Source organism: Peribacillus sp. NPDC096622 (assembly GCF_044762665.1).
In the GTDB taxonomy this organism is placed as follows: Bacteria; Bacillota; Bacilli; order Bacillales; family DSM-1321; genus Peribacillus; species Peribacillus frigoritolerans_B.
Map to the genome: position 1 here is coordinate 230687 of NZ_JBIWES010000004.1, position 115343 is coordinate 346029.

The 115343-nt window shown below is 38.4% G+C and carries 107 protein-coding genes, 13 pseudogenes and 1 riboswitch (1 of these 121 cut by a window edge); of the genes and pseudogenes, 32 read left to right on the plus strand and 88 right to left on the minus strand.

Annotated elements, in window-relative coordinates; all coding sequences use genetic code 11:
* From ACIQYG_RS09960 to ACIQYG_RS09980, 5 genes are all read right to left on the minus strand, one after another.
* Positions 1-611: the 5' portion of a (S)-benzoin forming benzil reductase gene (locus ACIQYG_RS09960; protein WP_402837556.1), read on the minus strand. 139 nt of this gene lie to the left of the window's left edge; the window shows 611 of its 750 coding nt (coding positions 1-611); the start codon lies at positions 609-611; its stop codon lies off the left edge, out of view.
* A 497-nt stretch (positions 612-1108) separates the two neighbouring features.
* Positions 1109-2566, minus strand: a complete 1458-nt coding sequence (gene cls / locus ACIQYG_RS09965; protein WP_402837558.1) for a cardiolipin synthase — start codon at positions 2564-2566, stop codon at positions 1109-1111.
* 228 nt (positions 2567-2794) lie between these two features.
* The gene (locus tag ACIQYG_RS09970; RefSeq protein WP_034307218.1) at positions 2795-3058 is read right to left on the minus strand and encodes a metal-sensitive transcriptional regulator; all 264 of its coding nucleotides are present in this window, start codon (positions 3056-3058) and stop codon (positions 2795-2797) included.
* Between the two features lie 165 nt (positions 3059-3223).
* Positions 3224-3667, minus strand: a complete 444-nt coding sequence (locus ACIQYG_RS09975) for an SRPBCC family protein (RefSeq protein WP_402837560.1) — start codon at positions 3665-3667, stop codon at positions 3224-3226.
* Positions 3668-4051: 384 nt separating this feature from the next.
* Complete coding sequence (locus tag ACIQYG_RS09980; RefSeq protein ID WP_402837904.1) at positions 4052-4579, minus strand: DUF4309 domain-containing protein; 528 nt, start codon at positions 4577-4579, stop codon at positions 4052-4054.
* Positions 4580-5015: 436 nt separating this feature from the next.
* Between ACIQYG_RS09980 and glpT the strand changes: the two genes are divergently transcribed.
* A complete protein-coding gene (glpT, locus tag ACIQYG_RS09985) occupies positions 5016-6377 on the plus strand; it encodes a glycerol-3-phosphate transporter (protein ID WP_402837562.1) in 1362 nt (453 codons plus the stop codon).
* A 271-nt stretch (positions 6378-6648) separates the two neighbouring features.
* Here glpT and aspA read toward each other — a convergent pair whose 3' ends face one another.
* Together aspA and ACIQYG_RS09995 are read right to left on the minus strand one after the other, a co-directional pair.
* A complete protein-coding gene (gene aspA, locus ACIQYG_RS09990; RefSeq protein WP_402837564.1) occupies positions 6649-8079 on the minus strand; it encodes an aspartate ammonia-lyase in 1431 nt (476 codons plus the stop codon).
* A 23-nt stretch (positions 8080-8102) separates the two neighbouring features.
* A complete protein-coding gene (locus tag ACIQYG_RS09995) occupies positions 8103-9092 on the minus strand; it encodes an asparaginase (RefSeq protein ID WP_402837906.1) in 990 nt (329 codons plus the stop codon).
* A gap of 230 nt (positions 9093-9322) precedes the next feature.
* Here ACIQYG_RS09995 and ACIQYG_RS10000 point away from each other — a divergent pair, with 230 nt between their 5' ends.
* A complete protein-coding gene (locus ACIQYG_RS10000; RefSeq protein WP_402837567.1) occupies positions 9323-9697 on the plus strand; it encodes a helix-turn-helix domain-containing protein in 375 nt (124 codons plus the stop codon).
* A 567-nt stretch (positions 9698-10264) separates the two neighbouring features.
* Here ACIQYG_RS10000 and ACIQYG_RS10005 read toward each other — a convergent pair.
* The 7 genes from ACIQYG_RS10005 to ACIQYG_RS10035 form a co-directional block, all read right to left on the minus strand.
* On the minus strand, positions 10265-10432 hold the full coding sequence (locus tag ACIQYG_RS10005; RefSeq protein ID WP_162878727.1) for a hypothetical protein: 168 nt from the start codon (positions 10430-10432) through the stop codon (positions 10265-10267).
* Between the two features lie 248 nt (positions 10433-10680).
* A complete protein-coding gene (gene mmuM, locus ACIQYG_RS10010) occupies positions 10681-11643 on the minus strand; it encodes a homocysteine S-methyltransferase (protein ID WP_402837570.1) in 963 nt (320 codons plus the stop codon).
* The gene (gene mmuP / locus ACIQYG_RS10015) at positions 11633-13027 is read right to left on the minus strand and encodes an S-methylmethionine permease (RefSeq protein ID WP_402837572.1); all 1395 of its coding nucleotides are present in this window, start codon (positions 13025-13027) and stop codon (positions 11633-11635) included. The genes mmuM and mmuP overlap by 11 nt, the downstream gene beginning before the upstream one ends.
* An 83-nt stretch (positions 13028-13110) precedes the next feature.
* Positions 13111-13213, minus strand: a riboswitch (SAM riboswitch).
* Positions 13214-13448: 235 nt separating this feature from the next.
* Positions 13449-14057, minus strand: coding sequence for a flavin reductase family protein (locus tag ACIQYG_RS10020; RefSeq protein ID WP_402837575.1), 609 nt, complete (start codon positions 14055-14057; stop codon positions 13449-13451).
* Between the two features lie 18 nt (positions 14058-14075).
* Positions 14076-14684: an alpha/beta hydrolase gene (locus tag ACIQYG_RS10025; protein WP_402837907.1), complete on the minus strand. Its 609-nt coding sequence runs from the start codon at positions 14682-14684 to the stop codon at positions 14076-14078.
* Positions 14684-15631 (minus strand): ring-cleaving dioxygenase, encoded by a 948-nt coding sequence (locus ACIQYG_RS10030; protein WP_402837577.1) that lies wholly within the window; start codon positions 15629-15631, stop codon positions 14684-14686. Before ACIQYG_RS10030 ends, ACIQYG_RS10025 begins: the two co-directional genes overlap by 1 nt.
* Positions 15632-15655: 24 nt before the next feature.
* Positions 15656-16633: a ring-cleaving dioxygenase gene (locus tag ACIQYG_RS10035; protein ID WP_402837580.1), complete on the minus strand. Its 978-nt coding sequence runs from the start codon at positions 16631-16633 to the stop codon at positions 15656-15658.
* A 242-nt stretch (positions 16634-16875) separates the two neighbouring features.
* On the opposite strand from ACIQYG_RS10035, the gene ACIQYG_RS10040 reads away from it, so the two are divergent.
* On the plus strand, positions 16876-17475 hold the full coding sequence (locus ACIQYG_RS10040; protein ID WP_402837582.1) for a nitroreductase family protein: 600 nt from the start codon (positions 16876-16878) through the stop codon (positions 17473-17475).
* Between the two features lie 184 nt (positions 17476-17659).
* Here the strand turns inward: ACIQYG_RS10040 and ACIQYG_RS10045 are convergent, their stop codons facing one another.
* The 3 genes from ACIQYG_RS10045 to ACIQYG_RS10055 are packed head-to-tail and all read right to left on the minus strand — an operon-like array spanning position 17660 to position 19997.
* Positions 17660-18712, minus strand: coding sequence for an alpha/beta fold hydrolase (locus tag ACIQYG_RS10045; protein ID WP_402837584.1), 1053 nt, complete (start codon positions 18710-18712; stop codon positions 17660-17662).
* The gene (locus ACIQYG_RS10050; protein WP_402837586.1) at positions 18705-19208 is read right to left on the minus strand and encodes a hypothetical protein; all 504 of its coding nucleotides are present in this window, start codon (positions 19206-19208) and stop codon (positions 18705-18707) included. Before ACIQYG_RS10050 ends, ACIQYG_RS10045 begins: the two co-directional genes overlap by 8 nt.
* Before the next feature lie 27 nt (positions 19209-19235).
* A complete protein-coding gene (locus tag ACIQYG_RS10055) occupies positions 19236-19997 on the minus strand; it encodes an SDR family oxidoreductase (protein ID WP_402837909.1) in 762 nt (253 codons plus the stop codon).
* A gap of 409 nt (positions 19998-20406) precedes the next feature.
* Between ACIQYG_RS10055 and ACIQYG_RS10060 the strand changes: the two genes are divergently transcribed.
* Positions 20407-20856: an OsmC family protein gene (locus tag ACIQYG_RS10060; protein WP_402837588.1), complete on the plus strand. Its 450-nt coding sequence runs from the start codon at positions 20407-20409 to the stop codon at positions 20854-20856.
* A gap of 53 nt (positions 20857-20909) precedes the next feature.
* Here the strand turns inward: ACIQYG_RS10060 and ACIQYG_RS10065 are convergent, their stop codons facing one another.
* Entirely contained in the window at positions 20910-21161 is a 252-nt protein-coding gene (locus ACIQYG_RS10065) for a YkuS family protein (protein WP_402837590.1), read from the minus strand.
* A 98-nt stretch (positions 21162-21259) separates the two neighbouring features.
* On the opposite strand from ACIQYG_RS10065, the gene ACIQYG_RS10070 reads away from it, so the two are divergent.
* A complete protein-coding gene (locus tag ACIQYG_RS10070) occupies positions 21260-21394 on the plus strand; it encodes a YuzL family protein (protein WP_101225105.1) in 135 nt (44 codons plus the stop codon).
* Positions 21395-21522: 128 nt separating this feature from the next.
* On the opposite strand, the gene ACIQYG_RS10075 is transcribed toward ACIQYG_RS10070, so the two are convergent.
* Positions 21523-21687: a hypothetical protein gene (locus tag ACIQYG_RS10075; RefSeq protein ID WP_402837592.1), complete on the minus strand. Its 165-nt coding sequence runs from the start codon at positions 21685-21687 to the stop codon at positions 21523-21525.
* Between the two features lie 95 nt (positions 21688-21782).
* Here ACIQYG_RS10075 and ACIQYG_RS10080 point away from each other — a divergent pair, with 95 nt between their 5' ends.
* Positions 21783-21974, plus strand: a complete 192-nt coding sequence (locus tag ACIQYG_RS10080) for a hypothetical protein (RefSeq protein ID WP_402837594.1) — start codon at positions 21783-21785, stop codon at positions 21972-21974.
* A gap of 30 nt (positions 21975-22004) precedes the next feature.
* On the opposite strand, the gene ACIQYG_RS10085 is transcribed toward ACIQYG_RS10080, so the two are convergent.
* The 3 genes from ACIQYG_RS10085 to ACIQYG_RS10095 all read right to left on the minus strand — a co-directional run bounded on the left by ACIQYG_RS10085 (position 22005) and on the right by ACIQYG_RS10095 (position 24674).
* Positions 22005-22943: a magnesium transporter CorA family protein gene (locus ACIQYG_RS10085; protein WP_402837596.1), complete on the minus strand. Its 939-nt coding sequence runs from the start codon at positions 22941-22943 to the stop codon at positions 22005-22007.
* Between the two features lie 316 nt (positions 22944-23259).
* Positions 23260-23532, minus strand: a complete 273-nt coding sequence (locus ACIQYG_RS10090) for a hypothetical protein (protein ID WP_402837598.1) — start codon at positions 23530-23532, stop codon at positions 23260-23262.
* Positions 23533-23594: 62 nt separating this feature from the next.
* Positions 23595-24674: a nitric oxide synthase oxygenase gene (locus tag ACIQYG_RS10095; protein ID WP_402837600.1), complete on the minus strand. Its 1080-nt coding sequence runs from the start codon at positions 24672-24674 to the stop codon at positions 23595-23597.
* Between the two features lie 264 nt (positions 24675-24938).
* Between ACIQYG_RS10095 and catR the strand changes: the two genes are divergently transcribed.
* Positions 24939-25262, plus strand: coding sequence for a catDE operon transcriptional regulator CatR (gene catR, locus ACIQYG_RS10100; protein ID WP_048678030.1), 324 nt, complete (start codon positions 24939-24941; stop codon positions 25260-25262).
* A gap of 138 nt (positions 25263-25400) precedes the next feature.
* Positions 25401-26318, plus strand: a complete 918-nt coding sequence (locus ACIQYG_RS10105; protein ID WP_402837602.1) for an NAD(P)/FAD-dependent oxidoreductase — start codon at positions 25401-25403, stop codon at positions 26316-26318.
* A 246-nt stretch (positions 26319-26564) separates the two neighbouring features.
* Here ACIQYG_RS10105 and ACIQYG_RS10110 read toward each other — a convergent pair whose 3' ends face one another.
* Positions 26565-26711: a lmo0937 family membrane protein gene (locus tag ACIQYG_RS10110; protein WP_106027466.1), complete on the minus strand. Its 147-nt coding sequence runs from the start codon at positions 26709-26711 to the stop codon at positions 26565-26567.
* Between the two features lie 271 nt (positions 26712-26982).
* Here ACIQYG_RS10110 and ACIQYG_RS10115 point away from each other — a divergent pair, with 271 nt between their 5' ends.
* Positions 26983-27303 carry a YckD family protein gene (locus ACIQYG_RS10115; RefSeq protein ID WP_402837605.1) on the plus strand — a complete coding sequence of 107 codons (321 nt, stop codon included), beginning with the start codon at positions 26983-26985 and terminating at the stop codon, positions 27301-27303.
* 170 nt (positions 27304-27473) lie between these two features.
* On the plus strand, positions 27474-29447 hold the full coding sequence (locus ACIQYG_RS10120) for a S9 family peptidase (protein WP_402837606.1): 1974 nt from the start codon (positions 27474-27476) through the stop codon (positions 29445-29447).
* A gap of 42 nt (positions 29448-29489) precedes the next feature.
* Here ACIQYG_RS10120 and ACIQYG_RS10125 read toward each other — a convergent pair whose 3' ends face one another.
* The 7 genes from ACIQYG_RS10125 to ACIQYG_RS10155 form a co-directional block, all read right to left on the minus strand.
* Positions 29490-29921, minus strand: coding sequence for a CBS domain-containing protein (locus tag ACIQYG_RS10125; RefSeq protein ID WP_402837608.1), 432 nt, complete (start codon positions 29919-29921; stop codon positions 29490-29492).
* Positions 29922-30001: 80 nt separating this feature from the next.
* Complete coding sequence (locus ACIQYG_RS10130; RefSeq protein WP_402837610.1) at positions 30002-30838, minus strand: MBL fold metallo-hydrolase; 837 nt, start codon at positions 30836-30838, stop codon at positions 30002-30004.
* A gap of 305 nt (positions 30839-31143) precedes the next feature.
* Positions 31144-32124 carry an ABC transporter permease gene (locus tag ACIQYG_RS10135; RefSeq protein ID WP_402837612.1) on the minus strand — a complete coding sequence of 327 codons (981 nt, stop codon included), beginning with the start codon at positions 32122-32124 and terminating at the stop codon, positions 31144-31146.
* Positions 32117-33031, minus strand: coding sequence for an ABC transporter ATP-binding protein (locus tag ACIQYG_RS10140; RefSeq protein ID WP_402837614.1), 915 nt, complete (start codon positions 33029-33031; stop codon positions 32117-32119). The genes ACIQYG_RS10135 and ACIQYG_RS10140 overlap by 8 nt, the downstream gene beginning before the upstream one ends.
* The gene (locus ACIQYG_RS10145) at positions 33028-33822 is read right to left on the minus strand and encodes an SGNH/GDSL hydrolase family protein (protein ID WP_402837616.1); all 795 of its coding nucleotides are present in this window, start codon (positions 33820-33822) and stop codon (positions 33028-33030) included. The genes ACIQYG_RS10140 and ACIQYG_RS10145 overlap by 4 nt, the downstream gene beginning before the upstream one ends.
* A gap of 416 nt (positions 33823-34238) precedes the next feature.
* A complete protein-coding gene (locus tag ACIQYG_RS10150) occupies positions 34239-35432 on the minus strand; it encodes an MFS transporter (RefSeq protein WP_402837618.1) in 1194 nt (397 codons plus the stop codon).
* Positions 35433-35496: 64 nt separating this feature from the next.
* Entirely contained in the window at positions 35497-37629 is a 2133-nt protein-coding gene (locus tag ACIQYG_RS10155) for a PAS domain S-box protein (protein ID WP_402837620.1), read from the minus strand.
* A gap of 374 nt (positions 37630-38003) precedes the next feature.
* On the opposite strand from ACIQYG_RS10155, the gene ACIQYG_RS10160 reads away from it, so the two are divergent.
* A complete protein-coding gene (locus ACIQYG_RS10160) occupies positions 38004-38918 on the plus strand; it encodes a YitT family protein (RefSeq protein WP_402837622.1) in 915 nt (304 codons plus the stop codon).
* An 83-nt stretch (positions 38919-39001) separates the two neighbouring features.
* On the opposite strand, the gene ACIQYG_RS10165 is transcribed toward ACIQYG_RS10160, so the two are convergent.
* The 4 genes from ACIQYG_RS10165 to ACIQYG_RS10180 form a co-directional block, all read right to left on the minus strand.
* Positions 39002-39196 (minus strand): cold-shock protein, encoded by a 195-nt coding sequence (locus tag ACIQYG_RS10165; protein ID WP_034307294.1) that lies wholly within the window; start codon positions 39194-39196, stop codon positions 39002-39004.
* Positions 39197-40047: 851 nt separating this feature from the next.
* Entirely contained in the window at positions 40048-40254 is a 207-nt protein-coding gene (locus ACIQYG_RS10170) for a cold-inducible protein YdjO-related protein (protein WP_377434133.1), read from the minus strand.
* A gap of 124 nt (positions 40255-40378) precedes the next feature.
* Positions 40379-42505 (minus strand): DNA helicase RecQ, encoded by a 2127-nt coding sequence (recQ, locus tag ACIQYG_RS10175; RefSeq protein WP_402837910.1) that lies wholly within the window; start codon positions 42503-42505, stop codon positions 40379-40381.
* A 140-nt stretch (positions 42506-42645) separates the two neighbouring features.
* Positions 42646-43479: a 3D domain-containing protein gene (locus ACIQYG_RS10180; RefSeq protein ID WP_402837625.1), complete on the minus strand. Its 834-nt coding sequence runs from the start codon at positions 43477-43479 to the stop codon at positions 42646-42648.
* Between the two features lie 257 nt (positions 43480-43736).
* On the opposite strand from ACIQYG_RS10180, the gene ACIQYG_RS10185 reads away from it, so the two are divergent.
* From ACIQYG_RS10185 to ACIQYG_RS10195, 3 genes are read left to right on the plus strand one after another with little or no spacing between them, the layout of a single operon-like run.
* On the plus strand, positions 43737-43970 hold the full coding sequence (locus tag ACIQYG_RS10185; protein WP_402837627.1) for a spore coat associated protein CotJA: 234 nt from the start codon (positions 43737-43739) through the stop codon (positions 43968-43970).
* Positions 43971-44237, plus strand: a complete 267-nt coding sequence (locus ACIQYG_RS10190; protein WP_063234474.1) for a spore coat protein CotJB — start codon at positions 43971-43973, stop codon at positions 44235-44237.
* Positions 44238-44250: 13 nt separating this feature from the next.
* A complete protein-coding gene (locus ACIQYG_RS10195) occupies positions 44251-44820 on the plus strand; it encodes a manganese catalase family protein (RefSeq protein WP_402837629.1) in 570 nt (189 codons plus the stop codon).
* 39 nt (positions 44821-44859) lie between these two features.
* Here ACIQYG_RS10195 and ACIQYG_RS10200 read toward each other — a convergent pair whose 3' ends face one another.
* The 3 genes from ACIQYG_RS10200 to ACIQYG_RS10210 all read right to left on the minus strand — a co-directional run bounded on the left by ACIQYG_RS10200 (position 44860) and on the right by ACIQYG_RS10210 (position 46260).
* On the minus strand, positions 44860-45732 hold the full coding sequence (locus ACIQYG_RS10200; protein ID WP_402837631.1) for a CvfB family protein: 873 nt from the start codon (positions 45730-45732) through the stop codon (positions 44860-44862).
* Between the two features lie 179 nt (positions 45733-45911).
* On the minus strand, positions 45912-46049 hold the full coding sequence (locus ACIQYG_RS10205) for a hypothetical protein (RefSeq protein ID WP_402837633.1): 138 nt from the start codon (positions 46047-46049) through the stop codon (positions 45912-45914).
* 1 nt (position 46050) lies between these two features.
* Positions 46051-46260 (minus strand): hypothetical protein, encoded by a 210-nt coding sequence (locus ACIQYG_RS10210; protein ID WP_402837635.1) that lies wholly within the window; start codon positions 46258-46260, stop codon positions 46051-46053.
* A gap of 380 nt (positions 46261-46640) precedes the next feature.
* On the opposite strand from ACIQYG_RS10210, the gene ACIQYG_RS10215 reads away from it, so the two are divergent.
* Positions 46641-47831, plus strand: a complete 1191-nt coding sequence (locus ACIQYG_RS10215; protein WP_402837637.1) for an alanyl-tRNA editing protein — start codon at positions 46641-46643, stop codon at positions 47829-47831.
* 91 nt (positions 47832-47922) lie between these two features.
* On the opposite strand, the gene ACIQYG_RS10220 is transcribed toward ACIQYG_RS10215, so the two are convergent.
* Together ACIQYG_RS10220 and ACIQYG_RS10225 are read right to left on the minus strand one after the other, a co-directional pair.
* Complete coding sequence (locus ACIQYG_RS10220) at positions 47923-48336, minus strand: hypothetical protein (protein ID WP_402837639.1); 414 nt, start codon at positions 48334-48336, stop codon at positions 47923-47925.
* Positions 48337-48414: 78 nt separating this feature from the next.
* Positions 48415-48606, minus strand: coding sequence for a hypothetical protein (locus tag ACIQYG_RS10225; RefSeq protein WP_034307314.1), 192 nt, complete (start codon positions 48604-48606; stop codon positions 48415-48417).
* Between the two features lie 141 nt (positions 48607-48747).
* On the opposite strand from ACIQYG_RS10225, the gene ACIQYG_RS10230 reads away from it, so the two are divergent.
* Positions 48748-49269, plus strand: coding sequence for a GNAT family N-acetyltransferase (locus ACIQYG_RS10230; RefSeq protein ID WP_402837641.1), 522 nt, complete (start codon positions 48748-48750; stop codon positions 49267-49269).
* 41 nt (positions 49270-49310) lie between these two features.
* Here the strand turns inward: ACIQYG_RS10230 and ACIQYG_RS10235 are convergent, their stop codons facing one another.
* On the minus strand, positions 49311-51569 hold the full coding sequence (locus ACIQYG_RS10235) for a HelD family protein (RefSeq protein ID WP_483878387.1): 2259 nt from the start codon (positions 51567-51569) through the stop codon (positions 49311-49313).
* A gap of 334 nt (positions 51570-51903) precedes the next feature.
* Here ACIQYG_RS10235 and ACIQYG_RS10240 point away from each other — a divergent pair, with 334 nt between their 5' ends.
* On the plus strand, positions 51904-52143 hold the full coding sequence (locus ACIQYG_RS10240) for a hypothetical protein (protein ID WP_402837645.1): 240 nt from the start codon (positions 51904-51906) through the stop codon (positions 52141-52143).
* A gap of 217 nt (positions 52144-52360) precedes the next feature.
* On the opposite strand, the gene ACIQYG_RS10245 is transcribed toward ACIQYG_RS10240, so the two are convergent.
* Positions 52361-52762: an RDD family protein gene (locus ACIQYG_RS10245; RefSeq protein ID WP_402837647.1), complete on the minus strand. Its 402-nt coding sequence runs from the start codon at positions 52760-52762 to the stop codon at positions 52361-52363.
* 344 nt (positions 52763-53106) lie between these two features.
* Between ACIQYG_RS10245 and ACIQYG_RS10250 the strand changes: the two genes are divergently transcribed.
* Positions 53107-54726 (plus strand): ABC-F family ATP-binding cassette domain-containing protein, encoded by a 1620-nt coding sequence (locus tag ACIQYG_RS10250; protein WP_402837649.1) that lies wholly within the window; start codon positions 53107-53109, stop codon positions 54724-54726.
* A gap of 628 nt (positions 54727-55354) precedes the next feature.
* Here the strand turns inward: ACIQYG_RS10250 and ACIQYG_RS10255 are convergent.
* The 7 genes and pseudogenes from ACIQYG_RS10255 to ACIQYG_RS10285 form a co-directional block, all read right to left on the minus strand.
* Positions 55355-55535 (minus strand): annotated as a pseudogene (locus ACIQYG_RS10255) (flotillin family protein); the annotation flags it as partial.
* Between the two features lie 216 nt (positions 55536-55751).
* Complete coding sequence (locus ACIQYG_RS10260; protein ID WP_402837651.1) at positions 55752-56435, minus strand: C40 family peptidase; 684 nt, start codon at positions 56433-56435, stop codon at positions 55752-55754.
* Positions 56436-57050: 615 nt separating this feature from the next.
* Entirely contained in the window at positions 57051-58094 is a 1044-nt protein-coding gene (locus ACIQYG_RS10265; protein WP_402837653.1) for an aldose epimerase family protein, read from the minus strand.
* Between the two features lie 275 nt (positions 58095-58369).
* On the minus strand, positions 58370-59764 hold the full coding sequence (locus ACIQYG_RS10270) for a sugar porter family MFS transporter (RefSeq protein ID WP_402837655.1): 1395 nt from the start codon (positions 59762-59764) through the stop codon (positions 58370-58372).
* A gap of 239 nt (positions 59765-60003) precedes the next feature.
* Positions 60004-61428 carry an L-arabinose isomerase gene (araA, locus tag ACIQYG_RS10275; RefSeq protein WP_402837657.1) on the minus strand — a complete coding sequence of 475 codons (1425 nt, stop codon included), beginning with the start codon at positions 61426-61428 and terminating at the stop codon, positions 60004-60006.
* 51 nt (positions 61429-61479) lie between these two features.
* Positions 61480-62175: an L-ribulose-5-phosphate 4-epimerase gene (locus ACIQYG_RS10280; RefSeq protein WP_402837659.1), complete on the minus strand. Its 696-nt coding sequence runs from the start codon at positions 62173-62175 to the stop codon at positions 61480-61482.
* 22 nt (positions 62176-62197) lie between these two features.
* Positions 62198-63808, minus strand: a complete 1611-nt coding sequence (locus tag ACIQYG_RS10285) for a xylulokinase (protein ID WP_402837661.1) — start codon at positions 63806-63808, stop codon at positions 62198-62200.
* Between the two features lie 337 nt (positions 63809-64145).
* Between ACIQYG_RS10285 and ACIQYG_RS10290 the strand changes: the two genes are divergently transcribed.
* Positions 64146-65237 carry a GntR family transcriptional regulator gene (locus ACIQYG_RS10290; protein ID WP_402837663.1) on the plus strand — a complete coding sequence of 364 codons (1092 nt, stop codon included), beginning with the start codon at positions 64146-64148 and terminating at the stop codon, positions 65235-65237.
* Positions 65238-65251: 14 nt separating this feature from the next.
* Here ACIQYG_RS10290 and ACIQYG_RS26950 read toward each other — a convergent pair.
* Positions 65252-65502, minus strand: a pseudogene (locus tag ACIQYG_RS26950) (IS110 family RNA-guided transposase); the annotation flags it as partial.
* Between the two features lie 294 nt (positions 65503-65796).
* On the opposite strand from ACIQYG_RS26950, the gene ACIQYG_RS10300 reads away from it, so the two are divergent.
* Entirely contained in the window at positions 65797-65886 is a 90-nt protein-coding gene (locus ACIQYG_RS10300; protein ID WP_402837667.1) for a small, acid-soluble spore protein, H family, read from the plus strand.
* 237 nt (positions 65887-66123) lie between these two features.
* Here the strand turns inward: ACIQYG_RS10300 and ACIQYG_RS10305 are convergent, their stop codons facing one another.
* From ACIQYG_RS10305 to ACIQYG_RS10335, 7 genes and pseudogenes are all read right to left on the minus strand, one after another.
* Positions 66124-67089, minus strand: coding sequence for a carbohydrate kinase family protein (locus ACIQYG_RS10305; RefSeq protein WP_402837669.1), 966 nt, complete (start codon positions 67087-67089; stop codon positions 66124-66126).
* Positions 67090-67206: 117 nt separating this feature from the next.
* On the minus strand, positions 67207-69141 hold the full coding sequence (locus tag ACIQYG_RS10310; protein ID WP_402837912.1) for a glycoside hydrolase family 32 protein: 1935 nt from the start codon (positions 69139-69141) through the stop codon (positions 67207-67209).
* A 78-nt stretch (positions 69142-69219) separates the two neighbouring features.
* A pseudogene (locus ACIQYG_RS10315) lies at positions 69220-70245 on the minus strand (glycoside hydrolase family 32 protein); the annotation flags it as partial.
* 64 nt (positions 70246-70309) lie between these two features.
* A complete protein-coding gene (locus ACIQYG_RS10320) occupies positions 70310-71212 on the minus strand; it encodes an ABC transporter permease (RefSeq protein WP_225988884.1) in 903 nt (300 codons plus the stop codon).
* Positions 71213-71292: 80 nt separating this feature from the next.
* Positions 71293-72858, minus strand: a complete 1566-nt coding sequence (locus tag ACIQYG_RS10325; RefSeq protein ID WP_402837671.1) for a sugar ABC transporter ATP-binding protein — start codon at positions 72856-72858, stop codon at positions 71293-71295.
* 81 nt (positions 72859-72939) lie between these two features.
* A complete protein-coding gene (locus ACIQYG_RS10330) occupies positions 72940-73920 on the minus strand; it encodes an ABC transporter substrate-binding protein (RefSeq protein WP_402837673.1) in 981 nt (326 codons plus the stop codon).
* Between the two features lie 559 nt (positions 73921-74479).
* Positions 74480-75232, minus strand: a complete 753-nt coding sequence (locus tag ACIQYG_RS10335; RefSeq protein ID WP_402837675.1) for a DeoR/GlpR family DNA-binding transcription regulator — start codon at positions 75230-75232, stop codon at positions 74480-74482.
* 732 nt (positions 75233-75964) lie between these two features.
* Between ACIQYG_RS10335 and ACIQYG_RS10340 the strand changes: the two are divergent.
* Positions 75965-76156: pseudogene (locus ACIQYG_RS10340) on the plus strand (TetR-like C-terminal domain-containing protein); the annotation flags it as partial.
* 204 nt (positions 76157-76360) lie between these two features.
* On the opposite strand, the pseudogene ACIQYG_RS10345 reads toward ACIQYG_RS10340, so the two are convergent.
* Positions 76361-76501: pseudogene (locus tag ACIQYG_RS10345) on the minus strand (LysE family translocator); the annotation flags it as partial.
* 190 nt (positions 76502-76691) lie between these two features.
* Positions 76692-77324, minus strand: a complete 633-nt coding sequence (locus ACIQYG_RS10350) for an FMN-binding negative transcriptional regulator (protein WP_402837915.1) — start codon at positions 77322-77324, stop codon at positions 76692-76694.
* Positions 77325-77455: 131 nt separating this feature from the next.
* Between ACIQYG_RS10350 and pdxR the strand changes: the two genes are divergently transcribed.
* Entirely contained in the window at positions 77456-78841 is a 1386-nt protein-coding gene (pdxR, locus tag ACIQYG_RS10355; RefSeq protein WP_402837677.1) for a MocR-like pyridoxine biosynthesis transcription factor PdxR, read from the plus strand.
* 24 nt (positions 78842-78865) lie between these two features.
* Positions 78866-79140 (plus strand): annotated as a pseudogene (locus ACIQYG_RS10360) (DMT family transporter).
* 105 nt (positions 79141-79245) lie between these two features.
* Here the strand turns inward: ACIQYG_RS10360 and ACIQYG_RS10365 are convergent.
* Complete coding sequence (locus ACIQYG_RS10365) at positions 79246-79854, minus strand: FMN-binding negative transcriptional regulator (protein ID WP_402837679.1); 609 nt, start codon at positions 79852-79854, stop codon at positions 79246-79248.
* A gap of 531 nt (positions 79855-80385) precedes the next feature.
* Between ACIQYG_RS10365 and ACIQYG_RS10370 the strand changes: the two genes are divergently transcribed.
* On the plus strand, positions 80386-81309 hold the full coding sequence (locus ACIQYG_RS10370) for a LysR family transcriptional regulator (RefSeq protein ID WP_402837917.1): 924 nt from the start codon (positions 80386-80388) through the stop codon (positions 81307-81309).
* Between the two features lie 116 nt (positions 81310-81425).
* Positions 81426-82064: an HD domain-containing protein gene (locus ACIQYG_RS10375; RefSeq protein ID WP_402837681.1), complete on the plus strand. Its 639-nt coding sequence runs from the start codon at positions 81426-81428 to the stop codon at positions 82062-82064.
* Between the two features lie 665 nt (positions 82065-82729).
* On the opposite strand, the pseudogene ACIQYG_RS10380 reads toward ACIQYG_RS10375, so the two are convergent.
* The 8 genes and pseudogenes from ACIQYG_RS10380 to ACIQYG_RS10410 form a co-directional block, all read right to left on the minus strand.
* Positions 82730-82867, minus strand: a pseudogene (locus tag ACIQYG_RS10380) (aminotransferase); the annotation flags it as partial.
* A 328-nt stretch (positions 82868-83195) separates the two neighbouring features.
* A complete protein-coding gene (locus ACIQYG_RS10385) occupies positions 83196-84812 on the minus strand; it encodes an FMN-binding glutamate synthase family protein (RefSeq protein WP_402837683.1) in 1617 nt (538 codons plus the stop codon).
* Between the two features lie 47 nt (positions 84813-84859).
* Positions 84860-85489: an NAD(P)H-binding protein gene (locus ACIQYG_RS10390; protein ID WP_402837685.1), complete on the minus strand. Its 630-nt coding sequence runs from the start codon at positions 85487-85489 to the stop codon at positions 84860-84862.
* 649 nt (positions 85490-86138) lie between these two features.
* On the minus strand, positions 86139-86321 hold the full coding sequence (locus ACIQYG_RS10395) for a YolD-like family protein (protein WP_034307388.1): 183 nt from the start codon (positions 86319-86321) through the stop codon (positions 86139-86141).
* 819 nt (positions 86322-87140) lie between these two features.
* Positions 87141-87320, minus strand: a complete 180-nt coding sequence (locus ACIQYG_RS26955) for a helix-turn-helix domain-containing protein (RefSeq protein WP_483878388.1) — start codon at positions 87318-87320, stop codon at positions 87141-87143.
* A 57-nt stretch (positions 87321-87377) separates the two neighbouring features.
* Positions 87378-87536 (minus strand): annotated as a pseudogene (locus ACIQYG_RS26960) (AAA-type ATPase lid domain-containing protein); the annotation flags it as partial.
* 18 nt (positions 87537-87554) lie between these two features.
* A pseudogene (locus ACIQYG_RS10405) lies at positions 87555-88174 on the minus strand (sigma 54-interacting transcriptional regulator).
* An 11-nt stretch (positions 88175-88185) separates the two neighbouring features.
* On the minus strand, positions 88186-88386 hold the full coding sequence (locus ACIQYG_RS10410; RefSeq protein ID WP_402837690.1) for a hypothetical protein: 201 nt from the start codon (positions 88384-88386) through the stop codon (positions 88186-88188).
* Positions 88387-88836: 450 nt separating this feature from the next.
* On the opposite strand from ACIQYG_RS10410, the pseudogene ACIQYG_RS10415 reads away from it, so the two are divergent.
* Positions 88837-89028, plus strand: a pseudogene (locus ACIQYG_RS10415) (transposase domain-containing protein); the annotation flags it as partial.
* A 62-nt stretch (positions 89029-89090) separates the two neighbouring features.
* Here the strand turns inward: ACIQYG_RS10415 and ACIQYG_RS10420 are convergent.
* Positions 89091-89630, minus strand: a complete 540-nt coding sequence (locus tag ACIQYG_RS10420) for an ECF transporter S component (protein WP_133346028.1) — start codon at positions 89628-89630, stop codon at positions 89091-89093.
* Between the two features lie 208 nt (positions 89631-89838).
* Between ACIQYG_RS10420 and ACIQYG_RS10425 the strand changes: the two genes are divergently transcribed.
* A complete protein-coding gene (locus ACIQYG_RS10425; RefSeq protein WP_053346497.1) occupies positions 89839-90687 on the plus strand; it encodes a pyridoxamine kinase in 849 nt (282 codons plus the stop codon).
* Positions 90688-90838: 151 nt separating this feature from the next.
* Here the strand turns inward: ACIQYG_RS10425 and ACIQYG_RS10430 are convergent, their stop codons facing one another.
* The 3 genes and pseudogenes from ACIQYG_RS10430 to ACIQYG_RS26965 all read right to left on the minus strand — a co-directional run.
* On the minus strand, positions 90839-91453 hold the full coding sequence (locus ACIQYG_RS10430) for a DUF3267 domain-containing protein (RefSeq protein ID WP_402837699.1): 615 nt from the start codon (positions 91451-91453) through the stop codon (positions 90839-90841).
* Between the two features lie 616 nt (positions 91454-92069).
* Positions 92070-92183 carry an excalibur calcium-binding domain-containing protein gene (locus tag ACIQYG_RS10435; RefSeq protein WP_402837919.1) on the minus strand — a complete coding sequence of 38 codons (114 nt, stop codon included), beginning with the start codon at positions 92181-92183 and terminating at the stop codon, positions 92070-92072.
* Positions 92184-92225: 42 nt separating this feature from the next.
* Positions 92226-92320, minus strand: a pseudogene (locus tag ACIQYG_RS26965) (IS6 family transposase); the annotation flags it as partial.
* Positions 92321-92633: 313 nt separating this feature from the next.
* Here ACIQYG_RS26965 and ACIQYG_RS10440 point away from each other — a divergent pair.
* Complete coding sequence (locus ACIQYG_RS10440; protein ID WP_402837701.1) at positions 92634-93041, plus strand: hypothetical protein; 408 nt, start codon at positions 92634-92636, stop codon at positions 93039-93041.
* On the opposite strand, the pseudogene ACIQYG_RS10445 reads toward ACIQYG_RS10440, so the two are convergent.
* From ACIQYG_RS10445 to ACIQYG_RS10470, 6 genes and pseudogenes are all read right to left on the minus strand, one after another.
* Positions 93042-93586, minus strand: a pseudogene (locus ACIQYG_RS10445) (transposase); the annotation flags it as partial. It abuts the gene before it with no gap.
* Positions 93528-93707, minus strand: a complete 180-nt coding sequence (locus tag ACIQYG_RS10450) for a hypothetical protein (RefSeq protein ID WP_402837936.1) — start codon at positions 93705-93707, stop codon at positions 93528-93530. The gene ACIQYG_RS10450 and the pseudogene ACIQYG_RS10445, both read right to left, overlap by 59 nt.
* 1143 nt (positions 93708-94850) lie before the next feature.
* Complete coding sequence (locus ACIQYG_RS10455; RefSeq protein ID WP_402837703.1) at positions 94851-96131, minus strand: M20 family metallopeptidase; 1281 nt, start codon at positions 96129-96131, stop codon at positions 94851-94853.
* A gap of 285 nt (positions 96132-96416) precedes the next feature.
* On the minus strand, positions 96417-96626 hold the full coding sequence (locus ACIQYG_RS10460; protein ID WP_402837705.1) for a hypothetical protein: 210 nt from the start codon (positions 96624-96626) through the stop codon (positions 96417-96419).
* A gap of 612 nt (positions 96627-97238) precedes the next feature.
* A complete protein-coding gene (locus ACIQYG_RS10465) occupies positions 97239-98537 on the minus strand; it encodes a PepSY-associated TM helix domain-containing protein (RefSeq protein WP_402837707.1) in 1299 nt (432 codons plus the stop codon).
* A 99-nt stretch (positions 98538-98636) separates the two neighbouring features.
* Complete coding sequence (locus ACIQYG_RS10470; protein WP_402837709.1) at positions 98637-99212, minus strand: PepSY domain-containing protein; 576 nt, start codon at positions 99210-99212, stop codon at positions 98637-98639.
* 286 nt (positions 99213-99498) lie between these two features.
* Between ACIQYG_RS10470 and ACIQYG_RS10475 the strand changes: the two are divergent.
* Positions 99499-99784, plus strand: a pseudogene (locus ACIQYG_RS10475) (hypothetical protein); the annotation flags it as partial.
* Between the two features lie 22 nt (positions 99785-99806).
* Here the strand turns inward: ACIQYG_RS10475 and ACIQYG_RS10480 are convergent.
* Complete coding sequence (locus ACIQYG_RS10480; protein WP_402837711.1) at positions 99807-101282, minus strand: alanine/glycine:cation symporter family protein; 1476 nt, start codon at positions 101280-101282, stop codon at positions 99807-99809.
* A gap of 845 nt (positions 101283-102127) precedes the next feature.
* Between ACIQYG_RS10480 and ACIQYG_RS10485 the strand changes: the two genes are divergently transcribed.
* Positions 102128-102700 carry a biotin transporter BioY gene (locus ACIQYG_RS10485; protein WP_402837713.1) on the plus strand — a complete coding sequence of 191 codons (573 nt, stop codon included), beginning with the start codon at positions 102128-102130 and terminating at the stop codon, positions 102698-102700.
* A 249-nt stretch (positions 102701-102949) separates the two neighbouring features.
* On the opposite strand, the gene ACIQYG_RS10490 is transcribed toward ACIQYG_RS10485, so the two are convergent.
* Positions 102950-103435, minus strand: a complete 486-nt coding sequence (locus ACIQYG_RS10490; RefSeq protein ID WP_402837715.1) for a YusW family protein — start codon at positions 103433-103435, stop codon at positions 102950-102952.
* Between the two features lie 99 nt (positions 103436-103534).
* Complete coding sequence (gene trhA / locus ACIQYG_RS10495) at positions 103535-104179, minus strand: PAQR family membrane homeostasis protein TrhA (protein WP_402837717.1); 645 nt, start codon at positions 104177-104179, stop codon at positions 103535-103537.
* A gap of 159 nt (positions 104180-104338) precedes the next feature.
* On the opposite strand from trhA, the gene ACIQYG_RS10500 reads away from it, so the two are divergent.
* Positions 104339-104926: a DUF2087 domain-containing protein gene (locus ACIQYG_RS10500; RefSeq protein ID WP_402837719.1), complete on the plus strand. Its 588-nt coding sequence runs from the start codon at positions 104339-104341 to the stop codon at positions 104924-104926.
* A gap of 47 nt (positions 104927-104973) precedes the next feature.
* Here ACIQYG_RS10500 and ACIQYG_RS10505 read toward each other — a convergent pair whose 3' ends face one another.
* The 3 genes from ACIQYG_RS10505 to ACIQYG_RS10515 form a co-directional block, all read right to left on the minus strand.
* Entirely contained in the window at positions 104974-105573 is a 600-nt protein-coding gene (locus tag ACIQYG_RS10505; protein WP_402837721.1) for a cell wall hydrolase, read from the minus strand.
* Between the two features lie 105 nt (positions 105574-105678).
* Positions 105679-106254: a GNAT family N-acetyltransferase gene (locus ACIQYG_RS10510; RefSeq protein WP_402837723.1), complete on the minus strand. Its 576-nt coding sequence runs from the start codon at positions 106252-106254 to the stop codon at positions 105679-105681.
* 39 nt (positions 106255-106293) lie between these two features.
* A complete protein-coding gene (locus ACIQYG_RS10515; RefSeq protein WP_402837725.1) occupies positions 106294-106698 on the minus strand; it encodes a secondary thiamine-phosphate synthase enzyme YjbQ in 405 nt (134 codons plus the stop codon).
* A 205-nt stretch (positions 106699-106903) separates the two neighbouring features.
* Here ACIQYG_RS10515 and ACIQYG_RS10520 point away from each other — a divergent pair, with 205 nt between their 5' ends.
* Positions 106904-107254: a VOC family protein gene (locus tag ACIQYG_RS10520; protein ID WP_402837921.1), complete on the plus strand. Its 351-nt coding sequence runs from the start codon at positions 106904-106906 to the stop codon at positions 107252-107254.
* A 41-nt stretch (positions 107255-107295) separates the two neighbouring features.
* Here the strand turns inward: ACIQYG_RS10520 and ACIQYG_RS10525 are convergent, their stop codons facing one another.
* The 5 genes from ACIQYG_RS10525 to ACIQYG_RS10545 all read right to left on the minus strand — a co-directional run bounded on the left by ACIQYG_RS10525 (position 107296) and on the right by ACIQYG_RS10545 (position 115209).
* Entirely contained in the window at positions 107296-109188 is a 1893-nt protein-coding gene (locus tag ACIQYG_RS10525) for a PTS fructose transporter subunit IIABC (protein WP_402837727.1), read from the minus strand.
* A gap of 4 nt (positions 109189-109192) precedes the next feature.
* Positions 109193-110113 carry a 1-phosphofructokinase gene (gene pfkB, locus ACIQYG_RS10530; RefSeq protein ID WP_402837729.1) on the minus strand — a complete coding sequence of 307 codons (921 nt, stop codon included), beginning with the start codon at positions 110111-110113 and terminating at the stop codon, positions 109193-109195.
* Positions 110113-110865 (minus strand): DeoR/GlpR family DNA-binding transcription regulator, encoded by a 753-nt coding sequence (locus ACIQYG_RS10535; RefSeq protein ID WP_402837730.1) that lies wholly within the window; start codon positions 110863-110865, stop codon positions 110113-110115. Before ACIQYG_RS10535 ends, pfkB begins: the two co-directional genes overlap by 1 nt.
* Positions 110866-111086: 221 nt before the next feature.
* On the minus strand, positions 111087-112355 hold the full coding sequence (odhB, locus tag ACIQYG_RS10540) for a 2-oxoglutarate dehydrogenase complex dihydrolipoyllysine-residue succinyltransferase (protein WP_402837732.1): 1269 nt from the start codon (positions 112353-112355) through the stop codon (positions 111087-111089).
* Between the two features lies 1 nt (position 112356).
* Entirely contained in the window at positions 112357-115209 is a 2853-nt protein-coding gene (locus tag ACIQYG_RS10545; protein ID WP_402837734.1) for a 2-oxoglutarate dehydrogenase E1 component, read from the minus strand.
* Positions 115210-115343 lie beyond the last annotated feature (134 nt).

The following is a 115343-nucleotide window of genomic DNA, read 5'->3' on the forward strand; positions in this document are numbered from 1 at the left end:
GCAAAGTCCCGTTCATCTGCTGACCGGATTGTCCCTTGCATCTCAGTATCCATTACACCTGGTGAAAAAGATATGAGAGACGCAGGAAAAGACGTTTTATCCTGTTCCAACCCTGCAACCCGTGTGAACATCTCCAACCCCGCCTTAGTACTGCAATAGGCCGACCAGCCATGATAAGGGTTTTTTGCTGCTCCTGAAGATATGTTGACCATTACCTTCTTTCTGTTCCAGTCCTTTGTCTGTTTAATGAATTCATCAGCCAATACGATGGGTGCCATGAAGTTCACCCGCATGCTTGTTTCCAAATCTACTATACCAAGGTTTCCTACCGGCTTTATCGGTTCAATGACACCTGCATTATTAATGAAATAAATGTCACTTGTATCTTCGACAGCAGCAAGAATCTCATTGACTAAGGAAGGTAACTTTTCAGTTTCATTCAAGTCCAGCGAAATAAATGTAAGTTTCGTCCCGGACCGGTCAGCCATCCGCTGCATTTCAGGATGGGCTGTACGGGAAACTATAATGCAATGATCACTCGTCTGCAAACACCCTTTGGCGATGGCAGCACCTAAACCTTTTGAAGCTCCTGTGATTATAAACGTTTTCACGCCTTTTCCCCCTTTTCTGGATATTAACTATTGTACCAAAATGGAGTTCGGAATGGTCTCACCACAAACCGTGATTTTAATATAAGACTTGGTTATACTTTTTGGCTTTTTTACTGCTTTATGAAATCAAGCTCCGTACCTGTTTTAAAATTGCAGGAAGCCTCAATTATTGAGTTTGAGACAAAAGAAGTTCAATCTAAATTATAGCAAGTTGATTGGAGCGGGTGTGCGAGACTCCTGCGGGAAAAGCGTGCCCAAAGGAGACCCCGCAGGCGCAAAGGCGCCGAGGGCGGACCTGCGGAAAGCGAGATCCTGGAGAGGGAATCAACGATTTTTACAAACTCAAATAATAACAATTGTCTACATCTGAAAGGGAGCGGATTTCTGAAATCAAGCTCCGTACTATTTTTAAATAAAAAAACTGCAGGCAAACTCGATTACCCGGATTGTCTACAGTCTGAGCGGATCATGTAGGAATGGTCCGCTTATTTAAAAAATTATAATATCGGTGATACCAGCCTTGCGATGGACTCTTTAAAACGAATCCACTTTGAACGCTTTTCAAACTCTTCAATTGTAAGCTGCCTGCATACTTCTACATCCTTATAAAAAATCCTTGTCAGTGTTTCGGCCATTCCTTCATCATAAATGAAGGCATTGACTTCAAAGTTCAATTTAAAACTACGGACATCAATGTTAGCTGTCCCCACCGAGGTGACCTCTTCGTCCACCACGATCATCTTCGCATGAATAAAGCCGTTATCATAGATGTATATCTTAGCTCCCGCTCTCAATAACTGCCCTGCATTGAAAGTTGTTGCCCAATAAACGAAAAGATGATCAGGTTTATTCGGAATCATGATTTTTACATCTAACCCTGATAAGCTGGCAATCCTGAGTGCATCCAATAAACTTGCATCCGGTATGAAGTAAGGTGTTTGAATGAGAATCGATTTCTTTGCTGATGAAATTAATTTAATATAGCCGTTTTTAATTTGTTCCCATTCAGAATCCGGCCCACTTGTCACTATTTGCAAATCTATATTCCCTTGAGGCTCTACAATAGGGAAATAATGAGGCTGATATGTTATATCATGATGCTTTGATGCCTGATTCCAATCCAGGATAAACCGTGTTTGAATGGCTTTGACAGCCGAACCCTTTATTCGCAGGTGTGTATCACGCCAATAACCGAATTTTGGATTAAGCCCTAAATATTCATCACCAACATTAAAGCCTCCAACATACCCCACTTTTCCATCTATGATGACGAGCTTTCGATGGTTACGGAAATTCAGCCGTAAATTTATAAATTTTAATTTGGATGGAAAGAATGCCTCCACTCGCCCTCCAGCCTGCCTAAATTCCCTGAAGAAACGTTTCGTCATCCCTCTAGAACCCAGCTCGTCATAAAGCACCCGAACTTTGACGCCTTCATTCGCTTTTTTAGTCAAAGCTTCAATGAATCGTTTACCCAGGCCGTCCCTTTGAATGATGTAATATTGTATATGTATATGATTTTCGGCCGCTTCAATATCTTTAAAAAGCTGGTCAAACTTATTTTTCCCTTCCGTAAAAATATCGACTTGATTATCTTCAGTAAGCACGGCATCATTATTCCGGAGATGCATATAAATCAAGTCACGATAATTACTCGAAGAAGCATTTCGAAAAGGAAAACGATTCGTTGAAAGCTCTTCCATCTGTTTATCAATTATTTCTTCGATCCCGATCTTCTTCTTATCCTCCCATTGGAATAAGTGTGCGTGCCTTAAACTTGTTCCAAAAAGCAGATATAAAATAAAACCGACTACAGGCAAAAAATATAAAACCAATAACCAAGCCCAGGTCGTGCTCGCTTCCCTTCTTTCAAAAAATATGACAATCGTGGCAAATAAAATATTTAGAATGATGACGAGGCCGAGCAAAACCGATGTAACATGCGTAAATTCCATAGCATACCCTCACTAAATTTTTATCCCTTTAAGGATACCATGCAAATTCTTTATATCAAAGGATTTGCTTATCAGAAATGAAAACAGAGAATTCACAAAAATGGACCTCTTCTTATAGAGGCCCATTTAAAAAAATCCATCCACCCCGGACACTAAAATTTCCCGGATTGTCCAGGTTGTCTAATAATCATTGTCTTAAAAATTCCTATATAACAATAATATAACTGCTTACCGGCTTTTCACTAATAAATTCACAGCTTCTTTCACTAGCTCTTCGGGATTCTTTTCTCCGGATTCATTAGCCTCCCGGACGCATTCTACAAGATTGGAACTTACTATTACCCCAATTGTCCTATCGATTGCAGATCTGGTTGCAGATAACTGCGTTACTACATCCCTGCAATCTTTATTATCCTCCATCATTTTCAATATCCCACGAAGCTGTCCTTCAATTCGCTTCACTCTATTTTTAACCTGCTTATCATATTCCATGTGAGGCCTCCTACCCTACCTATTACTTATGAATCCTATCCAGACATCCATCATAAAACCCATTTAGTGAAATGAAGGCTTGATAAAAATCTTACAATTTATAATACATACCACTTAGGTATAATTGTCAAGTGCCAATATCCAATAAAACTCCAATATGTATTCCTATTTTTGTACAAGGAGACTTTGTGCAACTGCCTCAGAAAACTCGATCGTCATTTGAGGAACGTAGGTTTTTAACAAAGCATTGACGATAGGGGCTTTGGCTCCTTTTGCCGTAATCGCCAGGCAGCCAGTCATTTTAGTCTGTCCATTTCCGCATTGTTCTGCTAAAAAATAGCCATGCCCATCAAATTTTTCATTTAATCCCTTAAGCTTAAATGTTACCTTATCGGGTTCAATCCATTCCAATATATTCACTTCAAGTTTAATTTTCTTCTTCATTAATCCCAAATCGCTTTTAAACTCCCAAATAAGTGTCCACTCATTAATCATCTCATGATTGATATATCCTGGAACTAGAGGTGCCCAACGATCTATGACGCTGACAAACCCCCATACCGTTTTTTTGGAAACAGGTAATATGATACTATGCACACCTTCTGACACAGCAGTTCCCCCTTAATCATTCTATTTACATCTTTTTAATGTATGGCTGAATAATATTGAATAGAACGGAACGATTAGATTCTTGAAACAAAATTCTCCCGTTGAATAGCATAGAATCAGCCCTCTGCAATAAAGGGACGATCCTTTTTTATTACTGGGCCTCAGAATTTAGACAAACTCGATACAAATTTAGAATGCCTACATTTTTATTGAGGGAGTGTAAAATATGAGCGTTGCTTAAAATTCAGATTGAACCCCTTGGGTCTACAAACTCAGACCCAGCTTAATTGCTGGGTCTTTTTTTATGAAAAGATTATTCTCCCATATCTTTTTCAGCTTCTTCATTTTCTACAATTAAAGTAGGTTCAGGATCAGAATAACTTATTAATCTTGTGCAAATTCAACCGTATACATATTCAATCTTGGATTTGGGTCAATCCAGGCGCTTTCAAACACGAAGACCACTTTATAATTTACGTAATCGGTATAAGTGACATAGTAATTCCCTTCTTGTTCCACTTCACTTACCGGTTCACCAATCAATTCCTTCAACATGGATAAATGAATGGTTTGCAATTGGGGATCAAAATCATCAATGGCGGTAATCGTTTTTCTCCCTGTTGAACCGTCATAGAGGAATCGGACATTCCGGCTCCAATAATTGGCTGCAACGGTACTTAAATCTTCCGGTGCACCCCAGGCTTTTTCCACTTTCTTCAACGAATCACCTACAGAAAATGGTCCACTGCTAATGGATTGTTGGGATTCGTAGGCTAAACCCATGATTTGCCGAATCAAAAGGTCTGGCGTGGATTGCGATGATATTGAATCTGTTGAAGCACAAGCAGCCTGCCCACTAAACATGAGAAATGCGAGCATTAGAAATGTAACGCTTCGGATAAAACGATTCACTTGTTTCAAAATATCCTCCCTTTCCATATGGAAATGACTGATTACATTATCTTAACAATCTTAAAAAAGATGAAAAATTGCGCATGTCATTCCATTTGGTTTTTACCATTACTATTCATATTCATTGGAACTTTGGACACATAACATTCGTTCAGAAAAAAATTTAGATCTAAAAATGATACCAAAAAGGTCTCAGTCAGTTAACTTGACGTCAATGGCTCCTTATTTGTCCGAATGGGCACAAAAAAATGTTGACAGCGTTTTCTTATGAAGATAGTATAATTATTACAAGTTAACGATGGTGGAGATTTGGAGACTCATGCTTTAATAGGACCTTTTAAACAAAAAGGTTACTATTTGGGTATGGGTTTTTTTATGTGTCATCATCATACTTTACTTAATTAGGTTCAAAAATATCATATTTAGGAGGAATTGGATGCTCAAATTATTTAAGCCAGCTCTACCAGTTGAAAGATTACCGGAAGGAAAAATAGATTCTGAATATAAGAAACTCAGATTACAAGTTTTCATCGGTATCTTCATTGGTTATGCAGCGTATTATTTAATTCGTAAAAACTTTTCCATGGCGATGCCATATTTAAAGGAGGAAGGCTTTACAACTGGAGAGCTGGGTCTTGCATTATCAGCTATCTCGATTTCATATGGGATAAGTAAGTTTGTTATGGGAACCGTGTCAGACCGAAGTAACGCGAGGTATTTCTTGCCAGTAGGTTTGATACTTGCTGGAATCGTCAGCTTACTTATGGGACTTGTTCCATTCTTCACATCATCGGTTACAATCATGTTTATCATGTTATTCATTAATGGGTGGTTTCAAGGGATGGGCTGGCCTCCATCAGGGAGAGTCCTTGTTCACTGGTTCAGTGTAAGTGAAAGAGGAGGGAAAACGGCAATATGGAATGTTGCCCACAACGTGGGTGGTGGCTTAATGGCTCCACTGGCAATTGCAGGTGTTTCCATCTTTGCAACATTTATGGGTTCTTCATATGCAGGTTATGAAGGAATTTTTATACTACCTGCTCTAGTTGCCATATTAATAGCAATCATATCATTTATCTTAATACGTGATACACCACAATCAGTCGGATTGCCACCTATTGAAGAGTATCGTAATGATTTTCCAAATAAAATGAAAAAAACGTTTGAGACAGAACTGACAACAAAAGAGATATTATTTAAATATGTATTAAATAACAAATGGGTCTGGGCGATTGCGATTGCAAACATCTTTGTTTATTTCGTGCGTTATGGGGTACTTGATTGGGCACCAACCTATTTAAGCGAAGAAAAAGGCTTCAACATGGACGAGTCCAGTACGGCTTATTTCTTATACGAATGGGCAGGCATTCCCGGTACTTTATTATGCGGCTATATCTCTGATAAAGTTTTTAAAGGACGGCGGGGACCGGCGGGGGTTGTCTTTATGCTAGGAGTATTAATCGCAGTCCTTGTTTACTGGTTTAACCCTGCAGGCAACCCAATGATTGATATTATATCCCTAATTGCGATTGGATTCTTAATTTATGGACCTGTAATGTTAATAGGTCTGCAAGCACTGGATTTAGTTCCTAAAAAAGCTGCAGGCACTGCAGCAGGACTGACTGGCTTATTTGGATATTTAGGTGGATCTGTAGCTGCTAATGCTATTATGGGATATGTAGTTGACTTTGCAGGCTGGAATGCAGGTTTTACATTAATTACGATTTCTTGTGTACTTGCAGTAGTGGTATTTGCATTTACATGGAATGTTCGAGGACAGGAAGTAGTAAAGGGCTAACACAGGCATATTATTGAGCTCAAGCTTCCCAATCCCCCCTAGATATATTCTAAGGGGGATTGGTTTTCCATGAATAGTTTAACCCCTCCATGATTAGATCGGTAAAAATAACTGAATATTCAGCTCAGATACCCATAAGCAGCTTACGGACGGTTGGTTGGCATACCATAAATGTATAAAAAAAATGACTATGCCTTTATACCAACGGTCCTAAAGGCATAGTCATTATATCAAAAATCATAAAGATTAATGTTTTCTACCAATATACTGGTTATTGCCGATCAAAAAGAGAAGCTCCCGCTATTCCGGGTTTTGTCATCTCATAAGGGTTTAGAATCAGATCCAATTCCTCTTCTGTCAACACATCATATTGTAAACAAAGTTCGCGAACTGATTTCCCTTTCAATATCGCTTCACGGGCAATACGTGAAACCACTTCGTACCCAAGATGCGGATTGACTGCTGTAATCACTCCAACACTTTGTTCGACATAATCTTTTAAATGTTGCTCATTAGCCTCAATGCCTTCTAAACAATAATCTGTAAAGACATTGAAAGCATTGTTCATAATGCTGATTGATTGCAACAAATTGAATACAAGCACTGGCTCCATTACGTTCAACTCTAGTTGTCCTGCTTCTGATGCTAAGCAAATCGTATTATCGTTCCCGATCACTTGGAAAGCGACTTGATTAATTAATTCCGGCATTACTGGATTTACTTTTCCTGGCATGATGGATGAACCTGGTTGGCGGGCTGGAAGTGTGATTTCTCCTAATCCCGCTCTCGGACCTGAAGCCATCAAACGTAAATCATTAGCAATTTTAGACATATTCATCATACATACTTTCAATGAAGCTGACACTTCAGTATATGCATCCGTATTTTGGGTTGCATCTACTAAATGCTCTGCTCCTACAAGCGGCAAGTTACTGATTTCAGCTAAATATGTAACAACATTTTCAATGTAACGCGGATCTGCGTTCAATCCCGTTCCCACTGCTGTTGCTCCCATATTCACTTCATATAAATGTTGACGTGATTGACTGATTCGTTTTATATCCCGGTCCAACACGCGACTGTAAGCCTCAAATTCTTGACCAAGGCGAATCGGCACTGCGTCCTGAAGATGTGTGCGTCCCATTTTGATAACATGATCAAATTGTTTTGCTTTATCCTTTAAAACCCCACTCATCTTGGTCATTGTTTGTAACAATTGCTCCAAAAGTCGTAGTGTTGATAAATGAATGGCAGTTGGGAATACGTCATTTGTTGATTGTGACATGTTAACATGGCTATTTGGACTAACATGCACATAATCACCTTTGTTGTGCCCCATAAGTTCTAACGCACGGTTGGCAACGATTTCATTAATGTTCATATTCATCGAAGTACCCGCACCGCCTTGAATTGGGTCAACGATGAAATATTCATGCCACTTTCCATCGATCACTTCTTCAGAAGCTTTGACGATAGCGCTTCCAATACCATCATATAACCGTTTGGTATCCATATTCGCTAAAGCGGCCGCTTTTTTAATCATGGCTAGTGCACGAATCATTTCTTCATTGACTTTGTAACCGGTAATCGGAAAATTTTCTACTGCGCGTAAAGTTTGTATTCCATAATAAACATCTGCCGGAATTTCCTTTTCCCCAAGAAAGTCTTTCTCGATTCGGTATGTTCTCTCTTCTATCAACATTTCCTCTTGCCCCTTTGTTTGTTCTAGAATGTAATGTCCTCTGCAATCGGTGTTTCCATCATTTCCTTCACTTTTTTAGGATCCCGCGTCTTAGCTAATATCCACATCAGCTTCGGAACGATGGCTTCTGTATTCATATTTCTGGAACGAATGATGACATTCTTGTTCACTTTCCGTCCCACTTCGTAAATATCCATATCTTCCCCTTCTTCTAAACATTGGGTAGTGATGACTACGGATATTCCACATTGTACTAACTCATTCAATTTCTCTAAAATATTTCTTCCTTGGAATGGAATACCACCGCTTCCATAACTTTCAATTACGATTCCCCGACAATGATTTTTCAGAAAATCAAAGAATTCAGGCTTAATACCGGGATGCAGCTTGACCAAGGCAACTTCAGTACATAGGGAAGCATCTAACTTAGCTTCCTTATTCTTTGGTGAATGAACTGGCTTTAGATACTCAATTTTATCTTTGAATATGGTAGCAATATAAGGATAGTTAATACTTTCAAACGAATCATAGCTTTTCGTTCTCAATTTAATGGCCCTCGTACCCTGAATGACTCTGCCGTCAAAAACAACATATACTCCTCCAATATCTTCACAAGCAAACCGAATCGCATCAGAGATATTTCTTTTGGCATCTGTCTTTTTAAAGGCAATTGGGATCTGAGAACCTGTAATGACGATTGGTTTCCCTAAATCTTGTAACATATATGAGAGCGCAGCTGAAGTGTAAGCCATTGTATCTGTTCCATGGGTAATCACAAAGCCATCGTAATCTTGGTAGTGCTCATGGATGGATTGTGCCATTTCTGTCCAATCTTCCGGCTGCATATTTGTACTATCAATATTCATCAAAGGCTTACTATCAATCTGACATAGTAAATCCAATCCCGGTAGGTGACCTAAAATTTCGTCAGCTTTCATTTCTGGAACTAGTCCATTTTTTCCTTCTAACGATGCAATTGTACCACCTGTAGTAATCAACATCAACTTCTTCATTTTTGATTTCAACTTTTCCAATATACTACCCCCTAAAAAGCCTCCCTGTTTCACTATCACTCTAATCATCTCAGAAAAGGTTGTTTTCGCTGTAAATGTACATGTTACGCGTACACCACATGTTATTATAGTCATGTTTCATAGTGAAATCAAGCTAAAGTTATTCATTACGCGTACACTTTTTTCAAAATGATGTTATAATGGATTTATATAAAAGGAGAGTAATAATAATGATTTTAAAAAGATTGACTACATTAAGGAAGGCCAAAAGGTGGTCTTTGCAATATACTGCTGACAGACTCGGAATCGCCAAGAGTACCTATGCAGGTTACGAATCGGGCCACCGCCGCCCTTCATTAGAAACGATTAATTTATTGGCAGGCTTATATGATACATCCACTGATTACATTCTAGGCCGAGTGGATTATCCATATAAGGATATTAACACAGAGTCACCTCAAGTAATGGAATTAACGGATTTATCAGATATGGAGCTAGCTGTCGATGGAATCTCTCTTTCTGAAGAGGAAACGATTCAATTTATCGCTTTTATTAGAGCTAAACGAGAAGTGGAAATCAATCGCGATAAACAAAATGAAACATAGCAGACATTGAGTTTAAGACTTGTATTTGGGGAACGAACAGTACTTTATCAGCAGGTTCTTATACTACCTGGCATGTTTATTAAAACCGTAAAACACCGCGGCTTTCACCAATTAGGTAAGTCGGTTCTGATCAATCGTTAAGTTCGCCCTTTTTGACGCTGCACGAAACGATTTCTGGACGACAAGAGAATATACTAATAATGCCCCTTGTTTAGAAATTTAAGTTTTATTAACTATATAGAAGAAAGTCGGCTTATTAAAAGGTCATCCATCTTCATTATTCTGTTTTCTTCATTAACTTATTTCCTTTTCCATCAAGGGAAGTTTGATTTCAGTTTAATCTCCGATTTTACTCTTGGTTTATTTGCAATGAAAGAAAAAACCATGGCACAGCTCATGGTTTTCCCCCGTCTGAAAATCAAGCCCAAACAAGAAGCAACATGAAGTTGAGGTTATGTCATTAATTCATGTGCTTATATTATTGGAATACGAAATTTAATAATCCCCTTAAAGAAATGGAAAATTGCTCAATATAATGACTCAACAAATATACTGCATCTCAATATATTAAGGCATCTCATCTTCTTTTTCCCGATTTTTGAAAGCTTCATGTGTGACAATATCCTCAATCTGTTCATACTGGCGACTGTGTTCCTTCTCTTCGCTAATTCTATTATTGGGTAAATTTCCTGGATGTCCTTTTTCTTTGTGATTAAAATTTTTACCACGGCTCATAACTCATTCTCTCCTTTCTATTCATTGTTTGTATAGTTTTCCCAAGCACGAAAAAAATATGATTTAATTTCTCTTTTTACTGTTTTGCAGCAGGGTGGATTACAACCTTTTCAAATAACTCGAATCTGAAAAAAAGAGCCCCAAAAAGAACAGGAACTGCCAGATTATGACGCTTCCTGTTCTTTTTGTTTATAGGTTTACCCACTACTTACATAATTAATAAAAACATTTTTGATGACAAAGAATGGCTAGGAGGATATTACCACGGAAGGTCGCCACTTCCTTGAAATGTCTGCAATATGATCAGGAGCCGTTCTGCAACATCCCCCAATTATACGTGCCCCCGCATGGTGCCATTCTTCAGATTTCAGGTCGAGCCTGTTACATGATTCTTGACCATGCCATGTTTTAGTTTCTGGATTATATGATTCACCGGAATTCGGATAAACGATAATTGGTTTATGCGTGTTTGCACGCAACACCTGTATGGCTTCCGTGATAATTGATACAGGCGCACAGTTAATGCCAATTGCGGCAATTTGCTCACTGTCCCCAAACAATCTGGTACAGTCCTCCAGCAATGTACCATCACTTATCGCTTTTTCATTTTTCAAAGAAAAGGATAGCCAAGCGTAAACTTCTGGATAATCTTTCAATAATGAATGTAATACTTTTGCTTCTTGCAGGGAAGGAATCGTTTCAAATGCTAAAATGTCAGCTCCTGCTTCAATCAAAGCTGATATTCGCGAGCGATGAAATGCCGCTAACGTTTCATCTGAAACACCATAGTTCCCTACATACTCTGACCCATCTGCAAGATAAGCCCCATAAGGTCCAACTGATGCAGCAACCAATGGCTTAGGTCTAATCGTTTGATATTCTTCCTTCCAAAATTCATCTCTTGCTTTTCTTGCAAGTAAAACCGTTTTCCGGATTAGATCCAATGCCTCTTTTTCTTGTATTCCGCGGAGGGCGAAACCTTCAACTGTTGCTTGGTAGCTTGCCGTTATCGCACAGTCAGCACCAGCTCGAAAGTAGTCAGAGTGAACCTGGTAAATCACTTCTGGATTTTCAAGTAATACTCGTGCAGACCACAGGGGATCGTCCAAATCACACCCATGCCTTTCAAGCTCTGTAGCTAAAGCCCCGTCCAAAATCATGACTGAATGATCTCGTAAGATTGTTTCAATTGGGTTAATTTTATTCTTCATGATTTACTCCTCTTTTCTTATAAGTTTGTGTCAGATAATAACTTCCATAGCAAAACAAAATAAAAGGAATGCCACAATATAATGCAATTCTTTGTGTAGGATCAAATGCAATTCCTATGCAAGAAGCAAGACATAGCATAAAAGAAACGATTGGTACGAGTGGATATAATGGTGTATGATAAGCCAAATCATTGACTGAGTTTCCTTCGTTTATATATCGTCTGCGAAATAGGAACTGTGACGCGCTGATACTCATCCAAACCATAACCACGGCTAGTCCAGAAATGGATACAAGCACTATGTATACAGTATCCGGTGCAATAATACTCGAGAAAAGTGATAGAACACCGCCCAACATACTGAAAAGGACTGCATATACCGGAACACCCCGTTTTGTCAATTTTGCAAATATTGGTGATATAGTTTTCTTATCTGCAAGTGACCAAAGCATCCTGGATGAGGCATATAGTCCTGAGTTTGCAGCGGACAAAATGGCCGTCAATATAACAAAGTTCATAATATCCGCTGCATATGGCACTCCAATTCGTTCTAGAACGGCAACAAAGGGGCTCTCTAATACGCTTGCATCCGAAACAGGCAATAATGCGGATAATACAACGATGGTTCCTACAAAAAAGATAATCAATCTCCATAATGTCATACGGATTGCCTTTGGTATCGTTTTTTCTGGATTCACAGTTTCCCCAGCTGCAATTCCGATTAATTCAGTTCCAGAAAATGCAAAATTCACCGCGAGCATCGTCATTAGAATGGCAAAGGCACCATTTGGAAATAAACCAGCACTTGTAAAATTGGAAAATAACGGAGCTGATTGTGCGTTAATTATTGGAATAAAACCTACCATTGCCGCAGCTCCCAGAATAATAAATATTACGATAGCGAATACCTTTATAGACGCAAACCAGAATTCGGATTCAGCGAAAAACTTAACGGTCCATGCATTTAATGCCAAGACCAAAATGGCGAATAGAGCACTCCATATCCAGACACTGATTGATGGAAACCATCTCTGCATCAACAATCCTGCAGCCGTGAATTCCGAACCTAGTGCAACAGTCCAGGTTAGCCAATACAACCAGGCTACTGTATACCCTGTCCCTGGTCCGATGTATTTGGCTGCGTAACTATGAAACGCACCTGTCTCGGGCATATGCACTGACAGTTCACCTAGACATAGCATGACAAGATAAACCACTAATGCACCAATCAGATACGAAAGGATGGTGCCAAACGGACCAGCCTGGTGAATCGTATAACCCGAACTTAAGAATAAACCAGTACCAATCACCCCGCCAAGCGATAGCATTATTATATGCCGTGCTTGCATTTGCCTTTGAAAATCATGCTTCCTTTTGTTCTCCATTCTTACTCTCCTTAATCTTGCATCCAGAAAAAACGAAAACGCACTCTAAAAAAGAGTGCGTTACTGACAAATAAACACGTACGGTCTTATCTATCAAGGTTTCACCCCCTGGAATTAGCACAGTGTCTTTGTGGACCTGCTGCTGAGGTTTCATAGGGCCAGTCCCTCCACCTCTCTGGATAAGAAATTATTTTTTTTATAACTTTATCAATCTATAAAAAAATTGTCAAGTTTTGTTTCGTAGTGTAAAGACTTCCATTTAATTACTAATGTTCATGGCGCCTGCGTCATTAATATTAAAATGATTGCTTATTTTTGGAACTTTCGCGTAATAAAAATTGCAAATAAAGCTAACCGGGATCATATTGGTTTTTAAAAAATGACGACATCTTATAAGATGTCGCCATTTTTATCTTTTTCCTTAAGGACGTTCTATTTCAAATAATTCCCCTAGTTTTGTATAGGTATGACCTGCTAATCTTGCTACAGGTTTTAGCCCATTCTGATCAATTCGGCCATTATGGTAAATATCTTGCTCTATATGATAGCAGACTATTTTCCCTATCAGTAAATCACAACCAGGTTCATTCTTGGAACCTGCCAATGGTATCGATTGCTCTAATGTACATTCAAAACGTACCTTCGCTTCTAGCAATCCTGGTACGGATACCTTATCACTAACAGTCGGCGTGAAATTAGTAAGACCCAATTCACTTTCGTCAGATGGGAGTTCCTTTGCCGTTCGATTTGCATCAGCAACATTATTTTCATCAGTGATATGAACAACGAATTCACCTATTTGAATTGCATTACGGGCTGTGTCCTTTGAAACTCCTTTTTTCCGTTGAACAGAAATGGAAATCATCGGAGGGTTTGAACTAACTATGTTAAAAAAGCTGAACGGCGCTATATTGATCGTACCGGTTTCGGATTGTGTCGTAACCAGCGCAATAGGTCTAGGTATAATGCTTCCAGTCAAAAACTTATAATTATCCCGTTCAGTCAGACTTTCAGGATTAATAGAAATCATCTTCATTCCCTCTCATTCTTATAAAAATTTCTTTTGAAACCAGGAACCTGCTGCCTCAACCTCTGAACGTGTTAACTGATGACCGTGATTTTCCCACTGAACTTCAACTGTAGCGCCAGCTTGCAGTAAAAGTTGATTAAGTTCATCAGTTTCTGCTGCCGGGCAAATCGGATCGTTTTTTCCTGCAGCAATAAATACAGGAATATCCGAGAGGGAAGGCAAAGCGATCCCTCGTCTAGGAACCATTGGATGATGAAGAATCGCTCCTTGTAATGCCCCCTCGTAATGGAACAGCAAACTTGCCGCTATATTTGCACCATTGGAATAACCTAATGCCACCACTCTGTCACGGTCGAAGTCATATTTTCCGGACGCCAATTCCAAGAAGTCATAAAGTTCCTTCGTTCGGAAGATCAAATCCTCTTCATCAAAAACCCCTTCAGCTAACCGTCGGAAATAACGAGGCATTCCGTTTTCAAGTACATTTCCCCGTACGCTCAATATGGATGAACCAGGTGAAACCATTTCCGATAATGGCAAGAGATCTGTTTCCGTTCCTCCAGTGCCATGTAAAAGCAATAGTAACGGAGCTTCTGGATTACTTCCTTTTTGAAAAATATGTTTCATCATTTATCCTCCTCTAGTACTCTCGGCACTGCCGGCAGTAACGTTTTTTCCATAACTTCCCGTTTTTCTTCCAACCATGGCGGCAGCATTAATTTACTGCCCATCGTTTCCTTCGTTTCATCATGAGCAAAGCCAGGTGGATCTGTGGCAACTTCAAAGAGTATGCCTCCATCTTCCCTGAAATAAATGGCATCGAAGTATTGACGGTCTGTAAAGGGTGTCACACCATAGCCATGGTTACCGATATGCTCCCTCCATTCTTTATGATCTTCATTATCGCTCGCACGCCATGCAATGTGATGGACAGTTCCCACTCCGATTTTACCGTTTGGTAAAACCGTTTTTTTAACATCGATCAAATTTCCAATATCCGATGTGGATCTGAAGCGGATGAAATCTCCCTCTTCCCCAATCTTTTGCAAGCCCATCACTTCCACTAATAGTTCCATCGTTTTGATCGGTTTTGACGTCAATAATACAGCACCGCCGAATCCCTTGACCGCCTTATCAGCTGGTACACCGCCGAATGACCACTCGCTATTTTTACCTTCTTTACGCTCAACCAGTTCAAGTTGCAAACCATGTGGGTCTTGGAATTCCAGATATTCCTCACCGAAACGTGAAACCTTTTCAAAGTCTATGTTAAACTTATCCAAACGCTTTTCCCAGAAGCCAATTGATCCCTCCGGAACGGCATACGTTGTAATCCCCACTTGTCCGGAGCCAATTGTCCCTCGGTATGCCTCAGGCCAAGGAAAGAAAGTGATGATAGTGCCCGGTGAACCGGATTCATCTCCGAAATATAAATGGTAGGTACCTGGATCATCAAAATTAACGGTTTTTTTCACCATACGCATTCCCAATACTCCAGCATAAAAATCCACATTCTCTTGAGGGTTGCCTACAATTGCGGTTATATGATGTATTCCTGCATTTTGCTTTTGCATGCCGATTACTTCCTTTCCGGTTAATTAATTAGTTGACTTTGTATTCAGTGGTTTTAAATTCGCTTCAATATCCTTTCTTTTCGATTCCAAAAAAGGTGGCAGAGCAAGGTTCTCACCTAGGTGCTGCTCAGCTTCATCCACTTCAAAACCAGGTCCATCAGTAGCTAGTTCAAATAATATGCCATTCGGCTCCCTAAAATAGAGTGAACGGAAATAAAAGCGGTCCACATATCCAGAGTTCACGAATTTCGATTCACTAATTTTTTCTACCCATTTTCTCAATTCTTCTTCAGTATCCACCCGGAAGGCAACATGGTGTACTCCACCTCTCCCCAACCTTTCCCGAGGTATGTCATTCCTTTCTTCAATATGGAGTTCCGCTCCTGTCCCCCCCTCACCCGTCTCATAAACGACTATCGGATTTTGCCCCCTGATTGTCGATGGGTATGTGCCTGATTTCCTGAACCCCAATACCTCGATAAGAACACTTTCTGTTTGTGCAATATTGGGTACTGTAAGTTTTACTGGCCCTAATCCAAGGATGGAAAACTCTTTCGGTACTGGGCTGCCATCCCACGGAAATCCTCCTTGAACGCCGTTATTATCCTGATCGGAAACCAGAAGAAGCCTCTGCCCTTCAGGATCTTTAAAAGAAAGCACCTTTCTTTCAAAACGGCTCGATATTTCATCATGCTCAATATTGAATTCCACAAACCGTTTTTTCCAATATCCTAGCGCTTCATCATCCCTCACCCTTAAAGAAATTTCTGAAATGCTATTGTTTCCCTCATGAGTGCGGGCAGCATTTGGAATTTCAAAAAACGTCAATTCCGTTCCCGGTGAACCAATTTGATCTCCATAAAATAAGTGATACACACGAACATCATCTTGATTCACCGTTTTTTTGATTAATCGCATTCCTAAGACTTTTGTGTAGAATTCAAAGTTATTTCCCGCTTTTGCTGTAATCGCCGAAACATGATGTAATCCTTTTAATTCCATCCGTACCACTCCTATCTTTATAAATCTCCCCTTAAGGAGATGAAATAATCCGCAAATAATATCTCGAATTCAAGGTATTTAACCTAACATAATACTTTTAATGCAAATATCTTGATTTAAAGATAAACGACAGGGATAAAATTGTCAACCATTTTCATTCAAATAATTTCACCCGGATTCACTTATTATAAAATAAAAAATTCAGGTCAAAATAAATCGGTATAAGAATGGAGGTGTGATATATGGTTAAAGATTTTTTTAGCGCAATTGAAGATAGACGCTCTTATTATTCCCTTAGCAAGGAATATGTTGTTCCTGATAAAAGGATTAAAGAAGTTATCGATCATGCCGTTCAATACTCCCCTTCCGCTTTCAACTCCCAAAGTGCAAGAGTGATTGTATTAACTGGTCAAAGCCACGACCAATTATGGCATATCACGAAAGAAACATTAAGAAAAGCAGTCGGTGACAAAGATTTTAAAAAAACGGAAGAAAAAATGAGGTCATTTATAAATGGGTATGGAACGGTTTTATTCTTTGAAGACCAAGCCATAATAAATAGGCTCCAAGAAAAATACAAAACGAATGCCGAAAATTTTCAGATTTGGTCGAACCAATCGTCTGCCATTTTACAATTTGTAGTATGGACTTCCTTGGAAATTGAGGGGTTCGGTGCGAGCCTTCAGCATTATAATCCTTTAATCGATGACGAAGTGAGAAAGACATGGGATATATCATGCGATTGGAAACTCATCGCCCAGATGCCCTTTGGAAAACCCACTGCAGAACCTGGCGATAAAGACTTCTCACCACTTGAAGAACGTGTGAACTATTATCATTGATACAATAGGGGCTTGCTCTACATAACGAGCCAGCCCTTTCATTTATTTGGATTTAGTAATCCGGAAATGTTGCAAAAAATTTTGAAAATATCAATGACGCAAAGCCTATATTCTCTATAACCGGCAGGATTTTTATATCTTCACTGGCTTTCAACACGCACATTTCACATCCCCCTAGTAATCTTTATTGTATTGGTGAAGAACGCCCTGGCAGCCATTCCTTCAAATAATATGGGAGTATACCGGAATATTGTTTAGCAGCATGTCCACTTTTCAGTAGGCTATATGTCTTATCCTTACATGTTAAATGCTCCATTACCGGATATATCATTTCCTGTGGGACCAGTCGATCATACTTACTTGCTATGACCAAAACACTCGCATCAATTTTCGATAGCTTCGCCTTTTTTCCCCTTACCATAAAACCACCATTAACCAAGCTATTTTTTATCAATAAATCCTTGGTTATTTGTTTTGCGGCTGCTCCTGATAAAGGTACATGCCCATTAGCCCAAGCATTGAAGCGACGCCAATTTTGAACGTATTTCTCATCATCCGCTTGATTCAATAAAGATAAATAGGGTGATATATAGACGGGGGATGTAATTAACCGGATTCCATATTTAACTGCACTGGCTGGTATCGTTTGATAAATATCTATTGTCTCGTCAAAATCCGCTGTTCCTTCTTTCAACGCTTTTTGCCATTGATCAAAAAATTCTGAGGCACTGAAATCCACCGGGGTCACGGAAAGAATCAAATTCTTGATCGGCTCGTCTGCAATGGCAGCATATATTGCGGCTATTGTACCGCCGAGGCAAAACCCCATCACTGTAATTTCTGATGCTCCAGCGTGGCGTAATGCACGCTGCACTCCTTTTTGAATATAATCGACGATATAATCTTCGATCGATATTTCACCATCTTCAAATCCGGGGCTTCCAAAATCAAGCAAATATACATCAAAACCTTCATTTACAAAAGATTCTATTAAACTATTCCCAGGGGACAAATCAAGAATCAACGGAGTATTGATTAGTGAATATATAAGAAAAACCGGTACATCATATTTTTTTTGTGCTGACGGATAAAACCAAAGCGTTGATTTGTTTTTTTTCCACACCGCTATTTTCGGCGTCAGTCCCATTTCAGGCATTGGCTGATTGGGAATATCCAATAAATGTTGCCATTTAGTTTTGGATTCAGATTGATTTTTCGGTACTTTCCGCTTAGACATTTGAATTCCCCTGTCCAACTGAATCGAACTCAGGCAACAGTGAGCTTAACAATAAGGAGTTATTCATAAAATCAGATATCCTTTTTTTACTCCCTTCCATTTCATTGGATGCCAACCTTGATTTCTTTTTCATACTGCGGGATGAATTGGCATTGCCGTTATTGCGACTTGAAGATTTACCTCCGGCATTCCGCCCCTTATCCTCAACAAGTGTAGAAACCAACTCTTCTAACCTATCAATTTTTTCTTCGAGTTGGATGACTAATTTCGCTAAACTCGCCACATCTCTTTTTGTTGGGTAATTCATGATGATGGACATTCTTTCTGAGGCTTCCTGCAGCCTATTTATTCTTGGAACCTGCATTTGTGCATTATCGCTCACTCTTTCAATTAATTCGCGATTATTCAGCAGATTTTGAATTTTACTATTCAGCTGCTGCTCTTTTTGTGTGCCTAGTAATTTAAGCCCTTTATAAAAATTGGATTTTTCCGTCATATATTCCTTCCTTCCTTTCTTCTTCGTTTACACTAATGCCGATATTCCCCCGTCAATGATCATAATATGACCCACCATATAGTCAGAAGCCTGTGAGGCTAAAAATACGGCGGCACCCTTCAAATCATCTTCATCGCCAAACCTGCCAGCCGGAGTTTTACCTAATATGTCATAGTTAGACTTTTCAAGAATTTTCTTTGTGATTTTAGTCGGGAAAAATCCAGGTGCTATTGCATTGACTTGGATGCCGTATCTAGCAAGTTTAACTCCTAAATCCTTGGTCATTGTGATGATGGCACCCTTACTGGTGTTATAAGCAATCGTATCCAAAAGCTCAGGAAATGTCCCGCCAAGACCTGTCACCGATGCAATATTTATGATTTTTCCGGAATTTTGCTGCTTCATGACCTTTGCTACAGCCTGTGAAAACAGGAATGTACCTGTAACGTTAACATTCAATACTTTTTCCCACTTATCCTTGGGAAGATCCAAAAGCGGACCTGACCAGGACGTACCGCTATTATTGACAAGAATATCGATCGTGCCGAATTGAGCAACCGTTTCCTGAACGACATGTTCAATGGCACTCACATCCGTGATATCACATTCAAAGGCAACGGCATTAACACCCATCGATTGCAAGTCTTCACATACCTCCTTACATACAGGTAGATTTCGTGAAGCGATGACTATATTTGCGCCAGCTTCTCCCAACGCCATGGCGATCTGTTTGCCCAGTCCTCTGCCGCCGCCGGTAATGATAGCCGTTTTATTAGTCAAATCGAACATATTACTCAGTGTAGTCAACTTTTCAGCCCTTCCTTACTAAAGTATTATTTATATAAAACCGTCTATATCATTATAGAAAAGCCTATCCAATATTGTGCTTAAAATAGCCTAATGCCTCTGCCTTTTGTTTTCATCAACATGTATCCCCATATATCAATAAGAATGCTTCTGTCAGTTGAGCATACTGGAAACGTAATTCGGCAGGACGGTAATTTATTTGATCGATTCATACCTTAGCTCGACACAGCGGTAGACTTTTCGACCGATTCCATAATTTTTTCATCTTTCTGGCGGATTATACGGCCGTTTCAAAACTCAGCGGATCGATGGAAAATTTGACTGAGTGAGCAAAATCGGATACTTAACCTGTTTTGTCGTTTACACTATAGAATAGTAAGGAGGTTAAAAAATGACGATACATCACTTTCATTTAACTGCGGAGTGGCCCGGCGGCAGAAATGATATCGGCACGATTCATTCAGGGAATCTTCAAACACAGATAAGTATTCCTACGGAAATGGACGGACCAGGGATTGGTACCAATCCCGATGAAATGCTGCTTGGGGCTGCATCAACCTGCTATATCATTACCTATGCTGCCATGTTAGAGCGAGCCCATATAGAAAAAGAGAGCTTGACCATGCAATCGGAAGCGTTAGTGGATGTTACGAATGGTGTATTCACCTACAAGAAAATCATTCATCGCCCTGCACTTATATTAGTGCCGGGTACTTCTGAAAAAACGGCTGAAAAAGCGAGGAAACTTGCAGAAAAAGCTGAAACTTCATGTATGATTTCCAGAGCGATCAAAGGTAATGTAGCGGTGGAATTGATTGCTACCATTTCCATAGCACGGTAGCCTTGAAAACAGAAAAAGTGCCTAACCCTATATCGGTTTAGGCACTTTTTGAACTATTGAATGGTGTTCACTTTATTTTCAACCTCGCGGCACACTTCATCAGCCGTTAAACCATTTGCCTCAATGATAGACGCTTTTAATGAAGTATCGCTTATACCCATCACATTACTATCCAAACCTGTTACCACACAACAATCCACGTTTTTTGCGTCAGCTTCTTGTTTAATTTCCACAACATCAAAACCTTTTTCACGAAGTGCTTCCTGAATATTCGTTAATGATTCTTCAACACCGATTTTTGACATCAACACACACCTCCTCTACCTTCTAACCTGTCCTTTTCACCCTCAATATATGTATAGGATGCAAAGGAAATAGGGAAAGTAATACCGAGGTGATAAACATGAATGGAAAAAACAAGAAAGATGCTTCACAAACTCGTTTAGGTTCTTCTCAGGTAGAGGGGCAAGGTACCACTACAAAAGAAACCGGGTCCTTCACTCAACCCTCTTCACTTAAAAAGCAAAAGCGTTCCTGATAAAAGAGAATCCTAAATCAACCTTGTAATCCCGACCATGATACGCAAAAAAAACGCTTGGCTTATCCGCCAAGCGTTTTCCACTGCATGATCCTGTGTTGCTTTACTTAGACGTTCAGGGTCTTCTCTTACATATTTTGCTTTCTGATTTCCTCTTGGATCTTTAGATCATTCAATTGATTTCCATCTATTGTTTTTGAATCCATTTTTCCTTTATCGGCTCCATCTGGGTTTAAATCACTTGCCCTTAAATTATTATTGGTAGCTGCTTGCTCGTTCCATTTGGTCATCATGATCTCCTCCTCAGTCCTTTATCCTTCCCAAACCTAAGAATATTCATGAATACACCCCATCATTTATTGCAAAGATAGAAATGGAGGTGGTTTTTTTGGAACCAAACAAACCCGGCAATAAGAATGTACCGGATTTTAAAGAGTTGAACGATCGTATCATCAGAGAAGCATCACAGAGTCCCCGTTTGGTGATTAAAACAAATTTGGATGCAAAGAATGTAAATGATGAGAACCCTTATACAGATCGCATTAATAGTGAAGGATTTGCTGATTTTTTTGAGGAATAAAACAAAACCGGCTTAATAGGCCGGTTAATTTTAAAAATATTTTTTCTTCCAAAAAATGAATGCCGTCGTCCCTGCCAAAGTGATGGCAATTAATAATGTAAAAATGAAAGCAAACCGATTATGTTCAAATGGCAGCTCAACATTCATTCCGTAAAAACTTGCCACCATCGTCGGCAGCGTTAATATGATGGTCACTGATGTTAGAAACTTCATGGCATTATTGACATTATTGGAAATGATCGAAGCGAACGCATCCATCATGCCGCTTAGAATGGAAAGATACACTTCTGCCATTTCTATAGCCTGGGCATTTTCGATGATTACATCCTCAAGCAATTCTTTATCTTCTTCATACATTTTCAAATAATTAAAACGGAGGATCTTATCAAGCACTACACGATTGGATTTCAATGATGTCGTAAAATAAACCAGGCTTTTTTCCAAAGCAAGGAAAGTGTATAATTCTTTATTTTTCATTGACTGATGCAACTCACGTTCGGCTTCATTAGTCATCTTGTTAATCTGTTTCAGGTAACGTAAATAATAGGATGAAATCTCGAATAATAATTGTAAAGCAAACCTCGTTTTCTTATTGGTGAAAAAACCTTTGATCTTATTGTTTTTGAAATTCGCCAATATCGGTGTTTCTTTCAAAGATACCGTAATGAAACAGTCTTTGGTAAAGATCATTCCTATAGGAATCGTTTCAAAGATCGGTAAGTCGGCTTCGTCCCTAGTCAAATATGGGAAGTCGACAATAATTAAAACATTATCATCCTCTTTTTCGATTCGGGGCCTTTCCTCATCATCCAGTGGATCTTTCATGAAATTGACCGGTAACTTCAAAGTCGTGCATATATATTCTATTTCAGTTTCTGTGGGCGCGACAATGTTCACCCAGGAACCTTTTGTCATTTCCTCGATATTGTTCAGGTGACGGTTATCATCCGTCTTGTAGATTTCAATCATTTTTTGACCTCCTCTTCTATAGAGAAAGCCTTATTTACCTTCTTCGAGCAGATACTCAGGGAGAATAACAGTCTCGACTTCTAGCATCATATTGGCTTCCTCTTGCTTTCTGGGTTCAGGATCATAAGAACTGCTGCTCACTCGTATCCACTTCCTTTCGATTCTTTAATCTTAATCCTTATTCATTTAAAGCACAATAAAGAATTTAATACCTTGAATCCTTATCTAGAATTCACAATAATCCGACTTTTCTCGATTGATGAAGGAAATCTCTACAAAAAAAACGCTTGGGTATCCCCAAGCGAGTCTGATTACTTTATCCATGCTTAGCATTATTATAATAGTGAACACCATACATGGCGCCTTCATCCACCATTTTATTGTCATCATGATCATATGGATCAGGGTGACCTGCTTTTTCAATTACAGGATCCATCTCTGAAGCCGTCCTATTCCAAAAGCCTACCGTTTTTGCTTTTGCATTGGACCACATGTCCTTCACTTTTCCTCTGTTCGTTTTATTTGATAAAAATGAGACTCCGGCAACTCCGACTCCTAGTAATACCACGTTTCTTCCTAATGCCATCATTACCTTCCCCCTTATTTTTTTGGCTTGATATACATATACCCAACTCCAGTTAATGTAAACCTTTATTTATATGGAGGAATTTGATAAAAGAAATTAGGTTTCATTATTTCATTGTTATATGGCTGATGAAAGACGTGTGTCGTGGCTGGAGACACCGGTGGTATTAACCAAGTCCAATCCCCCGTTACTTTCCGGTCATAAGTGGCTTCTTTTTCTTCGAATTTCTTGAATTGTTTAGCTGCTGTATGGTGATCAACAATGCTGACTCCGTGTTTTTTATACGAATGAAGGACTGCTTCATTCAGTTCGATAAGGGCTCGATCTTTCCATAAACTCGAATCACGTTTAATATCCAAACCCATCCTCTCCCCGATTGCCGGCAGCATATTGTAGCGTTCTTCATCAGCAAGATTCCTGGCACCGATTTCCGTTCCCATGTACCACCCATTAAATGGTGCAGCTGAATAAGTAATACCGCCAATTTCCAACCTCATACCAGATATGATTGGAACCGCATACCATTTTATTTGGAGATCTTTGAACCATGTCAGTTCAGGGTGGGTGATTTGAACTTCTTTAACGAGGCTTTCAGGTATCTCATGAAAACTTGGGGTCTTTCCGTCCACTTGGACTACAAGAGGTAAAATATCGAAAGGTCCGAATTTCCCTCCCCATCCTAATTCCATACATTGCTTGGTGAATTCTATTGAACTTGAATCGCCGATTACGCCATGTTCCGTCTCGTATCCAGCATAACGAATAAGCTGATGATTCCAAATATCCACTTTTTGATCATGATCTTTCTGTTTGAAAATTGTAATCACAGGCCTGATATTCCCATTATTCGTAGCATATTCGATATGTTCAAAGAGGGCCGATACAATTTCTTCTTCGCTTTGAATCATCCTTTTATCAATCACCCTCAGTGATTCCCAAAAAAAGCGCCCAATGCAACGATTGCTATTCCGCCAAGCTAATTTAGCACCATAAACCAACTCTTCATATGTATGTTCATATCTGCCTGTTTCATTAATTTCCTTTTTAATTTGTTCGATCCTGCCATTTATGTCCTCTTCCGTTTTCAATAATTCCGGATAACTTGTCCTGATAAAGGATACGGCCTCTTGCAGTAAATCACTCATCTTTCCCACGGATCCTTCCATTTGCAAAACTTTGACTTCAATATTAAAATAACATATTTTTCATGGTATCTCTAAAGAACACATTTTTTAAAAGCGCACTTTTTTTAAAATGTGGCAAATCCGAGGCGGAATACTTTTCATGATACTTAAAGTAAGCTCATGAATTTCTTATACTAATAACATCTCTAGTAACTAAATAATTTTCGGTAAAGTTGTTACATATGAGGTAAATGCCTTATAATATATTAATAATGAGGTGATATGATGAATAATACGACACTTTGTCCACGATTTGAAAAAGGAATGCAAATCTTGAGTAAACGCTGGACTGGATTGATTGTCAATCAATTACTTAATGGCCCTCAACGGTTTTGTAATATTGAATCTGCATTCCCTATAAGCGGCAGGATTCTTTCTGAACGTTTAAAGGACTTGGAAATTGAAGGCATTGTCAAAAGGGACGTATATCCGGAGACACCGGTCAGGATTGAATATTCTTTAACTGAAAAAGGCAAGGCTCTTGCACCGGTAATGAACGAAATTCAAAATTGGGCACAAGAATGGCTCGAACCAATACAGAATCAATGATATAGGCATTAAAGAAATGGAGGAAGATCTGCCAGCTGCGGACTTCCTCCTTTTTTGTTTAAACTCGAGCGACTAGTGGTATATTTTTTACAGATAGAATAACACTAGGTTTATTCCAAATTTATGGGCGGTGAATTCATGAAACAAGCAGATTGCATTATTATTGGTGGAGGTATAGCCGGGATTCAGGCAGCCATCCAGCTCGGAAGATATAAACATGGTATTATCGTCATTGATTCTGCTCAAGGCCGCTCTTCCATTGCCAAGGCTTACCATAACATTCTTGGGTGGCCGGATGGGGTAAGCGGTAAACAATTAAGGGCGCTTGGCAGACAGCACGCTGAAAAATTCGGTGTCGAATTCTTGGATGATACAGTGACATCTCTTGAAAAAAAGCAGGACAAGTTTTTTATCCAAACAAAAAATGACAGGGAATATCAAGCAAAAATGATTTTTCTTGGTACAGGCATTACCGATAACATTCCTCCAATCAAAAACATCTATTCAACTCTTGGAACATCCACATATATATGCCCTGACTGTGATGGGTATGAGATCACGGATAAGCAAACCGTTGTTCTTGGAGGCGGAAATGCGGGTGCAGGCATGGCGCTTACTCTATTATATTGGTCAAAAGATATCATTTACGTAAACCATTTGAAATCAAAAATTGATGATGAGTTTAGGGATAAGTTAAAGGCAAACCACATTCCCGTAATTGAAGAGGAAGTTTGCGAGGTTCATGTCGATGCCCAACAGCAGTTAACGGGCATACAATTAGGATCTGGTAAAATTATCAAAGCTGAAAAGGCATTCACGGCGTTTAAAGGGAACAAACTTAATAATGACCTAGCCTTACAATTAGGTGTGCAAGTCAATGAAAACAATCATGTCGTGATTCATCCCCGGACTAAAGAAACGAATATTAAAGGAGTCTGGGCCGGCGGCGACCTCGTTGCCCATTCCGAACAAGTCACCATTTCTATGGGGGATGGTACCCAAGCAGCCATATGGATTCATAAGAGGCTGTTAGGCCAGCCACTTCCTTATGATTGACGGCTTGCTGGAAAATTAAAAGGCGACCTGTTCAACAGGCCGCCTCATTTTGTACGCATTAGGAGTTCTATCTGAATTAAAACAAAGTTGATTGAAACGGAAGGTACGAGATTCCTGCGGGGAAAGCGAGTTCCATACGTTCCAATCAACGTTCAAATTGTACAAGTCCTAATAAATCTGTAGTTTGTCTATAGTCTGAAGCGACCCGTATCCATAAACTATTCCTCTTTAGCCTTCAATACAAATCTACATTCGATTCCTTCCCTTAAAAACTTTAACCAAAATGAGAATGACCGCGATGATAAGCAAGATATGTATAAAGCCTGCAGCCACTTTAAAGACTAAACCAAGAACCCATAATAATATTATTACACCAATAATCGTCCAAATCATGATAATCCCCCTTTCTTCCCTTTTTAAGGATTTTTTATTAATAAGAAGTTACAACAAAATCCCCACTTACATTTAAAATACCCATATCTTTCTCTAACAAACCTTCACCTTATTTTTTACATAAAACTGTAAATGCTGTAAATGATAATAAGGAAATAAGGAATCTTCCATATTGGAAATCATTCACCATAAGGAAGGGACTATCAGGTTTTAAAGGTTCTAGAGTTCTTCAATAAAGCAGAAAAAAACAAAAAGAAGGAGTCGTTCATTCATGAAAAAGTTTTTAGTCATCTGTTTAACAGCTTGCTCCCTATTCTTAGTCAACCTTAATCATCCGGCTGCACATGAAAATAAAGCAAAGACGGAAAGTGTTCAATTCACTGATGCTCAAAAATCGGAAATCGCCAAGATTCAAAAGCAGTTACTCGCTGACAAAAAGATATTGATTGAAAAATATGTCGAGTATGGCGCACTTTCGAAAGAAGAAGCCGATAAAATGGTTTCACATTTTGAAAAACATTATAAAATGATGGAAGAAAATAATTTCCAAATTCCGCCGCACCGTCCACATACACGACACATGCAGAAGTAATTGTAAGTTTCGTGCCTATATAGCCTGATAATCCGACCTGATAAAAAGGCCGGATTATTTTCATTTCTTTCGTCCTTGATAAATAAACATTACGCGTTTACCATTTACTAAAGGATTTATATTTCTCTTTAGCGAAATACATAACTATGAGAAATGAAAGGGTGAAAAGGATGAACAAAATAGGTATAACAGCAAGAGACTTATTTCACTTGAAATCAGTGACCGATCCAAAGCTATCACCGGATGGCAGCATGGCGGTTTATGTCCAAACCAGAATAGATGAAAAAACGGAAAAATACATTTCCAATCTGTTTATGTTCAGCCTGATTACAAATGAAACAAAGCAATGGACATTTGGGGATAATCGTGATACATCACCAGCCTGGTCCCCCGACGGCAAACATATCGCCTTTATATCAGATAGATCAGGAAAAAAACAAGTCCACATCATTGGGAGCATCGGTGGGGAAGCTCGCCAGCTCACCCATTTCGTTAACGGCGCATCAAAGCCTATTTGGTCTCCCTGTTCCGCCAAGTTGCTGCTTTCTACCGGGTTAAAGGAAGGCGAAAACCTTAATACGGTCAAGGAAAATGATCTATCCAAAGAAGTTAATAGGTATGAACGGATCAAGTATAAATGGGATGGGAGAGGCTATTTTGATCAGTTATATCAGCAGCTTGTAATAGTGGACATTTTTAAGGAAGAATTCACATTGCTAACGGAAAACAATATTGATCATCTTCCGAATGCATGGTCTCCAGACGGACAGCATATTGCATTCATAAGCGGGGATGCAGAAAGAAGTGATGATGAACTTTTTTCAGATATTTTCATCATGGACCTTGATACGAAATCTTTAGAGAAAATAACGGATAGTACAGGTTTCTTTAGAGATCCTAAATGGTCTCCAAATGGCGAATATCTATCTTTCATTGGCCATAATAAAGAATTTGCCGGTGCCACATTTTCCAATATCTGGTTATACTCCATTTTCGATCAAACGACTCAATGTTTGACCGACGGATGGGACGTCCAAATTGGAGATTCCGCAATTGGGGATTTCCAAATCGGAGCCGTCGACCCAGGTATATTGTGGACAAACGATAGCCAAGGTTTTTACTTTTTAATAAGTGATTATGGAAATACCGGAGTATATTATGGTTCGATTGAAGGTGCTATGTATCCATCAATCCTTGACCCGCAGCATATATACGGCCTGACTATAGACCCCGAAAGCCACCGTGCTGTCGTGGCCATCAGTACACCTGTTCATCCTGGTGATCTCTTTGCTTATAACCTTACCAATGGTGATAAGGAACAAATCAGTTTTGTTAATGAGGATTTTTTGAAGGATAAACATTTGTCCACGGCTGAACCCATTACTTTTCCATCTGTCGATGGACTTAACATTCACGGCTGGATCATGAGACCGACCGGTTTTAATGGTAATCAAAAATATCCGCTCATTTTAGAAATCCACGGCGGACCGCATATGATGTATGCAAATACCTATGTTCATGAATTCCAGACCTTGGCTAATGAAGGGTATACTGTATTGTTCACAAACCCGCGCGGTAGTGTAGGATATGGCCAAGACTTCGTAAATGCCTGCAGGGGCGATTATGGAGGCATGGATTATAAGGACTTAATGGCTGGAGTTGATCACGTTTTAGCTACGTATGATTTTATAGACCATGAAAATTTAGGGGTATCCGGAGGAAGTTATGGAGGATTCATGACCAATTGGATCATCGGACATACCAACCGCTTCAAGGCGGCTGTTTCTCAGCGTTGCATTAGTAACTGGCTAAGTTTTTATGGGGTCAGCGACATTGGCTATTATTTTACTGAGTGGGAAGTTGGCGGCGATATCGTTAACTCTGCTGAAAAGCTATGGCAGCACTCTCCATTAAAATATGTTTCCAATGTGAATACCCCTTTACTTTTACTTCACGGAGAAAAGGACTTCCGCTGTCCCATTGAACAGAGTGAGCAATTTTTCGTCGCTTTAAAACGGCAAAAAAAAGAAGCGGTACTTGTTTCCTTCCCAAATGAAACTCATGAGGTATCGCGAAGCGGATCTCCAAAAATGCGACTGCAACATGTTGAGGAAATCAAAGGATGGTTCAATAAGTATCTTTAAAAACCAAAACTCTGTTAGCAAAAGCTAACAGAGTTTTGGTTTTTAGTGTTGAATTTGATTTCTGTCCTCGGAAATTGAACTTAAAGCATTTCCCGCCATTGAATTAGTCTGTTGGTGTACAGCAAGATCACCCAATGCCACGACTCCGACCAGCTTGTCATTCTCAATGATAGGGAGCCTTCTGATTTGTTCGGTAGCCATTAGCTCCTCTGCTTCCTCCACTGACATATCAGGCGTGCCTGTTACAAGATTGGTGGAAATGACATCGGTAATTCTAGTCGAATTCGGCTTTTTCTCGGCAACACAGCGAATGACGATATCCCTGTCTGTAATAACACCGATTAAATGGTTATTCTCCAATACAGGAATGACACCAACATCATCATTCTTCATTTTGACTGCTGCTTCATATATATTATCTTCCGCAGTGCAACAGTCCACGTTTGTTGTCATGATATCTCTTAAATTAGTCACGGATATCCCTCCATTTTTCATATGTTGCTTGTTTATTTTTGACTTCTTTAGAGAAATTATTCATCAAACACGTTCACCCTTCATTCTACATATTTCCCATGATCCGGTTTAGCTAATGAATCGAATTCCTTTGCAAGCTTCGCTAAACCCATTTCCAGTTCTTTCCCTTCAATAGGATACCCGTGCCCCGTTATGGCAACAGTCGGCTTTAGACTTTCCAATAGCCTTACCGATTCTTTGGCAATCTCCCAGTCGGTTGTTAAATACCGCGGTGGTCCTGCTATTTCTTTCTCCTGGGTGATAACCTTGTATAGGGAATCTTGCCTGACATTCACAAAGGCATCACCAACAATCAAACTTCGGTCACTTTCTCGGAAAAGTGAAATATGTCCTTTCGAATGGCCAGGAGTGTGAACCCATTGCCAATCACTAAGCCCGGGAACACTATGGTCATCAGGCAATGGCTGAACTTTTTCATCAAGGTTGATTCCCTCATTCGGAAATATCCATGAGATTTTTGCGACCATCCCCCCTTCAACAGTGGGATCCGGTTCGGGATAATTTTCCTGTCCCGTTAAATAAGGCATTTCTTTAATGTGGGCATAAACAGGAGCCTTCCAATAATCCATTAACTCAATCAGTGCTCCAACATGATCGAAATGTCCATGTGTCAAAATAATCGCAGAAGGTGGTTTTTGCGGTCCGTATATTTCTTCTGCAGTTTTCTTTATTGCCTCTGCTGAACGCGGCATCCCTGCATCTATCAATACCCATTCATCATCTTTGGGTGACCCTACAAAAACCACATTAACGATTTGGACGGACAGACAATATATATCCTCATTTACTATCTGTACATCTCCACTTGAAACTGAAGTCATTGGCATGAATTTTTCATTCAAATGATTATCATCCATTTTTTATCCTCCTAATTTGAACATACTGTTTTTTAAAGGATACCCTGTACGAGAAAATAAAAAACAACCTATAATTTATATAGGCTGTTTCACAATATAAACATGTTCGAAAGCGAGTTTGCATACAGTATTTTTTTAAAAATTGCAGATGATTTCAGAAATCCGCTCCCTTTCCGCCGACTGTCCGCCAAGCGTCTTTGAGGGCTTGGCTAGCCAGTTAAACCGATTTTAATCATGGGTGCGAAACATCCGAACCAATTATGTCCAACAAACTGAATCAACATATAATTTATATAGGCTGTTTCTCAGTACACATCCCTCCGGGTAAATACCGTAAAAGATACAACTAAAGCCAGCGCCCACCAAACGAACAGAGTAATGACGGAGGATAATAAAGTCATCCCTTCTATTGGTGGATCCGTTCCGCTAATATAAGCGGTCAATTTCAAATTCACCATAAAGAAATATTTCGCTGATTCCCATGAGGAAACCATATTGTTCAATATAGCCCCGGAAATCAATGCAGCCAGCATGATGCCCATGCCTGCAGGGGTGCTTCTCACTAAAACCGAAAGCATGAAAGAAAGGGTCCCTACAACAACCGCCACCAGCCAGACAAGTCCCAAATCCATCAATAGGAATTTCCATTGTTCCACTAACCTTACATGACTGACATCCACGTCAGCCCCGTTTAATTCGAATCCGGTTATTATGGGGGCCCCCCATCCTTGATATCCGAAAACGATACCTGATAAAAGGTAAGACAATAAGGCTGTCATCGCCACGATAATCGAAACCGATAATAATAATGTTACATATTTGCTCAATAAGATTTTCCAGCGCTCCACTGGCCGTGTCAGCAGAAGCTTGATCGTCCCTTGACTATTTTCGGAAGAAACCATATCACTAGCCACAATCATGATTAACAGCGGAATGAACAAATCGATTGCATTTTCCAAAAACATGCGTGTAAAAGTGGCTGCGCCTGGCTCTGAGGGGTTGATATCATGATCGAGGTAATATTGCTGCTGCTTCAGACTAACTTGAAGCTGTTCACGCCACTCATCGAGCATCCTATTTGAGCCCAATCGATTTTGAGTATCAATGATTTGCTGCTGAAGAGCTGCACGCCAATCATCAGTTCCCAACTTCTCCCGCTGCTCTTCCACTTGTTTATATTGGGCATATGTAAACATCAGCACTAAAATTCCAACGATGATACCGATTATGATTAACCGTTTCTTTGCCAATAACTTCATCATTTCATTTTGGACCAAGTTATTCAATGCCTGCACCTCCGACACCGGTAACTTGCAAAAACAATTCTTCCAATCCCGGGAGCTTTCGATTCATTTCATGCACCCTCACGCCTGCTTGGATAAGAGCAGCATTCCATTCAGGTGTCTTGAGTTCATCATAGGCTGTAATGATATATTTTTGATCAATGGTAATTTCGGTGAAGCCGCTAAGAATTTCCGCCCCCTTTTGAATAGGTTCCACCCGCCAAAATATCCGCTCCTGCGTGGATAATAAGCTTTCCACTGTATCCGTTTTGATAATTTCCCCACCTTTAATAATTGCGACCCGGTCACAAAGTTGCTGTATTTCACCTAATAAGTGTGAAGAAACCAGAACGCTCATCCCTTCTTCTTCAGCCAACTTTCTGATGAATTGCCGCATTTCACGGATTCCGGCAGGATCTAGCCCGTTGGTCGGTTCATCCAAAATCAACAGTTTAGGGCTGTTCAGCATTGCCTGCGCGATTCCTAAACGTTGCCTCATTCCTAACGAATAGGTCTTCACTTTATCGTGAATTCTCGCTTGCAAACCGACGAGTTCAACAACCTCGATCATTCTTGTTTCATCAACTTCAGGTAACATTCTTGCAAAGTGGAGCAAATTATCCCACCCGCTCAAAAATGGATATAACTCTGGATTTTCAACGATGCAGCCCATTTGCTTCATTGCCTTCGTAAATTCCCGACGAACATCATACCCGCATATATGGATGGAACCCGAGGTTGGCTTAATCAAACCGACCAACATGCGGATCGTCGTCGTCTTGCCTGCCCCATTCGGTCCTAAAAAGCCGAAAACCTCACCTTCATTTAGTTCAAAATCAATTCCTTTAATAATTTCCCTTTTGCCAATCCTTTTTTTCAAGTCCCTGACAGTCAATGTCACCTGTTTCATCGTTCCACATCCTCCCATTTTATTAAAGGAGCAACTCTATCAGCAATTAAACGATATCCCTTCTTATTAGGGTGAAATTTATCTGAATACAAATACTCATTTACCGATAATTGAAATAAATCAAAAGTTGGAACGAAAATTGCATTTTCATAAAGAGCCACGACTTCCGCCGTTTCATTATTCCAGTCCCGTACGATGCGGTTCGTATCAAAGTCTTCATCCAAATCTATAAACGGATTATACAGCCCAAGCAACAAAATGGTAGCTTTATCATTGACTTTATTGATATCTTTAAAAATTTCATGTAAATTTCCCAAGAAATTCTTTTGTGAAACAGTAATGGCTTCATGATCATATTCAAGCAGGGTTTGGCCTTTTTGAAATAGATCGTTACCCCCGATTGTAACCAAAATAACATTAGCTGCCTGGATTTGACGCTTCACTTGCGGTTGTTTCACTTGCTGTACCAATTCTTTAGACACTTGTCCATTGATTCCGAGGTTATGAATGATTGGTTTTCTTTTGTATTCACTCTTTAAATCTTCAATAACAAGTCCAACGTAGCCTTTCCCTGTTTCATCACCTGTGCCACGTGTCAATGAATCGCCTATCGCCACTACCGTAAAATCATCGGGAAGATCATTTTTTTTAATGGGTGTTTCTTCAATCACTTCCGTATCAGAAGTTTTCTTTCCATAATGGTCCATAATCGCCCATCCAAGACAAAATAAAAAAAACAGGCCGATAAAAGCTGATACGATGGTAGTAGCCAACACATTTGGTTTGCTCAAAAACACTCACCCTTCCATTCATTCTCTATCTTCCATTAAATCATATTATTTCCAAAAATAAAAAACTGATTGTTCTGGTTAAAAATCCCAATAGTTAAAAGCATTTCCTTTATAAACTTACAGATAAATTACAAAAGAGGTTCTATCTAAATTTTATAATAAAGTTGATTGGAGCGGGTTTTCAAGACTCCTGCGTGAAAAGCGTTTCCTAGGGAGAATAGGCACTGCGGAAAGCGAGTGCCTTACGTTTTTCAACGAGTTTATCTACTGAAGGAAAAAATGAATCACGATTCGGCCTTTTAAAAATTGTTCAATCTGCTTGAACATTTAGCATGCCTTCTCTCAAACTTTCAGATAGAGTATAAAAAAAGACCTCTTCACCATGAAAGGTTAAGAGGTCACTCGCTATATTTCCATCATTTTTCAATTATACCTATGGGGTTCCCCATAGCTTTTAAATTTTTTTCTAACCTCATGAGCCATATTGTAAGCAGCATCCCGATCAGCGTGAGTAAACCATAAAATAAATAGACCGCATATATTCCTGATTTATCCAAGATTATTCCGCCGCTGAAGGTACTGAACCAATTACCCAATCCATTGCCAATGGCAGAATAAAGCGTTATTGCTGTTACTGTAATTCGTACAGGGACAACTTTCCTGATATATTGTAAAGCTGCAGGAATGAATAAGCCAAGTGAAAACCCTTGAATGATCGAAGACACATATACGGTAGCCAAACTTGGTTCGGTAAAGTACAGAACCCAGCGGACCAATGAGGCCGTTCCAGCCAATAAGGTAATTGGCAGCAAGCCTATTTTATGAATCCAAGTACCTGCAATTCTCATAAAGGGGATTTCCGATAATACAGCTAAAAGAAACGCGATGCCAATTCCTGTATATGTTCCTCCCCTTGCCTCTACAAACAAACCATAGTATACATTATTTGCAAGAATAGGACCAAAAAGCAAGAACGTTATAGCAAGAAAGATAAGAAATCGTTTCATGGTGATCAATTCTTTCATTCCACCGAAAAGCTTCACCTTTTCCCCTGGTGGCTCTTCAGGCAAACGAAGAGCCAGACTAGCCGCAATCAAAAGGCCGAAGAAAAAGGCATAAAATATCACGGAAGGACCCATGAAGGATTCTGATAATTTCCCCATTACAAAAACGGCCACACCGTAACCAAGTGATCCGAATAAACGGATTTTCCCATAATTCGATTTGATTTTCATTGTATATTGAAGGGTGATGCTATCTGAAACTGGTATTATCGCACTTTGAAAAATAGCCAAAGCGACAGCGACGGATACTATTAGTAAATAGCGATCGAACAGCAAGTAACCTAAACCGAATACACCAGCAAGCAACGATGTCATTGCCAGTATTTTTGCCGGTCTCCCGCTCCAATCACAGACAATTCCCCAAAAAGGTTGAAAAACGATCATCACTATCGGTCCAACAGACATGATCGTACCTATCTCAATACCGGACAAACCTGCCTCATTGGCCAAATAAACACTTAATAGCGGTGTTAAACTTCCCACTGCAAAAAATGAAAAAAGATAAAATACCTTCAAGCTAATATTGACTTGCTTTTGTTTTTCCAAATCCAGTTCCCCCATGCAGACATCTGCTACCAAATTGTTGATTTTTTCATTGCTTCCTATTGGGCTAAATAGGGAGCACAATATTAAAGACTGTACCTTTATTGACCTCGCTCTCGACAAAGACATATCCCAAATGGCTTTCTATGATTTTAAAGCTGATCATTAAACCTAACCCATTACCAGATTTTTTCGTTGTGAAAAATGGTTCTCCCAGTCTCTTAAGCTGCTCCGGCGGTATCCCAATTCCTGTGTCGGTGATGGATATTTGCACTTTATCCTCTTTAAGTTCCGTAATAACTTTTATGAACCCACCGTCAGGCATAGCTTCCATACCATTTTTAATGAAGTTCAATATGACTTGTTTTAATCGATTCTCATCACAACGAACGAAGATCTCTTCGACATTACAATCCGAAATCAGCGTGATGTTCTTCTTCCTGGCTTCAAACTCCGTCAAAGATACAACATTTTGAATGATTGGTACAAGATTCTTCGTTTCCAATATCAAGGCCTGTGGTTTGGCCAATTGTAAGAACTCTTCAACTATCTCATTCACACGATTGATTTCGTCCATGATTATTTCCAGATATTCTTGTTTGCTTTCGTCCGTTTCATCCAATTGCAAAAATTCCGTATACCCTTTCATGGAGGTCAGCGGATTCCGTATTTCATGTGCCACTCCAGCAGCAAGCTGACCGACAGCGGCTAATTTATCCTGCCGATGGAGCATCTCTTCCGATTGTTTACGCTCAGTTATATCATATCTAAGTGCCAGAAACTGAAATGGCTTTCCTTCTTCGTTGAAAAATGGAACAATTGTTGTATCGACCCAATAAAAACTGCCGTCTTTCGCCTTGTTTCTAATTTCACCCTTCCAAACTTTCCGTTCATGGACGGTCTTCCACATATGTTCAAAGAATTCCTTTGAGTGATATCCTGAATTAACTATCTTATGGGTATGACCTATCAATTCACCTCTCCCATAACCGGAAACCTCCGTAAACTTTTCATTAACTTCCATAATGATACCTTTATTATCGGTAATCGCCACAATCAAGGATTGGTTGATTGCATAATGCATATCCTCCAGTTCCTTGATTGACCCCTTTAAAGCATGTTCTGCTTTTTTACGACTGGTAATATCCGAACGGATGGAAATATATTGATATGGTTTACCCTTTTTCATAAATGGAACGATAGTTGTATCCACCCAATAAACATTACCATCTTTAGCCCGGTTGCATATTTCACCATGCCATGTTTGCCCTTGGCTGATCGTTAGCCATAGGTCAGTGAAAAATTCTTTTGGATGATAACCAGAATTGATGATGGAATGATTTTTCCCTATTAGTTCATGTTTTTCATATTGTGATATTTCCAGGAATTTTTCGTTAACGTATGTAATGATTCCTTTTGCATCCGTGATGGCGACGATCGCCGATTGATCTAAAGCATAACGGATATCACTTACAGTATTATCACTTTTTGCTAACCGCCGTCCCACGATCGTACTTGAAGCGATCAAGCTGGCAAGGATGAATAATGAAACGAAGCATGTAAGATAAAGCATAAATGGAGTAAGTGGAACAAATTCACCCGTTTCATTTTTTGCGTTCATCGGTAACACTCTTAAAAAAAGATAATAGCCTTCAATGATTGCCCCGCTCATCAAGAGAGTACTGACTGGCTTTAGCGAGGATTGACTTAGTTTATTAAAATAAAATAATATTGCAAGTGCTGCTACAAATAAAATAAAGATGCTGAAAAGCGTACTGAAGACCGACAATGGGCTAAAGTGCAAAGAGTGGTTTAAAGAAGATGTTCCCATTATATAATTGGATAAAATGGCCATCGTAAACATGAAGCCGCAAAAAACGATTTGCAGCACTTGTGTTTTATAGGAAATGGCCAATAATCCAACCCCTGCGAGAGCGATCGCTAATGCTAACGAAAAAATTATTGTAGAAAAGTTGTATGCTGCCATTCCTGAATTATCGAGGGTGAATATGACCACAAAATTAAGCGTCCAGATAGCCACTCCCATAGAGCAGCTGCTCCCTATATACACTAGGCGTTTATATCTCTTTATCGTCAGTAAAGTTGTCAGTAAATCCAACGCCGTATAACAAGCCATTATTATCAAAAGCGCTGCAATCATAAAGAGAACAGGATTTGATGCCACAATTGATTGTTCCATTTTTTTACTTGATCACCTCAAACGTTCTATTCTCCTATATTGTAATGGAAATTCATAGTACCTCAAAGGTTTTTTATTTCCTTACTCCTATATATTTACACATTGATTCTTTCCGTGCACCCCATATCTCAAGAAAATGCAGGTTTCTTTCATAAAATCAATAAAATTAGAAATACTATTGTTTTGTATGGAGTAGAATATGAATACATGGTAATGACAAGCATTCACAATACTGCTTCATCATTACAGGACATTATCAATAATACCAATAATTCTTGACTAATATATTAATCAAGAATGTTAATTCCTTTATTTAATTATACCTATAGGTTTATAATTAAATAGAACCTATATAGAGAGAAGGAGTGGGGGGCATGATTATGTCAGACCTGGCAGGTGCAAGTACAACAGAAATTATGCAAAAGAAGACCCAGCATAAAAAATTAACACTGAGGCAAATTTTACAGAGGGGTCTATTAATTACAATCGGTGCGGTTTTGATGGCTGTCGGCCTCGAGATTTTTTTAGTGCCGAATAACGTAATCGACGGGGGCATAACGGGTATATCGATTATGTTATCTTACATCACTGGATGGAAGCTTGGAATCTTTCTATTCACTTTGAATCTTCCTTTCTTTTTTATCGGTTATAAACAAATCGGCAAAACCTTCGCATTATCTACCCTTTATGGAATTTTAGTCCTTTCCATTACCACTACATTGCTTCATCATGTACCAGCTTTCACTCAAGATATCCTCCTAGCGTCCGCTTTCGGCGGAATGATTCTTGGCATTGGTGTTGGAATGGTCATTCGATATGGCGGCTCATTGGATGGTACAGAAATACTTGCTATACTCGCTAGTAAGAAGCTCCCTTTTTCCGTTGGGGAGATTGTCATGTTTTTCAATTTATTCATCCTTGGCAGTGCGGGCTTCGTATTCTCTTGGGATCGTGCCATGTATTCGATCATAGCTTACTTCGTGGCATATAAAACGATGGATATCGTCATCGCAGGTTTGGACGAATCCAAATTTGTCTGGATTATCAGTGATGAATTTAATGATATCGGTGATGCCATAATGAATCGCCTTGGACGGGGCGTAACCTTTTTAGCTGGCGAAGGTGCTTATTCTGGTGATGATAAAAAAGTAATCTTTTGTGTAATAAACAGGCTTGAGGAAGCTAAACTTAAAGAGATAGTCAAAAGCTTCGATCCATCTGCATTTCTTGCCGTTGGGGATATCGCGGAAGTTCGAGGCGGTCGATTCAAGAAAAAAGATATCCACTAATCATCCATCTGCTTTTTGCTTCATCCAATTGGCAGAAAGATAAAAAAAACTGAAGGGAATCCCCTTCAGCTTTTTTTATAGCCTTAATAGTTTCTTGGATTGTTAATTGCTTGAAGCATTCTGGTGCCGGGTTTCATCTCGCTGCTACATAACGGACAAACGTGTTCATCATTACTTGTAAAGTTATCGCGAATCCAACCTTTGCAATCTTCTGATGTACATTCCCACACCTTTGTTTCTTCAGGAATGATTTCTTCCGTATTATTTCTTCTATACATATATCTCACTCCTTAGAATTGAATTGACTCCGTCCTGCATAACAGATCACAAGCCATAAAGATAAAAGAAGAATAGATGGCGTTTAATCTAAATTGTGAGTAAATAACCATTCGCAAATCTAAGTATGATTATTGTTCTTTCAACCAAACTTTTTGAATGGTAAGAACTTGAGATTACGGCATGAATTTTTCATATCTCAGTACCCATTATATCATATATATGCTTTATATATTTGAAGAAAGATTCTAAAAAAGAAAGTATTCCCCAAAATGAAACACAGTCCCTGACTTACCCTTCAAGATAATTGAGACTGCGCTGTTTAAGAATCCATTCCATATGGTTCTTCCTGCTCGTTCGATGAATTTCAAAGTGAAGCGAGCATGAGAGTAATTTTTAATGCCAAAACCTAAAACAATGAAAGCCCTGCCTCTCTCCCATCCATACGGTTCCTAGACCGTGCCTGCGAGAATCAGATAAAAGCTTGTAAGTACATGTTTATTAATTAAAACCGTCCGTAATTCCAATTGGGTAGATTAAATTCCAAAAGACAAATGGTACATAGAAGTAAGTTAATGAAGAACAGAAATGGATCGAGGAAAATACTTGATGATAACATGTATTTCTTTTTTCTAGATGTGTTTAACTTGTTTCTACTTCATCATGAAAATGATGAAAAATATTTCATTAATAAAAATGTTACTTGAAATTACCCTCCAGTGCATTCTTTTCATAACACTGAAATTTAATGATACCATACACATCTTTATATGTAAAGCATTAATCCAGGATAAAAACACTCCGCCATACTTCCTTCTTAAAATGAAAATAAAGAGGCTATGATTCACCTCTTTTATTTAAACGCGTTATACTCATTTTCGATTTTTGGAAGCTCCCTGATTTCCTCAACCAATTGACTTCCACACATTGGGCAATCATAGTTTTCCGAGGCAAAATCTTTTCTCATCCAACCATTACAATCTGCTGCTCCGCACGCATATACTATCGTATCTTCCATAACTATTTCTGGTTCCTCTGAATTCTTTTTACCAAAATACATGAGCAACCTCCTCTTTTTTATAAAGACTCTGATTAAAGGAGCGAAATTTCACCTTTTTATCATTCCTAGTATACGCATTAAACCAAATTCTTATTTATTCAATGATGAAATTATCCAAAAAACCTTAAAGCGTTTCGTTTTCCAGCCCTGCTTTAACCAAGATCGCTTTAATCATAAAGTAGGAAATATGCTCTGGCAGAGCTTCTTTAAGTGGTTTCAATTTTTCAGAACCCAATTGTTTCGCAGTTTCCAAAACAAGATCAAACTCTTTATCCAAGAAAATCTCATCCCATTTAATATCCAAGTGTTCTTCTGCACACTTTAATAAATGATTTTCAATTGAAATGGAAGACAGCCCTCTCAATGCCCCTATTTCCTTGATTGATTTGCCTTCCTGATATAAGCGATAGCTTTCTAAGTGAGATGGTTTAGTTGTTCGCTTTACCGTTTCCTTTGTAACCATAGTATTCGTTTCTAATTCAGGATGTGCCTGTACATACTTGGAAATACCTTGTAAGAATAAATTTCCGAAGCGTTCGAATTTCTGCATGCCTACCCCTTTGACTTCCAGGAATTCCTCTTCCGTCTTCGGCAGTTTGACAGCCATATCCTTCAAAGATGCATCGGAAAAAATAATGAATGGAGGTACATTTTCCTTGCTTGCCAATTCTTTTCTTAACTGTCTCAGCTCTTCGAACAACCCATGATCCGCGCTGATGCTGCTTACTTTTTTTATTTCCTTACGCAGGACTTTTTTCTGTCCCAATAGCACTTCCCTGCCAGCATTGGTAACCTTGAGTACCGGAAACTGGCCGCCTGTCATTTCTATATACTGTTTTGCTGTCAGGAAATCAATGAAATCACCTACATCCTTCGCAGATTGATCATTGATGATTCCATAGGTTGAAAGCTTCTGGAATCCGAACTCTTCAATTTTTTTATTGCGTGATCCCGTAAGCACTTGGGAAATCATCGTTTTACCGAATCGCTCCCCCATTCGCAACATGCATGAAAGGACCATCTGTGCCTGTGTGGTTACTTCAACAGAGTCACGCTTATCTGTACAATTTTCGCAATGACCGCAATCTTCGGGGTTTTCTTCTCCAAAGTATCTGAGAATGAAGGCTTGTAAACATCCTTCAGTAAAACAATAATCCTTCATTCTGTTCAATTTCTTCAATTCCTGGGATTGCCACTCCTGCGAGGGATTTGATTGATCAATCAAGAAACGCTGTATCTGCATATCCTGAGGGGAATATAAGAGGATACATTCACTATCCAATCCATCCCTGCCTGCACGGCCCGCTTCCTGATAATAACTCTCCATGTTCTTTGGAGTTTGGTAATGGATGACGTATCTAACATTCGACTTATCGATTCCCATCCCGAAGGCAGATGTCGCTACCATCAAGGGAACGTCATCCCGAATGAATTGGTCTTGCTGTTCCGACCGTTCTTGTTCATTCATGCCAGCATGGTACCGACCTGTTTTGAATCCGGCTTTAATAAGCTTGGCATACAAGGAATCGACTTCTTTCCTGGTGGCTGCATATATGATACCCGATTCATTTTTGTTTTTCTCCAAATAGCGCATTAAAAACCGTCCGCGATTTTCTTCTTTCACAACGGAAAAGAACAGGTTATCTCTGGAAAACCCCGTGGATACAGTATGTTGTACAGATATTCCGAGCGACTGACATATATCATCGGTCACATGCGGAGTGGCTGTTGCCGTTAATGCCAGTACAGTCGGAGCAGAAGGCATGTTTTTCAATAAGGTTTTGATTTTTAAGTAGCTTGGCCTGAAGTCATGACCCCATTGAGATATACAGTGGGCCTCATCAATGGCAACCAATGAAATTTCCACATTAAATAGATCCTGTTGAAATGCAGGATTCTCCAAACGTTCAGGTGCCACATAAACCAGCTTATATCTACCGTGCTTAATATCGTTCATTCTATTGGATGATTCTAACCCAGAAATGGAGCTATTAAGAAACGTGGCATCAATTCCATTTTGTTCGAGGGCATCTACTTGGTCTTTCATCAAGGAAATAAGCGGGGAAATAACGAGTGTTACACCTGGTAACAGAAGGGCTGGAATTTGGTAACATATTGATTTACCTCCGCCGGTAGGCATGATGCCCGCTGTGTTTATTCCTCCCAGCACCTGTTCGATAATCTGTTCCTGACCTTTTCGGAATGACTCATAACCAAAGTATTCTTGTAAATAAGCACGTGCTTTTTCCATCAATTTACTACTCCCCCTATTTATTATGATCATTTCTTCCATTGTACCTGCTTTTCCCATCAACCTAAAGGACAAAAAAAGCAGACACATTATGTATGTGTCTGCTTTTTAAATATATTAACATGTTTTGCATGGTTAAATTAATTCAGGATTTGCACTTTAACGTTTTTAACGCCCCAATTCACGGCATCCTGTTCGTTTGGAACAAATATGTCCACTCTATTCCCTTTGATGGCACTACCTGTATCGGCTGCCGTCGCGTAGCCATAACCTTCAACATAAACCTTTGATCCTAGTGGAATGACTGAAGGGTCCACGGCAATCACTTTTGCATCAGGATTAGCTTTCAAGTCCACTCCTGTAGCTGTTGTACCGCTGCAGCCATGACAATCAGCCGTATAGGCGGTTGCACTGACAGTGATCTCCTTTCCAGACTCTGCTTGATCTTGGGATTCATTGTTTGTGTCTGCTGGTTCCGATTGTTCAACCTGCTTTGTTTGTTCTGCTGGCTTGGATTGTTCAACTGGCTTGGATTCTTCTGCTTGTTCCGATTGTTGTACTGGTGCAGCTTGCCCAGATTTCTGCGCAGGCTCTACACTTGCAGCTTCGACTTTGTTAGCTGCCGGTTTAATGACCAGTTCTTGACCAGGATGGATTATATCTGAATTTAAACCGTTCCAAGATTTAATATCATTTACCGCTACATCATATTTGTCTCCAATATCCGATAATGTGTCCCCTGACTTTACTTCATAATGCTCCTCTTGAGAAATATGTATGGTTTCTCCGGCATAAATCGCGTCTGAAGACAAATCGTTCCAAGACTTAATATCTTCTACTGATACTTTATATGTTTGAGATATCCCCCATAATGTGTCTCCATCTTTCACTTTGACATCTTCTGCTTGTACCGGAATTGTAAATGCACCGGATATAGCAGCGGCTGCCGCTAACGATAAGATTGATTTTTTCATATGTTGTTACCTCCTTGTGAGCTGCTTTATAAGCTACGAGTTAAATCTTAACATAGTTTTTTTCTATACAAAGAACAAACAGATAAAGAATAGATGACAAACATCACAGTAAGATAACGGGACTATAACAAGATTTTATAACATTCTGAAAAAACATCTTTTTCCAGATAATTTCCTTTCCAGGCCAGAGAAGTCATATTATGCATTACCCAGGCATAAAAATTAAAGGCTATATCTTTACAAAGGAGGTATTTTTTGTGACTCGCGAAAAAACTTTTACCTTAGTTAAGTCATATAAACCTTTCCATAGTAAATTCGATCCATGTCCGCCGATTGGGAGAAAGTTTTACAGGACACCTCCTAATTTGTATATTAATTTTCAACCGCCTAATATGGAGCAGTTCACACCGGAAGAAGCTTTGAAATACGGTACACTTTGGAAATTCTTTTATGATTTTTATGATAATCCATATCGGGAAAGGGAGACGTAAATGAATAAGAAACTGGATGATGAATATTATCAGTTGCTTGAACAAATACAGGCTGCCGATTTCGTACTTGTCGAGTTGACTCTTTATTTGGATACACATCCTAACGACCAGCAGGCTTTACAGCAATTCAATCAATTTCATGAATACTCCAAACAACTGAAATCGGTTTTTGAGCCTAAATATGGTCCATTATTGGGATTTGGAAACAGTCCAGGCGGTGAAAATAAATGGGAATGGGGCCAAGGCCCTTGGCCATGGCAGGTATAAGGAGAGATGAGCTATGTGGGTTTATGAAAAGAAGCTGCAATATCCAGTTAAAGTAAGAGACTGTAATCCTCGATTGGCTAAATATTTAATAGAACAATACGGTGGCGCCGATGGTGAGTTGGCTGCAGCACTTCGTTACTTAAATCAACGATATACAATTCCGGAAAAAGTGATTGGCCTGCTGACGGATATCGGAACGGAAGAATTTGCCCATCTCGAAATGATCGCAACGATGATTTATAAGCTTACAAAAGATGCCACACCTCAGCAGATGGCTGCCGCCGGGCTAGGGGACCATTATGTTAATCATGATCATGCCCTTTATTATCATGACGCAGCGGGGAATCCATGGACCGCCACTTATATCCAAGCCAAAGGAGATCCGATTGCAGATTTATATGAAGATATCGCCGCTGAAGAGAAGGCCAGAGCAACCTACCAATGGTTGATTGATATCTCGGATGATCCTGATATCAATGATTCACTCAGGTTTTTGCGCGAGAGGGAAATTGTCCATTCGATGAGGTTTAGGGAAGCTGTGGAGATTTTAAAAGAAGAAAAAGGTAAAAAGAAGTTTTTTTAATGAAATAAAAAGGCAGCGGAGAATATCCACTGCCTTTTTTCATTTACGGTCTGAAGAATAAGTCCAGCCATCTTCCTGATAAATCTTTTCTTCTTTCATCAGTTTACCTAGAGCACGCTTGAACGCTCCCTTGCTTAAACCGAAGTGAAACTTGATATCATCAGGTGGCGTTTTGTCACCATAAGGCATTGCACCGCCGCGATTCATTAAATAATTGAAAATGACATCAGCATCTTCCTCCATTAAATCTTGTTTAAAGGGGATTAAAGAAACGTTAAGCGTTCCATCTTCTTTACTATCAATGACTCGCCCTTCAACCAATTCACCAAGACGGGGCTCATCCTTGCGTTCACTTTCGTGAATGAAACAGCGGTACCCTTCCTGTGAAATAAAGAAAGATCCAACCATAAGCAATCGATAGACATTCCCCTTAATACTGGTGTTACGGACTCCTTTTAAAGGGGCTGTCACTGCAATCTCCTGAATGACATCTTCCGTTGCAAGTTTACCAAACAGGCGATCATGACGATCTGTCTTCAGGGATACATATAGACGATCGCCAACCTCGGGCCATAATCGATCTATATTCGGAAGGTCGTCCAGGGATACAAGAATATCTTTGGAAAGACCGATGTCCACAAAAACACCAAGCTTCCTTTTCACATTGACAACTTCCGCCCAGCCATACTGATCAATCTGAATTTCGGGTATCTTCATTGTCGCTGTCAGCCTTGCTTGTTTGTCATGGTAGATGAACACAGTTACTTCATCGCCAATCTCAAGTTCCGTTCCTTCATTCATTTCATTATGATGAAGTAAGACATCTTCTGAACCATCCGTTAAAAACCATCCGAAATCAGCCTTACGTTCCACTTCTAACTCTACAGCCATGCCGGCCTGAATTTTTTGCATGTATAAAAATCCTCCTGTAACTTACCTTTACCTACAATTGTACCCAATTATTTATATTTCCAACATATTTGAATTTATCATTTTTTTGTTGTTCTGTATACCTATAATGTTTTTTTATTTTTTAACCCTTGTTTTCTTCATGGAATGCCTGCGAAACCAGAATATGTCCTTGTTTACCGTTACTTAATAAGATGCATGATCACTTTGGATAATTGGCTCGGTTTATACGGTTTAACTAAATAATCGTTAGCTCCCAAGGAAATCCCCTTCTCCCTTTCGTCAAGTGCGGTCGATACAAAAACGGGAATCTCATTCAAGTCAGCGGATCCTTTTAATTCCCTCAGGAAAAGAACCTGTTTTAAAAATATCGCAAAATGGCTGATTGACCTGAATGACTTTTCTTTCCTGATCAATCCCTTCCTGAATCGTGTTCAGGATGCCCTGATTCAGCCTCCTATTCTCTTCCGCCTGTTCGTAAAGCTTGATCTTGTCAAGCCACATTGAAATTTGCTTAGCCACGTTTCGCATTCTTCCGCTCCCTGATCGGTAAACCGGGTTCCATACCTGCTGGAAAAACCATGATGGCATCCACTTCTTTATACGTGTTTTATAACGGGAAGATATAAAATCATAACTGTAATTCTTATTTTCGTGGTACCCTTTCTCAGCCACACCTTGTTCTCTATTAATTGTGAAGGGTTTCTTCTCTTCAGGAAGACGATGATTCAAATCGCTGTGGATATTATTCCGGAATTGCCATACGCCATTTTCCGAAATTCCGAATGATGAGGAGAATTTATCATAAAGTTTACTTATTTACCTGACTAATCTTCTAAACCCGCGATTTTAAAGTCTGGTATTTCGATGATATAATTTAATGATCAACTGAAAGGAAAAATAAATCATTCATGACAAAAAAATTATATTACACGTCCACCGAGACTTCCCAATGGGATACCGAAATTCGGGAGACCATTGTAGAAAATGGCTTTTACTATATCACTCTTGAAGAAACCGCTTTTTATCCCGAAGGGGGCGGTCAGCCAGCAGATACTGGTAAAATAGAAGGAATCTCCGTTCTTGACGTTATAAAAGACAATGAAGGAAAGCTTCTTCATAAGATGGAGAGACGGCCAGATTCAGAAATCGTCCACTGTGAACTTGATTGGTCCCGCCGCTTCGATCATATGCAACAGCATAGCGGCCAGCATCTACTCTCTGCTGTCTGCAGGGAACTATTTGACTCTAATACGGTAAGCTTTCACCTTGGAAAGGAATATTTAACGATCGATATAATGTCAGGATTTCAATGGACTGAAGTACATACGGCTGCTGCTGAAAAGCTAGTTAATCAATATATCATCGAGAATCGCGAAATACTTATCTATTACGTGACAAACGAGGAATTACAGACTCTTCCTGTCGTCAAAATGCCTAAAGTGTCTGAGAATATCCGTATTGTTGAGATAGCAGGAATTGAATATAACCCTTGCGGCGGAACCCATGTAGGTCGTACGGGTGAGATTGGCTTAATAAAAATTTTTAAAACGGAGAAGCAGAAAGAACTTACCCGTCTCTACTTTAAGTGCGGCTTCAGGGCATTGAACGATTATTCCGAAAGTCTAGATATCCTTTCCGCATTATCGAATAAATTCAATACCGGACGTACAGAGATCCTGAATAGGGTGGAGAAACTTGAAAATGACTATAAGCAGCTGCTATCGGCAAATGAAAACTTAAAACTTGAAAATGCAAATTTTCTTGCTGACTCCCTGCTTGCAGAAAATGGAGGGGGATTCATCTCTCATATTTTCGAAGATAGCTCAATGAAAGAACTGCTTTACCTTGCAGGTACGATTGTAAAAAAAGAAAAGATTACCGTATTATTAGCATCGCGTAAGGAGCAAAAGGTCATACTCTCGCACAGCGGGGGCAACCCCTTTCATTGCGGACAATACTTCAAAGCGGAACTGGGCTCCTATAATGGAAAAGGCGGAGGGAACGAACGGACTGCACAAGCAGGTTTTGCGTCACAAAATGACTTAATTGCATTTTACCAATACTCAGTTGAAAAATTAGGCCAAAATCCTGGTGCATAAAACCGATCCGTAATATGGCATTTGTGATGAACCTGGAAATCATGACTTCTGGGAATGAGAAAAGAGAGGACAAATTCATGTCCTCTCTTTTTTATTCTTCTATTTTCAATTTCCCAATCCCGTGTTCTTCAATATGAAGATGATATTTTTCCTCGAGTTCCATGATTCGTTTAAACGCTTCCTCCTGATTGCATTCATGGTTTTCCGACTCCTCGGAGAACTCTATTCTAGCCAAATGGTAGGCAAGCTTATCCCTGAACACTCCATCTTCATACTCATTTATGACTGTATGAAGTTGATCCTCCAATTCCCTGCTCAGATCATAAATTTCGTACTCCTTCACAAACTGTACTCCATCCATGCCGAAATCTTTGGCAAAGGAATTGAGATACTGTTCCATCTCACTGAATTCTTTATTATCTTCAGTTTCGGAAGCAACCCAATATCCGTACTGAACCATTTTGAATAATGTTTCATACTGTTTCTTGGTAAAATTGATTTTCATTGACGATACTCCTTTTCCGGTTTCCTTACAACAAAAAGAATAAACCGCAATGGATTAAAAGTCCAATGCGGTTCATTCTCAATCCAATATTTCCGTTACAGAAAAATATGCCGCTTTTTCCGTATCTACGACATAATGGCAATCGCCTTTAACTAAATTATAATAACGGTGCTTTTGAATATTTGAAATCATTTGAGTTGAGTCATCGCCTTCAACTTCATGCTCTAGTTCTTTGCCGCCCGGAAAATAAAAACCTACTTTCAATTTCATCTTTCTCATCCTTCCCTTCATCTGGTTGATCACTCTTTTATTTCTTAACCTTTCTCATGCAGTTATAAACATAAATAAAATGCTTATTCACTTTTTCCATGATATTCTAGGGGAAAATATGAAAATCAGAAGGTGTTTTTTATGAAGATAAGGAAAGCCATGGAAGAAGATGTAGATGGAATAGCAATTGTACATTTAAAAAGCTGGAAAACAACTTATAAAGGAATCCTCCCGGATCAATATTTGTCTTCCTTGAATCTGGAAGCCAAAAAGAAAAACTGGCTAAGAAATTTAAAGATGCTGCATAATTTCACCTTTGTGGCGGAAAACGCCAATGGGGAAATCATCGGTTTCGCTGCAGGGGGACCAGAACAAACGAATGATCCTCATTTTCAAGGTGAAGTATATGCCATTTATTTTTTAAAAGAATATCAACGACAGGGACTAGGCCGAAAAATGATAAAAACGGTCATACATGAGCTTATGAAATTGGAACATAAGAATTTAATAATCTGGGCATTAAAGGATAATCCTTCATGCGGTTTTTACAAAGCCCTTGGCGGTCAAGTGATAGCTGAAAAAACCGTTAAAATGGCAGGCATAGAGCTTATCGAAGTCGGTTTCGGATGGGAAGATATTCGAGATATCCTTTTGCATCTGTGAGCATTTCACGAGGAGGGTGGTTACATTCCACCCTACCCCTTTCATGTCTCACTAAGGAAAGCATTTTTATCTTTACCTAAAAAATAAAGCCTGTGCAATGGCCTTGTCATTGTTACATACAGCAATTTGATATCAAGTTCATTTCCATGGCAATACGCTTCTTCGAGGGATATTGCAAATACGACATCGAATTCGAGACCTTTGGCTTGATAGGAAGGAACAATCAACGTTTTATCTTTAGGGATGTTTCCCGCTTCATCTATTAAATGAAAGCCTTGGTGGAATCCACTTAGTTTCTCGTTAGCCAGTTTGCAATCTTTCATCGTTTTGGCAATAACGGCAAACGTTTTAAAACCTTCTCCTTTAAGGCTTGCGATAAGTTCGATCAGTTCTTCTTCCCACCCTTCCTTTTCAATGGAAATGAATTCTGGATCCTTGCCATGACGGACTACAGGTTCAACTTCCGGGAAATCGTATGTTAACAACTGAAGTATTTCATTAGCTTGTTTCATAATTTCAACAGTTGTTCTGTAGCTTTTTTGTAATTCAGTATACGTCGCCCGAGGGAAAATACGACTGTGAACCTCTTCCCATGTTTGAAGTCCGCGGTATGAATGGATGCCTTGTGCAAGATCGCCTACAAGTGTGAACATATCGGTATCCACTGCCGTCTTTAGGGCCTGTAACTGCATGAAGCTATAATCCTGTGCCTCATCAATGACGACATTTTTTGCTTTGTTTTCTTTATCGACACCAAAAAGCCGCTCCTGTAGATATAATAATGCTCCTAAGTCCTCCATCTCATAACTATTAGCAGAAAATAATTTATGATTGTACTCACATAAAACATTGGCATCTTCAACAGTAAGCTTACCGTTGCTGTAAGAGGCGAGACGCCCCGGATCTTGGTATAATTCCTGATAGTACTCCAGGAGATCTTTACTTTTGAATTGCTTAAAATACCCTTTTACCGAAGAACGGATCGCCTTTTGGATCTGTCCTATCCTTTCCTCTTTTTTATCGAGGCATTTTGTAACAAATTCCTTGCGAATGACTGGATCGATATTCTTATAGAGCGCCTTCTCGATTTTGGCATCATAAAGATCAACAACACGTTCAAGCATTATTTTCTTTTTTAATTTCACTTCATTTTGTAAAATGGCCTTCAGTTTGTCCAGCCTGCTGTATAACGGTAAATACCAATAATCCTCTTCCAATAATCTAATGAACTTCTTAGCGGAATAGAGGCGATATTTATCACAATAAAAATCAGCATCCGGATGAAATCCCCTGAAAATATCCTTTACATATTCGTCCAATATATATTTAAAGGCAGGGGATCCCTTCAGACCTGATATCCAGACGGCTGAATTAATTTCTTCATCATCCTTTTCCAGCAATCGCGTTAATTTATCATCCGCTACAAGCTTCACTTGCTTTCCTATCGCTGCCTGAACATATTCGGAAAACGTGAATTGTTTTACCTTTTCGACACCCAATTCAGGTAAAGCTTCAGATATGTAATCAATGAACACCCGGCTCGGAGCAAGAATCATTAATTGTCGCGGATCGAACAAATCTTTATAATGATAAATGAAATAAGAGATCCTATGTAAAGCGATTGTGGTTTTACCACTGCCCGCTGCACCCTGGACAATGATAGGTTTATTCAAATCTGCCCGAATGATTTTATTCTGTTCTTCCTGAATCGTGGTAATGATATCTGTCAATCGATTGCTGGAACTTTTCGAAAGGGACTCCTGCAACAGTTCATCCGTTGTTGTCAAATCAATGTCCCTTATCTCCTCCAAAACCCCTTCTTCTATCATTAGCTGTCTTTTTAAAGTGATGTTCCCGCTGAACGTCTCCCCTTCCGCTTCATATTCTATTTCACCAATCCGTCCCTCATAATACAGATTTGCAATCGGTGAACGCCAATCGACGATGATCTGTTCCTGGCTTTCCCTCTGATAAAGCGATGTTTTTCCGAAATAAAGGACTTCACCTCTATCACCGTCATTCCTTACAAAATCCACTCTTGCAAAGTAGGGTTTTTTACTTGCTTTGCGTAAACTTTCAAGTTCGGTTTTAGACATCTCAAAAAAGTTTGCCGTCGTCAGCAACTGTGAATATAAGGCTGATTCAGACCAATCGGCATCACCAAATGCTTCTTGCATATTCCGCTGAAATTGATCTTTGCTTGTTTCTGATGTTTTGATGACTACATCGATATAACGTTTCGTAAAATCCAGCCGCTCTCGTTCCTGTTCAAAATCAGGGTGATTCCCCAATAAAATCACTTCCCCTTTCTTGTGTATTTATCAAACTTATTAAGGTGCCGATCCTAGGACGAAATGGACATTCATACTATCAGAAAAGCCAATGGTTGACAAATTTGGAGACATAGAATTATATAGTTGCAATTTACATAACCTGATATTTCATATAATTCGAAGAATACACTATATATTCCAGATTGTTATGCAGGAACATTCAAAATGCCTGGTTATGCCTTTCTTCTGCACTTGTCATCAACTCTTAACATAAATAACGCTAATTTAATATTTTATTGGAAACTCACATTATATACTTAAATTACAATTACATAACTTTTTTAAGAAAGTGGGTTCCGTCATGGAAATAAATGAAAGACAACCAATGCTATCCCCTAAATTAATCCATGAACTTGAAATTTTATCATTCAAAACGAATATGCCTGTTTCTGAATTACTGGAAATATCTGTAGTGTCACTGCTGGAAAAAGTGAATAATACCAAAGAACTCAATGTTGGACTTAATAATAAAGAAATGATTTTAAAAAATAAAATAATCATTAATCAAAATAAAGAGGTTTTGAATAACAAAAGCACTTGACCATAAAGGTTAAGTGCTTTTTTTTGATCCTAATTGCCACTGTATAGATGGAATAGATATTCTATCGTGGTTTCCAATATAATATTCATCCCTTAAGATGTCATTTATGCGCCAATAAAGTAGTCAGCTAAATTCCCTTCATATTAAAAAAATCTTCTCGATTTGAATCTGTAATTTCGAATAAAAAAAAGCAGCTATTAAGCTGCTTATCCATCATTCATGGTTTATTTGATGTCACGTATGTACCTGCTATGAAATCATGTATCGCTCTATGGTCTTTCCTTATGCCCACCATGAATGCACTAACAATAAACCCTATCCCTAATGTAATGGCATAAACCAATGCAGCAACTAAATACCTCAATAGCATAGTGCCTATGCCTAATTTTTTGCCGTCCATCCTTACTATGCGTATTCCCATAATCCTTTTACCAACTGTATAGCCATACCATAATATAGGGACAATCAGCATGTAAAGAAAGTCGAAGAACGTTGAAAAGTTTTCATTTTCCCACTCACCGGTAATCAACCCGAAAATTATCGCTAATGGTAAAGATACTATTATGCCATCCAAAAATCCTGCAAATAAACGTTTCCAAAAGCCTACTGAATCGCTCATTATATGACCCTCCTGTTGCGTTAGTTACAGTTACCTATATTACCAATTATAATGTTGCTGCGTAATGAGTCTTTATGCCCATATTTTTTTCGTCAACAAGAAAAACAACTACATTATTGGTGACAATTTATAAACAAAATTAAATCCTTGTGTAATTTTTACTTATAAACGTTTGTTTTTGCTAATCTGCCTTTAATTTTCCTAAGAAATAAGATACAATTTAAATGATGCACAGTTTAAAACATACAAAATCGTAAACTGCTGTTTGTGTGAATCAGCGTAAAACTAATGAAACAAAGTGTTGGACACGTTGAAACAAAAGTATTTTGGAGGAATGTAAATAAATGATTACAGTAAATAATGTTGGTTTACGCTATGGCGATCGTAAACTGTTTGAAGATGTTAATATAAAATTCACGCCTGGTAACTGCTATGGCCTGATTGGTGCGAATGGTGCGGGTAAATCCACTTTCTTAAAAATCCTTTCCGGTGAAATTGAAGCGCAATCCGGTGATGTCCATATGAGGCCTGGCGAACGCCTTGCCGTTTTAAAACAAGATCACTTCGCTTATGAAGAGGAAGAAGTCCTTAAAGTTGTCATAATGGGACATGAAAGATTATATGAAGTCATGCAAGAAAAAGATGCCATATATATGAAGGAAAACTTCACGGACGAAGACGGAATGAAGGCGGCCGAACTTGAAGGTGAATTTGCCGAGTTAAACGGCTGGGAAGCTGAACCTGAAGCTTCGATCCTCTTAAAAGGCCTTGGCATTGCAGAAGACCTGCATACGAAGAAAATGGCTGAATTGAACGGTGGCGACAAAGTTAAAGTATTGCTTGCCCAGGCATTATTCGGTAAACCGGATGTTCTTTTACTGGATGAGCCTACCAACCACTTGGACTTAAAAGCGATCAAATGGCTGGAAGAATTCTTGATCAACTTTGAAAACACTGTTATCGTAGTTTCCCATGACCGTTACTTCCTTAACAAAGTTTGTACACATATCGCGGATCTTGATTTCGGTAAAATCAAGGTTTATATCGGTAACTATGACTTCTGGTATGAATCAAGCCAGCTTGCCCTTAAATTGACTCAAGATGCCAATAAGAAAAAAGAAGAAAAAATCAAAGAACTTCAAAATTTCATCGCTCGATTCAGCGCCAATGCATCCAAATCGAGCCAGGCTACATCGCGTAAGAAATTATTGGACAAAATCAGCTTGGATGACATTGAGCCATCTTCGCGCCGCTATCCTTATGTCGGCTTTACGCCTGATCGTGAAATCGGGAACGACCTGCTTCGTGTGGATGGAATCTCGAAAACGATCGATGGTGTAAAAATATTGGATAACGTCAGCTTCACGATGAATAAAGGCGACAAGATTGCATTTGTCGGTAAAGATGAGATTGCTAAAACAACTATGTTCAAAATCTTGGCAGGTGAAATCGAACCGGATAGCGGCTCATTCAAATGGGGCGTTACGACTTCCCAGGCATACTTCCCTAAGGATAATGCTGAATTCTTTGAAGGTGTCGATTTAAATCTTGTCGACTGGCTCCGTCAATATTCTCCTAATGACCAGAGCGAAAGCTTCCTGCGCGGCTTCTTGGGCAGAATGTTATTCTCTGGCGATGAAGTCACGAAAAAGGCAAGTGTACTTTCAGGGGGCGAAAAAGTCCGCTGTATGCTTTCCAAAATGATGTTAAGCGGTTCGAACGTCCTTATGCTTGATGAACCTACTAACCATCTGGACTTAGAGTCGATTACCGCATTGAACAACGGTTTGATCAGCTTTAAAGGATCTATGATCTTTTCATCTCATGATCATCAGTTCATCCAAACTATAGCGAACCGAATCATTGAGCTTACACCAAAAGGTACAGTCGATAAGCAAATGAGTTATGATGAGTACCTTGAAAATGGTGAATTGCAAAAACAAGTGGCTGAAATGTACAAATAATCTTTTTATGATAGCACATCCTTATTGGATGTGCTTTTTTTCGTTCCTTATTTTTGCTACCTGCCTCTATTTCATACCTTTAATGCATTGAAGGTATAAAAAACACGCTGCAATAAATATAATAATATTCCCCTAAGATGAACACTGAATAATGTCATCGATAAAAAGGTATATTGGTAAGGAAGGAGTGAGTTAGAATTGGATGGTCATACAGTGAAAAATATATTTGATGATACAGGATACCTTTTTTTATATGATAAATTCAGTTATCAATTTTATGTGTCCGGATTGTTCGATTTAGTGGATCAAGAAAAAATAATCTCGGATTTTTTAAATACTTATGGCTTCGATGATAAAAATCCTCTCTTTTTTGACGACTTTTCCTTTTACTTTAATTGCTTTCATTATTCCCACCAAAAACAAAAGATGATGAATTATTTGAGAACCGACTATGATGAACATATTTGTTAAGTATAAATGATCAAATAAACTGATCATGCCTTTTATAAGCGAAAACTATTTAAAAAAGGTAAGTGCATATAAGTGCTCTTACCTTCTTTCATTTTATTTTTTCCCTGTTATTCTTCCTTGCTTGCTGCCATATTCATGTTCGCTTCGGCTCGCTTGATTCGCGCTCGACGGTAGCTATATCGGCATCCCTCTTCACCTGCGTAATCCTTGGCTTTCCGAGCGAATCAAGGTATCCATTTTTATCCTGTTTATGAGTCCCATTTTAGATAAGTCCTGCGAGGCTACCCTCTGTACTTCCTGGGAAAACTTTTCCGGTTTTTATAAATTTCCTCGACTGTCTTACGGGAGAAATCAAAGAATTTATATATGGTATATGGAGTATCCACTAAACTCAAGTGCTTCTGGGAGCAATAAAAGCTAAAATTGTATCTTAAAGAAATAAATTTTTTATGTATCAATACCGACTCTACCATCCGTAGGACTTCTTAGTATCGTAACCTATTGGTTGAACTATAAAAGCCAGTCCCTAAAAAAAGAACTGGCACCTTTCTCTATTACATTCTTTTTGCTCCTAAATACCTTTTTTTCCAATAACTATTATCCATGGAGGAAATGCTGACACCATTTGATGAGGAGCTGTGTATGAATTGATTGCCACCGATATAAATACCGGCATGTGAGGCACCGGGTTTATAGGTTTCATAAAAGACCAAATCTCCAACTTGTGGTTTGGACACCTTCGTCCCCTTTTTATAAATTTCCGATACCGTTCTTGGTAATGTGACATTTGCGCCTTTATCGAAAGCGTATTTTAGGAATCCGCTGCAATCAAAACCTTTTGGTGTAGTTCCACCCCATACATACCGTACATTCAAATGTTTTTTTGCTTCATTCACTATCGCAGAAGATTTATTGCTTGTTTTATTTTTATTAGTTCCTTTGGATGTCTGCTTTTTTACCCCCAAAGCTTTATATGTATTCGGGCCTACAATACCATCAGCTTTTAAGCCTTTACTTTTTTGGAACTTTACGACTGCACTTTTAGTAACGGTCCCAAAATATTTAGTTGTGTTTTTACTCTTAAAATATTCTTTTTTCTTTAGAACCTCTTGTAATTGTTTTACTTCTGTATGAGTCATTCCACTTTTTAATGTACGATCGCCCAATGCAGCACTACTAACCAACGGATTTGATAGCAACAATCCAGACACAACAAAAGATGCTATAATTTTTTTCATTTTCTCCCCCGATTAAATCTCTTTTTTTATAATTCTATCATCTTTAAGTGACACATATATTTACCTAATTTTACATTATCATTACAAATTTATACATAAAGTGTGCGTAAAATACAAAATAACTAAAATATCCCTCACACTCCCGCAAGAAAGTACTTAAGAGTAAATTTCGCTTAAAAAAGACTCGTTCATAAAAGTGTACTTTTACGAACGAGTTTCTGTATATTACGAATGGATATAACTGTAAATCTCAAACGGGGACAATCGTTAATTTTTGTTGCGGCATAGGAAAAGCACCTCCTTTGATTGATACAAGTATCGTACCAGGAGGTGCTACGTATTTAATATGCGTTGTTTAAATTGGCTTACCTTTAACCGTAGTATACGGCCCACTATCTAACTGTTTAGGCTTAAAGATATAGTAGTTATCCCCTATCCTCCAAAACCCAGTACGAGTGAGTGGCTACCTTTTATTCGTAGGGAATCCCACCCAATATATGCCACGACCTATGCTCGATCACTCTGAAAGGCCCCGGATCCTGATCTTAACTAGCAGCCGAAACGATGTGAAATTATCGACCTATTTAACACTTTAATACAATAACACTGGAAACTTCAGTTGAGCGGGGTCCTGACCTTAATTTTATATTTTGTTTGAGAAGTATAATTTTCGCCTGCTAAAAGAAGAATATCTCCAAAATCTTCAAACTCAATCGCTCCTGGAGCAGCTTGGGTTTCAAACGTGATTCCGCCGTGTTGAATTAATTTTTCTCCGTGCATAAGTGGGACATCTTTCACAAAGTTTGCAGTGTAAATGACAACCGCAGGCTCTTCTGTGTATACCTCGACTGTTATTTTCTGGTCAGGACTAATTAATTTGGCTGCAGTTTGATGAAGCCCTGAGCACGTAAGGAAGAATGGATGATCGATTCCTTGAACCTTTTTAACTTCTGCGTCAACGGCTTCAAAGGTTGTTTTTAATTTCTTCGGGGTTCGAAAATCATAAGGCGTGCCAATTGTGCTTCGTTTTTCCCCAGTTACCGTGGTATCTTCATTTACTGGTGCAAATTCTTCAGAAGAGATTTGTAAGAAATGATCATCGATCGGATTACTGGGATGCCCTGTTAAGTTAAAATAGACGTGATTGGTCGGATTAAAAATTGTGTCTTTATCACTTTTTGCTTGATAGCTCACTGACCAAATATTTAAGTTGTCTAATGTATAAGTTACACTTACTTTCAAATTCCCCGGAAAACCATTCTCGCCATCAGGTGAGTGGGTTGAAAAAATGATCGATGCACCTTCATCCGTTTCCTTCACTTCATAATCCCAGATTTTTTCATCGAAACCAGGGTTGCCACCGTGTAATGTATTCCCCAATTGATCTACAGATGTATGGTAACGTGATTCACCAATTGAAAATTCGCCATTTTTTATTCTTCCAGCGACTCTTCCTATTGTTGCTCCATAATATGTTTCTTTTTTGTAATCCTCAATCGAGTCAAATCCCAATACGATATTTTTACGACCCGATTCCGTTAATACGAAAAGATTGACGATTCTTGCACCAAAGTTTGTAACTTCTATTCTTACTCCATGATCATTTTCTATAGTAAACAGCAAGACTTCATTTCCAAACGAGCTTTGTGATACTTTCACTTTTTTCGGCTCCTTTCCCTATTAAGTTCCCTTCATATAAATGAAAGCTAACCACCATGAATTGCACTAAAAGTTCAGCAAACATTTTTAATAGTTAAATAGCCCGAAGTAGCAAGAAAGGAATCATATGAGTAAATCAACATGTTCATGATGTGTATGTGTAGTTCATAATTACAGAGTATTTTCCCTTATGCCCCCCTGATTTAAAATGCTGCTTAACTCTTCTATTTGCGCATAGCTCTTTGTATTCCGCTCCAAACCTTAATAGGTCTATTTTAAGCACTTTTCCCCTTGGATTGTCTACTTTCTCCAATCTTTTCAATTTCCTCCAAAGTATGACCTCTAGTTTCAGGAACGCATGTCCGGATAAATAAAACACCAAGTAAACAAATAGCACCGAAGATTGCAAAAACGGCTTCTTGAGACATCGAAGCGGTCATGATTGGAAATAGCAATCCAACCAAGAAAGAACCAATCCAGTTAAATGATGAAGCTACTCCTGACGCCCGCCCGCGAATTACCAGCGGGAAAATTTCTCCAACTAAGACCCAAGTTAAAGGAGCCCATGTGAATGAATAAAGCGCTACATAGATACTTAAAAAAACAACCATCATCATCGGATTTGCATTAGGAATTAATAAATTCAATATTGCTGGCAAAATAAAGGATAGCCCCATAATAGTTCCGCCTATTGTTAATAAAGTACGGCGATTAAATTTATCTGCAATCATTAGGAATATTAATGAACCTAGTACGAGAATAACCCCTTGAATAATTGGCCACATCAATACTGAGCTGGCTTCATGCCCTGTTGCTTTTTCCACAATCATAGGAATATAATAAAAAATTGCGTTTGCTCCCTGGAACTGTTGAAACGCCGCAACACCCACACCAGCAATTACTAAATAACGGTATTTATAACTTAAAAGGGTACCCCATGATGCTTTTTGATTTACCTTTGCTTCCTCTTTAACAGTTTCTTGTATTTGGGTTATTTCAGAATCAATTTGTTCTTTGTTCGAGCGAATATAGCCCAACACTTTACGAGCTTCATTAATTTTATTGTTCTTAATTAAAAAACGTGGTGATTCGGGTAACCTGGACACTCCAATAAATAAGATCAAAGCAGGTACGGCAGCCAAACTAAGCATCAACCGCCATGCCATTGTTCCTGGTAAGTCTTTCAATAAATAAGCGACAATGTACGAAAGCAACATTCCAGAGACAATCATTGTTTGATTAATTCCTGACAGACGTCCACGTAAACGTGCAGGCGCCATTTCCGACATATAGGCTGGGACCAACGCAGAAGCGGCTCCAACAGCCAACCCTAATAAAATCCGAGCAACAATCATAAAAAGGATCCCATTATGAGGGGATATTCCTGCCAAAATGGATCCAACAGCAAAAATGATAGAAGATATTAAAATCATTTTGCGCCGTCCTAAACGATCAGAAAGTTGTCCGGCCAGGGCACCTCCAAAAATAGCTCCAAACATCAACGAAGAGGTAATCCAGCCAATAGCACCAGGGTTGTTTTGAAGGTTCCAATCATGTTGCAGAAAAGGCAAAGCACCCGTCATAACGCCGATATCATAACCGAAGAGAATGCCTCCAAAAGCCCCAAAAAAATAAATGAATCCACTTGAGATTTTCTTTTCATTAACCATTTAAGTTCCCCCCTAAAGGTTTTAAAATTATATTTTAAAAAATCCCACTACTAAAAGTTATTTATTAGGATGAAATCTGTGTCATTCCGCTATTAAAACGCTTTCATCTTTTCCCTGAAAACCACGAACACGCTTACGAATAAGGGATCATCCTAATGGTTCCTATTTCCAGTCTACAACGTCTGGATTACCTATTTTTCCCCTCCAAGGAAGCAGAGCCTCCTTGGAGGGAAGAGACATTACTTAATAACTACGTATTCCAAGCCAACAAGTTTTGCATAGGTTATGATTTGGTCTGTCGTTAAATTTAATGACACAACTGTATGGTGACCGCCACCATTCTCAAGCCATGCTTTCACTCCATCTTGGAAGTTTGGCTTCACTTCCCAAAGTACTCTGGCCACTGGAAGGTTTGGTGCTGGAACTGTTGGCTCGAATGCAGAAACTTTATTAATCAAAAGTTTATAGTTTGTACCAAAGTCAGCCATGGAAACAACGACACCGTCTCCTGCTTTGCCGTCGAATACTAAACGTGCTGGATCTTCACGATCACCTATACCTAATGGGGATACGACAATTTTTGGTTTGTTACTTGCTAAAGATGGGTCGACTTCAAGCATATGTGATTGGAGGATCGATTCTTGTCCAGCAGCTAGTTCATATGTATAATCTTCCATAAAGCCAGTTGATTGGTTATGGCTCATCACTTTCAGTAAGCGATCAAGTGCTGCCGTCTTCCAATCTCCTTCACCCGCAAATCCATATCCTTGTGCCATCAAACGTTGGACGGCAAGACCAGGAAGTTGTTTCATCCCATATAAATCTTCGAAGTTCGTTGTGAAGGCCGTGTAACCACCATCATCAAGGAAACGTTTAATCGCAATTTCATAGCTTGCCTGTACCTTTACGCTTTTCTCCCAATCTTCCCTGCTGTAGGTACCATAAAAAAATTCATATTGGCCTTCGTATTCTGCAAATAAAGCATCAATTTCTTCATCAGTAACCTCATTTATATATTGGACAAGGTCTCCGATTCCAAAATAGTCAACAGTCCACCCAAATTGGATTTGCGCTTCAACCTTATCCCCTTCGGTTACTCCAACGTTACGCATGTTGTCTCCAAAGCGAGCTACCTTAATGTTGAAGCTTTCGTTATAAGCAACCGCTACGTCCATCCATTGAGCAATTTGCTGTCGCACTTCAGGGCGCTCCCAATAACCTACAACAACTTTATTTTGTTTTTTCAATCGGGCATTGATAAAACCATATTCACGGTCACCATGAGCGGATTGGTTTAGGTTCATAAAGTCCATATCAATCGTTGACCAAGGAATACTTTCATTGAATTGTGTAGCTAAATGAAGCAATGGTTTTTGTAATAATTTTGTTCCACGAATCCACATTTTTGCAGGTGAGAAAGTATGCATCCAAGTGATGACACCTGCAACTTCGTTACGATAGTTGACTTCTTTCATGATGCTTGTGATTTTATCTGCACTAACAGCTAAATCTTGCAATACAAGTGGATAAGGTAAAATACCGCTTTCATTTAATGCATCGGTTATCGTTTGTGCATGCGCCTTGACCTCTGCTAACGCTTTTTCCCCATATAGATGTTGTGATCCTACGACAAACCAAAATTCCTTTTTTTCTGTTGTTAACATAATAAGCCTCTTTTCTTTATCTAATGGTTTGATAATTTGATAGAGTTGCCCTTACTTTTGACCGTAATAAGCATATTTTCCATGTTTTCGTAAATAGTGTTTATCCAAAATATTTTGTGGTAATTTTTTTGCAAAATGATTTAATTCCCGTGTAAATAAATTCATTTTCGAAACTTCATCCAACACCACACTATTCATTACGGCGGATTTTGCATCTTTGCCCCAAGTAAACGGACCATGACCATGAAGTAAGACACCAGGAACGGCTAAAATGTCTAACCCACGTTCTTCAAATGTTTCGATGATTAACTTCCCAGTCTCCACTTCGTACCCACGATCAATCTCCTCTTGTGTTAGGTGGCGGGCACATGGAACGGATCCATAAAATGTGTCTGCATGAGTGGTCCCCATCGCTGGAACATCAAGGCCAGCTTGGGCCCAGATTGTCGCCCAAGTTGAATGAGTATGCACAATGCCGCCGATTTCTTGGTAATACTTATAAAGTACTGCGTGAGTCGCTGTATCTGATGAAGGCCTCAACTCTCCTTCAACTACATTGCCATCTAAATCAACAACAACCATATCGCTGGCTTTCATCGTTTCGTAATCAACACCACTAGGTTTGATAACAAATAAACCACTTTCACGATCAATGGCACTCGCATTTCCCCATGTATATTTCACAAGTCCATATTTAGGCAAGTCCAAATTTGCTTGAAATACCTCTTCTTTCAGTTGTTCTAACAAGTCAATCCCTCCAGTTTTCCACTCATAACATCAAATTGTCAACTGCGGCCTGCTCAATCACTAAACCCTTCCTGTATCTTTCAATAAATGCTTCAAATCCTTTAACATCTACTTGATCAGGATAAATTTCTTGCCCATCAACCTCTTCGAATACTTTTTTGTCGAGGAAGTCTTCTAAACTTTCTTTTTGACCTTTATTCATCATGTAAGATGCAAGAATCGCCATTCCCCACGCTCCGCCTTCTCCTGCTGTTGACATAACTGTTACTGGAGTATTCATTGCAGCGGCAACAATTTTTTGTCCAACAAGAGGGGTTTTAAATAAACCACCGTGAGCCAAAATACGATCAATTGCAACATTTTCTTCTTTTGTCAAAATTCCCATTCCGATTTTCAATGCACCGAAAGCAGTAAAAAGGTGAGTCCGCATAAAGTTTGCTAAATTGAATTGACTCTCAGGCGAGCGAACAAATAATGGTCGACCTTTTTCTAATCCTGTGATATTTTCACCTGAGAAATAACCGTAGCTAAGCAAACCGCCACCATCTGGATCCGCTTCCAAAGCTTTATTCAACATTACTTCAAATAATTTATTTGTATCAACCTTTTGTCCCATTGCCTCAGAAAATTCTCGGAACAATGCCAGCCAAGCATTGAGATCACTTGAACAGTTATTCGCGTGAACCATTCCAACTGGACTTCCGTTTGGTGTAGTTACCAAATCAATTTCTGGATATACTTTTGAAAGTTCTTTCTCTAGTACAATCATGGCAAAAACGGAAGTTCCTACTGAGATGTTTCCGGTACGTTTCCTCACACTATTCGTAGCAATCATTCCAGTTCCGGCATCGCCTTCCGGTGGGCAAATTGGAGTGCCTGGTTGTAAATTTCTTGATCTATCCAGGATTTTCGCTCCAATTTCGGTTAATTCACCCGCTTGCTCGCCTGAAATGTAGACTTTAGGAAGAATCTCTTTTAGCTTCCAAGGATAACCTTTCGTCGCAATTAAATCGTCAAATTGCTTGACCATTGACTCATTGTAATCTTGCGTTGATTCATCAATTGGGAACATGCCTGAAGCATCTCCAATGCCAATTGCTTTATTACCAGTCAATAACCAGTGAATGTATCCAGCCAAAGTAGTAATACAATCAATGCGAGGCATATGTTTCTCTTCATTTAATATTGCTTGATAAAGGTGAGCAATACTCCATCGTTCAGGGATATTAAATTGAAATAGATTAGTTAATTCTTTTGCTGCAACACCAGTTGTTGAGTTACGCCAAGTTCGAAACGGAACTAGTAGCTCCCCTGTACTGTCAAAAGCCATATACCCGTGCATCATTGCAGAAAATCCAATAGAACCTATTTTTCGAATTGTAATTCCGTAATTCCGTTCAACTTCTTGCTTCATTTCACTATAAGCTGTTTGCAGACCAGTGATAATATCCACTAAGTTGTACGTCCAAATTCCTTCTTCCAAGGAGTTTTCCCACTCATAACTTCCAGATGCGATAGTTTCATAACGATTATCAATCAACACCGCTTTAATACGTGTGGATCCAAATTCGATTCCAAGTGAAGTTTCTCCCTCGGTAATCGCATGTTTAATTTTCACTCGATTCGTTTGCACGTTAAACCCCTCCTGACAGCGCTTTCAATAAAAGGAGGCGCTTAAATATATTAACAACCACATTATATTTTTTGTACGTACATTTGTCAACAATATATATTATTTATACTTACAACTTTCAAGCGAAATACTCCATCCTCACCTTAAAGTTAGTAAATTAGTAATAAAGGAATTTATACGACATGAAACCTAAAGGTATTTATAACTTTTCTAAAATTTATACAAAGAAATAAGGTGATTTGTTTTAATTTACTCGAAATTATGTTAAAATATGTCCGCACAAATATTTCAAACAAATAAATTAGAATGCAAACAACTATGAAAGAAGTGAGGTTTAATGAAACCAAAGTATCAGGTAATCATTGATGATTTAAAAAATAAAATCCTTACAGGTGAATATAGTGTAGGGGAACAAATACCTACTGAATCCATCATGCAAGAAATGTATAACGTCAGCCGCCACACTGTACGAAAGTCTATTTTAGAATTATCAAACGAGGGATTCTTAAGAAGTGAAAAAGGATCTGGCACATATGTTAGTAACCAATATCAATCAAAATCTGGTGGCAATTCCAAAAATAAAACGATAGGTGTAATCACGACCTACATTTCTGATTACATTTTCCCTTCCATTATCCGCGGAATTGAAAGAAGATTGAATGAAGATAATTATTCGTTACTATTAGCCAGTACAAATAATGATGTCGAACAAGAAAAAAAAGCCTTGGAAATGATGTTGTCATTTGGCGTGGATGGTTTGATCATTGAACCTACAAAAAGCAATCTATACAATCCCAACATCGGTTACTACCTATCGTTTAAGGAACAAGAGGTTCCATTCATCATGATCAACGCTTATTATGAAGAATTAGAGGTTCCTTTCTTTTGCCTAGATGATGTGCAGTCAAGCTACCTCGCAACAAAAGAATTGATTTCAAAAGGACACACCCAAATTGGACTCATTTCGAAAATGGATGATTTACAAGGAAAGTATCGAATGAAGGGATATATAAAAGCACTTGGAGAAGCCAAATTACGCTTTCAACCAGAGCAATTGCTTTCGTATACTACAGAAACGAAGCTAGACCTATATACGAACTTGAAAGGGTTCCTAGATGAAAATGGAGACGTGTTGACTGCCATTGTTTGCTATAACGACGAGGTAGGGTTGGAAGTAGCAAATGTATGCAGACAACTTGATATTTCTATTCCCGAACAATTATCAATTATTGGCCAGGACAATTCTTATATTGCGAAAAATGCTAATATCAAACTAACGACATTGACACACCCACAAGAACAAATGGGACATGATGCAGCTGATTGGGTCATTAAGAAATTACAGGGAAAGAAGGATTTACCAAACGAAACCTATTATCAACCAGTGTTAATTGAAGGAGAAACTGTCAAAGAGTTAGATATACAATAATCTTAGTGTGTGATGCCTGTAGGCTCCATTCCCACAATGGCTGCCTCCAGTTTATTAAGTCTTTGAAGCTTATCCATCCATTTTAATAAACCAGCAAATCCATTTTCATTATTTTTAATTGCAAGTGGATCTACGACTACAACTCCACGGAAATTCACGGCTCCAGCCTCATGTAATTGTTAGGCGATATCCACCCCAAGAATAAGGTGTTTACCGGAAATTCTCCCGATTAGTTGATTTGTTTACCTTGCATTTTAAACTTCATATTAGGGTTCCTCCTAGAGTTAGAGTGGTGTCTTACTCATATCTTACTGGAGCCCTATTTTTTTCAATGCTGAAGTATAACGAACTGAAGGAATGCTAACCTGCCCCGTTTTGTTCCATAGAAAAAGGCTGCCTCAGCAACCTCCCTTTTAAAGTAAGACCTATTAGTTCAGTAAGGATTCTTGGAATTATTTTAATAAAACATTATATCTAAGGGAATTGGAACAAATATTAAAACTGTTGCAAACCAAATGAGGTGGCTAAACGAGCAGAAGAAATTGCTTAATCGCCAATTATGGCTAACGTAACCCACAACGAGGAAAATATCTACATTGAAAACGTAGGTGAACAAGATGGAACAGGTACAATCCTTTCCCTTGATTAACCAAGTAAAAAACAAAGTGTGTCTGTGACCAGCTTAAAAGAACAGTAATTTGTCAATATTTCCTCGATACATGTTAAGATTAAGTTCATTGACCATCTTCTTTAAAAATCTATCCCTTTGTTTACATCTACACTATATCTCTTTGCCATCCCTTTGCTGGGTGATTCTACTATTACTGAAGTTGCTTATCAAGTTGGTTTTAATAGTACAAGCTATTATATTAAAGAACGATGAAGACTAAATCTTATATATATCCTCTTCGTTTGGTAGAGAAGAAATCGCTCCTACCTTCGTACACACGACGGCACCTACTTTATTTGCAAAAAGAATGATCTCTTTAAGTTTACTAAAATCACTAAAAATTGTGTCATAGGACTCAAGATTTGCAAATTGAAATAAAGCAGCACCGACAAATGCATCACCAGCACCAGTTGAGTCAATGGAATTTACTTCGACGCTGTTTATTACACTCATTCCACTTTCATTTGAAAGAAGAGTGCCTTCCCATCCAAGGGTAACAGCCACTATTTTTACCCCTAAATGATGGAGCATTGCTATTCCATCATATTTATCTATTTTTCCCGTGATTAGTTCAAGCTCTGCTTCGCTTACTTTTACAAAGTCAGCCATTGATATACCCTTTCTAGCAAAACTAATAAATTCAGCCACTCTATTTTTCCATAAATCATGTCGGAAGTTAGGGTCAAACGATAGAAATATCCCCCTATTTTGCGCAAATTCCATTGCCTTTAAATAAGTTGTTTTAAAAGGGTTTTCCAGAAATGCAGTTGCAGATCCAAAGTGAATGATCTTAGCACCACTTAATCTATCTAGGTATAAGTTATCCTCTGTTAAATTTCGATCCGCTCCTCTATTGAATACAAAATCCCTTTCACCATTTGCTTGTAAAGAAACAAATGCTAAAGTAGTTGGTGCTAAATCGTCAGTAACAATCATCGATGTATCAACCCCTACCTCTTTTATCGTTTCTATTAAAAATAGTCCAAATGGGTCCTTTCCTACTTTTCCAATTAGACTCGCTTCCCCACCTAGCTTTGAAATAGTAGCTGCGACATTCGCTGGTGCACCCCCGGCTTTCTTTAGAAAATGATTACCTTCTATTAAATTGACATCAATATCTGTACAATAAAAATCGATCAAAAGCTCCCCAACGCATATGACTGCGCGGTTTGTTTTATTCATCTACATTACACTCTCCATTCTTTTGATTTAGGTAAAATGAAAGGCTATCGATCATTTTCGACAGCCTTCATAAACTCTTACTATCAACCCCTCTTTAATAGGGTTGAAATCTAGCCTTTATCTTTTCCATATACTCTTTAAAGGGTATATTTTCAAAGACTTTAATGTAACTTCTCCACCCTTACTATAAATTTGCAATCCTTTACTTGATGGATCCGGGAAAATTTGATCAGAAATAACCGTTTCACCTTTGTTTCCAAACACTTCTACAGCAGATCGGTCAATGAAAATATGCATTTTCACCGTCCCATTTAATGCATTCAACGGTCCGTCATGCTTACCAACTACATTGTTCCCATAATCAAAGCTTCCTGAACTTGAACGGTCTACGAATAACTGTTTGGCGGCAACATCATAGCCAATAGTCGTATATTCAGTTGCTCCTTTACGAACTTGAAAGCCGAATTCAGTTGCTTTTATATCATCTACATCAAACTCAGCTATCATTTCAAATGTATCTTCTGATAGTTTAGATAGGAGATTACTTTCACCAGATATGACTTTATTTTTATATGAAATTTTTTCACTCTTATCTCGAATGGTTTTTAAAGAAACTGGTGTTTGTTTTAAACGTAAACCTTCATCTGTCTGAGTTAACTCCATCTTTCTTGGCAATGTCGTTGAACTTCTCCAAGTCGAAGTTGGTGTATTATTTGCATATTGCCAATTACTCATCCAGCCAATCCAATATTTTTCGCCATTCTTACCTTCAATTCCGCTCCAATCTACTGCGGCATAATAATCTGCCCCGTAGTCAGTCCATAACACTTGATCGGAAGGATTTTCATTTTTAAACGTTTTCCCGTCAAAGGTACCTACAAAATATTGCATACCTGACCCGCCTGCAGGAGCGCCATCATTAATGCTTACCTGTAGTACCCATTTTGTTTTTGAAGGGTCACCATCAATTGGTAATTCGATTAGAGTAGGACATTCCCAAATCCCTCCGTTACTACCATGAGTAGAAGGTATCCACTCTCCAGAAACAGCAGACCAGTCTGTAAGGATGCCGCTTTCTTTTGAATCGTCTTTCTCAGGCTCTTTGACAACTTGGTCTACTTCATTCGGCATGGCCCCTTCATTATAAACATTAACATCATCCATGTTTAAATGACCCCAACCACCTGTAGCTTGGTCTACAGCTTTAATATATAACACTTCTCCAATGTATTTCGAAGCATCCCAGACGTATTTTTGATATTTTTCTTCTTTAAATTTGGTATTGGCTTGTCGAATTAATTCTTGATCATCAGAGGCTCTCACTAACGAAACATAGCGGTTGTTGATATCATTACCACCGCCCAACAGAAAGTTGATTTCTCCAGAGCCATCTAGTTTAAAATATGAGGAGTGCAGTTCACCTGTTGCGTCATCTCCCTTTTGAAGATCAGTAAACCCCCATAAGTGATAGTTTCCTTGGTGGCCGAAATCCCCTCCCCAGTATGATGGTACATTTGTCACATGATCTTTTGTGAAAGCATTACCTTCGATTGTACTCCACCCAGTTAGATCACCTGTCTCAAAATCATGATTAGTAATTTCCTTCTCATTTGTCATGATGTTCTTACCAACTTGAACATCTTGGAATAACGTGGATGAATTCCAAACATTTAAGCCAAAATAGCCTGATGAAAAAGTTGAATCATTTACATCATGAATGAGATTACCATCTAAATAAATTTTAATATTTTTTCCATGAGTGCTTGCTTTTAAATGGTAACTTTTATCTGTATCTAGATTTATTGTTTTTTCAGCTAAAATGGATATGTCTCCATTTTCGATTTTCATGATTTTTATTGTATCGTTTAAAGCATCGATATTCGCCATATAACCTTTTGTTGCATTAGGATCTGCACGAAAAACGAGCGAGCCAGCTCCTTTGCCACCTTTTTCCCCAGATATCTCAATGTTTGCTTCATAAAAAAAGTTATCCCCTGTTTGACCACTCATTACAAAAGCGTCCTCCGTAGAGGTTCCACTTTTTCCATCCATCGTGCTCTCCCAGCTTCCGTTTACATCTGACCATTTTGATAAATTGGTTTCAAAGTTAGATGTATTCTTGAACTCCACATTTCGAAAGGCAACCGTTGAATTCCACGCTGACAATCCATAGTATCCATAATCGAATTCTATATCTGTTTTTTTTATAACAGATTGATCGTTTACAAAGACTTGAATTTGATCCCCATCTGTTTCCACCTTCACATGGTAGGTAGTTGAAGTTTTGAGGGTAAAAGGTTTTCTCATAATTACCTCGTTTGTTCCATCTACATTCTTACTTAATGTTATGATATCGTTTTTGGCATCTAAGCTCGCAACATAGCCGTTCTTTGCACTCCTATCTGACCGAAAAACTAAACCGCCTGCCCCTTCTCTCCCATTCTTCTCATTAAGGGTAATATCTCCCTCATAGCTAAATGATTCACCTGTCTGGGATGACATGGTATAAGAAGTTCTGTCTAAGCTATTTGCTTGTATTCCACCATCTTCGCCGAATTCACTTGCATACTCCCATTCTTTTAAATTTGGTGAGGTATAAAACATAATCTTATCCTTAGCCGCTAACGACATAACCCACTGGTTTGATTCTTCATGCCAAAATACTTTAGGATCGCGCCAATCTTGTATAGGAGGGTCTGGCATTACGGGATTCCCTTTATATTTTTCCCAAGTTCTTCCTTTGTCTAGGCTATACGCTATACTTTGGACTTGCTTATCCCCTGCATGCGTAAAGATGGCAACCATTGCTTCTTTTCCAAAGCCAGCTGTATTATTCCAATCAATAACAGCACTCCCCGAGAAAATCTGACCGTTTTCATCCGGCGATAAAGCAATCGGCAAATGCTCCCAATTAACAAGATCTTTACTGACAGCATGCCCCCAATGCATCGGTCCCCATGTCGTTCCATACGGATGATATTGATAAAACAAATGATATTCACCTTTATAAAAAACCATACCATTCGGATCATTCATCCAGTTAGCTTCAGGAGAAAAATGAAATTGATTACGGTATGGTTCATTATAATACCCAGGGTCTTCTGCATATGCACTATTCAATGGTAAACAAGTGACAGTTGAACATATTAGAAGAATACTAATAATCCTCTTCACTTTTATTTCACATCCCTTTTTTAAAATCTAAACTGACATGTGATCGCTATGCTGGACTATTTCCGCGCAATCGATCTAATAAAACGGCTGCTACAATAACTCCACCTTTTACAACTAACTGCCAATAATAGTTGACATCCATTAGAGTTAACCCATTACTGATTACCCCCATAATTAAAACCCCAATAATCGTTCCTATTATTTTCCCTTTTCCACCTGTTAAACTTGTTCCTCCTAGAATAACAGCAGCAATTGCGTCTAATTCATACATTTGACCAGCAGTTGGCTGTCCAGAAAACAACCTTCCCGCTAAAACGACTCCTCCTAAACCAGCTAGTAAACCACTAATCGAATACACATTGATTAAAGACTTTTCAACCTTAATTCCAGTTAACCGAGCTGCCTCTTCATTGCCACCAATCGCATAAATATGACGACCAAACATCGTATATTTAAGAACAAAAAACATCACAACATATACTAAAGACATGATATAAATAGGAGTGGGGATTCCAAAAATACTTCCACCACCGATGAATTTAAATGTTTCGTTTTGTAAAACAATTGGATAACCACCACTAATGACATAAGCGAGTCCACGAACATATGTGAAGCTGCCTAGTGTAACAATAAATGCTGGTAACTTTGCTTTAGCTGTGAGAAATCCATTAATCAGTCCTACTGCATACCCTACTAGTACGCCTGATAACATCGCAATAATAGGATTAACTCCTGCCGAAGAGACCATGACTGAGATAACGCCAGATAGAGCAACTGTTGCACCAACTGATAAATCAATACCACCAGTTAAAATAACAATTGTCATCCCAGCAGCTAAAATAGCAATAATAGAAACTTGTTTTAATACATTCAATAAATTCGCTGTATCTAAAAAATTTGGTGCTGTAAATGAAAGTACTACACACAATAATAATAAAATCATGATCATGCCAAGCCTATTCCATAAAGAATAAAGGACATTTCCTATATTTAGGCGTTGTGAATGTGTAATAGTTTGCGTATTCCCTCTCATTTCTCTCTCCCCCCTTTGGTAGCCAAACGCATAATTGTTTCCTGTGTAGCTTCTACCTTCGAAAGCTCGCCTGTTAACCTTCCTTCACTCATGACAAGTATTCGATCACTTACTCCCAATACTTCAGGAAGTTCAGATGATATCATTAAAACGGCCAATCCTTCATCAGCAAGCTTTGAAACAATCTTGTGGATTTCAGTCTTGGCACCTATATCAACCCCTCGTGTTGGCTCATCAAGTAGTAATACCTTTGGTGCAATTGATAGCCACCTAGCAATCACTACCTTTTGTTGATTCCCACCACTTAAGTTTGATACTTGCTGTTCTGGGGAAGCTATTTTTATATTTAAGTCTTCAATATATTGGTTAGCGCTTTCATTTGCTTGCTTCCAACTAACAATTCCTGCTTTAGCGTGTTTTTTCAATTCAGCCATTATGATGTTCTCTTTTACGGACATTGATAAAAATAACCCTTGTTCTTTCCTGCTTTCAGGCACATGTGCAATCCTATTAGCAATAGCATCTATTGCGGATTTGATTCTAACAGATTGACCATCAACCAATATTTCGCCACTTTTCAACTCGGACAAACCGAAAATAGCCCTAACCAATTCTGTTCTACCAGCTCCAACAAGCCCCGCTAAACCAACAATTTCACCTGGGTAAATTTTTAAAGATACATTCTTTACAATCGTGTTATCAGAAACATTTCTCAATTCAAGTACAGGTGAAACTCCCCTTTGATTTTTTGTACCAAAAGCTTTTGACCGATTAAACAAGTCCTTTAAATCCCGTCCTACCATTAGCTTTACAAGATGATCAGGATTTGTCTCTTCAATCGGCCCGCTTGCAATCCATTCGCCGTCACGTAATACAGTGAACCTATTAGAAATTTTAAAGATTTCTTCCATTCTGTGAGATATATATACAATAGCAACTCCCTGCTTTTTCAAATCATCAATAATTTCAAACAGCTTTTTTATTTCTTTATCTGTTAAAGAGGCGGTTGGTTCATCCATTATGAGTACCTCTGCATTAAAGGATAATGCTCGAGCGATCTCAACCATTTGTTGTTGAGCAACACTTAATGTCGAAACCAATTGGCGAGGATTTAGATTCGACCCCATTGATTCTAACACCTCTTGGGCACGTTCATGGACCTCATTCCATTTCACCATTCCTAAACCATTTCTAGGAAAGGTCGAACCCATTAAGATATTTTCACTTATTGTTAAATTAGGAGAAAGGTTTAACTCCTGATGAATAACACTAATTCCTTTGTTCCTTGCATCAGTAGGGTCCTTCCATAAAATTGGTTGACCTTTTAAGTAGATTTTCCCACCATTGTCATCAGGTGTATGAATGCCTGCGAGGATTTTCATGAAAGTTGACTTCCCAGCGCCATTCTCTCCCATTAATGCATGTACTTCACCTGGATAAAGTTCAATTCTCACATTGTTCAATACGGTTACACTTGAGAACGTTTTACTAATCCCTTCCATATTCAACACTGGCTTTTTTAGACTTTGTTGGCCTTTAAGGGACATTTCATTGACAGCCATACCTTTATCTCACCCCTTATATTGATTTGAATAGGCTGATGAAAGGAGGAATCCTTATCAGCCTATTTTATTGAAAGAGGCTTACCAACCTTGGTAAGAATCTAATGTATCTTGAGTTACAATCTCAACTGGAACTTTAATAAGCTCCTCAACTTCTTCACCATTTTTCACTTTCATTCCGATTTCAACAGCTTTTTTGATCATGTTACTAGGTGACTGAGCTGAAGTTGCAAAAATTGTACTTCCTTCCTTTGCCATTGCTTCTGTGGCTTCAGGAGCACCGTCTACTCCGACAATGAAAAATTCATCTTTACGATTCGCTTGCTCTTGAGCAATTTCAACACCAATTGCTTCTGGATCATTAATCGCAAATACAGCGTCAATAGAGCCCGATGAATTAGCTTGTAAAATACTTTCCATCACCGTTAATGCCTTTTCGCGATTCCCTTCTCCATTTTGCTTCGCAATTACTTTTATTTCGGAATCCTTTATTGCATCTTCAAATCCTTGAATACGATCAGATACAGCCGAAACAGGAGGTCCATCAATAATAACTATTTTTCCTTTTCCACCTAATTGTTCAACCACATATTCTCCGGCTAGTTTACCAGCTTGATAGTTGTCTGAAGTAACAGTGGCATCGACACCACCTTCTGCATTAGTATCTACAGCAACCACTGGAATATCAGCAGCTTTGGCCTGTTGAACAGCTGCCGCAATTCCTTTTGTATCAACAGCATTTAAAAGAATAATATCTACCTTTTTCGTAATAAAGTTTTCAATTTGAGCTGCTTGTTTTGCTAAATCATATTCAGCGCTTTCAACTAGTACTTCAGCACCTAATTCTTTTCCTGCTTCTTCAGCACCTTTACCCATGGAGACGAAGAAAGGGTTTGCTAAACTACCCACCGCTACACCGATCGTTAATTGTTTATTACCTTCTTGTCCTTCGTTACCGTCTGTTGATCCATTTGATGATTCACCAGCCCCACTACATGCCGTCATCGCTGCAATTACAAACGCCAAAACTAGTATTCCAAGTACCCTTACATATTTCACCATATTAATCCCCCTAGTTATTGAAGATGAAAATAATTAGCTACAGAACGAGAAATTGTTACCGCTTTCAATTCCTTAAACTAGATCACCTCCTTAAATGAATATTTTTGGTTGAAATAATGGTGATATGGTTGATTTTGATAGTTTTCACATTGACATCTCAATTGAATGATAACGCTTTCATCTTTTGGATAACAATATAATTACCTTTTACACATTAGAATTACAATTGAATGAATTTGATTGTTTTTGGTTTATTTTGATTGATTTTGATTATATTAAAACTGTTTATGATTGTCAATAGTTCCAATTTTCCCAAAAAATATATTAATAACATAAAATATTAAACTTTCAAATGGGATGTTTAATACATGGAGCAGATTTACCCTCATTGTTAATTGGCCACATTACAATAAATCAAGCATTCTTTATTATATTGATACAACAAAGGGGAAAATCCTCAAAAAATAATTTCAGAATCTCCTAAAAAAAGCCGGTATTCTAATGTCTGAATCAGACAGTTTGAATACCAGCTTTCCTTCAACGATAGCAAATTTAGTTTTTAGTCCCTCACAATAATTATCTCCGTTTTCTCCTTATATTTTCCTAACGTTATTGTACCTTCTTCATTCGTAATAACTTTTGTCTGGTTTAAATCTGCAAACTTAGAAAATGATACTTCTCCAAATTTTGTATGATCTGCTAATACAAAGGCCTCACGTGACAAAAAAATGGCTCTTTCTTTCATTTGCGCCTCTTCTGGATCTGGGGTAGTCAATCCAAAATTATAATGAATAGCGTTCGTACCCATGAAACACTTATCAAATCTGTATTTTTTTATACTTTCGTATGCATAACGTCCAACTGTTGCTTTGGTAATCTTTTTAACAAATCCACCAATAAAATATGTACATATATCATTTTCAAGTAATGCATCTAAATGATCAATTCCGTTTGTAATGACAACGATATCTTTTTGTCTTAAATGTTTGATCATTTGATACGTTGTTGTTCCAGCATCAAGATAAACACAGTCGCCGTCCATAATTAGTTCTGCCGCATATTTTGCTATCTTAGCTTTTTCCCCAAGGTTCTGCGTTATTTTCTCAAACACACTTGGTTCGTCTCGTTTACTATGTAAAAGTGAAGCTCCACCATGTACACGTTTTAAGTAGTTCTGCTTTTCTAATTGATCTAGATCACGACGCAAAGTAGATTCTGAAGTATTTGTTAATTCTACTAGCTCATGAATCTTAACATTCTTCTTTTCTTTTAATAGCTTTAAAATTAATTGATGCCGTTCCGTAATAAGCATGATATTGCCTCCCCGTATTACACTTCTGTTTAAATGTTCTTCGTGTATTCTAGTTTATTAATTTTAGTATATAGAATTTTGCAGTGACATGTAAGAACCTATTAGAGGTACCCCCATAAGAAAAAGGAGCTTTAATCAGCACCTGGCAATGAAGTAACGCACCTGTTTGTTGAATAAACAATTTAAAATCCATTACCCTGGAATATTATTCTCATTAATTCTACGGCCATAAAGTAAACTAAACCTACATATATACTAAGACCTAAAGCTAATATTCTCCAAAGTCCTTTCTCACTGAGAAAAGAGAAGAGAAAGATATAATGATTCCACATATCATCACTACACGAAAAGTTGTTACTCCAGGATCAATTACTTGTATTATAGTTCCAGCAAAGAAACAAATAATCAAGGTAATTTAAAGCAAACGAAATAACCCCTAAATATTTTTTCATGATTAACCACCATTCTCCTTTAAATCATTTTACCAAATTGTAGTAAATATGAATTTTTTATTATTGGATTATCTTCCCCCTTTAGTTGTATAAAAAAAGAGACTGTCTAATCAAGAAAGGATACTACCATCCATAGAGGAAATGCTTACACCATTTGATGGGGAGCTTTGTATTACCACCTATATAAATACCAGCATATGAGGCACCAGGTTTATTAAAGACGACACCATAAAAAGTACAGTGTCGGCTTTTCATTTACATATTCTATCTTGTTCTACATAATATCGAAGAGTTCAAAAAAGACGTGGATATAACATAAGGCAAAAATTTTGGTCAAAGCGAAGATGTAGTTGTCGAATTTGCGGCAAATGCTTAAGTAGGTGCAGTGGAATGGTGGCTAAAAAATGGCATGCCTTATCCACCGCAGGAAATGGCAAAAAAAGTAGGGGAACTTTTAGAAAGGAACTTATAATTATATGAAGTTTTTCAGTTTCAACGCAGGTTGTGAAGGAATGTACTTAAGCTAGCGGGCTTTTTCTTCAACGATTTTCCGCAATCGGGCGCGATTGTTGAATATATCCCAATCTCTCAGTGAAATGAGAAATTGGGATATAATTATTTATAAGCTACTCCCCTCTTGTTGAATAAGAGTTATAATCTAGAAATCCAGTTATCTACCCTTGAAAACGTGAACAGAACCACCAAGAGTTACACCAAGAACTGATACTAGGCCCGCTTTCTTCCCTTGATCTATCCTTCTTGCAATAATATACAACACAGCTGGTCCAGGTATTATTAACAATGTAGCAGCAGTAATTACAAATAGCCAAAGATTTGATTGGGCTCCTCCTTGAAGGGGGAGCTTTAACTGCTCATTTGGAAAAGGAATCTGTTCCAACTATTTCATAATGTGCTCTTGTCTTTGTAAGGAATGGTTTTGACTTACCTTGCTTTCTATTAAAAAGTGATAAACACCATTTTTGATTTTTGGGGTGCCACCTTTACAATCATTTTAATAACCCTTTCCGTTGCTCACGCATCCACTGAGCAACTTGAATTTCCCCTTGTTCATTTGATTTTTCAAGCTCTGTAATAATCGCTTTGTAATCGGTGTCATTACGATTTTGACTCATTTTGGCTGCAGCTTGAATGGATGTGATTTCAATTTCAAAGCCAACTATTCCTTTCATTTCACTCTTAAGCAACTCTGGATCAAACGTTTCCCAGGTCCGACCATTTTCGCGGTGAGACTCATAGTGATTAAGCATAGTATCCAAGGAGGAAATCAGCTCGTCTTCAGTGATTACACGTGCTGATCCATACGCATGTACAGCTAGATAGTCCCATGTAGGAACCTCTTCGCACTGATACCAACTTGATGAAATGTAAGCGTGCTGCCCTTGAAAAATCAGTAACACATCACTATTATTGTCTATAGTTTTTTTTTGCATGTTTCCGTATGCAATGTGGCCAGTCGCATAGATTTTCCCGCCATCTTCTCGAATTTCCAAAGGAATATGCGTTGCCATGGGACGATGTTCATCAACAGTAATCAATAAGGCAAACTGGTTAGACTTCATGATTTGTACTGCCTCTTCATTTTTCATACGATATTGCTTAGGAATGTACACAATGATCATCCTTTCAACTTGTATTAAAGTTTTTAAAAATATAAGCATTAAATATATATCCGATAAAAAAATATTATTATACAATTTGACATAAAAAAAGGTACAATAATGAACAAATATATATGTCAGAGGGAATGCAAATGAATAATACCATTTTTACTTTTAATGATAACTCCCCAAAATACAAACAAATCTACGAGAAATTTAAATCATATATTGAACAAGGAGACATTTTGGCGAATGAGCAATTACCCTCCATTCGTCAACTTGCAGATTCCTTACATGTAAGCCGTAATACGACTTTACTGGCATATGAGCAACTTGTTGCTGAAGGGTATATTCGTGGAGAGGGCAGAAAAGGCTATTTTGCAAATGAGTTAGAACCCCTAATATTTCAGGAGCCATTAATCTCTTATAATAAAAAGCAGACTGAGTCCAAGAAATCTCCAGTAGTTAATTTCAGGGCAGATGCCGTTGATCAAACACATTTTCCGTTGAAAATATGGAGGAGAATTGCTAATCAAGTATTAACATTACAGGATAGCTTTCGATACGGGGAACCATTTGGGGAAGAATGCCTGCGCGAACAAATCTCCACATATTTATTCCAATCACGCGGAGTGAAAACAAATGCAAATGCAATTATTATCGGAAGCAGTACCCAACAAATGCTTGTATACCTTGGGCATATACTGAAGGATGAATTCCAGAGTATTATAGTTGAAGACCCTGGTTATGACGGTGCTAGGGAAGCTTTTCAATTCCATCGTTTTATGTTTGAAACTTTGCCGGTTTATGAAACAGGTGCTGAACTTTCACAATTAGAACAAATGAAATCACGATTAATCTATGTAACCCCTTCCCATCAAAGTCCAATTGGAGTAAGCATGTCTATTCAACAACGGCAATTGCTTATTCATTGGATTAACAAGATTCGTGGATATATTATTGAAGACGATTATGATAGTGAATTTCGCTATACACAAAAACCATTTCCTGCTCTTGCCTCCATTGATTCAGCAAGAGTCATTTATTTAGGAAATTTCTCGAAGTCCTTTCTTCCAGGAATTCGTTTAAGTTATATGGTCTTGCCACAGCCATTATTAAATCGTTTTAAAAATCAGTTTCATCATTTTGAAGCTACTACCTCCCTGCTTAGCCAGCTTACAATGGCTAAACTTATGGAAGAGGGAGAATGGAGTCGACATATTAAACGAATGCGCCTTGTTTATAAAAGAAAAATGCAGCACCTAGTATCCACATTAAAAGAGCAATTCGCTCAAAATATATCAATTATTGGTGAACAATCTGGTTTGTACGTATTAGTCAAAGTACATCTGAAGCATTCAGAAGAATGGTTAATTCAACAAGCTTCCTTTCATGGCGTTACAGTGTACCCTACGTCCCTCTACTTCATTAAAAATAACACCGAAGGACCAATGGTTAAATTAGGTTTCAGTAATCTTTCCGCCGATGAAATTGATGTGGGTGTGAAACTCTTAAAGAAGGCATGGTTAAAAGAATAACTCCACAATTCTTTGAACAAACGAATTGTAGCTGTTTTATTGAACAAAAATAATCTTCATAGGGACCTAATAGGAAATCTCTAGCCTTATTAGTTATTGGATTTGGAGCGAGCTTCACATTTTTATCCTATGCAATGGAAACACTTCCTATGGGGACAGCTTATGGAATATGGGCGGGAATTGGTACGTCAGGTGGAGCAGTATTTGGAATGATTTTATACAGAATCTAAAGATTGGAAGGGCTAGTTATTATTTGGCTGGTATTAAGTGCAGCTTTAGGTCTAAAACTTGTTTCTTAATAAATAAATTGAAGGATAATTTTAAGCCTAATTTCCATATGAAATTAGGCTTAATTATTTAACAAATCTTCCACAGTAGTTGAACAAGACAAAATCGGATAACTTTTATTTTTGTAGATTTTTCTTCATAAGAGATGCTACTTCTAAATTATCTTGTTGAGAAGTGTTTTCTAGATGCTTAATTATTTCTTGACGTTCAACAGGGTGATTTTGACTTAATTTAGCTTTCGCTTCAATTTTTGTGATTTTTATTTTAAATGCTACAATCCCTTTACTCATTCCTTCGATAAAACTGGAATCTATATCGTTTAAATTGTATGTGCTTTTTGGACTTTCATATTTGTTCACCATATCATTCAGGGAATCGAATATGACTTTTTGATCTTCGTCAATCTCCATCTTTCCATATAAATGGATCGAAACATAATTCCAAGTAGGAACTGCCATCGTTGTTTCATACCAAGACGGAGATATATAACAGTGAGGACCTTGGAAAACCGCAAGAACTTGTTGGTATTCTATATCCTTCCATTGTTCGTTTGGGCGGGCAAAATGACCATATAAAGCACTTTCAACTTTATTTAATATGAGTGGAAGATGGGTAGCGTACGGTTCCCCATTGTGTTGAGAATATAAAGTGGCAAAGCTGTACTTTTCGATAAAATCATAAATTATTTCTTCATCCTTGAGTTGAAAATGTTTAGGTATATACATGATTTACCTCCTCCTTAATAAAGCCTTTGTACTTTGCGGCTATCTCCAATTTTTAAAAACTAAGTATTATATGAGATATTTTATTATGTATACTGACATCTAAAAAGGTACAATTATTAATAATTGTACATGTCAACCCTTTTGGATCTTCTCCGCGGATATAGCCTGTATATGATAGTAATAATGAAAATTCATTGATTTCACCTTTTATTTTGATGTATATAAACTTACATGTAGTGAATTAATTACGTTTTAAAAAAATAACTTCAGCCGTATAAGGACCTGTACCTCAATTTGAAGCAGTAATTAAATGTGATTTCTGTTTAACCGGGCCCGACAGGTTATCCAACATCATAGTGAGTTATTTATGAATCAAAATAACAGATAGCTAATGGTGTTTTTTAATTGTACCCAGCAATCAGGCCAAATTATGGAATAATCCCTTCAAATAAAGTAACTTTATAACTAGATTATTAATTGGAAGCAAACAGATAGCCAATAATTATTCTCATTAGAAAGGATTGAAATAGTATCGAATTAAGACATTTAGAATATTTTTTAATGGTCAGTAAAGAACTACATTTTACAAAAGCTGCTGAAAAATTAGGAATTTCGCAACCAACTTTAAGCCATCAAATTAAAATGCTTGAACAAGATGTAGGCTATGCACTTTTTAACCGTATTGGTAAGAAGATTGAACTTACTAAGGTAGGAGAAATTGTACAACAAGAAGCATTGAATATTCAAAATTCCTTACAATGTATTTCTTCTCAAATTAAAGCACTTGCAAAAGTAGAAATCGGGGAATTGAAAATTGCTGTGTTACCAGGAGAAATAACTGATTTGGTAACTACTTTGTGTATTAAATTTAACCAATTATATCCGAACATTAGAGTGTTTATTCAAAGTACGGATCAAGTGGAAAAGGCTGTTTTAGAGAATCAAGCTGATTTTGGTATTGGTTTTGAATTCAATCGTTATGATATGTTGCTGGTGACGAAGTTGTATGAGGAAGAATTTTACCTGATTAGTAATCAAAGTAATGGAGAGCAGAAGGTTTCATTTTCCGATGTTTTAGACAGTTCTCTTATTTTATTTCCAAATATCCATCAATGCAGAAAAATGCTTGATAAAACGAGTCTTGAGGTTGGCAGGCAGATAGAACCTATTGTCGAAACGTCTAGCATTGAATCTATCTTGAAGCTCGTTCGAAATGGGGTTGGCCGCAGTTTTGTTTCGCGTACATTATATGAATTTTATGATACAGAGGATTTATTTTTCCAACGTATTGAAAAACCAACTTTGACTAGAGCTGTTTATCTCGTGATGAAAAAGAATCGTTTTATCAATTATGCAGCACGTAAGTATATTAAGTTATTAATATGTGAAATCGAAAGGCTGCGTTTTCATACAGAAAAAGATGAAATAGCTTCTTTGAAAAGTTCTATATTATAGTTTTTATCTATTATTATCATAGAAATGAATGAATAGATAAATGATAAATTCCTCTTTACAATGAATACAAGTTCATGAAGATGAGAACTATCAAATTGTAAAGGGGATTTTCAATTATGTTTCAAGAAGTAGCAGGTATTAAAATTCCAGATTCTCGATTGGCTAAAGAAGCCGCAGATCTTTTACGTGAGCATGGGGACGACTTGTTGTGGAATCATTCAAATCGTGTATTTTTATTTGGTGCATTCAACGGAAAAAAAAAGAAGCAAAATTATGATTTAGAGTTGCTATATGTTAGTGCATTATTCCATGATTTAGGCTTAACAAAAAAGTTCAGTAGTCCAGATTTACGATTTGAAGTCGACGGTGCAAATGCAGCGAAAAGCTTTTTACAGCAGTATCAAATTCCAGATGAGTCGATTCGTCTTGTATGGGATGCTATTGCGTTACATACGACACCTGGCGTTGCAGAACATAAAGAGTCTGAAGTGGCACTACTCTTTTCAGGTGTTGGTTTAGATGTGATGGGAGATGGCTTTGAACAATTCCCTGACGACTTGCGTGAAGAAATTATAAAAGCCTTCCCACGTAACAATTTCAAGAAGGACATTATTCCAGCGTTTTATGAGGGCTTTAAGCATAAGCCAGAAACTACGTTTGGCAATATGAAGGAAGATATTATTGAATATTTTAGACCGGAATATAAAAATAAAAATTTCTGTGATTGTATTTTGCATTCACCATGGACAGAATAGAGTACAAAAGTGACAGAAAGTTTGTACAAAAAGGTTATATCGACCAAGGTAGCTACTAACTTAATTAAAATGTCCATCGCAGGAGTATGAGTGGTTTTTGGCCAAAAAAGATTGATTAATTTGCATGAATCTATGCTGATTCTTGGTGAAAAAATGAAGCACACGAAAGGCTGGAGTGACGAAAAATCCTGGCTGCCTAGATGAAACTTGGTATTGAACGTGAAGGACTCACACAATCAATGCGCGTCCTTCATTTAATTGAATAATTAGCTGAAGCTGCCCGGAACGGATTATTAATTTCTTCATATTATAGGCTTTTATTAAAAAACAAAAAATAAACAACCAATTAGGTTCCTCCCTTGGTTGTTTATTTTTATTCCCCTGTATTTGAAACAGTAACATTCCACTTTTTAAATTCTATTCTAACCTGAAATAAAAATCGATTAAGACTTTCTATCCCACTTTTTGTCCTGCCAAACGGATGACTTCCTGCAAGACACCTATCGGAAGCTTGCGGGAAACATCCACAAGCTTATATTCTTAAAGCCGTAAAGTAACTTCCCCCTACTGTTAAGATTAATATTTAAATGCCTGAATTCCGCTCTCTCCTTTTGCCCCATCCAGTCCAACGGGTATAGTTAACGGGGTCATTCACACGCACATATATATTGGAGAGAAGCCGCTCCCTCTTCATTCAATAGAATATTGCACGCAACTTTAAGCGCTTCTACAGGAAAAAGCTCTGGAGCTGGAAGTCCCCCCGCAAATGAAATGACTTCTGGTCTTTCTGTTACTTTTACTATCTCACGGGTCTCAGAAGATGAAACTAGACGAGCTCACTTTCCATTTGTAAACAATCCTTCCTTGAAACTTCGATATTTTTAACTTTAATCTCTATTTTATTTGAATATCCAGTCATCCTTCCGTTAAGCTAATCATTACTACTGCTTTCATGATTAGAGACTTGCCCCTATATACATTCCACCAATGCCAAACGCACTTAAATAGCCTTTGCTGCATTGAGCAAAGGCTTACCTTTTTGACGAGTTTCTTCTATATAATAAAACTAAAAATAAAAATCCCGCCAAGCAATTTCGTTTTTCTTCAACCCTTTTTTTAAAAAACAACCCTCTATTTCTGCACTTTTTCCTTATTTCTTAACTTCTCCACTTTTTCGGGAGTGAGGGTGATGTCCCGGACAGGGGAAACTCTTCCCCACTCATCCTTGTGAACGATGTGTTTTCGTTCAAATTTGGTCGGAGTATCTATACCTGCGGCAGCTGCAAGGTTAAATAGCCCCTCGCGGAGGGAAATCACGTAATTGGCGACTCGGTATTGTTTTTCCTCAATAACCAGACCTTCCTGCAACTTTGAATCAGTTGTGGCTACTCCAGCAGGGCAATGGTTTGTATGGCAGATTTCAGCCATGATGCAGCCAACGCTAATCATAAAACCGCGGGCTATATTGACTAAATCTGCCCCCATCGCTAAAGCGACCGCCACTTTATCTGGAGAAGTCAGCTTGCCTGATGCAATCAGCTTGACCCTGTTACGTACACCATATTTTTTTAACATCTCATCTACAAGTGGCAAGGCTGACATAATTGGGAGTCCGACTGCATCTGCAAGCTCCTGATAGGTTGCCCCAGTTCCGCCTTCTCCGCCATCCACCGTGATAAAATCCGGCCCTTTACCTGTATCTCTAATGGTTTTCGTCATTTCCTCAAGTGCATCAAGATCCCCCACAACAATTTTGATACCGACAGGCTTTCCGCCTACATCCCTCATTCTTTCCACAAATTCGAACAATTCATTAAAATTCTTGAATTCATAGAACCGGTTAGGGCTATTGATCGTTTGGCCAGGCTCTACCAATCGGATTTGGGCAATTTCTTCTGTCACCTTTTGTCCTTCAATATGCCCACCTCTGATTTTGGCACCTTGTGCCAGCTTAATTTCAAATGCCTTTACTTGCTCGATTCCACTTTTCTTCTTGAATTCTTCCCAGGAGAACTCCCCACCTGGTGTCCTTACTCCAAACAGTCCCGGACCGATTTGCATCATGATGTCGGGATTTCCGGAAAGATGATATTTGGAAAGACCACCTTCACCAGTATTCATCCATGTTCCTCCTGCAAGCCCTAAACCTCTCGACAGTGCAGTGATGGCATTCTCACCGAGTGCACCGTAGCTCATTGCAGATTGTCCTACGAGCCCCTTTAATTTAAAGGGATTCCGGCATGTTTCCCCTCCGATTATGACAGCATCCTCGTCTCGTAAAAAGTACGGTTCTATTTGTCTATCTTCCCGCTTCTCCTTTCTGGTCAATAGACCTTCCTCATCTACTTCATATACCTTTGTATTGATTTTTTGGCTATTATCTATTCTCAATTCTTCCCGGAGATTGGGAAACATACTATTTCGAATATAGTATCCAGCCTCATTGAAGTCACGTTCCGATCCAAATCCGATTAAGCGCTCCTTATATTTTCCTGCTTTTACAACATCCTCGAATTCCTTTCTTGAGAAAGGGGTGCCTTCATTATTATTTTCAAATAAATACTGCCTAAGTTCAGGACCTATTTGCTCTGTCATGTATCTAATTCTGCCGATAAGGGGGAAATTCCTCAGGATTGAATGTTGTTTTTGTGTATCATCCTTTCGGTAAAAGTACGCTGCGGCCGTAACTGTCCCTATAACGGCAGATCCTTTTAAAACTGTAGGAAGGTAATTTTTCAACTTGGACATTTTATCACCCTTTGCTTCTTATTTTTTGTGCGAGTTACTCAAGTCATCTATAATCTTTGGAGTGCTTCATCAATCAGAATTTCTCCAGAAGTTACATGGAACGTTTTATTAAATACTTCTTTAGTATCCAGCGCTTTTACCAATACAGAAGCAATATCCTCTTTTGGTATCTCGCCTTTGTCATGCAGAATTGATGTTCCAGCTTCAACTTTACCTATTCCCGGCTTATCCACAGGCATACTTGTCCGTATAACCGTATATGTAAGCTTTTCCTGTCTTAATAGCTCTTCTGAGTGGTACTTGACATCGTTTGTACTAGAATCTAAGTTCTCCATTTTTTTTGATCGCATGGTATTCATCAGAACAAAGCGCTTCACCCCATGTTTCTTAGCAGCCTCAACTGAGTCTATTACTGACTGATGGTCAACCAGTATTGGTTTGCCCTCCCCAGTCCGAGGACTGGCGCTACTCAGGTAGATTACTGCTTCACAGCCTGAAAAAGCACTGGAAAAATCCCTACTTTCCAAAGAAACTACATCTCTTGCTCCAAGTTTAACCATTTCCTCTACTTTATTTTCTGCTCCCACCAGTGCTACCGGGCTATGGTGCCTGTCTGCCAGCTGTTTTACAACGTGCTCTCCGGTCATGTCCTCTGTTCCTATTACTAGAACTCTCATTTTAAGACCTCCCTGCTAGTTTCATAATATATATTTACCACTTTAAATTTTAATGAAACAATTAAGCGTCTTCTGCCGTATCGTTAATTTTAACGATTCATTGATAGTTAATTATTAGGGGAATCCCATTTATTCAGTGGAAGCAATTAGACTTTTTTTACTTAATTGAACGTACGTAATCTCAAAATTTATAATCTGACATCAATTATTACTGAAACTGTACGAACTAGATTAGTGATCGGAATAACGAAACCTGCTCTTGTGAAGTAAATTGGGTTTAATGGGGCTAATTAAAGAAAACTTTATATTAAAGAAGATTATTTCCTGGAGAAACAAAACCTAAAATTATCTCTTATAAATATTAATTTTTTCATACATTCCATAGTTAATCGCACCCAAACTTTCTTACGAACACCATATTGATAAATTCCACACGAAGGATACTGGCCATCTATAAAGTATAAAAACTATATTTATCAATCCGGAAATGCGGAGCCCCATTTTTTTCAATACTGAAAAATTACTAACTGCAGGAATGCTAAACTGACCAGCTTTCCATATATAAAAAAAAGAACCTCTAGTAAAATACTAAAGATTCGGGATTAATAAATATATTGTAATTTTAATATGGTAAATGAAAGTATTTAAATTAATATATTTCCATAATACGAGATAAACGAATAGAGAAAATCTTTTGATTTTCATCCTTTAAGGAAAGGGTTTGTTCATTAAGGTTAAGTTTATGCAATTGACCCTTACATGTTTTTAATACTCCTTCTTTATAATAAATGATGGTTGTTATACCCTTTTTTTTCAACGATTTCAAGATCATCTGATTATCTCCTTTCTGTCTATTCAATTATTTATTAAATTTGTATGATAAGTGGTGCAATACTATGAAATCAATTAGGATATATATATTATATAACGAAAACGGTAAGCGTTTTCATTATTGTTGTGAACAATTTGTGAAAGTTTGAACATTAGAATATTTTAGGAAAATCAGATAGCCTAGGAAATAGTAAAATCAATAATAAAAAAATGAATATTAAGTGAATTGACTTTTAGACTGAAAATTACTTAACGTATAATATCTGGGTTATCGGTCAACAACTAGATGGGAAGATCACCATTTTGCAAAAAACTATAAATAATCAATCTATATCAAACGGTACATTTAAACGATCGCTCCCATTACAGTACGTCATGATCATCCGCCACCAATAAGAAGAAATCCGGTCTTATAATAAGATTGTAGCGTATACACAAAATTATACTGGCTTTAATCCATTTTCTTTAAATACGACTATTGAACAAGATATCAAAAGACGACTAAGCGTTTCTATAAGAAAGCTTTGCCGTCTTTTTGTTTGAGAAGTGTACTTTTAAACAGAATTGAATTGAAAAGTATCAAAAGAATATTAATTATACTTGGCATCATCTTAAAACGATCCAATATAAAACTTATTACTTCATTACCTTCTATAAACAGTTTGTGGGAATATTCTAATAAATAATTGTAAATTGCTTTAATTCCTGAAACTTTGATATCGACTACACGTTGATTGACAAGCTTGTCTTAGATACTAATAGATTCCGCCTAAAGGTATTTCTAAAAGGAAGAAAACAACCCTTCTTCTTTGAATCGCCATTATTCCATCTCCTTCAGCTTCGTCCACAATGTCGTCCGACTAATCCCAAGGAATTTCGCCAACTTTGCTCGGTCATATCCAGACGTCATGTCTAGTTTCCTGATAATCTGGTTTTCCATTTCTGCCAAAGTACCTTTTTCCACCGTAATAAACTTCTCCCCTACTTGTTGCTTATCCATTATTTGCTCATGTAAGAGGTCGATAACTACATCCACCGGATTATTAACACTTTGAGTTAGCACAACACATCTTTGTATGAAGTTTTTTAATTCTCGAACATTTCCAGACCAATGATATTGTTGGAGAAGATGCAACCAGGATTCCGGTAAATTAGCTTGCAGATCATGGGTTCTGTCGATTTCCTCTAGAAATCTTTTGGCCAATAGCGGAATATCCTCGAATCGCTCATTTAGCTATGGAAGACGGAGTGTGAGAGCGTTAAGACGGTAGTAGAGATCTTCCCGGAATTGCCCCTGCTCAATAGACTGCAGTAGATTACGATTCGTGGCGGCGATAATACGAACATCTACGGGAATCACTCGATCGCCGCCTATACGCATTACCTCTCGATTCTGCAACACACGTAGAGCCGGGCTTGCAATACCACGCTCAGTTCCCCAATTTCGTCCAAGAAAATTGTCCCTCTATGAGCAAGTTCAAACAGACCTGACTTCCCTCCCTTACGCGCCCCGGTGAAGGCTCCCTCTTCATAACCAAACAGTTCGCTCTCTACTAGGTTATCAGGAAGGGCGGCACAGTTTATTGCGACAAATGGACCTTTTTCTCTGCGACTCGCTTGATGAATTGAGTGCGCGAATAATTTCTTACCTGTACCACTCTCACCTGTAAGCAAAACCGTAAAATCTGTTTTGGCAAACTGAATTCCACGATCCACCACTTTCTGAAATGCCGAGGTACAACCAATGAGATCATTGAACTTGTATCGGGCAACGAGTCCCTTGTCATGGATTTTTTTACGAATTTTCCCTTCTAAAGTCTGAATATGACTAGCTGTCTGAAAGCTTACTACCATGTTTCCTCGACCTAAAAGGCGACGATTAACCAAATTTTGATGCCGTTGAGGTCCATTAAATCTTCCTCTAATTCACTATCTTCCACTAGCAAGGGTCCTAACACAGGATGCTTTTCAAACTCTTGACGTTTTAGACCAATGACATCTTTAGCATTTATGTTCAACAATTTTTCAGCAGCTGGGTTAAAAATGATGATGGAGGAGTCCCCCATTAATTGAGATTACACCATCTGTAGATAGTTTCAAAATGGTATTGCTACGTCTGATAATCTCCTGTTTCTGCCTAGCCTTAATCTGTTCGTTTTGATTAATCCGTAACAAATTTATCGTTTGTTTAAGGGTCTCTCGAAGTGTTTCACGCTCGATTTCTACAATCACACCTCTCATTCCCAAATGCTGAGCCAACTCAATAATTCTTCCAAAGGACACAACAGTGTTATAGCCTTGCCGCTTGGCATGGAGGGTTTGCCGTATCCACCCAAATCGATTGGTATAAAAAAAGGCGTAATCTCTAAGTTGGCAATACGGGCGAAGTGTTGAAGATCATCTGCCTTTTTATCTTTCCTAGGATAAATGACAGCCAGCTGGCCACCGAATTCCCGAGCTTTATAAAAGGCCTAGCAAATCTTAACTCGAAATGTCGATACTGATGCATGGTAACGATACCGTATAGTGTGGTTGAAACGGCAAAAGAGTACGATTTGAGTCCCTATCATTATCTTGGCTATTTGTTTGAAACCCTACCAAATATGGATCTTACGAATAAAAAAGAAATAGATAAAGTCTTGCCGTGGTCATCTAGTTTACCCTCTGCATGCAGAGTACCGATAAAAAGGGAAGCAAACAAAACATAGTCCCGAAATACACCATCCATGTAGTATTTGGGGGCTACTTGACGTTTACCTTTATAGCGAATTTACTTAAAATAAGGAACCTTTTTCAAAGCCACACAAACTGGAACGGCAACGATAATTCCTAATATATTTTGAACGAGATCTCCAGGTATCGAAGCTAAAGGTGCAATCCAATTACCGTATAGAATCCCTTCACCAATATAATAAACAGCTATCATAAATGGAATGGAAACGATTGTTGCTATTACATTGAAAGCAATGCTAGTACCGTTGCGACCCTTTGACCAAGCGATTTTACCAACTATATATCCTTGCAAACCACGCGCCACAATGGTGATAGGTGCCCACAATGCCCACCCTCCAACTATATCAAATAACCCCATTCCTATCGCACCAGCAAGAGCTGCTTTTTTAGGACCAAATAAAATAGATGCAATAAAAAGCATAGCTGTTCCTAGATGAACTAACCCTCCATTTGCGGCAATTGGCAGTTTAATATTCAAAAAGAAAGTAGATAGGAACACAAGTGCAATCAACATTGCGGTAATAATTAAATCCATAGTTTTTTGACTTGACCTTGAATAACTTTGTGTATTTTGCATATCTGTAAACCTTCCTAACTAGAATTTCCTATGATTTTAGCAAAAGACTGGTGTCTATAAAAGTGTCAATTTATTAAAAAACTATGAGGTCAGTTGATAAAAAATACAGATATTATACGTATTGAAAAGAGAGAGGAGATGACTGTTTTTAGCTGATTTATGATAAGATAAATAAAGTTTAAAGTGGATAGGCCATATGGAGGTTATTATGAAAAAAGTTGCTGTACTACAGGATTTATCATCTTTTGGAAAATGTTCATTAACAGCTGCAATTCCGGTTCTTTCGGTCATGGGCGTGCAGGCATGCCCTTTACCAACGGCCATATTGACTGCGCAAACCGGATATCCAAGTTTTTTTTGTGAAGATTTTACATCCAAAATGAAATACTTCATAGAAGAATGGAGCAAGCTTAATGTAACCTTTGATGGAATCTATACCGGCTTCGTTACTGGTGAAGAGCAAATTAATAATATTTTCCATTTTTTAGATAAATTTTATACAAAAGAAACCATTTTACTTGTTGATCCAGTAATGGGGGATATAGGAGAAGTCTATAAACTTTTTACCGATGAATTACTGGTACTTATGAGAGAACTGGTGAAGCGTGCAGATGTCATTACACCAAATGTTACAGAGTGCTGTTTATTAACCGGATTGTCTTATGAAAAGCTGCATAGCTATTCAAACGAAGAGGACTATATTAAAGCGATAGAAGAAGCCGGGAATATGTTGCAGCAAGAAACAGGAGCTCAGGTTATCATCACTGGAATGAATCCACCGTCAGCAGATTCAGAGAAGCAGTTTATCGGAAATATGTATTTGGACGGAAGTAGAACCTTTTATAGTGCGACGCAGTATAACGGTGAAAGCTATTCAGGTACTGGTGATTTATTTGCATCTGTGATTATGGGAAGCATGATGCGTGGAGAGAACCTAGAAAAATCCGTACAGCTCGCAGTGGCATTCCTGACAGAGGCTATCAATGATTCCTCCTTGGAGCAAATTCCTAAAGTAGAAGGAGTTAACTTCGAAAAGTATTTACGAATGTTATTATGAATGCTTTAAAAAATGGAAAAAAATAGAGTAACAAAAGCTCGGCTTTTTGACTAACCGAGCTTTTTGTATAAATCAAATAGTACTTATATTTTGCCGAATATTGTAAAAAATCTCACTTAAATAATAAGGAAACTTTCTATTTACAGTTTTCTTATTTAAGTGATTTTTTCCAATAAGTGTATGGTCCATTACTTTTCAGAATTGCATTATTCGGTACCTGTTTAATTATAAGTAGGAGATTAAGTATATCAACTGATGATGCCATTGAGTTTAGAATTATCAAAAATTTCAGTGGCGGTGTTAATAGTCCAAATACACCTAATATTAATGGGAAAATTATTGAAATAATCATGAAGGGAGCAATTGTAATGAAGATATACCTTGATTTTAAAATCTCTTCTTCCGTTATCACATAACCCCCGAAAAGAGTAAGTCCTACATATGTTTTTTCTGATTTAATAAAATTAGGAATGAAAATCAAATGAAGTAATTCGTGAAGTATTAAAAGGAAGACTAGCAAAAAGATAATACCTAGGTTAATTGTTATTGATATTGAACTTGATGTCAGTCCAAAGTCGCTTAAAGAAATATTGGAAAAGATATTTATTATCCCAATAGAGATAATGGCAGCGACGATCATTAAAGGGATAGATAACAAAATAGCACTTATTAAATTCTTAGGTTCTTTCATCGGAACCCATCCATTTTTAATTAGGTCCAAATGTAAACGTTGGTTACTTTTTGGTAATTTGTTTACTATTTTCATTAAAATCCACCACTCATACCTTAATTCAAGAAAATTGCGTACCTACCTTACCCTAATAGTTTAATTAACAGCCTCCATATTCACTTCTACATTTTTTTAATTCGCGTTATGTAAATTTTCATCTTATAAATTCAACATACTCACCTAACACTACACTTTGAACTTTCCATCCTGCCTCATTGAATATACCCTCCATTTGCCCACCAGGTGCTTTTTAAATAGTTATAGAAAGCATCATACTTGCTCATATTTCACCTCCGTAATATAGCCTCTTTATCAAGCTACCTCTAATTACTGTATAACTTGATTATACAAAATAGAAATGGGTAAACACCTTTTTACATATCCTTTAAATAAAAATGATATGATAACAATGTATTACCACTATAGGAGGATTCCATGAAAAAAGTTATCAACGTAGTAGCTGCCATTATTGAAAACGAGGAACATGAAATACTTTGTGTTTTACGCTCTCAATTAAACTTCAAAAAAATTCAATCTATTTTTCCACATGGGCCCCTCATTCCTCAAATAATTTCCATACCCCTATTTATCCTTTTGTTTATAACAAAAAACTCTTACTCGTCACATTTCAAGTAAGTGTTGAAATAGGTTTTTATCTTTCGCAAGCATATCCATCTTTATCACGCCCCATTTTTGCTTGATAAGTTAGATGTGATTTAGTTACTCCATTTGGATAGACTTTTATCGGTTCTGGTGCAAAAATTATTTGATAGAGACATAGAACCTACACGGATTGTTCAATGACAGGTTATGATGTAATTCCAAGCAATTGATGTATGAATCCTACTTCATTTTGTGCAGACTCCACCTGTGGGTGAAGTTGTAATTTTTCATCATATGCATCTTATTTGTAGTTGTAGGAAATTTATATATTCTATCGATATTAATGTTAAAATACAAATATTCATATTTTTACCTTATTCTTACCTTATGGTTGTTACTACTTCGTAGCAACCGTTTGTATGAACCAATTCTATATGTGTTTATTTGAACTATCGCACTTAACAGCCTAGAGTTCTGTTTAAAGTGGAGAATTCCTTCGAACATCAGCTGACCGGGTTAGCGGTTTTTAGAACATAAAGCTTCTCTCTTTGTAATTAAACTCTTTTTCTTTCATTGATTAGAGGTGTTGAAAAAAGTGGAGATTAATAATTAGTTGTTAAACAAAATAAGAATGCATACGGTTAAATTTGTATTAAACCGAGATAATAATAATACTAAAAATTGGGCTAATTTGGAAAGGAAAGGTAATAAATATATCTTTAATATTGTGATTTACAAGATTGATCCGGAAAAAGCTGTGTTTTCTAATAAAACGGTAAAATCACCTGACCCAGAGTTCTATTACAATGCGTTTTTGTCAGAAAAGGTATTTAATTTAATATTAAAATCTAAAGATTTTACACAGTACCGAGAAAAATACAATATAAAATTTGATTTAAAGAAAGTATATGACACTAAGCAAATAACAGAGCGAGAGGAGAACCTTAAGAATCTTATTAAAGTAGCATTAGAAAGATATAAATACATTGATGCGATTTGCAATTCTGGGGAATATCGTTAATCATGCTAAATCTAGGAATGCTTCTTTTCTCTTTAATAAAGCGTAAATCCAATGAAGTAACTTATTCATACAGGAACGATTGACACTTTGGCCGGTTTTCCTTCTGATTTTTTCTTTTCATAGAAGGCTTAAGTTTTTTGTTCCTTGAACTTCTTATGCCGCATAGTACGGCAAGATACAGAGAATGACGTATCTGCTCGAACCTCTTTTAAAATACTATTAATGGTTGCCGTAAACTTACCCCATGAGTGAACACTTGGTTCTCCAGCGAAGGCAACCAGTTTTTTCGGATGATTAAACCGATTGATTTCACCAATTTCAGAGATAATCGTGGCTGCGAGTTTTTCTCCGATACCGGGAATCGATTGGATGATCTTATATTCATCCAATTCATTTGCCAGGGCCACTATACGATCTTCCAAATCAGAGAGGTGTCTGGTAATGAAAAGCAACTCAATATACATACGAAGATTGATTACGTGACTTTCATACACGCTTTTTTGAAGTGGATTTCGAGATGTGGAGTACATTGTTTTTTTGCTTTTCCCCATGCCCATTCACATATTCGCCGCTTAATTCTTTGACCGAATTACCCGAGTGATAAAGATTTGCAATAGTCTTCTTGAATTCATTATTATATTTTTTACCTGTATTTTTACGTTCCAAGACGGACACATCCTCTCAAAAATCATTGTAAGGACTTAACTAAAATGTGTCCATGAAACTATACTAACTCCAGAAGTAACTATTTCAAAAAGACTAAACACAGTCGGTTAAAGTAAAGAACTTTAATTTAACATAATTTTAACCGCAACACGGAAATTCTGTGTTGCGGTTTTTTATAAGTAATATAATGCAAGTTTGAAAATACCGTGATACAAGATAAATAGTGGATTTTATTGAAGAAAGAACTCATTTGTTAATCCCCCAACAATCTGTATTGTTCTGATTCAATCTCTATAGCGTCTCTAGTATAAGATTGTATTTTGATATATGCATAATCCTCAGGTTTTAAGTTCATTTTTCTGACTGATAACTTTGCAAAATCAGAATCATGCGTACTAATTATTACTTGTCTATTATCTATTAATATTAGATTAGCAATAACATCTATAAAAGAATATGCATTAATATCATCTAAATTTTGGAAAGGATCATCAATGCCTATAACATTTAACTTACTCCAATTCTGAGATTTATTTAATGCTAAGAATATACTCATTGCTAATATTGTGGATTGTGCTGCACTTTAAGTGAGACTAGCATTTATAGACTCATTAATATTTTCATCCAAAACTTCGTATTCCAATTCCTTATCATTCATAAGTACAAATAACTCATTTTTCTTTGTCATTAAATTAATATAATTAAAATAAGGATGAGGAGAAATTTGTCTGAAGTAATTATTTATTGTAAATGATAATCCTCCCAAGTATTGATTAATTAAAGAACTCTGAACTTCAGTATGGTATGTTATAAGATTTTTTAATTGTTCATCCATAATTAAATATTGATCAAGTTGCTTTTGGTGACCTGTTTTTACACTATGTTGGCTGCACCTTATGACTATGGGGCAGCGCCAGGAAAATGCGGGTTTACAACGTTAAGCTGTTCCAGGAAGTGGATATCGTTGGTGCAGCAACGATAAATGTGTTGAGACAAGTTATACGAGACACTAGTAAGCCTTGTTTCAGGTAATATTGACCCCATAGCAACAGCTAGACCCTATTGATACAAGGGATTCTATCTTAACGTTATAAATTGTCAAAATCCTGACGTTACCCTACATAAATTTTAGTAAAAATAGATTTAAAATGACCGAAGATACTTGACTGCGGTCTCAGCATATATCTCGGCAGATTCTATTAAGTTCTCCACTGAAACCTGCTCATCGTACCCATGGATGGTGTATTCCAGCCCAGGACCGTAAAGGACGGTATCAATGCTATGGCGCCGGAAGTGACTGGCATCACTTGAACCAAGCAAAAGTACGCTGAAGACGGGTTCCTCCATTCCGAGGACACGCTGGATTCCCAGTTCCATGGCCCTCACAATTGGACGATTCTCTAAGGTCCAATTCGGGTCAGTGCATGGTTCCATTGGCTCTACAACCGCACCTGGCGCTGCAGCACTAACAAGATTCCTGGCGACATCAAGTACAAACTCGGACTTCATACCGAATGGAACCCGGGTATCCACTTTAATGATACACTTATCTGCGACAACGTTCACATTTGTCCCGCCCTGGATTACACCTGGATTGTAAGAGGGTCGATAAAGTAACTGTGACAATAAGGGATTTCCCGGATACTGAGATAGGAGCCACTCAGTATTGTACAAAAGTTGACAAGGCTCTGCAGGAGGAGTTACCTTAAGCTCCCATAGCTTCGTTAGTGCTTCGACCGCGGCTGCCCCTCTTCGTATGGCGGAGATTCCATAAAGCGGGTGTAGGCTGCCATGATCTGTCTGACCTGGTATGATCACCTGCATCCATGCCTTGCCCTTTTCGCCGGCATTCGGATGGTAGGGGTCCGTTGGTTCACCAATCAGGCAAGCATCACCCTTAATCAATCCTTGTTCCAGGAGCGAGGCCACCTCCATGCCGCCAGTCTCTTCATCCGGAGAGGCAATAACTCCCAGGCTACCTTTCAAATTAAGAGTGGGGGCGAACTCCTGAAGTAGTCCAGCCACAAAAACCAGTGATGCCAAGCCTCCTTTCATATCGGAGGCTCCCCTCCCCAAAAGCATACCCGCTCTGACTTCTCCTGAGAAAGGATCGAAGGTCCAATGTGAACGATCGCCTGCAGGTACGACATCTGTATGTCCACAAAATAGGAGCCGTGGACCAGGTACCCTTGTTAAGGGAGCATCACAGACCACGGTAACCAGCGCATTTTCGCTACGGCGGTGCTCGGTAATCAAGAACCCTTTTGCTGCTAGGTATCGGCTAATATGGCGCCCCATTTCTGCTGACTGCTTCTTAAACTCGGGCGATGGATTTTCAGATGGAATTCGAATAAATGAAGCAGCAAGTTCGACTAATTCCTGTTGCCTTGACCTTATCAACTGCCGGATTAATTTGGTACTCATATAAATACATCCCCTCCATGTCCGGCATTATCCGCATTATTTCTATACTATTCTATGTGCTGTTCCTAGATCATATTTCTGGGGATAAAGGGGAGGAAATATTTGATACGTGTTAAAGTCGCGCTCAATGCTATAGGGAAACTTAATAAGCCAAAGATGCATAAAGAAAGAGCTGCATTAAAGACAGCTCCGATTCTTATTTCACAATCTTTCTTGTCCAAAATGATATTTTCCTTTTTAACTGTTACTTTAAACGTTAGTTACTTAAGGAAAAAAATTATTGTATTATGTACAGCAAAATGTTGCCTTTTTTGTGGCATCTTCGGGAATAAAAACTTTATTATCCTTTATTTCGTATGGGATATCATTTTCCTTTAATTTTTTTGTGTCAACAGTCTCTCCCCATTGTACATATTCTCCAGAATAGTTTTTTTGACAACCACAAATTATTGTTAAAATAGTAATTAACGTAAAATACCTCATAAGTACCTTCATTATTTTAACTCCTGTTAGAATTTTTCGCAGAATTTCGTAGCTGATGCACCCGTTAGCTAAAAATCCAATTTATTTATCATTATCTAAATTCATCATCAAGAAAAGACTTTTTATTTTCTTTAATTCCATACTTATTTTCAAGAAATTGACGAGTTTTGGAACAAATAATAACTTAGGCACTCCTCCAAGGTTTTTTCAGACCTTCATGAGTGTCCCCTTACTTACCAATTATTGAACTGTTTATTCCTTTCCTTACTGCTGTTTCGATAACTATATATAGAATAAATAATCCAATAAAGCCGTAAAAAATTGAAAGTATAATCCCCATAATTTTAGCTCTCCTAATAAAATTCATTAATTTAATGTTACCATAAATTAGTAAAAGTGGTTAAACTATTAACATAGCTCTTCTTCAAGTAACCTGCCCCGTAAGTGCCATAAGAAAAAGGCTGCCTCAGCAACCTCTCTTATTGAAATAAAGCACCCGTTTAAAAACACCGAACTTACTTTTCTTAACGAAAAAAAGAGCATTAAACCTATGTTTAATACTCCTTCTCAGCTATTTAAATCGTAACTTAATCAAAAAATGAAAAATAACGTCTAAAGTGACATTTACCCAATCCACTGCTTTACTCGGTGAATCCGGCGAGTCACCAGCCAATCCAAAAGAAAAACAAAGAGCAAAGATACTCCTACCAATGGAAATATAATACTAAAAATTACAATAATCAAAGCTAAGCCTTTTTCCATCTTGAAATTCTTTGGTTGAGGAGGTGCACCTAGTTTGTTGTTAGGTTTTCGTTTCCACCACATCAAAATCCCTGTAACAACGATGAGCACGATTCCTATACAGATGATGAGCCCCACAATTTGATTTATCAAGCCAAGCTCGGCTCCAATGTGAAGATAATATCCCGTGGTAATGGCCTTTCCTAGAAGACCATAATCCTTGTATCGAGAATCGCTTAGTACTTTCCCATTGTATTGATCGATATGTAATGTAGCTTCATCTGTAGATTTGGGAAGGAAAACCTGTACAGTGTAGACTCCTTTTGGAGCATCAGGGAAGTACACATCATACCCCGGATATAATTTCCGGGATTCAGCAATCCTTACGATCTCATCGATGGAAATAGAGGAAACATTCCCTTTTGCCAGTTCGGTCGACTTCGGTGTTTCTCCCCATACAGGGGCTGGAATTCCCGTACCTGTGTTTGTCCCTATTTGTTGGACTTGCTGCCCCCAAAATCCAGTCCAAGGTAAACCGGTCAAGATTAAAAAAACAATACCCAATGACATGAGAAAGCCCGTCATTGCATGAATATCCCGCCAAAAGGCTCGCTTGCCCCGTTTTTGCCGGAGAATCAACCTTTTGAATACCCCCTTTCGATCCTTGGGCCTCCAGAGATACATGCCGGTGATTGAGAGAATCAAGCCCCAACACACTGCAAGTTCTATCAGTAGATCGCCAACTTTACCTACCATCAATTGACCATGCAACTTCTCTATTTTAGCCATGAATCGATCGGCATCATCTATTTCTCCAACGATTTTGCCATTATAGGGATTGACAAAAACCGTTAGTGATTTATTACCATCAAGAATCCCCACTTCTGAAGATCGATTTCCTTCAACACCAGGCTTGTATCGTGTGAATTGACCATCTGGATGAGATTCTTTTACTTTCTCAAATTGTTTGGAAGCTGGCAACTTCTGACCTTCTGCTTGAACATAGTAATAATTTTTATATAGGAGTGACTCGATCTCAGGCTTGAATAGATAAATACCTCCAGTTATTGCCAAAAGAATCAGAAATGGAGCGAATACCATCCCAGCGTAAAAATGCCACCTCCAAATGGCACCAGACAAGGAGTTTACGGTCCTACGTTCGTTATTTAGGACAATATTCAAATTGATATCTCCTTTCTTTCCGTCTTTTTTTGATATTTGATATAACGGGGTCATACCAGCAAAGTGTTGGCGGTATAAAAATGACAAAAAAATGGGGTATCACTTATTTATATCTTTATTACTTAGTTTAGCTATATTTTCCATGCTTTTTGCTTTTTTTCTTGTCATTAAACGCTTATAAAGTGGATAGCCCACCATATAATACCCGGAAAATGATAGTAGAATGAGAGATAAACCTGCGAATGTTAGTGCACTGTATCTATACCAATTACCAAAGAAGGATCCATCATGCAAAGTAATGAGGAAAGTTGAGTAATCTGGGTTTGTAGATAATACTTTTCCGGTACTCGCATCGATTTGAACACCTTGACTGTTATTAAAGCGAATCTGGTAAACATTTGCACTTGGTCTATATTCTATTCTAAAGATATCTTCTACCGATGTTACACCTGGAAGCCCCTGAGACGTGGCAATGGACACCACCTTATCCATAGGTATCGATTGACTTGGACTTGCCTCTTTCCCCGTCCTTAACTCATCAGCCACTCCGAGTGGTATCATATAAACAAGCAAGAGGCCTGTGACTGCTATGAACATAAAAAAAACAGATAAAATTAATCCTGCCCATTTATGTACTTTTCGACTTAATTGATATAACTTTACAGCATTTGACACTTTTCCTTCACCCCTATTTTGAAATTGTTTAAACCCCTTTATAAAGGCACTAGAGAACAAAAACATTAACAGAAATCCTAAACAGTACGGAGAGACAATTTGCCTCTTGCTAAATAGTGCATGTTGCCTTTCTTTCTTCAAGTAAACGCAATTTGTTGTGGCCCAATTGATTTCCGTCAAGGTCGATTAAAAAGAGATTTTTTTCAAGTTTCTTTGCTTCTTTCATCAAGTGGTTTTTATACTACTGTAGCTATAGTTCAAAACCGAAACTGTTGACCTGTTCACCGAATTCATCGGAACACTCGACTATGAAACCGGTGATCTTTTTTGCATAGATGAAGAACAGTATCACGCGAAGTTGATTCGACTTTATTAGAAGAGCATCAACTTCGCTTAGAACTGTTGATTTTACTTTAATTAAATCTGATTGAGGGATTGTGGAAAGGCTCAAATCAGATGTTGTTTATAATGTGTTCTATCAGTCAATGAAATCTCGAAAAATGTACAGGCTTTTAACCATCAGCTCAATCTAGTGCCTGAAAAATATTGAACGGTTATGCTCTAGAAGATAAAGTTTAAGTGGATTTGGATATGTTATTCAACTTTTCTCTTAGTTGAAGCGCATTCTTTACCTCTTTTATACTCTTCCTCCCAGTAATCGGCATTCTTAATCCCCAAAGCTTTGGGATCAAATACCGGGTCTAGTATCCCTTGCTTTTTCTGATTTTCATAGTCTTTCAAAGTAATTAATGCAGGTTTGGCGAGTATTAAAATCGCAATAATATTTAGCCACACCGTAATCCCTAAACCAGCATCTCCTAATGCCCAGGCTAAGGTGGCTTCATTAGCAGCACCATAGATAGATGCGGCTATAATAACAAATTTTAATATTAACATTGGCCAGCTACTGTTTTTACCACGGGTTAAGTAAGCGATATTTGTTTCAGCTATATAGTAATAAGCCATAATCGTCGTAAAAGTGAAGAAGAATAAAGCAACAGCCACAAATCCTGCACCAAATCCAGGGAATACACTGTCAATAGCAGCCTGAGTAAACCCAGGACCTACTTCAACTTCTGGTAAGTTATTTACCAGACGAGTACCATCCGCTGTTTCTGTATTGTACATCCCGGTAAATAGAATCATAAATGCTGTTGCAGAGCACACAAATAATGTATCAATATAAACAGAAAAAGCTTGAACTAATCCTTGTTGTGCCGGGTGCGACACTTCAGCAGCTGCCGCCGGATGTGCCCCTGTTCCTTGGCCTGCTTCATTTGAATAAAGTCCACGTTTTACTCCCCATAAAATCGCCATTCCAATCATTCCGCCAAACATAGAATCCATGGCAAAAGCACTCCTAAAAATTAGAGAAAATATCGCTGGGACTGCTGTAATATTCATGGCTATGATAACGAGAGCTAACAGGACATAACCCAAAGCCATAAACGGAACGATGATTGTAGCAGCAGTAGCAATTCTTTTAACCCCACCAAATATAATAATAGCTAATAAAAGACCAATAACTATTCCGGTTATATTCTTATCAATTCCAAATGCAGTATCGATCCCTAGCGCTATCGAATTTGACTGAACACCCGGCATAAGAATGGCAAGCGCAACAAGCATTGCTAAAGCAAAGGCAACTGCAAACCATTTCCAGCCAATTCCCTTTTCAATATAATAAGCTGGACCACCACGATATTGCCCATCTTGCTTTACCTTATAAATCTGTGCAAGAGTAGATTCAATATATGCACTAGATGCACCAATGAAAGCAATAACCCACATCCAAAAAACAGCGCCTGGTCCGCCGAAAAAAATAGCTGTTGCTACACCAGCGATATTCCCAGTTCCAACTCGGCCTGAAAGTGCTATAGATAAAGCTTGGAAAGATGACACTCCTGCTTCCGAACTTTTCCCTTGAAACATAACCCTTAACATTTCCTTAATTTGTCTGACCTGGACAAAACGTGATAAAATTGAAAAAAATAACCCAACACCCATTAACGCATAAATAACAGGAGTACTCCACAACAATCCATTTAATCCATTAACGAACTCTTCCATAAATAATCCCCCCTCGTATTGTTTTTTAAAAATCTATAAAAAACTAGCCATATAAAAAGAAAAAAGTAAGCGCTTTCAAATTAATTTAGTTTTAAAAACTCAAATCTTCCTCGGCTGAAGCCGACAAACGCATTACCATAAATTATTTCACCTCTTTAATTGTTAAGGACTCGCCCGTCACACAATCATTTCCTACACCCCCTCATTCTTTTTTAAAACAATAAAAAGGAGGCCATATTGACAGACGGATCCCGTCATCAATACAGCCCCCTATTTTCACTAAATAACTATAGGCTTTTAATTATTAAAATGTGGTCTTTTTTTGCAACTCCATTTAACCAACTTTTCCTTTTCCATACGCCAAATCATTAGCGTTCGCTCGCTTGTTAATGAGGATTCTTCCTCTTTTTCTGCAAACGCGTAAATGATTGCCTAGTGTTCGATGCTTCTGTCAAAATCAATTTTTAATTTTATGAATTAACTAATAACTCATCTCATTGTACGCGGAAACATACTGTTCAGTCAATATTTTTTTATCCAATCCATACGGACCATGATTATTAACTTTCTTAAAAGTTTAAATTTGGTCATAAATATATATGCACTTTTCTCACGACCAAAATAGGAATTGACCATCACCTTGTGAAAGCTTTATGCAAAGCCCTAGATGAAAAAGTTTCATTTATTTTCCATATTTTGAATTTTACCTTGGTCAACCCCTGTCTTCTAAAAGACCATTATGAAATAAAATTCATAATATCATTGACAGTGTTTACTTAACATATTAAAATTCTTTATATGTCAACTCGTTATGCAGCCAGGTTTACATAAAGGGAGGAAGCACGATGAAGGAGCGTCATGAGAAGTTAAGAATGATGATGGTTACAGCTTTATTTGCAGCAATTATAGGAATACTTGCCCAAATTACAATTCCACTGCCATTAGTACCGATTACAGGACAGACTCTAGCTGTTGGACTGGCAGCAACGATACTGGGTTCACGTTATGGAACCTCTTCCGTTTTATTATATCTGTTCATAGGGGCAGCGGGAGTACCGGTTTTCGCTGAAATGTCAGGAGGGCTGGCTAAGATATTCGGTCCTACTGGCGGTTATTTATTATCCTATATCCCGACAGTATATATAACTGGCCTGATATTGGAAAAAACCCGTTTCTCAGTCGCAATGGCTTTCCTTGCAAATACAATCGGGATGATAATTACTTTGGTCATCGGTACGGTTTGGTTAAAATATATGAGTTCATTATCTTGGCCAGTGGCATTTGCCAGCGGTTTTGCACCATTTATAATCGTAGGCGTTTTAAAGGCATTCCTTGCATCTTGGCTTGGCATAACAATCCGTTCAAGGTTAGCGTCGGCTAATATGCTGCCAAAAAGAAATGCACCACTATCGCAATGATGGGTAAATGAAGAAAAGGGTACCGCAAGCGGTACCCTTTTCTTCATTCCAGAACACTACAAAAAAAAGACTCTTAAAAAAGAATCTTTTTTGCAAGTATTTATTGCGGTCCTATCCCCATAAGTCCGAATATGAATAGCAAATGTATATTATCCCCTTTGCTAACCGTAACCATTTTACTATAGGAACAGTAATTTGACAACTATTGACGGCACATATGAACTTGCAGAATAGAGTAATGGATTTTAGTTACTTATTATTCACTTGATATTCTTTTTTCGTACCATCTTCGAAAACGACCTCTAAATCAAATTCCTGATAGTCATCCTTCAAATTAAATGCTTTTGTCACTTCTTGAATGACTTCCTCATCTGATGAATCTTTGGTGAATGTCAATTTTTCTAGAATCGGGGTCAATTCTTTCATTGCCTCATCACCGTGAACTTCGTGTTTGTTAAGTTTGTCCTCGATCGAAGCTTCTGTTTGAGCTCCCATTGTATCATATTCAGCTTCGTATTCGTTATCATTGCCGGTATAATCCACTTCTAATTGAAAATCCTTATATGTGAAAGGCAGTTTTTCATTATTATCCGTACCTGTTTCAGAATTATTTTCCGCTTGATTTTCATTTTCCTGAACCGGCGGGTTTTTCACTTCATCGTTTTCTTCGCCGCATCCAGCCAAAACAAGCAAAGCGGCAAACGGCACTGATAATATTTTGATTGATCTTCTCATTAGTTTTTCCTCCTTTAGTCTGTATACCTTAATTATTTCCTAATAGGGGTCATTTAAAACCTCAACCAATCTCTCAGATACATCAAATCGACCAAGTGATCATAGTGGAAGGATATAAAACAATACTGCAAAAAAGTGTGTGACAGTTCCCCCAAGCACGAATACATGCCAAACCGCGTGATGGAACGGAAAACCGCGCCAAACATAAAAGATGGCTCCAAACGTATAAAGCAATCCCCCTGCAATCAGTAACTGGATACCAGCTGAAGGCATCGTAGCTGTAAGTGGCCCCCAAACGATAACGATCATCCACCCCATTGCAATATAGAGAATCGTCGAAAGGAAAAGGAATTTTTTCACATAGAAAGCTTTGAAAACGACGCCAATGATTGCAACTCCCCAAATGATACCTAGCAGTGTCCAGCCTAGTGACCCTTTGATCACAAGAAGCATGATGGGCGTGTATGTTCCAGCAATGAATATATATATGGCCGAATGATCAAAGATTTCAAATATATCCTTTGTTTTCCCCTCTGGAAAACTATGCACTAAAGTGGAAGAGACGTATAAAAGAAGCATGGAAACACCATATATGACTGAAATGACTACATTCCAAGTCGATCCTGTTTGAGCTGAGTATATGATTAAAAACACAAGTGCAGCAATACTCAACAAAACGCCGACACCATGGGTTATCGCATTGACTACTTCTTCTTTTTTTGTATAAACATGCGTATTAGCCATGTTACAGCTCCTTAATTCCGGATTATTTTTTTAGTATTCCCCTAAAGTATACATCAGATCTTCCAAGCATTATAGAAAAGTGAATATTAACTTGATTGACAGTCACTAATTAGATTATTATCTAATTAGATGATAATCTAATTATGAGGGGGGACAAAATTGCAATTAGAAAAATTGGTAGCTTTCCACAAAACGATTGGTGATGTGACAAGGATTAGGATTATATCCATCCTGGCAAACGGACCAAAACACGGACAGGCACTTGCGGGAATATTAAAATTGACGGCCCCAACCATTTCACACCATTTAACGAAATTGAAAGACATTAATTTAGTGAGGGATCGGAGGGAAAAAAATACGGTATATTATTTTTTGAATGAAGATGTCCTGAAGCATTATTCGTCAGCATTACCTAAAATGGTTTCAACTAAGGGGGACCCCAATAAAATGGAAAGTCAAAAGCTGAATTTAGAACACAAAAAGATCCTTGAGAACTTTTTTACTCCAGATGGTCGACTAAAAACCATACCAGCACAGAGAAAAAAGAAAATGATCGTTCTTCATCATATTGCAGGCCTGTTGGAGAAGGGACGAAAATATCCGGAAAAAGAACTGAATGAATTCATCCAGTCTTTCCATGATGATTATGCAACGATACGACGTGAACTCATTATCGGAAGCATCATGTACCGTGAAAACAGCATTTATGAACTGAATCCCCGCGAAATGTGGGCTGATATCGTTTAACAAAAAAACCGGCCCCCCATTTGGAAAGCCGGTTTTTAATATGCAGTTTAAATGGCAAAATGGTGGCCGCCGATAATTTTTATTACTTCTAATTGTTTCATCCATTCGCTGTCCGAAATACTGGGATTCCAAAAATACAAGGCATCATTTGTGTAGCCATGAATGGCCAATGCTTCATTGACAGCTCTCTTGGCATCATTTCCTGCTGGTTTGTTTATACTGCCATCACCAACAGGCGAGAATTGGTTTTTTTGATAAATCACTTCCCGGACCGTATCAGGGAATTCATTGCTATCAAGACGATTCAAAACAACTCCTGCCACCTCGACCTTTCCTCTGTATGGTTCCCCTTTGGCTTCTGCATGCACAAGCCTTGCTAATAATTCTTTATCTTTTTCATTCATTACATGTGGAATAATCAATGTTTTACCAGGTTCGGCAACATTATTTACATTATTATTGACTTTTTTTAACTTACCGATTGGAACACCGTGCTGCTTTGCAATATCCCATATCGATTCACCTTGTTTAATGACATGTTTGGTTGCCCCATCAGAAGCTTCACTTGTCGTTCCCTTAGGAAAAGCTATACCAAGTACGATGACACTTAGAGTCATTATCACGGATATTAATACTGATAATTTCATCCTGTTACCTCCTCGTTAAGCACCTTCCTAGGATAACAGACCATATGGGAGAAAACAGTGCTAAATTTTTTCCAAGGAAATGAAGGAAAAATTTTCAGGGTCAATTCATCTTCGGAATTTTAATGATTCCCACTCTTCCCGAAGCATTCCCATTCTGATTGAATCATAATAATAACCATCATGATAACGGCATTTTCTCATTCTTCCCTCTACTTGCATGCCAACCTTTTTTCCAACTGCGATCATACGTTCATTACCTGACCAAGTTGTAAGTCCAACCCGCTCAATCTCCAGGTTTTCGAATAAATAGCCAATGAATATCATTAATGCTTCTGTTCCATGACCGCCATTCCAATACTTGGGATCAAAAATAGTAATTCCGATTTCAAGCCATCGTGAAGGTTCATGTTCCCAGTAATATACAACAGAACCTATAATTTGATCGTTTTTTTCCATTAATAGCTCGGAATAAGCCCCGATTTTCTCATCATAGGTTTTATGCTTCGTTTCTTTATCGATAAACGTATGGAAATCAATGAGTTCAAGAGGCTGATAAGGTGCATCCCACTTTTTCCATTCTGGATCGGCTTCGCCATATTTCAGGCTCCATAAACGTTTTAAATCGGCTTGTTTAACATTCCTCAATTTGACTTTGCTTCCTTCAATCCAAACATCGTCCAATCCGCTTCCACCCACCTCATCCTTACAGTGCCTTCCATTTTACTGGTCGACACATAACTTAATAAAATATTGCCTTTCTCTGGGACCATCGAATTCACAAAAATATACACCCTGCCAAGTACCAAGGACTAAGCTCCCTTTATGGATGATCACCTGTTGTGAAGAACCAACCGTACTTGATTTCAAATGGGCAGCCGTGTTCCCTTCCATATGTAAATCCAATGTATGATTCCATGGGTATTGCTCATCCAGTCTTCTTAATATATCCTTTTTGACATCGGGATCAGCATTTTCATTAATCGTGATTCCTGCTGTCGTATGTGGACAATATATAAGAGCTATCCCCTCTTGAATCCCATTTTCCTTGATGAATGCCTGTACTTCTATCGTTACATCAATCATATCATCCCTTTTCGTCGTTTTTAAGGTATTTTTCTTCAGCATCTACATTCACTCCTTTTGTTCATTTTAATACTCCTTTACCCATAAACATTACATTCATGCTTTCTTAAACCACTCACGACTAAAACATAAGGAAATCTTATCGATGACAATTAAAAAAATAATATATCCTTATTGATTTTTTTGTTTTAAAATTGGAAATATAAGGAAATAGATTGGTTGCAAGCTGAACTTCATTTTTAAGTCAATCGACCATTACCAATTAGCATCTCCTAATAATACCGAGGACCAATCAAGGAAGTTTTTCACTGAGATACTAATGTTCCGGGAAGTGAAAAAGCCTTCGTCATTAAGTTCCAATGGCGGGTTATGGTTTGAATCGGGATCGATCAAAATTCATGTCGGAACGGAGGATAATTTCATTCCCGCAAGAAAAGCGCATCCAGCACTTGAAGTTGAAAATCTCATTGAATTTAAACAACATTTAATGACTAAGCATATTTCTTTTACAGAAGACGAGAGGTTGCCCGGGGCGAACCGCATATATTTATCCGATCACTTCGGCAACCGGATCGAAATTTTGGAATGGAAATATTAAAAAGCGGGTCCATTTTTCTCGGACCCGCTTTTGTAGTATATTTATTTTTGTTTCTTTTTCCAGAATCCCAAAATTAAAGCGGTAATGAGGGACCCTATTAAAATCGCCAGCAAATAGCGGAAAGGATGGTTGACTAGGGGGATGACGAATATTCCCCCATGTGGCGCTGGCAATGTTACACTAAAAGCCATTGACAGCGCTCCTGCCGTCGCTGCCCCAACAACACTGCTGACGATAACCCGCAATGGATCCGCTGCCGCAAAAGGAATGGCTCCCTCTGTAATGAACGAAGCACCCATGAAGTAATTAGTGAAACCGGATTTCCTTTCCATTTCACTGAATTTACTTTTAAAGAATGTAGTTGCAAATGCGATTCCTAGAGGAGGAACCATTCCACCAGCCATAACTGCAGCATGCGGTCCGAAACTTGATGCCTCAATGGCTGCAATCCCAAAAGTGAATGCCGCTTTATTTATGGGCCCTCCCATATCCACAGCCATCATACCGCCAAGAATCAAGCCAAGGAATATTGCGTTCGTGCCAGATAAGCCCTGGAGCCAATTGGTCAGTCCCGTGTTAATTGCGGTTACTGGTTCATTTACGAGAAATACCATGATAAACCCTGTAATTAACATCCCGAATACAGGATAGAGTAAAACCGGTTTAATGCCATCGAGTGTTTGCGGTAACTTGGAAAACAATTTTCTTAATAGCAAGACGACATAACCTGCAAGGAAACCGGCAATCAGTCCGCCAAGAAAACCGGCATTAGCCTGTGCTGCCAATAATCCCCCTACCATACCAGGGGCAAAACCTGGACGGTCGGCTATACTTGAAGCGATGAATCCAGCTAGTACAGGGACAAGCAAGAAGAAGGCACCATTTCCCCCGCCTATATCACTTAATGCTTTGGCAATGGGATTATATTCCGGATTTGCCGGATCGGCTGCCTCGATTCCAAAAAAGAAGGAAAGCGCAATCAAGATACCGCCCCCGACGACAAATGGAAGCATATTACTTACACCATTCATCAAGTGCTTGTAAATCCCCAATCCACCTTTAGCTGAATCACCTTCATCACTTTTATCATTTCCAGTTCCATTGTAAACAGGTGCATCCTGATTCACGGCTCTTGTTAACAGTTCCTCGGTCTTCCGGATCCCATGGGCAACAGGGACAATGATGACATGTTTACCATTAAAACGGTCCATTTCCACCTGCTTATCAGCTGCAACGATAATCGCATCCGCCTCATCAATTTCTGCGGCCGTTAAACCATTTTTGATTCCTGTGGAACCATTTGTTTCCACTTTGAAATCGATTCCCATTTCCTTCGCTTTGGCCTTTAACGCATCTGCAGCCATATAAGTATGGGCAATTCCTGTTGGACAAGCTGTAACGGCAAGGATTTTACCTCCTTTATTGTTACCGCTGGCACCATTACTCGATTGCTGCTCTTCACTTTCTTCTTCATAAGCCTCCATTTCTTTTTGATTGATTATCTCCAACACTTCCTCACCAGAAGAAGCAGAAATCAATCGGGCCCTGAATTTATCATCCATCAGTAACGAAGAAAGCCGGGAAAGGGTTTCCAAGTGATCTGCATTCGCTCCTTCACTTGCTGCAATCATAAAGAACAAATGAGCTGGCTGCCCATCAAGCGATTCATAATCCACACCACTGACCGATTTTCCGAAACAGATGGCAGGTATCTTTACAGCATTTGTTTTTGCGTGCGGTATGGCTATCCCTTCACCAATCCCTGTTGTGCTTTGCTCTTCACGTTTTAAGATGGCAGCTTTGAAACCATCCACATCATTTAACCTGCCTGCCTCGGCTAACTTTCCTGATAGTTCATCAATGACTGCTTGCTTTGTAACACTTTGCAGATCGATTATGATTGTATCCAATTTTAACAAGTCTGTAATTTTCATAGAGTCAGCCTCCTGTTAGTTGATTGATAGCAATTTGCGGTAATAACTCTTCAATTTTATCCAATGTACCGAGATCGGATGAAAAGGCTGTAGCACTTCCTGCTGCAAGGCTGAATCGGAAAGCAGATAGAATATCCCCTTTCCTTTCATATGTCCCGATGAAACCTGCTACCATGGAATCACCGGCACCCACTGAGTTGATGACGTTCCCTTTTGGAACATTTGCGGAATATGATTCTCCACCGGAGCAAAGCACGGCACCCTGTCCCGCCATTGAAACAATAACGTTTTGTGCTCCTGCTTCAACCAATTTAGCGCCATATTCCCTAGCATCATCAACCGTACTTATTTCGGTGGAAAAAAGCTCACCCAGCTCATGATGATTGGGCTTGATTAAAAATGGCCGGTGCGGAAGGACATTCAGTAATTCCTTGCCACTCGTATCCACCACCACTTTTATGCCGTTATGGGAACAGGTTCTTGCCATGGCTTCGTATACATCGGAAGGAACACTTGGAGGGATGCTTCCTGACAAAATGAGGATATCATCATTATTCAACTGTTCAATCTGACTGAATAATTGTTGATAATTCCCTTTTGAAATGACTGGCCCTTGGCTATTAATTTCGGTCTCAAGCCCTGTTTTCAATTTAATGTTTATTCTTGTATCTCCAGCTATTTCTGTAAAGTCCGTGAAAATCTCTTCCTGTCTTAAAAACCTTTTTACAAATTCACCTGTTTGACCACCGATGAATCCTAACGCTGTCGTATTATTTCCAAGCCTTTTTAGCACTCGGGAAACATTGATCCCTTTCCCTCCAGGGAATTTTGCATCATAACTGGTTCGATTCACCTTGCCCATTTGAAAACTCTCCACCTCGACCAGGTAATCGATGGATGGGTTAAGTGTCACTGTATAAATCATTAAATGGTCACGACCTTTATCTTTGGATTTTTTTGAAGTTGAGCAACAGCCTCTTCATCATTGCTGTCAGTAAGGATTATGGCATCGCTTACATCTGCCACCTTAGCGAAAGTAGCTTCATTCAGTTTTGAACTGTCAGCAAGCACGTAGGTTTCGTTAGAGAGGCGTAATGCCATCTTCTTCAGCAGGGCTTCTTCCGGGTCGGGTGTTGTGAAACCCAAATCTTGATGGATGCCGTTCATTCCCAAAAAACATTTATCAAAACGGTATTCATTCAAAAACTGCACAGCATTGCTTCCTATAACCGCATTTGTCGAAAATTTTATCGTTCCGCCAACTAACACTGTTTTGACTTCCAATTCGATGAGTTTTGGAATATGCATAAGACCATTTGTCAGCACCGTTATATTTTTATCCTTTAAATAAGGGATCATTTCGGCAGTTGTCGTGCCTGCATCAAGATATATACAATCATTTTTCTCTATGAATGAAGCCGCCAGCTTTGCTATAAGTTGTTTTTCAGCTCTTGCTTTATATTGCTTTTCCATAGTTGTTGGTTCAAGGCCTTTTCTTTGAAGTAAAGAGGCCCCGCCATGCACGCGTTTCAAGAGCTTCATTTCTTCGAGTTGCACTAAATCTCTCCGAATGGTCGACTCCGAGGCTTGTAACTGATCTACAAGCTCCTGCAGCTTTACCGTTCCTTGTTCTTTAAGAATCGATAAGATGAACTCATGCCTTTCAGTTGTCAACAATTCGCCCACCTCACTTTAATATCATCATCATATATGAAAACGAAGGAATAATCAATCATAAACGTTTAAAAATATTCAAATTCATTCATCATTACCTTCAAAACCATTCATTCGAAAAAAACTTTTGAATCCCATTATCTTTTTTTCTATGAAAATATCCTTTCAGTTCTTCACAAAAAAAACCCCCATGTCAAGATGACAGGGGGGTTCGTATTATTTTATTAACCTTGAAGTAAAAGTTGTTCTGGATCTTCAAGCATATCTTTGATGGCCACTAAGAAACCTACAGCTTCTTTTCCGTCTACGATACGGTGATCATAAGATAATGCAAGGTACATCATTGGTCTGTTTTCGATTTGATCTCCAACAGCGATTGGACGAGTCTTGATTGTATGCATGCCCAAAATCCCAACTTGAGGGGCATTCAAGATTGGTGTAGATAATAGGGAACCGAAAGTCCCTCCGTTTGTGATGGTAAAAGTACCACCTGATAAATCTGAAAGTCCCAGTTTGTTGTTACGCGCTTTAACAGCTAAATCCGAAATGTTCTTCTCGATTTCAGCAAAGCTTTTGCGGTCGGCATCCCTTACAACCGGAACGACAAGACCTTCATCAGTGGATACTGCTACACCGATATCGTAAAAGTTCTTTTTCAGGATATGGTCGCCTTGGATTTCAGCATTCAATAACGGATATTTTTTCAATGCGCCAATGACCGCTTTAGTGAAGAATGACATGAAACCAAGTTTAACATCATTTGTTTTCACGAAAGAATCCTTATGGCGATTACGCAATTCCATGACTGCAGAAAGATCTACTTCGTTAAAAGTAGTAAGCATGGCTGCTTCTGATTGTACTTGAACTAGACGTTTGGCAATGGTTTGACGACGGCGTGTCATCTTAACCACTTCAATGCGGTCATCATTCACTTCAACTGGAGCGGCTGCTTGTTTAGGTGCAGCTGCTTGTTTTGGAGCTGCAGCAGGTGCTGCAGGTGCATTAGTTGCTGCTTCTACGTCTTGTACACGTACACGACCTAGTGGATCTGCTACAGGCACTTGAGTCAAGTCAATTCCTTTTTCACGAGCCAATTTCCTTGCAGCTGGTGATGCAATAACTTGTTGAGTGGATGATGCTTCTTTCGCTTCTGCTTTAGGAGCCTCTTTAACAGGAGCCGCTTGTTCAGCCTTAACTGGTTCTGCTTTAGCTTCTACAACCTTAGGAGCTTCCGCTTTTGGAGCTGCTGCAGCTGATCCATTTTCATCAACGATGGCGATAGCCTGTCCAACTTGGACAGTATCGCCTTCTTCTGCTAAATGTTCCGAAAGTGTACCAGTATAATCTGAAATGATTTCAACGTTCACTTTATCCGTTTCAAGTTCAAGGACATATTCTCCTTTTTCAACGTGATCACCGGGTTGTTTTAACCATTGCGCAATAGATCCTTCAGAAATTGATTCTGCCAATTCAGGTACTTTTACTTCAGCCATTTTATTTCTCCCCCTCATTATTGCGTGTAATTGCTTGAGTCATAATCCGTTGTTGTTCATTTTTATGGACAAGTGGATCTCCCTCAGCCGGGCTTGATCTGCGCTTCCTTCCTATATATGTTACTGAAAGATTGCCAGGAGCCGCTGCATTCAGGCGAGGTTCGACAAATGTCCAAGCACCCATGTTTTTAGGTTCTTCTTGAGCCCAGAAGATTTCTTTAAGATTTGTATATTTTTTCAGGGCTTCTTGAACTCCAGTGAATGGGAATGGGTAAATTTCCTCGATACTGATGATTTGCAACCAATCCGTATTTTTTTCAGTTGCAGCTTTTTCACGAAGTTCAACCGCCAATTTACCTGTTGCAAAAACAATGCGTTCAACCGATTTAGGTTTCTTGCCCAAAGCTTTGGTTTCTACGAATGATTCAAAAGCACCTTCACTGAATTCTTCTGCTGTAGAAGCCATCACTTGATTACGAAGCATACTCTTCGGTGTCATGATGACAAGCGGACGCACTTGCTCTTGATCCAAAATCTTAGCTTGTCTTCTAAGGATATGGAAGTATTGAGCTGCCGAACTTAAGTTGGCGACTGTCCAGTTGTTTTCAGCTGCTAATTGAAGGAAGCGTTCCAGTCGTGCACTTGAGTGCTCTGGTCCTTGTCCTTCATAACCGTGTGGAAGCAGCATGACAAGACCTGATTTTTGACCCCATTTTGCACGGCCTGCCGCGATGAATTGGTCAAAGATCACTTGTGCTGTATTAGCGAAGTCACCGAATTGGCCTTCCCATAATACAAGTGTCTCAGGTGCAAAAACATTATAACCATATTCATAAGCCAGAACTGCCGTTTCAGTAAGCGGGCTGTTATGAACAGCGAATGAAGCTTTGGCAGTTTCAAGTGTGTGAAGTGGTGAATATGTTTTTCCATTAACACTATCATGTAACATGATATTACGTTGTGCGAATGTTCCACGCTCTGAATCTTGTCCTGTCAAACGGATTGGCGTGCCGTCACTCAAAATCGATGCAAATGCCAATGTCTCGGCATGTGCCCAATCAATTTTTCCGTCAGCACCAAAGGAATCCAAGCGACGAGATAAAATCTTTCCTAATTTTTTATTAGGAGTGAATCCTTCCGGCCACTTAACAAGCTCTTCGTTAATTGTAACAAGTTCTTGTTTCGGAACTGCCGTTTCAATGGCTGGAAGTCCTTTTTCAATAATTCCAGGAGGATTACACTCTTTGGAAGCTTCCGGTTTATTTCCGGAAATTTTCGCATATGCATCTGCAAGCCTTGTATCCACTTGCTCACCAATCGCTTTAACTTCGGCTTCAGTGAACTCGCCAGATTCAATAAGTTTTTTCCCGTAAAGCTCTTTTACGGTAGGATGCTTATGAATTAATGCATACATTTCAGGTTGAGTCACCAATGGCTCATCCATTTCGTTATGGCCGAAACGTCTGTAACCGATCAGGTCGATCAAGAAATCCTTGTTGTATTTTTCACGATATAGGTTAGCAAGGTTCACAGCAGCCATACATGCTTCTGGATCATCTGCATTTACATGCACGATCGGCACTTCAAAGCCTTTTGCCAAATCACTAGCATATAAGGTTGAACGTGAATCTTCACTTTCCGTTGTAAAACCGATCATATTATTGGCGATGATATGGATTGCGCCGCCAACTTGATAACCGCGTAAACGGCTTAAGTTAAACGTTTCAGGTACAATTCCTTCACCTGGGAATGCAGCATCACCATGAATCAGGATTGCAAGAGATTTGGAAATGTCTTGCACCGGGAATCCTTTTTCCGTACGGTCTTCTTGAGCCGCACGAGAATACCCTTCCACGATTGGACCGACTACTTCCAAGTGACTTGGGTTATTGGCAAGTGTAATCCTTGCTTTTTGTATATTAGCTTTAGTAATCTGTTTATCCAGACCTAAATGGTATTTAACGTCACCTGTCCATCCATTGTTAATGCCTGTCGAACCTTCGGAAGGAACCAAATCTTTATTCGGTGAATGTTGGAATTCAGAGAAAATGACCTCATAAGGCTTTCCTAATACATGTGCAAGCACATTCAAACGGCCACGGTGAGCCATGGCAATATTCACATTACCCGTTCCGTTTTGGACAGTTTGTGAAATCATTTCATCTAAAATCGGAACCATAGCATCCAGTCCTTCAATTGAGAAACGTTTTTGCCCTACATATGTGCGGTGAAGGAATTTCTCGAAACCTTCTACTTCATTCAATCGTTTAAGTAATAGTTCTCTTTTCTCTTTTCCCACTTCCGGGAACATGTTTCCAGATTCGACCATATCAGTAAGCCATTGCTTTTCATCCAAGTCATTAACATGGTGAAATTCAAAGGCTATCGTTTTTGTATAGAGTTGTTTTAGGTATTGTACGGCTTCGTATCCGTCTTTCACGTCTTCAGGTGATTCCGGACAAATGAAGTCAGCCGGTATTTTCCTTAAATCATCTGCAGTCAAGCCATATTTTTCAAAGTGAATTTGTTCAGTGTCCAGAGCTTCTTCTTTTAAAGGATAAATATTTGCAGCAAGATGTCCGTATGCACGGATATTTTCAGCTAACTTCACTGCAGACATAATTTTCTTCATTGGAAGAACTTCTCCAGTTTGTACAGTTGATGCACTTACAGTCGTTGTTTCTGCCGATACATCGAATGAAGGAGGACCTGCTACTTCAAAAAAGTTTTTCAGTTCCGGATCCACTTCTTCCGGGTTGGCTAGAAATAAATCGTATTGCTCCATGACATACCCAAGGTTCGGACCTGAAAAAGCTTTCCAGTGGTCTAATACCTTAGAATCATTGATGGTCATTTTGTAAACCCCCAAATTTTTCTCATAATTTTTTTCATTCCGTTTTATCCATCCCCAAATTTCTTTCTTCTAATTTTTCCCCAAATATATGATATATATAAGATATATAATAAATAAGTTTGGTTATTGAATAA

Excerpts from the sequence above, each read along its gene's own strand:
- cls (WP_402837558.1), bottom strand. The coding sequence starts at position 2,566 with ATGGAATTTACGCATGTTACATCGGTTTTGCTCGGCCTCGTCATCATT.
- ACIQYG_RS09970 (WP_034307218.1), bottom strand. The coding sequence starts at position 3,058 with ATGGAATATGATAAGCAGGTTAAAAATAGAGTGAAGCGAATTGAAGGA.
- glpT (WP_402837562.1), top strand. The coding sequence starts at position 5,016 with ATGCTCAAATTATTTAAGCCAGCTCTACCAGTTGAAAGATTACCGGAA.
- aspA (WP_402837564.1), bottom strand. The coding sequence starts at position 8,079 with ATGTTGATAGAAGAGAGAACATACCGAATCGAGAAAGACTTTCTTGGG.
- ACIQYG_RS09995 (WP_402837906.1), bottom strand. The coding sequence starts at position 9,092 with ATGAAGAAGTTGATGTTGATTACTACAGGTGGTACAATTGCATCGTTA.
- ACIQYG_RS10000 (WP_402837567.1), top strand. The coding sequence starts at position 9,323 with ATGATTTTAAAAAGATTGACTACATTAAGGAAGGCCAAAAGGTGGTCT.
- ACIQYG_RS10005 (WP_162878727.1), bottom strand. The coding sequence starts at position 10,432 with ATGAGCCGTGGTAAAAATTTTAATCACAAAGAAAAAGGACATCCAGGA.
- mmuM (WP_402837570.1), bottom strand. The coding sequence starts at position 11,643 with ATGAAGAATAAAATTAACCCAATTGAAACAATCTTACGAGATCATTCA.
- mmuP (WP_402837572.1), bottom strand. The coding sequence starts at position 13,027 with ATGGAGAACAAAAGGAAGCATGATTTTCAAAGGCAAATGCAAGCACGG.
- ACIQYG_RS10020 (WP_402837575.1), bottom strand. The coding sequence starts at position 14,057 with ATGATTTCTATTAATCCTGAAAGTCTGACTGAACGGGATAATTATAAG.
- ACIQYG_RS10025 (WP_402837907.1), bottom strand. The coding sequence starts at position 14,684 with ATGAAACATATTTTTCAAAAAGGAAGTAATCCAGAAGCTCCGTTACTA.
- ACIQYG_RS10030 (WP_402837577.1), bottom strand. The coding sequence starts at position 15,631 with ATGCAAAAGCAAAATGCAGGAATACATCATATAACCGCAATTGTAGGC.
- ACIQYG_RS10035 (WP_402837580.1), bottom strand. The coding sequence starts at position 16,633 with ATGGAATTAAAAGGATTACATCATGTTTCGGCGATTACAGCAAAAGCG.
- ACIQYG_RS10040 (WP_402837582.1), top strand. The coding sequence starts at position 16,876 with ATGGTTAAAGATTTTTTTAGCGCAATTGAAGATAGACGCTCTTATTAT.
- ACIQYG_RS10045 (WP_402837584.1), bottom strand. The coding sequence starts at position 18,712 with ATGTCTAAGCGGAAAGTACCGAAAAATCAATCTGAATCCAAAACTAAA.
- ACIQYG_RS10050 (WP_402837586.1), bottom strand. The coding sequence starts at position 19,208 with ATGACGGAAAAATCCAATTTTTATAAAGGGCTTAAATTACTAGGCACA.
- ACIQYG_RS10055 (WP_402837909.1), bottom strand. The coding sequence starts at position 19,997 with ATGTTCGATTTGACTAATAAAACGGCTATCATTACCGGCGGCGGCAGA.
- ACIQYG_RS10060 (WP_402837588.1), top strand. The coding sequence starts at position 20,407 with ATGACGATACATCACTTTCATTTAACTGCGGAGTGGCCCGGCGGCAGA.
- ACIQYG_RS10065 (WP_402837590.1), bottom strand. The coding sequence starts at position 21,161 with ATGTCAAAAATCGGTGTTGAAGAATCATTAACGAATATTCAGGAAGCA.
- ACIQYG_RS10070 (WP_101225105.1), top strand. The coding sequence starts at position 21,260 with ATGAATGGAAAAAACAAGAAAGATGCTTCACAAACTCGTTTAGGTTCT.
- ACIQYG_RS10075 (WP_402837592.1), bottom strand. The coding sequence starts at position 21,687 with ATGATGACCAAATGGAACGAGCAAGCAGCTACCAATAATAATTTAAGG.
- ACIQYG_RS10085 (WP_402837596.1), bottom strand. The coding sequence starts at position 22,943 with ATGATTGAAATCTACAAGACGGATGATAACCGTCACCTGAACAATATC.
- ACIQYG_RS10090 (WP_402837598.1), bottom strand. The coding sequence starts at position 23,532 with ATGATGGCATTAGGAAGAAACGTGGTATTACTAGGAGTCGGAGTTGCC.
- ACIQYG_RS10095 (WP_402837600.1), bottom strand. The coding sequence starts at position 24,674 with ATGAGTGATTTACTGCAAGAGGCCGTATCCTTTATCAGGACAAGTTAT.
- catR (WP_048678030.1), top strand. The coding sequence starts at position 24,939 with ATGAATAATACGACACTTTGTCCACGATTTGAAAAAGGAATGCAAATC.
- ACIQYG_RS10105 (WP_402837602.1), top strand. The coding sequence starts at position 25,401 with ATGAAACAAGCAGATTGCATTATTATTGGTGGAGGTATAGCCGGGATT.
- ACIQYG_RS10110 (WP_106027466.1), bottom strand. The coding sequence starts at position 26,711 with ATGATTTGGACGATTATTGGTGTAATAATATTATTATGGGTTCTTGGT.
- ACIQYG_RS10115 (WP_402837605.1), top strand. The coding sequence starts at position 26,983 with ATGAAAAAGTTTTTAGTCATCTGTTTAACAGCTTGCTCCCTATTCTTA.
- ACIQYG_RS10120 (WP_402837606.1), top strand. The coding sequence starts at position 27,474 with ATGAACAAAATAGGTATAACAGCAAGAGACTTATTTCACTTGAAATCA.
- ACIQYG_RS10130 (WP_402837610.1), bottom strand. The coding sequence starts at position 30,838 with ATGGATGATAATCATTTGAATGAAAAATTCATGCCAATGACTTCAGTT.
- ACIQYG_RS10140 (WP_402837614.1), bottom strand. The coding sequence starts at position 33,031 with ATGAAACAGGTGACATTGACTGTCAGGGACTTGAAAAAAAGGATTGGC.
- ACIQYG_RS10155 (WP_402837620.1), bottom strand. The coding sequence starts at position 37,629 with ATGGAACAATCAATTGTGGCATCAAATCCTGTTCTCTTTATGATTGCA.
- ACIQYG_RS10160 (WP_402837622.1), top strand. The coding sequence starts at position 38,004 with ATGATTATGTCAGACCTGGCAGGTGCAAGTACAACAGAAATTATGCAA.
- ACIQYG_RS10165 (WP_034307294.1), bottom strand. The coding sequence starts at position 39,196 with ATGTATAGAAGAAATAATACGGAAGAAATCATTCCTGAAGAAACAAAG.
- ACIQYG_RS10170 (WP_377434133.1), bottom strand. The coding sequence starts at position 40,254 with ATGTATTTTGGTAAAAAGAATTCAGAGGAACCAGAAATAGTTATGGAA.
- recQ (WP_402837910.1), bottom strand. The coding sequence starts at position 42,505 with ATGGAAAAAGCACGTGCTTATTTACAAGAATACTTTGGTTATGAGTCA.
- ACIQYG_RS10180 (WP_402837625.1), bottom strand. The coding sequence starts at position 43,479 with ATGAAAAAATCAATCTTATCGTTAGCGGCAGCCGCTGCTATATCCGGT.
- ACIQYG_RS10190 (WP_063234474.1), top strand. The coding sequence starts at position 43,971 with ATGAATAAGAAACTGGATGATGAATATTATCAGTTGCTTGAACAAATA.
- ACIQYG_RS10195 (WP_402837629.1), top strand. The coding sequence starts at position 44,251 with ATGTGGGTTTATGAAAAGAAGCTGCAATATCCAGTTAAAGTAAGAGAC.
- ACIQYG_RS10200 (WP_402837631.1), bottom strand. The coding sequence starts at position 45,732 with ATGCAAAAAATTCAGGCCGGCATGGCTGTAGAGTTAGAAGTGGAACGT.
- ACIQYG_RS10210 (WP_402837635.1), bottom strand. The coding sequence starts at position 46,260 with ATGCGAAACGTGGCTAAGCAAATTTCAATGTGGCTTGACAAGATCAAG.
- ACIQYG_RS10215 (WP_402837637.1), top strand. The coding sequence starts at position 46,641 with ATGACAAAAAAATTATATTACACGTCCACCGAGACTTCCCAATGGGAT.
- ACIQYG_RS10220 (WP_402837639.1), bottom strand. The coding sequence starts at position 48,336 with ATGAAAATCAATTTTACCAAGAAACAGTATGAAACATTATTCAAAATG.
- ACIQYG_RS10225 (WP_034307314.1), bottom strand. The coding sequence starts at position 48,606 with ATGAAATTGAAAGTAGGTTTTTATTTTCCGGGCGGCAAAGAACTAGAG.
- ACIQYG_RS10230 (WP_402837641.1), top strand. The coding sequence starts at position 48,748 with ATGAAGATAAGGAAAGCCATGGAAGAAGATGTAGATGGAATAGCAATT.
- ACIQYG_RS10240 (WP_402837645.1), top strand. The coding sequence starts at position 51,904 with ATGGAAATAAATGAAAGACAACCAATGCTATCCCCTAAATTAATCCAT.
- ACIQYG_RS10245 (WP_402837647.1), bottom strand. The coding sequence starts at position 52,762 with ATGAGCGATTCAGTAGGCTTTTGGAAACGTTTATTTGCAGGATTTTTG.
- ACIQYG_RS10250 (WP_402837649.1), top strand. The coding sequence starts at position 53,107 with ATGATTACAGTAAATAATGTTGGTTTACGCTATGGCGATCGTAAACTG.
- ACIQYG_RS10260 (WP_402837651.1), bottom strand. The coding sequence starts at position 56,435 with ATGAAAAAAATTATAGCATCTTTTGTTGTGTCTGGATTGTTGCTATCA.
- ACIQYG_RS10270 (WP_402837655.1), bottom strand. The coding sequence starts at position 59,764 with ATGGTTAATGAAAAGAAAATCTCAAGTGGATTCATTTATTTTTTTGGG.
- araA (WP_402837657.1), bottom strand. The coding sequence starts at position 61,428 with ATGTTAACAACAGAAAAAAAGGAATTTTGGTTTGTCGTAGGATCACAA.
- ACIQYG_RS10290 (WP_402837663.1), top strand. The coding sequence starts at position 64,146 with ATGAAACCAAAGTATCAGGTAATCATTGATGATTTAAAAAATAAAATC.
- ACIQYG_RS10300 (WP_402837667.1), top strand. The coding sequence starts at position 65,797 with ATGGCTAACGTAACCCACAACGAGGAAAATATCTACATTGAAAACGTA.
- ACIQYG_RS10305 (WP_402837669.1), bottom strand. The coding sequence starts at position 67,089 with ATGAATAAAACAAACCGCGCAGTCATATGCGTTGGGGAGCTTTTGATC.
- ACIQYG_RS10310 (WP_402837912.1), bottom strand. The coding sequence starts at position 69,141 with ATGGATGGAAAAAGTGGAACCTCTACGGAGGACGCTTTTGTAATGAGT.
- ACIQYG_RS10320 (WP_225988884.1), bottom strand. The coding sequence starts at position 71,212 with ATGATCATGATTTTATTATTATTGTGTGTAGTACTTTCATTTACAGCA.
- ACIQYG_RS10325 (WP_402837671.1), bottom strand. The coding sequence starts at position 72,858 with ATGGCTGTCAATGAAATGTCCCTTAAAGGCCAACAAAGTCTAAAAAAG.
- ACIQYG_RS10330 (WP_402837673.1), bottom strand. The coding sequence starts at position 73,920 with ATGGTGAAATATGTAAGGGTACTTGGAATACTAGTTTTGGCGTTTGTA.
- ACIQYG_RS10335 (WP_402837675.1), bottom strand. The coding sequence starts at position 75,232 with ATGCTTATTACGGAACGGCATCAATTAATTTTAAAGCTATTAAAAGAA.
- ACIQYG_RS10350 (WP_402837915.1), bottom strand. The coding sequence starts at position 77,324 with ATGATCATTGTGTACATTCCTAAGCAATATCGTATGAAAAATGAAGAG.
- pdxR (WP_402837677.1), top strand. The coding sequence starts at position 77,456 with ATGAATAATACCATTTTTACTTTTAATGATAACTCCCCAAAATACAAA.
- ACIQYG_RS10365 (WP_402837679.1), bottom strand. The coding sequence starts at position 79,854 with ATGTATATACCTAAACATTTTCAACTCAAGGATGAAGAAATAATTTAT.
- ACIQYG_RS10375 (WP_402837681.1), top strand. The coding sequence starts at position 81,426 with ATGTTTCAAGAAGTAGCAGGTATTAAAATTCCAGATTCTCGATTGGCT.
- ACIQYG_RS10385 (WP_402837683.1), bottom strand. The coding sequence starts at position 84,812 with ATGTCCAAGTTGAAAAATTACCTTCCTACAGTTTTAAAAGGATCTGCC.
- ACIQYG_RS10390 (WP_402837685.1), bottom strand. The coding sequence starts at position 85,489 with ATGAGAGTTCTAGTAATAGGAACAGAGGACATGACCGGAGAGCACGTT.
- ACIQYG_RS10395 (WP_034307388.1), bottom strand. The coding sequence starts at position 86,321 with ATGATCTTGAAATCGTTGAAAAAAAAGGGTATAACAACCATCATTTAT.
- ACIQYG_RS26955 (WP_483878388.1), bottom strand. The coding sequence starts at position 87,320 with ATGGATAAGCAACAAGTAGGGGAGAAGTTTATTACGGTGGAAAAAGGT.
- ACIQYG_RS10410 (WP_402837690.1), bottom strand. The coding sequence starts at position 88,386 with ATGGGGGACTCCTCCATCATCATTTTTAACCCAGCTGCTGAAAAATTG.
- ACIQYG_RS10420 (WP_133346028.1), bottom strand. The coding sequence starts at position 89,630 with ATGCAAAATACACAAAGTTATTCAAGGTCAAGTCAAAAAACTATGGAT.
- ACIQYG_RS10425 (WP_053346497.1), top strand. The coding sequence starts at position 89,839 with ATGAAAAAAGTTGCTGTACTACAGGATTTATCATCTTTTGGAAAATGT.
- ACIQYG_RS10430 (WP_402837699.1), bottom strand. The coding sequence starts at position 91,453 with ATGAAAATAGTAAACAAATTACCAAAAAGTAACCAACGTTTACATTTG.
- ACIQYG_RS10455 (WP_402837703.1), bottom strand. The coding sequence starts at position 96,131 with ATGAGTACCAAATTAATCCGGCAGTTGATAAGGTCAAGGCAACAGGAA.
- ACIQYG_RS10460 (WP_402837705.1), bottom strand. The coding sequence starts at position 96,626 with ATGAAGGTACTTATGAGGTATTTTACGTTAATTACTATTTTAACAATA.
- ACIQYG_RS10480 (WP_402837711.1), bottom strand. The coding sequence starts at position 101,282 with ATGGAAGAGTTCGTTAATGGATTAAATGGATTGTTGTGGAGTACTCCT.
- ACIQYG_RS10485 (WP_402837713.1), top strand. The coding sequence starts at position 102,128 with ATGAAGGAGCGTCATGAGAAGTTAAGAATGATGATGGTTACAGCTTTA.
- ACIQYG_RS10490 (WP_402837715.1), bottom strand. The coding sequence starts at position 103,435 with ATGAGAAGATCAATCAAAATATTATCAGTGCCGTTTGCCGCTTTGCTT.
- trhA (WP_402837717.1), bottom strand. The coding sequence starts at position 104,179 with ATGGCTAATACGCATGTTTATACAAAAAAAGAAGAAGTAGTCAATGCG.
- ACIQYG_RS10505 (WP_402837721.1), bottom strand. The coding sequence starts at position 105,573 with ATGAAATTATCAGTATTAATATCCGTGATAATGACTCTAAGTGTCATC.
- ACIQYG_RS10515 (WP_402837725.1), bottom strand. The coding sequence starts at position 106,698 with ATGCTGAAGAAAAATACCTTAAAAACGACGAAAAGGGATGATATGATT.
- ACIQYG_RS10525 (WP_402837727.1), bottom strand. The coding sequence starts at position 109,188 with ATGAAAATTACAGACTTGTTAAAATTGGATACAATCATAATCGATCTG.
- pfkB (WP_402837729.1), bottom strand. The coding sequence starts at position 110,113 with ATGATTTATACAGTGACACTTAACCCATCCATCGATTACCTGGTCGAG.
- odhB (WP_402837732.1), bottom strand. The coding sequence starts at position 112,355 with ATGGCTGAAGTAAAAGTACCTGAATTGGCAGAATCAATTTCTGAAGGA.
- ACIQYG_RS10545 (WP_402837734.1), bottom strand. The coding sequence starts at position 115,209 with ATGACCATCAATGATTCTAAGGTATTAGACCACTGGAAAGCTTTTTCA.